Annotated in this window: 96 protein-coding genes (2 of these 96 running past the window's edge); 31 read left to right on the top strand and 65 right to left on the bottom strand. The window is 63.2% G+C overall.

Annotated features, from left to right (window positions below):
- The 6 genes from GM658_RS06895 to GM658_RS06870 all read right to left on the bottom strand — a co-directional run.
- Window positions 1-3,559, bottom strand: partial view of a hybrid sensor histidine kinase/response regulator gene (locus GM658_RS06895; protein ID WP_229416793.1) — the 5' portion only. It extends 2,558 nt beyond the left edge of the window; only the first 3,559 of its 6,117 coding nucleotides appear in the window; the start codon lies at window positions 3,557-3,559; its stop codon lies beyond the left edge, outside the window.
- Window positions 3,560-3,571: 12 nt separating this feature from the next.
- Complete coding sequence (locus GM658_RS06890; protein ID WP_155453275.1) at window positions 3,572-5,902, bottom strand: methyl-accepting chemotaxis protein; 2,331 nt, start codon at window positions 5,900-5,902, stop codon at window positions 3,572-3,574.
- A 57-nt stretch (window positions 5,903-5,959) separates the two neighbouring features.
- On the bottom strand, window positions 5,960-6,505 hold the full coding sequence (locus GM658_RS06885; RefSeq protein WP_155453274.1) for a chemotaxis protein CheW: 546 nt from the start codon (window positions 6,503-6,505) through the stop codon (window positions 5,960-5,962).
- Window positions 6,506-6,508: 3 nt separating this feature from the next.
- Entirely contained in the window at window positions 6,509-6,874 is a 366-nt protein-coding gene (locus GM658_RS06880; protein ID WP_055929369.1) for a response regulator transcription factor, read from the bottom strand.
- A gap of 21 nt (window positions 6,875-6,895) precedes the next feature.
- Window positions 6,896-7,297, bottom strand: coding sequence for a response regulator (locus GM658_RS06875; RefSeq protein WP_155453273.1), 402 nt, complete (start codon window positions 7,295-7,297; stop codon window positions 6,896-6,898).
- Window positions 7,298-7,447: 150 nt separating this feature from the next.
- Entirely contained in the window at window positions 7,448-7,600 is a 153-nt protein-coding gene (locus tag GM658_RS06870; protein WP_028104578.1) for a rubredoxin, read from the bottom strand.
- Window positions 7,601-7,696: 96 nt separating this feature from the next.
- Between GM658_RS06870 and thiD the strand changes: the two genes are divergently transcribed.
- Entirely contained in the window at window positions 7,697-8,506 is an 810-nt protein-coding gene (gene thiD, locus GM658_RS06865; RefSeq protein ID WP_170298710.1) for a bifunctional hydroxymethylpyrimidine kinase/phosphomethylpyrimidine kinase, read from the top strand.
- Window positions 8,503-9,786, top strand: a complete 1,284-nt coding sequence (hemL, locus tag GM658_RS06860; protein ID WP_155453272.1) for a glutamate-1-semialdehyde 2,1-aminomutase — start codon at window positions 8,503-8,505, stop codon at window positions 9,784-9,786. The genes thiD and hemL overlap by 4 nt, the downstream gene beginning before the upstream one ends.
- A 121-nt stretch (window positions 9,787-9,907) precedes the next feature.
- Here the strand turns inward: hemL and GM658_RS06855 are convergent, their stop codons facing one another.
- From GM658_RS06855 to mpl, 13 genes are all read right to left on the bottom strand, one after another.
- Complete coding sequence (locus GM658_RS06855; protein ID WP_211841825.1) at window positions 9,908-11,830, bottom strand: SPFH domain-containing protein; 1,923 nt, start codon at window positions 11,828-11,830, stop codon at window positions 9,908-9,910.
- Window positions 11,831-11,929: 99 nt separating this feature from the next.
- Window positions 11,930-14,248, bottom strand: a complete 2,319-nt coding sequence (gene pbpC / locus GM658_RS06850; RefSeq protein WP_371865051.1) for a penicillin-binding protein 1C — start codon at window positions 14,246-14,248, stop codon at window positions 11,930-11,932.
- The gene (locus tag GM658_RS06845; protein ID WP_155453270.1) at window positions 14,249-20,122 is read right to left on the bottom strand and encodes an alpha-2-macroglobulin family protein; all 5,874 of its coding nucleotides are present in this window, start codon (window positions 20,120-20,122) and stop codon (window positions 14,249-14,251) included.
- 71 nt (window positions 20,123-20,193) lie between these two features.
- Entirely contained in the window at window positions 20,194-21,312 is a 1,119-nt protein-coding gene (locus GM658_RS06840) for a sensor histidine kinase (protein ID WP_155453269.1), read from the bottom strand.
- 179 nt (window positions 21,313-21,491) lie between these two features.
- The gene (gene corA, locus GM658_RS06835) at window positions 21,492-22,457 is read right to left on the bottom strand and encodes a magnesium/cobalt transporter CorA (protein WP_155453268.1); all 966 of its coding nucleotides are present in this window, start codon (window positions 22,455-22,457) and stop codon (window positions 21,492-21,494) included.
- Between the two features lie 206 nt (window positions 22,458-22,663).
- Entirely contained in the window at window positions 22,664-23,002 is a 339-nt protein-coding gene (locus GM658_RS06830; RefSeq protein WP_371865057.1) for a DUF4124 domain-containing protein, read from the bottom strand.
- A 32-nt stretch (window positions 23,003-23,034) separates the two neighbouring features.
- Window positions 23,035-23,733 (bottom strand): monofunctional biosynthetic peptidoglycan transglycosylase, encoded by a 699-nt coding sequence (gene mtgA, locus GM658_RS06825; protein WP_155453267.1) that lies wholly within the window; start codon window positions 23,731-23,733, stop codon window positions 23,035-23,037.
- Window positions 23,730-24,551: a shikimate dehydrogenase gene (aroE, locus tag GM658_RS06820; protein WP_155453266.1), complete on the bottom strand. Its 822-nt coding sequence runs from the start codon at window positions 24,549-24,551 to the stop codon at window positions 23,730-23,732. The genes mtgA and aroE overlap by 4 nt, the downstream gene beginning before the upstream one ends.
- The gene (locus GM658_RS06815) at window positions 24,551-25,435 is read right to left on the bottom strand and encodes a TonB C-terminal domain-containing protein (RefSeq protein ID WP_371865050.1); all 885 of its coding nucleotides are present in this window, start codon (window positions 25,433-25,435) and stop codon (window positions 24,551-24,553) included. The genes aroE and GM658_RS06815 overlap by 1 nt, the downstream gene beginning before the upstream one ends.
- Before the next feature lie 147 nt (window positions 25,436-25,582).
- Window positions 25,583-27,616 (bottom strand): ribonuclease catalytic domain-containing protein, encoded by a 2,034-nt coding sequence (locus GM658_RS06810; protein ID WP_155453265.1) that lies wholly within the window; start codon window positions 27,614-27,616, stop codon window positions 25,583-25,585.
- Window positions 27,613-28,197: a chorismate--pyruvate lyase family protein gene (locus tag GM658_RS06805; RefSeq protein WP_155453264.1), complete on the bottom strand. Its 585-nt coding sequence runs from the start codon at window positions 28,195-28,197 to the stop codon at window positions 27,613-27,615. Before GM658_RS06805 ends, GM658_RS06810 begins: the two co-directional genes overlap by 4 nt.
- Complete coding sequence (locus tag GM658_RS06800; protein ID WP_155453263.1) at window positions 28,194-28,775, bottom strand: YqiA/YcfP family alpha/beta fold hydrolase; 582 nt, start codon at window positions 28,773-28,775, stop codon at window positions 28,194-28,196. Before GM658_RS06800 ends, GM658_RS06805 begins: the two co-directional genes overlap by 4 nt.
- Window positions 28,772-30,151 (bottom strand): UDP-N-acetylmuramate:L-alanyl-gamma-D-glutamyl-meso-diaminopimelate ligase, encoded by a 1,380-nt coding sequence (mpl, locus tag GM658_RS06795; RefSeq protein ID WP_155453262.1) that lies wholly within the window; start codon window positions 30,149-30,151, stop codon window positions 28,772-28,774. Before mpl ends, GM658_RS06800 begins: the two co-directional genes overlap by 4 nt.
- 179 nt (window positions 30,152-30,330) lie before the next feature.
- On the opposite strand from mpl, the gene GM658_RS06790 reads away from it, so the two are divergent.
- From GM658_RS06790 to GM658_RS06755, 8 genes are all read left to right on the top strand, one after another.
- Window positions 30,331-30,942 carry a hypothetical protein gene (locus tag GM658_RS06790; RefSeq protein ID WP_155453261.1) on the top strand — a complete coding sequence of 204 codons (612 nt, stop codon included), beginning with the start codon at window positions 30,331-30,333 and terminating at the stop codon, window positions 30,940-30,942.
- Window positions 30,939-31,484 (top strand): TlpA family protein disulfide reductase, encoded by a 546-nt coding sequence (locus tag GM658_RS06785; RefSeq protein WP_155453260.1) that lies wholly within the window; start codon window positions 30,939-30,941, stop codon window positions 31,482-31,484. The genes GM658_RS06790 and GM658_RS06785 overlap by 4 nt, the downstream gene beginning before the upstream one ends.
- A 115-nt stretch (window positions 31,485-31,599) precedes the next feature.
- A complete protein-coding gene (aroQ, locus tag GM658_RS06780) occupies window positions 31,600-32,037 on the top strand; it encodes a type II 3-dehydroquinate dehydratase (protein ID WP_155453259.1) in 438 nt (145 codons plus the stop codon).
- Window positions 32,038-32,132: 95 nt separating this feature from the next.
- On the top strand, window positions 32,133-32,603 hold the full coding sequence (gene accB / locus GM658_RS06775) for an acetyl-CoA carboxylase biotin carboxyl carrier protein (protein WP_155453258.1): 471 nt from the start codon (window positions 32,133-32,135) through the stop codon (window positions 32,601-32,603).
- 66 nt (window positions 32,604-32,669) lie between these two features.
- Window positions 32,670-34,028 carry an acetyl-CoA carboxylase biotin carboxylase subunit gene (accC, locus tag GM658_RS06770; protein WP_130310437.1) on the top strand — a complete coding sequence of 453 codons (1,359 nt, stop codon included), beginning with the start codon at window positions 32,670-32,672 and terminating at the stop codon, window positions 34,026-34,028.
- A gap of 4 nt (window positions 34,029-34,032) precedes the next feature.
- Entirely contained in the window at window positions 34,033-34,944 is a 912-nt protein-coding gene (gene prmA / locus GM658_RS06765; protein WP_155453257.1) for a 50S ribosomal protein L11 methyltransferase, read from the top strand.
- 17 nt (window positions 34,945-34,961) lie between these two features.
- Window positions 34,962-37,829, top strand: coding sequence for a DUF3426 domain-containing protein (locus tag GM658_RS06760; protein WP_155453256.1), 2,868 nt, complete (start codon window positions 34,962-34,964; stop codon window positions 37,827-37,829).
- 7 nt (window positions 37,830-37,836) lie between these two features.
- Window positions 37,837-38,781: a carbohydrate kinase family protein gene (locus GM658_RS06755; RefSeq protein WP_155453255.1), complete on the top strand. Its 945-nt coding sequence runs from the start codon at window positions 37,837-37,839 to the stop codon at window positions 38,779-38,781.
- Window positions 38,782-38,941: 160 nt separating this feature from the next.
- On the opposite strand, the gene GM658_RS06750 is transcribed toward GM658_RS06755, so the two are convergent.
- The 3 genes from GM658_RS06750 to GM658_RS29500 form a co-directional block, all read right to left on the bottom strand.
- A complete protein-coding gene (locus GM658_RS06750; protein WP_155453254.1) occupies window positions 38,942-39,238 on the bottom strand; it encodes a DUF167 domain-containing protein in 297 nt (98 codons plus the stop codon).
- Window positions 39,235-39,762, bottom strand: coding sequence for a YggT family protein (locus GM658_RS06745; protein WP_443093809.1), 528 nt, complete (start codon window positions 39,760-39,762; stop codon window positions 39,235-39,237). Before GM658_RS06745 ends, GM658_RS06750 begins: the two co-directional genes overlap by 4 nt.
- A gap of 83 nt (window positions 39,763-39,845) precedes the next feature.
- Window positions 39,846-39,974, bottom strand: coding sequence for a hypothetical protein (locus GM658_RS29500; RefSeq protein WP_267874961.1), 129 nt, complete (start codon window positions 39,972-39,974; stop codon window positions 39,846-39,848).
- 109 nt (window positions 39,975-40,083) lie between these two features.
- On the opposite strand from GM658_RS29500, the gene GM658_RS29060 reads away from it, so the two are divergent.
- Window positions 40,084-40,971 carry a hypothetical protein gene (locus GM658_RS29060; RefSeq protein WP_211841824.1) on the top strand — a complete coding sequence of 296 codons (888 nt, stop codon included), beginning with the start codon at window positions 40,084-40,086 and terminating at the stop codon, window positions 40,969-40,971.
- 587 nt (window positions 40,972-41,558) lie between these two features.
- On the opposite strand, the gene GM658_RS06735 is transcribed toward GM658_RS29060, so the two are convergent.
- The gene (locus GM658_RS06735) at window positions 41,559-43,067 is read right to left on the bottom strand and encodes a chemotaxis protein CheW (protein WP_155453252.1); all 1,509 of its coding nucleotides are present in this window, start codon (window positions 43,065-43,067) and stop codon (window positions 41,559-41,561) included.
- Between the two features lie 3 nt (window positions 43,068-43,070).
- Window positions 43,071-44,771 (bottom strand): methyl-accepting chemotaxis protein, encoded by a 1,701-nt coding sequence (locus GM658_RS06730; protein ID WP_155453251.1) that lies wholly within the window; start codon window positions 44,769-44,771, stop codon window positions 43,071-43,073.
- Window positions 44,772-44,977: 206 nt separating this feature from the next.
- On the opposite strand from GM658_RS06730, the gene GM658_RS06725 reads away from it, so the two are divergent.
- Complete coding sequence (locus GM658_RS06725; RefSeq protein WP_155453250.1) at window positions 44,978-45,706, top strand: substrate-binding periplasmic protein; 729 nt, start codon at window positions 44,978-44,980, stop codon at window positions 45,704-45,706.
- Here GM658_RS06725 and GM658_RS06720 read toward each other — a convergent pair.
- Genes GM658_RS06720 through GM658_RS06710 form a run of 3 tightly spaced genes read right to left on the bottom strand, consistent with a single transcriptional unit; the run spans window position 45,703 to window position 48,253 of the window.
- Window positions 45,703-47,445, bottom strand: coding sequence for a chloride channel protein (locus GM658_RS06720; protein ID WP_155453249.1), 1,743 nt, complete (start codon window positions 47,443-47,445; stop codon window positions 45,703-45,705). The two genes, GM658_RS06725 and GM658_RS06720, sit on opposite strands and share 4 nt — an antisense overlap.
- On the bottom strand, window positions 47,442-47,861 hold the full coding sequence (locus tag GM658_RS06715; RefSeq protein ID WP_155453248.1) for a MarR family winged helix-turn-helix transcriptional regulator: 420 nt from the start codon (window positions 47,859-47,861) through the stop codon (window positions 47,442-47,444). Before GM658_RS06715 ends, GM658_RS06720 begins: the two co-directional genes overlap by 4 nt.
- A gap of 41 nt (window positions 47,862-47,902) precedes the next feature.
- Window positions 47,903-48,253: a carboxymuconolactone decarboxylase family protein gene (locus GM658_RS06710; RefSeq protein WP_155453247.1), complete on the bottom strand. Its 351-nt coding sequence runs from the start codon at window positions 48,251-48,253 to the stop codon at window positions 47,903-47,905.
- A 95-nt stretch (window positions 48,254-48,348) separates the two neighbouring features.
- On the opposite strand from GM658_RS06710, the gene GM658_RS06705 reads away from it, so the two are divergent.
- Window positions 48,349-49,260 carry an AraC family transcriptional regulator gene (locus GM658_RS06705; protein WP_155453246.1) on the top strand — a complete coding sequence of 304 codons (912 nt, stop codon included), beginning with the start codon at window positions 48,349-48,351 and terminating at the stop codon, window positions 49,258-49,260.
- Here the strand turns inward: GM658_RS06705 and GM658_RS06700 are convergent, their stop codons facing one another.
- Window positions 49,261-50,226 carry a hypothetical protein gene (locus tag GM658_RS06700; RefSeq protein WP_155453245.1) on the bottom strand — a complete coding sequence of 322 codons (966 nt, stop codon included), beginning with the start codon at window positions 50,224-50,226 and terminating at the stop codon, window positions 49,261-49,263.
- A 538-nt stretch (window positions 50,227-50,764) separates the two neighbouring features.
- Complete coding sequence (locus GM658_RS06695; RefSeq protein ID WP_155453244.1) at window positions 50,765-51,418, bottom strand: glutathione S-transferase family protein; 654 nt, start codon at window positions 51,416-51,418, stop codon at window positions 50,765-50,767.
- Window positions 51,419-51,663: 245 nt separating this feature from the next.
- Here GM658_RS06695 and GM658_RS06690 point away from each other — a divergent pair, with 245 nt between their 5' ends.
- Window positions 51,664-52,329: a flagellar brake protein gene (locus GM658_RS06690; protein WP_229416791.1), complete on the top strand. Its 666-nt coding sequence runs from the start codon at window positions 51,664-51,666 to the stop codon at window positions 52,327-52,329.
- Here GM658_RS06690 and GM658_RS06685 read toward each other — a convergent pair.
- The gene (locus tag GM658_RS06685) at window positions 52,316-53,215 is read right to left on the bottom strand and encodes a helix-turn-helix domain-containing protein (protein ID WP_170298708.1); all 900 of its coding nucleotides are present in this window, start codon (window positions 53,213-53,215) and stop codon (window positions 52,316-52,318) included. The genes GM658_RS06690 and GM658_RS06685 overlap by 14 nt on opposite strands.
- Before the next feature lie 144 nt (window positions 53,216-53,359).
- Between GM658_RS06685 and GM658_RS06680 the strand changes: the two genes are divergently transcribed.
- A complete protein-coding gene (locus GM658_RS06680) occupies window positions 53,360-53,773 on the top strand; it encodes a nuclear transport factor 2 family protein (RefSeq protein ID WP_170298707.1) in 414 nt (137 codons plus the stop codon).
- Between the two features lie 199 nt (window positions 53,774-53,972).
- Here GM658_RS06680 and GM658_RS06675 read toward each other — a convergent pair whose 3' ends face one another.
- The 10 genes from GM658_RS06675 to GM658_RS06630 form a co-directional block, all read right to left on the bottom strand.
- Window positions 53,973-55,082: a ribonucleotide-diphosphate reductase subunit beta gene (locus GM658_RS06675; RefSeq protein ID WP_155453240.1), complete on the bottom strand. Its 1,110-nt coding sequence runs from the start codon at window positions 55,080-55,082 to the stop codon at window positions 53,973-53,975.
- 175 nt (window positions 55,083-55,257) lie between these two features.
- On the bottom strand, window positions 55,258-58,152 hold the full coding sequence (locus GM658_RS06670) for a ribonucleoside-diphosphate reductase subunit alpha (RefSeq protein ID WP_155453239.1): 2,895 nt from the start codon (window positions 58,150-58,152) through the stop codon (window positions 55,258-55,260).
- A 339-nt stretch (window positions 58,153-58,491) separates the two neighbouring features.
- The gene (locus tag GM658_RS06665) at window positions 58,492-59,970 is read right to left on the bottom strand and encodes a sigma-54-dependent transcriptional regulator (RefSeq protein ID WP_155453238.1); all 1,479 of its coding nucleotides are present in this window, start codon (window positions 59,968-59,970) and stop codon (window positions 58,492-58,494) included.
- Window positions 59,967-61,616 carry a sensor histidine kinase gene (locus GM658_RS06660; protein WP_170298706.1) on the bottom strand — a complete coding sequence of 550 codons (1,650 nt, stop codon included), beginning with the start codon at window positions 61,614-61,616 and terminating at the stop codon, window positions 59,967-59,969. The genes GM658_RS06665 and GM658_RS06660 overlap by 4 nt, the downstream gene beginning before the upstream one ends.
- A 12-nt stretch (window positions 61,617-61,628) precedes the next feature.
- Entirely contained in the window at window positions 61,629-61,877 is a 249-nt protein-coding gene (locus tag GM658_RS06655; RefSeq protein WP_155453237.1) for a PP0621 family protein, read from the bottom strand.
- Window positions 61,874-62,677, bottom strand: a complete 804-nt coding sequence (locus GM658_RS06650) for a cytochrome C assembly family protein (protein ID WP_155453236.1) — start codon at window positions 62,675-62,677, stop codon at window positions 61,874-61,876. Before GM658_RS06650 ends, GM658_RS06655 begins: the two co-directional genes overlap by 4 nt.
- A 55-nt stretch (window positions 62,678-62,732) precedes the next feature.
- A complete protein-coding gene (locus GM658_RS06645) occupies window positions 62,733-63,521 on the bottom strand; it encodes an ABC transporter ATP-binding protein (RefSeq protein ID WP_155453235.1) in 789 nt (262 codons plus the stop codon).
- Window positions 63,522-64,337, bottom strand: coding sequence for an ABC transporter permease (locus GM658_RS06640; RefSeq protein ID WP_155453234.1), 816 nt, complete (start codon window positions 64,335-64,337; stop codon window positions 63,522-63,524).
- Window positions 64,334-65,308 carry an ABC transporter substrate-binding protein gene (locus tag GM658_RS06635; protein ID WP_155453233.1) on the bottom strand — a complete coding sequence of 325 codons (975 nt, stop codon included), beginning with the start codon at window positions 65,306-65,308 and terminating at the stop codon, window positions 64,334-64,336. The genes GM658_RS06640 and GM658_RS06635 overlap by 4 nt, the downstream gene beginning before the upstream one ends.
- A gap of 68 nt (window positions 65,309-65,376) precedes the next feature.
- The gene (locus GM658_RS06630; RefSeq protein ID WP_155453232.1) at window positions 65,377-66,159 is read right to left on the bottom strand and encodes a M48 family metallopeptidase; all 783 of its coding nucleotides are present in this window, start codon (window positions 66,157-66,159) and stop codon (window positions 65,377-65,379) included.
- A 214-nt stretch (window positions 66,160-66,373) separates the two neighbouring features.
- On the opposite strand from GM658_RS06630, the gene ffh reads away from it, so the two are divergent.
- The 3 genes from ffh (at window position 66,374) to GM658_RS06615 (ending at window position 69,512) form a co-directional block, all read left to right on the top strand.
- Entirely contained in the window at window positions 66,374-67,741 is a 1,368-nt protein-coding gene (gene ffh / locus GM658_RS06625; protein ID WP_155453231.1) for a signal recognition particle protein, read from the top strand.
- 168 nt (window positions 67,742-67,909) lie between these two features.
- On the top strand, window positions 67,910-68,287 hold the full coding sequence (locus GM658_RS06620; RefSeq protein WP_055929217.1) for an SWIB/MDM2 domain-containing protein: 378 nt from the start codon (window positions 67,910-67,912) through the stop codon (window positions 68,285-68,287).
- A gap of 67 nt (window positions 68,288-68,354) precedes the next feature.
- Entirely contained in the window at window positions 68,355-69,512 is a 1,158-nt protein-coding gene (locus tag GM658_RS06615; protein WP_155453230.1) for an MFS transporter, read from the top strand.
- On the opposite strand, the gene GM658_RS06610 is transcribed toward GM658_RS06615, so the two are convergent.
- Together GM658_RS06610 and GM658_RS06605 are read right to left on the bottom strand one after the other, a co-directional pair.
- On the bottom strand, window positions 69,509-70,162 hold the full coding sequence (locus GM658_RS06610; RefSeq protein ID WP_155453229.1) for a lytic transglycosylase domain-containing protein: 654 nt from the start codon (window positions 70,160-70,162) through the stop codon (window positions 69,509-69,511). The two genes, GM658_RS06615 and GM658_RS06610, sit on opposite strands and share 4 nt — an antisense overlap.
- A gap of 5 nt (window positions 70,163-70,167) precedes the next feature.
- Complete coding sequence (locus tag GM658_RS06605; RefSeq protein ID WP_155453228.1) at window positions 70,168-71,892, bottom strand: proline--tRNA ligase; 1,725 nt, start codon at window positions 71,890-71,892, stop codon at window positions 70,168-70,170.
- 162 nt (window positions 71,893-72,054) lie between these two features.
- Between GM658_RS06605 and GM658_RS06600 the strand changes: the two genes are divergently transcribed.
- On the top strand, window positions 72,055-72,681 hold the full coding sequence (locus GM658_RS06600; RefSeq protein ID WP_155453227.1) for an RNA pyrophosphohydrolase: 627 nt from the start codon (window positions 72,055-72,057) through the stop codon (window positions 72,679-72,681).
- A 52-nt stretch (window positions 72,682-72,733) separates the two neighbouring features.
- Window positions 72,734-73,159, top strand: a complete 426-nt coding sequence (locus GM658_RS06595) for a DUF1841 family protein (RefSeq protein WP_155453226.1) — start codon at window positions 72,734-72,736, stop codon at window positions 73,157-73,159.
- Here the strand turns inward: GM658_RS06595 and GM658_RS06590 are convergent, their stop codons facing one another.
- The 4 genes from GM658_RS06590 to GM658_RS06575 form a co-directional block, all read right to left on the bottom strand.
- Complete coding sequence (locus GM658_RS06590) at window positions 73,160-73,405, bottom strand: hypothetical protein (RefSeq protein WP_155453225.1); 246 nt, start codon at window positions 73,403-73,405, stop codon at window positions 73,160-73,162. It lies immediately after the preceding gene.
- 98 nt (window positions 73,406-73,503) lie between these two features.
- On the bottom strand, window positions 73,504-74,295 hold the full coding sequence (locus tag GM658_RS06585; RefSeq protein WP_155453224.1) for an SDR family NAD(P)-dependent oxidoreductase: 792 nt from the start codon (window positions 74,293-74,295) through the stop codon (window positions 73,504-73,506).
- 12 nt (window positions 74,296-74,307) lie between these two features.
- Window positions 74,308-74,943 carry a response regulator gene (locus GM658_RS06580; RefSeq protein ID WP_155453223.1) on the bottom strand — a complete coding sequence of 212 codons (636 nt, stop codon included), beginning with the start codon at window positions 74,941-74,943 and terminating at the stop codon, window positions 74,308-74,310.
- Window positions 74,944-74,974: 31 nt separating this feature from the next.
- Window positions 74,975-77,905 carry a sensor histidine kinase gene (locus tag GM658_RS06575; RefSeq protein ID WP_170298704.1) on the bottom strand — a complete coding sequence of 977 codons (2,931 nt, stop codon included), beginning with the start codon at window positions 77,903-77,905 and terminating at the stop codon, window positions 74,975-74,977.
- A 186-nt stretch (window positions 77,906-78,091) separates the two neighbouring features.
- Between GM658_RS06575 and GM658_RS06570 the strand changes: the two genes are divergently transcribed.
- Window positions 78,092-78,967 carry an alpha/beta fold hydrolase gene (locus tag GM658_RS06570; RefSeq protein ID WP_155453431.1) on the top strand — a complete coding sequence of 292 codons (876 nt, stop codon included), beginning with the start codon at window positions 78,092-78,094 and terminating at the stop codon, window positions 78,965-78,967.
- A 3-nt stretch (window positions 78,968-78,970) separates the two neighbouring features.
- Here GM658_RS06570 and GM658_RS06565 read toward each other — a convergent pair whose 3' ends face one another.
- Both GM658_RS06565 and GM658_RS06560 read right to left on the bottom strand, forming a co-directional pair.
- Window positions 78,971-81,133 carry a xanthine dehydrogenase family protein molybdopterin-binding subunit gene (locus GM658_RS06565; protein ID WP_155453221.1) on the bottom strand — a complete coding sequence of 721 codons (2,163 nt, stop codon included), beginning with the start codon at window positions 81,131-81,133 and terminating at the stop codon, window positions 78,971-78,973.
- Window positions 81,130-81,597: a (2Fe-2S)-binding protein gene (locus GM658_RS06560; protein WP_155453220.1), complete on the bottom strand. Its 468-nt coding sequence runs from the start codon at window positions 81,595-81,597 to the stop codon at window positions 81,130-81,132. The genes GM658_RS06565 and GM658_RS06560 overlap by 4 nt, the downstream gene beginning before the upstream one ends.
- Window positions 81,598-81,826: 229 nt before the next feature.
- Between GM658_RS06560 and GM658_RS06555 the strand changes: the two genes are divergently transcribed.
- Entirely contained in the window at window positions 81,827-84,691 is a 2,865-nt protein-coding gene (locus GM658_RS06555; protein WP_170298703.1) for an ImpA family metalloprotease, read from the top strand.
- 128 nt (window positions 84,692-84,819) lie between these two features.
- Here the strand turns inward: GM658_RS06555 and GM658_RS06550 are convergent, their stop codons facing one another.
- Window positions 84,820-85,161, bottom strand: a complete 342-nt coding sequence (locus GM658_RS06550) for a c-type cytochrome (protein WP_130310397.1) — start codon at window positions 85,159-85,161, stop codon at window positions 84,820-84,822.
- 11 nt (window positions 85,162-85,172) lie between these two features.
- The gene (locus tag GM658_RS06545) at window positions 85,173-85,493 is read right to left on the bottom strand and encodes a c-type cytochrome (protein WP_155453218.1); all 321 of its coding nucleotides are present in this window, start codon (window positions 85,491-85,493) and stop codon (window positions 85,173-85,175) included.
- A gap of 240 nt (window positions 85,494-85,733) precedes the next feature.
- On the opposite strand from GM658_RS06545, the gene GM658_RS06540 reads away from it, so the two are divergent.
- Genes GM658_RS06540 through GM658_RS06530 form a run of 3 tightly spaced genes read left to right on the top strand, consistent with a single transcriptional unit; the run spans window position 85,734 to window position 88,346 of the window.
- Entirely contained in the window at window positions 85,734-86,588 is an 855-nt protein-coding gene (locus GM658_RS06540) for an AAA family ATPase (protein WP_155453217.1), read from the top strand.
- Window positions 86,588-87,175 (top strand): GNAT family N-acetyltransferase, encoded by a 588-nt coding sequence (locus tag GM658_RS06535; protein ID WP_155453216.1) that lies wholly within the window; start codon window positions 86,588-86,590, stop codon window positions 87,173-87,175. The genes GM658_RS06540 and GM658_RS06535 overlap by 1 nt, the downstream gene beginning before the upstream one ends.
- A 1-nt stretch (window position 87,176) precedes the next feature.
- Window positions 87,177-88,346 (top strand): vWA domain-containing protein, encoded by a 1,170-nt coding sequence (locus tag GM658_RS06530; RefSeq protein ID WP_155453215.1) that lies wholly within the window; start codon window positions 87,177-87,179, stop codon window positions 88,344-88,346.
- Window positions 88,347-88,488: 142 nt separating this feature from the next.
- Here GM658_RS06530 and kdpE read toward each other — a convergent pair whose 3' ends face one another.
- The 8 genes from kdpE to GM658_RS06490 all read right to left on the bottom strand — a co-directional run bounded on the left by kdpE (window position 88,489) and on the right by GM658_RS06490 (window position 98,388).
- Complete coding sequence (gene kdpE / locus GM658_RS06525; protein WP_155453214.1) at window positions 88,489-89,196, bottom strand: two-component system response regulator KdpE; 708 nt, start codon at window positions 89,194-89,196, stop codon at window positions 88,489-88,491.
- Window positions 89,196-91,907, bottom strand: a complete 2,712-nt coding sequence (kdpD, locus tag GM658_RS06520; RefSeq protein ID WP_155453213.1) for a two-component system sensor histidine kinase KdpD — start codon at window positions 91,905-91,907, stop codon at window positions 89,196-89,198. The genes kdpE and kdpD overlap by 1 nt, the downstream gene beginning before the upstream one ends.
- Window position 91,908: 1 nt before the next feature.
- Entirely contained in the window at window positions 91,909-92,493 is a 585-nt protein-coding gene (kdpC, locus tag GM658_RS06515; RefSeq protein WP_155453212.1) for a potassium-transporting ATPase subunit KdpC, read from the bottom strand.
- Window positions 92,494-92,506: 13 nt separating this feature from the next.
- On the bottom strand, window positions 92,507-94,603 hold the full coding sequence (gene kdpB, locus GM658_RS06510) for a potassium-transporting ATPase subunit KdpB (RefSeq protein WP_155453211.1): 2,097 nt from the start codon (window positions 94,601-94,603) through the stop codon (window positions 92,507-92,509).
- 12 nt (window positions 94,604-94,615) lie between these two features.
- On the bottom strand, window positions 94,616-96,397 hold the full coding sequence (gene kdpA / locus GM658_RS06505; protein ID WP_155453210.1) for a potassium-transporting ATPase subunit KdpA: 1,782 nt from the start codon (window positions 96,395-96,397) through the stop codon (window positions 94,616-94,618).
- A gap of 1 nt (window position 96,398) precedes the next feature.
- A complete protein-coding gene (locus tag GM658_RS06500) occupies window positions 96,399-96,488 on the bottom strand; it encodes a potassium-transporting ATPase subunit F (RefSeq protein ID WP_155453209.1) in 90 nt (29 codons plus the stop codon).
- 230 nt (window positions 96,489-96,718) lie between these two features.
- Complete coding sequence (locus GM658_RS06495; RefSeq protein WP_155453208.1) at window positions 96,719-97,465, bottom strand: TorF family putative porin; 747 nt, start codon at window positions 97,463-97,465, stop codon at window positions 96,719-96,721.
- Window positions 97,466-97,572: 107 nt separating this feature from the next.
- A complete protein-coding gene (locus tag GM658_RS06490; protein ID WP_155453207.1) occupies window positions 97,573-98,388 on the bottom strand; it encodes a response regulator in 816 nt (271 codons plus the stop codon).
- A 160-nt stretch (window positions 98,389-98,548) separates the two neighbouring features.
- Between GM658_RS06490 and GM658_RS06485 the strand changes: the two genes are divergently transcribed.
- Genes GM658_RS06485 through parC form a run of 4 tightly spaced genes read left to right on the top strand, consistent with a single transcriptional unit; the run spans window position 98,549 to window position 106,329 of the window.
- A complete protein-coding gene (locus GM658_RS06485; RefSeq protein ID WP_155453206.1) occupies window positions 98,549-100,549 on the top strand; it encodes a DNA topoisomerase IV subunit B in 2,001 nt (666 codons plus the stop codon).
- Window positions 100,550-102,259 (top strand): molecular chaperone HscC, encoded by a 1,710-nt coding sequence (locus GM658_RS06480; protein WP_155453205.1) that lies wholly within the window; start codon window positions 100,550-100,552, stop codon window positions 102,257-102,259.
- Window positions 102,259-103,959: a J domain-containing protein gene (locus tag GM658_RS06475; RefSeq protein WP_155453204.1), complete on the top strand. Its 1,701-nt coding sequence runs from the start codon at window positions 102,259-102,261 to the stop codon at window positions 103,957-103,959. The genes GM658_RS06480 and GM658_RS06475 overlap by 1 nt, the downstream gene beginning before the upstream one ends.
- Window positions 103,960-103,977: 18 nt before the next feature.
- On the top strand, window positions 103,978-106,329 hold the full coding sequence (gene parC / locus GM658_RS06470; protein WP_155453203.1) for a DNA topoisomerase IV subunit A: 2,352 nt from the start codon (window positions 103,978-103,980) through the stop codon (window positions 106,327-106,329).
- A 67-nt stretch (window positions 106,330-106,396) separates the two neighbouring features.
- Here the strand turns inward: parC and GM658_RS06465 are convergent, their stop codons facing one another.
- Window positions 106,397-107,803, bottom strand: coding sequence for an IgA Peptidase M64 (locus tag GM658_RS06465; RefSeq protein ID WP_155453202.1), 1,407 nt, complete (start codon window positions 107,801-107,803; stop codon window positions 106,397-106,399).
- A gap of 92 nt (window positions 107,804-107,895) precedes the next feature.
- On the opposite strand from GM658_RS06465, the gene GM658_RS06460 reads away from it, so the two are divergent.
- Together GM658_RS06460 and GM658_RS06455 are read left to right on the top strand one after the other, a co-directional pair.
- Entirely contained in the window at window positions 107,896-108,456 is a 561-nt protein-coding gene (locus GM658_RS06460; RefSeq protein ID WP_155453201.1) for a sigma-70 family RNA polymerase sigma factor, read from the top strand.
- Window positions 108,453-109,139, top strand: a complete 687-nt coding sequence (locus GM658_RS06455; protein WP_155453200.1) for an anti-sigma factor — start codon at window positions 108,453-108,455, stop codon at window positions 109,137-109,139. Before GM658_RS06460 ends, GM658_RS06455 begins: the two co-directional genes overlap by 4 nt.
- Here GM658_RS06455 and GM658_RS06450 read toward each other — a convergent pair whose 3' ends face one another.
- The 6 genes from GM658_RS06450 to GM658_RS06425 all read right to left on the bottom strand — a co-directional run.
- Window positions 109,140-110,297: a HupE/UreJ family protein gene (locus GM658_RS06450; protein WP_155453199.1), complete on the bottom strand. Its 1,158-nt coding sequence runs from the start codon at window positions 110,295-110,297 to the stop codon at window positions 109,140-109,142.
- Window positions 110,294-111,478: a tetratricopeptide repeat protein gene (locus GM658_RS06445; protein ID WP_155453198.1), complete on the bottom strand. Its 1,185-nt coding sequence runs from the start codon at window positions 111,476-111,478 to the stop codon at window positions 110,294-110,296. Before GM658_RS06445 ends, GM658_RS06450 begins: the two co-directional genes overlap by 4 nt.
- A 7-nt stretch (window positions 111,479-111,485) precedes the next feature.
- Window positions 111,486-111,752 (bottom strand): hypothetical protein, encoded by a 267-nt coding sequence (locus GM658_RS06440; protein ID WP_155453197.1) that lies wholly within the window; start codon window positions 111,750-111,752, stop codon window positions 111,486-111,488.
- 11 nt (window positions 111,753-111,763) lie between these two features.
- Entirely contained in the window at window positions 111,764-113,227 is a 1,464-nt protein-coding gene (locus GM658_RS06435; protein WP_155453196.1) for a DUF4331 domain-containing protein, read from the bottom strand.
- Window positions 113,228-113,296: 69 nt separating this feature from the next.
- Entirely contained in the window at window positions 113,297-114,769 is a 1,473-nt protein-coding gene (locus GM658_RS06430; protein WP_155453195.1) for a cyanophycinase, read from the bottom strand.
- A 74-nt stretch (window positions 114,770-114,843) separates the two neighbouring features.
- Window positions 114,844-115,343 carry the 3' portion of a hypothetical protein gene (locus GM658_RS06425; RefSeq protein ID WP_229416790.1) on the bottom strand. It continues 16 nt past the right edge of the window, so only the last 500 of its 516 coding nucleotides appear in the window; the start codon falls outside the window, past its right edge; the stop codon is at window positions 114,844-114,846.

The raw sequence follows: 115,343 nt of genomic DNA, 5'->3' as shown, positions 1-115,343 counted from the left end.
CGGATTCTGCGGCGACCGCTGCAGCTTGAACCGCCGCTTCTGCAGCGGCGGCGGGCGCAGGCGTTTCCGCTGCCTGCGCTGCGGGTTCTTCCACGGCTGGCGCGGCAGCTTCGGCGGACGAAACCAGGTGCAACGGCTCGGCGGCCGGTGCGGCCTGCGTCAGCTCTGGCGCGTCGAACGCATCGTCGAAAGCGGAATCGAACAGGTTGTCGATGTTTTCGTCTTGCGTGACGAGCGGCTTCTCAGGCTTGGCTGCGCGCTCTGGCTCCGGCGGCGGTTCGGCTACCAGGCTGTGATAGGTGTCGGTGAACAGGTGGTCGAGGCGCTCTTCCAGCTGGCCGCTGGAGGGTGCGCCGACGATGCTGTCCAGGCGCTCGTCCAGCGCCTGGCCAACTTCCGGCGGGTGCGCCAGGTTGTCGCGCAGCTTGTGCAGCGCTTCGATCAGTTCCGGCTGCTCCGGCGGCAGGTCACCGGTGGCGAAGCTTTGCAGCATCTGGCGGATGCGCTCGATGCAGAAGTCGAACAGGTCGTGCTGCGCGGCGTCCAGGTGCGGCGCCGGCGGCTGCAGCTGCTGCAGCGTCGTTTCCAGTGCGTAGGACAGCTCGCGCAGCGGCTTGAAGCCTACCGTGCCGGAGGTGCCGGTCAGGGTGTGGACGGCTTGCAGCGCTTCCGGATTGACCGCACGCTGTTCATGTCGCCATTCGCCGAAATCGCGCGAAATGTGGCGTACCAGTTCGTCGGTCTCCGCCATGTAAATGTTGTACAGCGGGAGCGGGATCGCCAGGCGTCCCACGAATTTCATATTGTCTTCCGCTGGCGGCGCCGGCGGTGTTGGCGCGGTGGCAGTCGGGAAGTCGATCACATTGGTCGGACGCGCTGGCGCCGCGTCTTCCGCAGCCTCCAGTTGCAAGTCGGCGGCGGGCTCGCCTTCCACGTATTCGGCAACCGGCAGGTCGGCGCCAAGTTCGCTGTGGGCGGGTTCCAGCGCAGCCGGCGCTTCCGCTTCCGGCAGCGCCAGGGACAGTTCGCTATCGAGCGCGGCGAAGTCGAATGGCGCGTCGGCGGCAGGCGCCTGGCTGTCAGCGACGGGCGTTGGCTCGATTGCCGGCTCGGCAGGCGGCTCCTCGAAGCTCAGCTCCTCGAGGACGAGCTCGCCGTCATGCGGCAGCGGGGCAGCGATGATTTCTTCGGCGGCATCGGCGGCGGCAGTTTCGGCTTCCGGCTCGGCAACTGGTGCGGCAGCTGCTTCGGCTGCCGGGGCAGCGGCAACTGGTGCAGCTGCTTGCGTACCCGCTGCCGGGCGTTCGAAGGGACCGCCCTCTTGCACGCACGTGGCGGCATCGACGATAGGCTGTTCCTGGCGTGCCGAGTTGCCGGTAGTGGCCAGTTCGTCGACCCATGCCGACATTTCCTCGGCCGCGTAATTGAGCAGGCCGAACAGGGCTTCCGTCGGCTTGCGCTCCTCGGCCAGGAACAGGTTCATGACCTTTTCGATCGCGTGCGCGCCATCGCCGAAGCGGTTCAGGCCCACCATGCGGCTGCTGCCCTTCAGCGTGTGGAAGGAGCGGCGCAGCATGGTCTGCGTATCGAGGTTCGAGATTTCGGCATGCGGACGCGCCAGCGTTTCACGCACGAAGGCCAGCACTTCCTGCGCCTCGCCGATGAAGATCTCCAGCAGTTCCGCTTCCACCTGCTCGTCGCCGGCGGCGCTGGCTTCAGGCACGGGCGCGGTCAGCACCGGCTCCGGCGCCGCTTCCGGCTCCGGCAGCGCTTCCTCCAGCACCGGGATCGATTCAGGACCCGAAATCTTCTTGAACGGCACGGCGCGGAAGGTGCCCTGCTCCGGATCGAAGGCAAAGCGTTCGCGCGCGCCGGACGGATTCTGGGCCAGCATGTCGACGAAGAAGCCCAGCGCGCCGACGTTCTGTGCGATGTCGCTCAGCGCTTTGGATTCGTGCGCCTCGTCGAACTGGCCGGTGGCCAGGCGGCCGATTTCAATGCGCACGTGGGCGGCGGCGTTCATCGCGTCGTCCTGGTCCAGGATGGCGCAGGCGCCGTGCAGCTGGTGCAGCACCTTGTCCAGCTCACCCAGGGAGGTGCGCTGGGCCGGATCGGTGTAGTACTCGTCCAGCACCTTCTCCACCTGGCGCAGGCCGCTCTTCATCTCTTGCGCCAGCGCCACCACGGTGTCGTCTTCGTGCAGCTGGCGGGCCAGGCCGCCTTGCCATTGCGCCGGTTCCGGCGCCGCGCCGCCGCCCTGCAGGGCCTTCAGGCGCGCCGCGATGGTGTCGGCGTGGGCGTTGAAATCGTCAGGCAGGTGGCGGATCTGGGCAATGCCGTGCTCCGCGAACAGCAGCGCGGTCGCCATTTCCAGGCCCAGCGCCTCGCTGCGGCGGGAGCCGGCGGTGGCGCGCGCCGAATCGGCCAGCTGGCGCAGCAGCGCAGCCAGCGCGCCCAGTCCCAGCTTGTCGCTGGACTCGGCCACCTTGGCCAGGGACTGCTCGAAATCGTTATTCAGTTCCGCTGTGTTCTCGTTCTGCTCCAGGCGCTGCCACACCGAACGCGCGTGGGCGATGCCGTCCTTGGCAGCGGCCAGCGAAGCGTCGTCGATGTTGCCGTAGCGGCGGGATTCGAAATCATGCGGCACCATGCCATCCAGCGCATAGCCGGCGCGCAGCTGGCGTGCCAGCGGCGGCAAGGTCTCCGGGTCGGCCGAAGCGACGAAGAACAGCGCCTCGCGCAGCACATTGTCCGGCAGTTCCGGCGAACCGGCCGACAGGCGGCGCAGCTGCAGGTTGATCAGGCCGAACAGCTGCTTGACGTAACGGTTGCTCTCCTGCTGGCCGCCCACCACCAGTTCGGCGAAGGCCTGCATGGCGCGCCAGAACACGCGCGGCTTGTACTCGCGCTGCTGGTCGGCCACATCGGTAATGGCCGCTTGCAATGCAGCGGCGTGGATAGCCTGGCTGCCCGCATCGGCAGCCTTCAGGTACGGCAGCAAAGCGCGTTCGAAGCGCTGGCGCAAAGCCTTGTAATCGGGTTCGCCAGCCGGCATGCCTGCCGCCGGCAACGCCGCCGGCAGCTCCGGCACGTGCGACACGTCCGGGAAGAACAGGTCGGCCGGGTGCACCCGGTCGATGCCCAGCAAATCCTGGATATCGCGGAAGAAGGGGAACAGGCGCACCGGCTGGAATGGCGCACCGGCCAGCAGCTCCTCCAGGAATTCGGTCAGCGCCTGGTACATATTGGCCAGCAGCTGCACGTGGTCCGGCGTGCATTTGAGCGTGCCGTCGCGCATGCGGTCCAGCACCACTTCCGCCAGCTGGGTCAGCAGCGCGACGCCGTCCACGTCCACCATCTGCAGGGCGCCGTGCGCCTGGTGCAGGTGGGACTTGGCGTGCATCAGCGCCGTGGTCTGATCTTCCGGATCACGCCCGCCGGCCTCAAACAGCGCGGTGCGGGAACGGGCTAGCGCTTCGCGGATCTCCCCCATGACCCAGGACAGCGGTCCGGTGTCGTATTGCGGCAAAGCGGTGAACGAAAGATCAGGTTTGCTCATGGAATCTATTAATTAAGCACTTACTCGGAATCGCGACACGGAGTTCTTCAGCTCCTGCGCCAGGGAGGTCAGTTTGCGAACCGACGTTGCGGTCTGCTGGGTACCGTCCTGGGTTTGCTGCGTCACCTGCAGGATGTGCTGCATATTGTGCGCAACGCCGTTTGCCGATGTCGCCTGCTGGCCGGTTGCATAGGAAATGCCCTGAATCAGCTCCGCCAGGCGGTTCGACACCTGCGAGATGTCCTGCAGTGCGGTACCTGCCGCGTCGGACAGTTTTGCACCTTCAACCACACCCTGCGTGGATTTTTCCATAGCGGCCACCGCGTCGTGGGTGTCGGTCTGAATGGTCTTCACCAGCGCACCGATCTGCTTGGCCGCTTCGGCGGAACGTTCCGCCAGTCGCTGAACCTCTTCCGCAACCACCGAGAAGCCTCGGCCTGCTTCGCCTGCCGACGCCGCCTGGATCGCCGCGTTCAGCGCCAGCACGTTGGTCTGTTCGGTAATGTCGGAAATCAGCTCGGTAATTTCGCCAATCTCCTGCGACGATTCACCCAGTCGCTTGATGCGCTTCGAGGTTTCCTGGATCTGCTCGCGGATCTCGTCCATACCCTTGATCGCGTTCTGCACCGCTTCCGCACCCTGGCGCGCCGCATCAACCGACTGGCGGGCAACGTCCGCCGATTCTGCCGCGCTGCGCGACACGTCGGTAATCTCGTTGGCCATCTTCACGACGGTGTTGGACGCGTCCTGAATCTCTTTCGACTGCGCCGCCGATGCGGTCAGCAGGTCGTTGGAAATGCCCTGGGCGTGGGTCGATGCGGACGTCACCTGCTCGGCGGTGATGGTCACGCGGCCCACCAGCCCGCGCAGCTCTTCCACGGTGTAGTTAACCGAGTCGGCGATCGCGCCGGTAATGTCTTCGGACACGGTTGCCTGCACAGTCAAGTCACCGTCCGCCACTTCCTGCAGTTCGTTCATCAGGCGCAAAATTGCGGCCTGGTTCTGCTCGTTAATGGCCTTGGTTTCTTCTTCCTGCTGCTGCGCTTTCAAGCGCATTGCTTCCGCTTCCTGGCGGCGGCGCTCGGAAGCGCGGCCACGATTCTGCGAATCGAGCAGCAGCACGCGGCCGATCGCCGCAGCGGAGATCAGGGTCACCACCAGGCCGGCCACCATCAGCCAGAAGGACAGGCCCAGCGAGTCCTGCTGCTCACGCAGCTTGCCCTGCAGGGTCGCAAAGCTGGCACGTACGTCTTCGTTCTCGGTGAACAGCAGTCGTTCCGCGCTCTTCGCAGCGGAGAATTTTTCCAGACGGTCCAGAATGAACTTGACCAGCTTGTCGTAGTCCTCGAAGCCCTTCTTCAGGGCTTGCAGGTTTTCGCGGGTCTCGGCGTCCTTCACGGAAGGCAGGCCGAGGCTATCGCTGCCGCCCAGGAAGCCGTCCACGGTCTGGCGGAACACGGTAGCGTCGCGGCCCAGCTGGAATGCGGTCTCGGAGGAGGAAATGCCGCCCTCGGTCAGGAAGGTCGAGGCGCTGCGGCTCATGCGCTGGGTCAGCATGCCCAGCTTGCCCAGCGCCGCCAGTTCCTTCGCGCTGCCGCCCTGCTTCAGGCGCGCCGACGACACTTCCTCGGTCAGCGACAGCAGGTCAGGCGACATGGCGTTCAGCTTTTGCAGGGTCTCGTCCAGGCCGGCCAGGTCCCATTTGTATTTGGCGATGGTGGATGCGGCCTTGTCGGAAGCGGTCCACTTCTTGCGGGCATCGTTCAGCGCCGGCAGCACCGCGCCCGGCGCCGACAGCACCGAGTGGCCTGCGTAGCGGCCGCCGTCGGCCAGCGTCAGCAAGGCGCGATTCAGTTCGCTGCGGCTCTCTTCCAGCTGCTTGGTCGCATCCTTGTTGCCTTTAATCGCGTTCGGCGCCGCCTTGCCGATACGCTGCGAGTGCATCAGCACGTCGGAAGCGATCTGGGTACGGGTCGACGCCACGCCGCTGTTGTAGGCGTTCCATGCCACGAACACCACCGACAGCAGGATCGACACACCCAGCGTGGTGGACAGCAGGCTCAGTTGGCGTGCGCTGGGCAGGTGGCCGATCAGGGGCAGCTTGACGTTGGCTGCGGCCTCGCCCATCGCGCTCGAACGCAGGCGGTCCAGCAGGCCGCGCGCCCCTTCGGCAGCTTCGGCCGTGGCAGCGGCGTTGTCCGCCACTTCAGGTGCGGCAACCGCTTCGGCAACGGCCGCTCCGGGCTGCTCGTAGGCCGAATTATTGAAACTGGAAAACTCCGAATTGGAGCCAAGCTCAGGGCTGGTCTCCGGTGCGGAGCGCGAGAACAATTTAAATGCCATTACTACATCCCCCGATCGCTTACGATATTGTGGCGCCCGCCCCCTGGCGGGTCGCAATTACAGGCCGACTTGCAGGAACCGCGCTTCACGCACCAGTTCGGCCAGGTCCAGCCTGGTCCACTGCTGCGCTTCACGGTCGTTGAATTGCTGGCTACCCCAGGCAGGTTGCCCGCTGTCCGGTGCTTGTTCCACCATTTCATCCAGGTTGCGCAAGCCAAGCACGCGGCCGGCCAGGATGGCGCAATTGAAGCCAAGGTGGGTGGCGAACGTCACCAGGCGGCTGTCCGGACCGGGCTGGGTGCCAGCCTCGCCCATGTAGCGCGCCAGGTCGACCACGCCGACCAGGTTGCCGCGGATATTTGCCAGGCCGCGGTACCAGTCCTGCGACAGCGGAACCGCCGTCACGGCCTGGAAAGGAACGATTTCACCGACCTGCGTCAGGTCCAGCAGGCAGCGCCGGCCGCCCAGCAGCACGCCCAGTTCGCGCCCGGCATTGCCGGTGCCGGCCTTGGCGGCCTGCATGCGCTCCAGCAGCGTAACCTGGTATTGCCGCAGGCGGCTGCGGCGTTCTGCGCCCGTCGGCGCCTGCTGTTCGGTCGTCATCGCTTAACCGAGTGCGGCGATCTTGGCCAGCAGCTCGGCTGCGTCGACCGGCTTGACCAGGTAGTCCTTGGCGCCCTGGCGGATGCCCCAGATGCGGTCGGTTTCCTGGTTCTTGGACGAGCAGATGATGATCGGCACATCCTGCAGTTCCGGGTCCTTGGCGATGGCGCGCGTGACCTGGAAGCCGTTCTGGCCAGGCATCACCACGTCCATCAGGATCAGTTGCGGCTTGTCGGCCTTGATCTTGGCCATGGCTTCTTCGCCATTTTCAGCGGTGGAAACGGTGAAACCGCTACGCACCAGGATATCGGTCAGGTAATAACGCTCGGTTGGGGAGTCGTCGACGATCAGGATTCGTTGAATTGCCATGCTTTACTCTCTGTAATACGTTTATTGCGCACTGGCGGCCGCAGTGTGCTCTCGCACTGCAGTCAACAGGCTATCTTTTGTGAAGGGTTTGGTCAGGTAGGCAGCCGAACCGACCATGGCGCCGCGCGCGCGGTCGAACAGGCCATCCTTGGAGGAGAGCATCAGCACTGGGGTGGAATGGAACTTCGCACTCTTTTTGATCAGGGCGCAGGTCTGGTAACCATCCAGGCGCGGCATCAGGATGTCGCAGAAGATCAACGACGGTTGATGGTCGTTGATCTTGGCCAGCGCATCGAAACCGTCCTCGGCCAATACCACCTGGTAACCCGCCTGGGTCAGGAAAATTTCCGCGGATCGACGAATGGTGCTGCTATCGTCGATAACCATGATTTTCAAGCCATTTCCTTGCGGTGTAGTCGTCATTTGTGAGTCAGTTACCCTATATTCTCGCTACGATAGCACAGGGGACAGTCGCTTAGGAGCGTCTGCTGCTTAAAAGAAACACTTATTTATTTGATAGCTTTGAAACACTATTTGAGTAAATTGAAACTCAATTGACGCCGGATTAACTTTTTAGATGGCCACCATCTCGAAATCATCCTTGCGCGCGCCGCATTCGGGGCAAGTCCAGTTCATCGGCACGTCGGCCCAGCGGGTGCCGGGCGCGATGCCCTCTTCCGGCAAGCCGGCGGCTTCGTCATAAATCCAGCCACAGATCAGGCACATCCAGCTTTGGAATTCCTGGCTTGGTTCATTGCTGCTCACGTTGAGTCACCTTCTAATAAAGTAAAATGCTGAATTAGGTATCTTAATCTACCCGCCGTGCAAAACCAAACATCTCCCCTGATCCTGACTTTTGGCGTGGCCGATCCGGTCGGTGCGGTCGGCGTACATGCCGACCTGGCCGTGTTCAATGCCCTGGGCTGCCGCGGCCTGTCCGCCACCACCGCCCTGCTGGTCGGTGACAGCGCCCGCGTCGAAGAACAGCAGCACGTCGACCCCGACTGGGTGGCCGACCAGGCCCGCATGGTGCTGGAAGACGTGCCGGTGCAAGCGTTCAAGATTGGCGCCCTGGACCACCTGGAACACGTCTCCACCCTGGCTGAAATCGTCTCCGACTATCCTGACGCGCCCCTGGTGCTCGATCCCTTCGGCAGCCAGCTGCCGCAGCCAAGCGACGAAGACGATCCCGAAGAATTCCTGACCGTACTGCGCCAGCTGCTGGTGCCGCAGGCCACGCTGCTGATGCTGTCCGAAGTGGAACTGGCGCGCATGGCCGAAACCTGGCGCGACCTGGGCAACGGCGAAACCATGGCCGACGACGCCGAACACCTGATCGACCTCGGCTGCGAATACGTGCTGGTGACCGGCACCAATGCCGGCAGCGGCCAGCGCGCCAACACCCTGTACAGCAGCGAAGGCGTGCTGCGCCACGACAAATGGCAGCACCTGCCGGGCCCCTTCGTCGGCGCCGGCGGCACCTTGTCGGCCGCGATTGCCGCCTATCTGGCGCACGGCCTGGCCGTGCCGGAAGCGGTGGAACGCGCCGAGCAATACACCTACCAGACCCTGCTCCATGCCCAACGCTATGGCATGGGGCGCTTTGTCCCCAATCGATTCTTCAAGCCATGACTACTTCGAAAAACGACATCCTGTTCGAACGCGCCCAGAAATCCACCCCAGGCGGCGTCAACTCGCCGGTGCGCGCCTTCCGTTCCGTGGGCGGCACGCCGCGCTTCATCACCCGCGCCGAAGGCCCCTACTTCTGGGATGCGGACGGCAAGCGCTATATCGACTACATCGGCTCCTGGGGCCCGGCGATTGTCGGCCACGCCCATCCCGAGGTGGTGAAGGCGGTGCAGGAAGCGGCCACCCGCGGCCTGTCCTTCGGCGCCCCGACCGAAGCTGAAATCGAGATGGCGGAAGAAATCTGCCGCCTGGTGCCGTCGATCGAACAGGTGCGCCTGGTCTCCTCCGGCACGGAAGCGACCATGAGCGCCCTGCGCCTGGCGCGCGGCGCCACCGGCCGCGACAAGATCATCAAGTTCGAAGGCTGCTACCACGGCCACGCCGACTCCCTGCTGGTGAAAGCCGGCAGCGGCCTGCTCACCTTCGGCAACCCGACTTCGGCCGGCGTACCGGAAGACTTCGTGAAGCACACCCTGGTGCTGGACTACAACAACGTGGACGCCATCCGCGCCGCGTTTGAAGAATACGGCGACGAAATCGCCTGCGTGATCGTGGAACCGGTGGCCGGCAATATGAACCTGATCAAAGGCACGCCGGAATTCCTGGGCGCGCTGCGCGAGCTGTGCACCAGGCACGGCGCCATCCTGATCTTCGACGAAGTGATGTGCGGCTTCCGCGTCGGCCTGGGTGGCGCGCAGGCGCTGTACGGCATCAAGCCCGACCTGACTGCCCTGGGCAAGGTGATTGGCGGCGGCCTGCCGGTGGCGGCTTTTGGCGGTTCCAAAGAACTGATGTCGAAAATGTCGCCGGTCGGCGCCGTGTACCAGGCCGGCACCCTGTCCGGCAACCCGGTTGCCGTGGCGGCCGGCATGACCACCCTGAAGCTGATCCAGCAACCCGGCTTCTACGAAGGCCTGGCCCGCAGCGCGCGCCGCCTGGCCGACGGCCTGACCGCCGCCGCCAAAGAAGCCGGCGTCACCTTCTGCGCCGACGCCGAAGGCGGCATGTTCGGCCTGTACTTCAGCGCCACCCCACCGAACAACTACGCAGAAATGATGGCCGGCGACCGCGAGAAGTTCAACGTCTTCTTCCACAAGATGCTGGACGAAGGCGTCTACTTCGCCCCGGCCGCCTTCGAAGCCGGCTTCGTCAGCGCCCAGCACGACGACGCCGTGATCGACGCCACCATCGCCGCCGCCAAGAAAGTCTTCGCCGCCCTGTAATACAGCCGAGCTCGTGTCCCACCCTGGGGTCACACCCGTTTCGGGACACGAACTCAAGTGCATAACACTAGAGCCCGTGTCCCATTTCGGGTGTGACCCCATGGTGGGACACGGGCTCGGCTTAGGCGGCGGGCTGCTCTTGCTTGAGCTGGCGCGCTGCCATTTCCTTCACTGCCATCGCCATGAAGGCGTCGATGGCGCTGCCGCTGCCCTGGCCGCTGCCGCCGACCTGGATCGAGGGCACCAGTTGCACCTGGCCGCGCTCGATCGCTTCCGCAAATCGCATCAGCACCGTCTGCTGGAACTGCAGCTCAGGGCCGCCATAGGCGGCGACGTTCATCTCGGTTGCCTTGGCTTGCGCCTGGCCAATCGCTGCTACTTGGTACGCCTCGGCTTCGGCCAGCTTGCGCTTGGCGTCGGCGGAACCGGCTGCCATCTGGCGCGCTTCCTCAGCTGACTTGATGGCCTTCTGCACGGCGGCGGAACCGTTGTTCTCGGCAATCTTCACCGCCAGCTCGGACTGCGTGATCGAGGTCTGCTGGCTGGCGCGCGCTTCCGCTTCGCGCAGGATGCGTTCCTGCACCGCCGCTGCTTCCTTGGTCTTGTACGTCTCGAGCTGTTCACGCGACACCTGGCGTTCACGCAGCTGGCGCAAGATCGTCTCGATCTGCGTGTCGCCTTGTTTGGCGCGCGGCGTACCAATCAGCACTTCGTTCAGCGTCAGGTTGTAGCCTGCGAAATTACGGCGCATTTCCTCCTTGGCGCGCTCCTGGATGTCGGAACGTTCCTGCAGCAGCTCGATCAGCGTTTTGCCCTGGCCGATATTCTTGAAGTAGGCGGCGACCATCGGGTCCAGCGTCTGCTCCACCAGGCGGCGGATATCGCCAAAGCGCTGGATGACCAGCGGCGCCATCTTGTAGTCGATATTGACCACTACCGACAAAGGCAGGTCGGGCTCGAAAGCATCCTTCGTGATCAGCGAAATCTCCGACAGGCTGCGGTCCAGTTCATGCGATCCGACCTGGCCTGCCTGCCATTTCAGGATGAAGTTCGTGGTCGGCACTTCGATCACTTTCTTGGCGTACGGGTTCAGCGCGTATTTGCCAGGCAGCAGCGGCGTCGCCTGCACGCCCTTCTCGTCGTCGCCGACCAGTTCACCGTGGCGATAGCTCTCGCCGGTGATGTCGTTGCCTTCCTTGCCGGTATAAGACACCACGACGCCGACGAAGCCGACTGGCACGATGGTCTTGGCCACGATCTCGTGCGTCGCGAAGCGGGCGTTCAGGTAGTAGGTACCTTCCACCAGAACCTGCAGTTGGCGTCCTTTGAAGCCGCCATGGTCGATGAAGGCCTCAGGCTCCTGGTAATCGCGGTGATCGCCTGCAACCACAGGGGCGACAATGGTACCTTCCGGCAGCGAGCGGCCTTCATGCGTGGTGACCACGGCCAGCTTGTCTTCGCGGATCACCAGCGGGCGGAAGCCGCCGCGCGAGGACAGGTCTTCCAGCACCGCCGCCAGCGAGCCCACGACTTCACCCTTGCTGTTGATGTTGCCGTCGCCGGGCAGGCGCAAGGCATACACGCGGTCTTCGGTCAGCACGACGAATTGCGCCAGGTTGATGGCATAGGTACCTTCGCGCATGATCTTGCGTTGCAAGCCTTTCTGGCCGCCGTTGTCGAGGAAGGCGCGCACGTCGGTGAAATCATTGGCGGCCTTGTTGCAGGCCAGGTTCTGGCTTGGCGCCATCGGCAAGCCGTCACGCGCGAACACATAGGCCAGCGTCCCTTGCTGGATGGTCACCAGGTCGTGGCGATGCACACGGTACTGGAAGGGGAAGAACAGGTGGAAACCGCCGCGCAGGACGGCAGGCTGGAAGCCGGCTTCGCCATTCAGTGCGATAAAGCCGCCCTGCACCGAACCGCGCCCGGACCATTTTTTCTCAACGATGCCAAGCTTTTCGTTGGGGATGTAAACAATGCAGTTGCTGGCAATGACCAGGATGATCAACACCACCAGGCCAGCAATCAAATAGTACTGCAACATACGTCGTCCTTTCATAGATAAGCGACAGGATCAGCTTATCGAGGGACGCATAAAGATGGTGTAAATCTCCATTACACCGGCGTAAACGCGGTGTAAACGTCAGGGCACCAGGTCGATATCAATATCGCGCGTGTCGGCATGGCCGTTGCTGTCGGCCACGCGCACGGTGTGGTGGCCAGGGCCGGCCGGTTTCCAGGCCACGGTCTCGCCGGGCGCGGCGCGGCCAACCAGCGCACCATCGACGAACCAGAACAATTCGCGCACGTCGCCCGCGGCCTGCGCCACCAGCAGGATCGGTTCGGGATGTGCGGCGCGCACGATGTGGCGCACACCGCGCAGGGGCTGGAGAATGCGCGGCGCGCTGTCGCCATCGCCGCCGCAGGCGCTGGTGTCGCGCAAAGGCAGGCCGGCCTGGCGCATCAGCTGCTGTACGTCGGAAGTCCAGGCCTCGACCGTCTTGGCCACGGTGTTAGGGCCCTGCTTGCAAGCCAGCGTGCCCTTGTCCTTGTCGATCCATACCTGGCGATGCAGCGTGTTGCGCTTGATCGGCGATTTGCCGGCGATGAACCAGGACTGCACCACGCGCGGGCAAGTCTCGTCGGGCAGGTCGCCGCTGGCAGCGCATACCTCCACCAGCCGCAGGTCCTGCGGCAGTGCGCGCGGCACGGGGCCTGGGTCGAGCCGTTCGGCGCGCAAGGCGTCGACGATGCGCATGAACAGCGGCGCGGCCATGTCGACGCCCACCAGCGCCGGGTTGCCGGCGCCGTCGAAATTGCCCAGCCAGACGGCCAGCGCGTAGCGGCCGAACACGCCTGCCGTCCACGCATCGCGGAAACCCCAGGAGGTGCCGGTCTTCCAGGCGATTGCCGGCTGGCCGGGGGCGGAGGTATCCGGGCGCGGATTACGGCGCAGCATGTCGAGCGTGATGTATGAGGCTTCTTCGCTGAGCAGGCGGCGCTGCTGCCCCGGCGCTGCAACGCCGCGATAGGTGACCGGCCGCCACTCGCCGCCGTTGGCGAGCATGGCGTACATCTGCACCAGTTCCTCCATCGATACTTCACCGCCGCCCAGCACCAGCGCCAGTCCGTAGTGTTCGCGCGACTCCATGTGCGCTACGCCGGCCTGCTTGAGGAAATCGTACAGGTCGGGGCGTGACAGCTTCGCCGCGACCGCGACGGCGGGCACGTTGCGGCTGCGGATCAAGGCGTCTTCCGCCGCCAGCGGGCCGACGAAACGGCCATCGAAATTCTCCGGCGTGAAGGCGCCGAATGCGGAGGGAGTATCGCGCAGCACGGTTTTCGGATGCAGCAAGCCCTGGTCCAGCGCCAGGCCATAGATGAAGGGCTTGAGCGTGGAGCCGGGCGAGCGGCGGCCCAGCGTGCCATTGACCTGGCCCGCAATCGCGGAGTTGCCGTAGTCCGCCGATCCCACCAGGGCGCGCACCTGCATGGTCGAGGTATCGACCAGCATGGCGCTGGCATTGACCACCCCCGTCTCGGCCCGCGAGCGCAGGTAGTCGCCGATCACGCGTTCCAGCACGCGCTGCGCTCGCAGGTCGAGGCTCGAGTCGATTTCGCCCTGCGTCTCTTGCCCCTGCTGCTGTTCGTGCAACAGCAAATCGACCAGATGCGGCGCGAGGAAAGGCATATTGGCCTTGCCTTCGGTATGCAGGGCCAGCTGCATGTCGGCCTGCCAGCGGCGGTCATCCGGATGCCGTTCCTGCCAGCGCTGCCACAGGCGTGCACGCGCGGCGCGCAGGGCGCCGGGCGCTCCCGCTCCCACCAGCCGCTGGCGCGGGTTCTGCGGGATGACGGCCAGCGCCAGCATCTCCGGCAGTACCAGCGAGGCCGCGCTTTTGCGGAAGTAGACCAGGCTGGCCGCGCCCACGCCCTCCACGTTGCCGCCGTAAGGTGCGAGATTGAGGTATGCCTCCAGGATTTCCCGTTTGCCGTAGCGCGCTTCGATCCACAGCGCGGCGGCGGCCTGCTTCAGCTTCCCGCCGACGCTGCGGCTGTCGATGCGGTACAGGCGGCGCGCCAGCTGCATGGTAATGGTGGAGCCGCCCTGGCGGCGCGTGCCGGTGGCGCTGGACCAGGCGCTGCGCACCAGCGCAAGCGGATTGACGCCGGGGTGCCAGTAGTACCAGCGGTCCTCGTACAGCAGCACAGATTCCGGCAGGGCCGCCGGCATGTCCCCCAGCCGCAAGGGCTGGCGGAACTGGTCGTCCGCGGCCAGCGTCAAGCGCAACAGCTCGCCGCCGCTGGCATGGACGGCATGCGACCAGGGCTGGCCGGCCAGCAAGGCCTGATGCGGCCATACGCGCAGCAACACCAGCGCCAGTGCGGCCAGCGCACAGGCGCCGGCGAAGCGGGCGGTGCGCCGCCAGCGGGCAGCCAGGTTGCGCAGGCCTTGCAGCACTTACTTGCGGTCCTTGATCACGAGTTTCGAACCGGCCGAGCGGCCAAACACCTTGCGCTCGTACATCGCCTCGCCGAATGCGCCCGGCACCACGAACTCACCGACGTTGGTGGCCCGTACCTTGTAGGTGATCTCGGTCTGGCTGCTGCCCACGTTGCCGAAGATGATGACGCGGTCTTCACGCATGTCGACGTAATCGACGTTCCAGCTCCAGCCCTTGGTGCCGACACGGCGCTGCCACAACGGCGCATCGGAGTCCTCATCCGAAGGGCTGCTGAGCACCGGCTCCAGGCCGCCCGGCAGCACATCCACCAGCGCGACCTGCTGCACTTCCCGGCGGCCGACGGCGCGCACCCGCACGCGCACCGTCACCTCGTCGCCCAGCGTGACTTCAGACAGAGGCTTGCCGGCGGCATCGACGAATTCGCGGATGATTTCGATGCCGTTGGACGCCGCAGTGCTCGGGATATTGCGCTCGAAGCCGGTTTCCGCCAGCGCGTAGTAGAGGGGCAGGCCGCCGCTGCTGCCAAGCTTCAGCTTCGCTGCATCCGCCGGTACCGCCGTCCTGGCAATCAATTTCAGCGCGCTCAGTTCCAGCGCTTTTTCCTTGCCCTGGCGGTCGATGGCCTTGGCCGTGATGGCGCCGGCGGCGCCATTTGCAGCGGCGTTGCTGTAGGCATCAACCGCAGTGACAACGGAAGCCGACGACAGGCTGCTATACCAGCCGTCGCTCATCCAGGCGGCCATGCGGTCGAACACTTCGGGTGGCAGGTCCTTCAGGCGCTGCGGGAAGTGGCGTGCCACCAGGGTCACCAGCGTGGCGTCATGCACCAGCGAATCGTAATACCAGCCATAGCTCTTGAACTGGTCCTTTTTCGCCAGCCGGTCCAGCATGTCCGTCCATAACGGATCGAGCAGCTGGCGCGCCACCTGGTCCTGCTTCAGGATCTGGTAGCTAGCCGCCAGGTAGGCGTTGCCGAGGTCAGTATCGCCGCCCGGGGAATTGCGCATTTCCCTGGGCATGTTGCCGCGCAGGTTCACCAGCGCCGCCGTCGTCACGGCGCCGCTGCGGGTCAGGAGATAGGCCGCCTGGGCGCGGGTGCGCCAGTCGTAGCGCTCGTCGCCGCCGCGCGCAACGTAGTTCTGCATCCAGGCCAGCGAACGCGCCAGCACGTCTTCCGGCACCTGCATCTTGTGCTCGCGCGCCTCCAGCAGCATCTGCACCGCATACACGGTGGCAAATGGATGCGCCGTCTCGCCCGGCGAATACAGGCCAAACCCGCCGTCGCCCGTCTGGCGCGAACGCAGGACGGTGAGCGTACGCTCGAAGCCCTTCTTCGGATCGAGCGCGGCGCCGCCGGCCTTGCCGGCAGCCTGCATCTCCTTGGCGACGTCGGGACGGTTGGCCAGCAGCACCGTCGGCATCATCTGGCTGACAATCTGCTCGGTGCAGCCATACGGGTATTCCTGCAGGTAGCGCACCATGCCCGAGGCCAGCGACCATGGTGTCGCGGAGACCGACAGCTCGCTGCGCTGCATCTGCGGATAGAACTGGCCTTGGGTCGCGATTTCGCCGCCGCCTTTGAAGCGGCCGCTCTGCACCAGCGTCACCAGCGCCGAAGCCGGGCGCACCGACAAATCGGTCGACAGCCTGGCCTTGCGCTCCTGGTACTGCGCATTGAACACCACGCTGGCCGAACCCAGTTGCGCCTGCGCGCCGCTGCGGGCGCGCACGCGGAAGCGCGCGGTAGCTTCGCCACCTTCGTTGATGGCGAGCGTGACCTGTGCCTTGCCGACCACTTCCAGCGCCGGCGCCACCTGCAGCGTGAGCGCCACAGGCGTGCCCTTGCCCGAGCCCTTGATATTGTTCGCCACGCCGACGCCCACTTCGGCCTCATCGCCCGGCGTCAAGGCCACCGGCACGTTCGGCAGCAGCACGATATCGCCGCGCACCGTGGTCTTGGTGCTGGCTGCGGCAGCCGAGGTGTCGTCCACCACCACCGCCATCACACGCAGGCTGCCGTTGAAGTATTCCGGCACCGTGTAGCTGAAATCGCGGCCGCCCTGCACATCCACTATGCCCGACCAGTAAGCCACCGGCTTGTCGCGCTTGCGCTTGAACGGGTTGAGGTGCTTGCCCGCTTCGCTGTCGCCGTCGCCGCCCGGCGCCGCGCCCTGCATCAGTTTGCGGAATTCCGGCAGGATCTGGTCCAGCGTCTGCGCTGTCGTCACTTCCAGCGCGCGTTTCTGGAAGAAGTACTGCAGCGGATCAGGATTCTTGTAGCGCGCCACCTGCAGGATGCCCTCATCCACCGCGAACACCACGGCGCGCACCGGCTTGGGCGAATCCAGGTGGAATTGCACCGTCTGCCCCGGCTTGACCAGCTCCGGCGCCTTCAGCGAGAACTTGGTGGTACGGCGATCCAGGCTCGTCGCGAACGGCGCCGCGCCGTAGCTCAAGGGGCTCATGTAAATCTCGTCGGAGGACGGATCGCGCGTGTACTGCACCATCACATAGCCGTTGCCGTCATAGTCCTTCGGCAGCGTGATCTTCTGCACCGAGGCATTCTTATCGGCCTTGAACCACTTGTAGGCATAGACCTTGTCGCGCTCGATCGTGATCAGGCCGGCCCCGGTGTACGGCGCGCGCACGCTGATCTCGATTTCCTCGCCGGGCTGGTAATCCTTCTTGTTCAGGGTAAGCTGCAGTTCGGCGTTGCGATCCAGGCTGCGCGTGACATTGCCCGTGCCAGCCACGCTGTAGCGGAACTCCGCCAACTGCGCGCCCTGGGCATTCTTGACCACATAGGTGAAGTTGCCCGGCGTGTCGGTCGCCGGCGCCAGCTGCGTACCGCCCGCCGCGATGGCGAACGGTTCGGTCTTCAGCAGCACGTCCTTGCTGCGCGATTCGTACTTGAACAAGCCGTTGGCCTGTTTCACCAGCACCGACAGCACGCGATTTTCGTAACGCTCCAGCGTCAGGCCGGCAACGGCGGTCTTCTTCGCTTTCGGGTCAATCGCGATCAGGTGCACATTGCGCACTGCGCCGCGGTTGATGTAATACAGATCGCCGTCGGCCTTGTAACCCACCAGGTAAGGCGCATCGGACACCAGCGCCTGCACCTCGGCGCTCACGCTGCGGCCGCCCTCCGGTTCGAAGGCTTTGGCCAGCACGTGCAGCTGGTAGGTAGCCGACTGGTAGCGGTGCAGGCCCAGGTCGAAGCTCAGATCCCCCTTGTCGTCCGTCTTCTGGTCCGCAATGGTGTCGGTGAAACGGTCCTTGGCGCGCTGCGGGTCATAGAAGCTGTAGCCCGGCCAGGAGGCGAAGGCCGGATAGGCAGGTGTCAGCGTCACCACCGCTTCCACCTTGCGGTTCGGCGCCGGGGTGCCGAACAGGTTCTGCACATTCATCTGCGCCGTCAGCGACTGCGGGCTGACCCAGCCATCGCCCGCGTCGGCCGACAGCTTGAGCGCAACCTTGGTGCGGTCCGGCAGGAATTCCTGCACCTTGACCGTGGTCGAGCCAAGGCGCACCGGCTCGCCCTGCGCGCCGTCGCGCGGCAGGTTCAGGTAGATGGTGTAGGTGCCGGTCGGCGCGCTATCCAGCGTCGGATGCGAGATTTCCGCCATGCCGGCCGCGCCAAGCTTGAGCTTTTCGCGCCGCACGGTCTGGCCGCGCGCATCGACCACTTCAGCCTCCACCGGCAAGTCCTTCAGGTTCTGGCTCCAGTCGCCGCTTTTGACGATGATGCCGGCCTGGATGGTGTCGCCGGGGCGGTAGATGCCGCGGTCCGAGAACAAATAGGCGCGCATCTGGTTCGGCAGGCCGCCGCTATGGGTGCCGCCGACGTCGAAGCGCGACATGTCCAGCGCGCGGTCGCTGCGGTTCAGCGCCATGAAAGCGGTATCGCCAGCCTTCTTCACCACCAGCAGCACCGCCTGTTTTTCACGCGTGTAGCCGCGCAAGTCCGGCAGGCGCACCATGCCGCCTGCGTCGGTCGCCTGAGTGTGCAGCACCAGGCCGTTGCGGCCCCATACTTCCACCGTGGCGCCGGCCACCGGCGTTCCGCTGCTGATGGACTGGACGTAGACCTGCTGCGAGCCATCCAGCGCACGCTTGCTGACCAGGCCAAGGTCGGTCAGCATGATCAGGCGGCTGTCCGACATGGCGCCAGCGTCGCCGTTGTACTGCTCGCCATCGCCCTCGCCTTCGCCCTCATATTGTTCGGATTGCTGAGCGTCCTGCTGCTGCCCATCGTCGGCCTTGGAGGGGTCGTAGCCATTGATCTTGACCAGGAAAATACCGCGCCGCTCGGCGCCGTCGGTTTTCAGGTATTCCGAAAAATCGATGGTCTCGAAATGTGTTTTGCCCGGGGCGAGTTTCAGCGGCAGTTTCTTCTCGAAGCGTTCGGTCAGGCTGTCCGGCGTCAGGCCTTGGTAGAACTGGGGCTTGGCGAAGTTGCCATCGGCATGCGTGGCCAGGAAGTGCAACTGGTGCGGCAGCACGCGGCCGATCTCGATCTTCACCCCCGGCACGTCGCGCACCATGATCGGCAGTTTGCGCTCGCCGTTCAACGCCAGCAGCGCCCCCGTGCCCATGATGGACAACTCGGGCGCTGAGGCTTTCACCTGCAGGATCGCCTCGCGTTTCTGGCCCAGTTGGTAGCCGCCCACCGATTTCATGCCCTGCGCGATGCGCACGAACATGAAGCTGCCCGGATCCGCCTCGAATTTGAAAGCATGGGCCTCGGTGTTGTCGCGCTCCTGCGGCAGCGCCGTCAGCGCCAGGCGCTTGGCCTTTTTCAGCACGGCTTCCGTGACATCAGCCGGATCGTCCCAGCTCTTGCTGTCATTGGTGGCGGCAGGCAGCGACCAGGCGCTGATGACGCGCGCCGCTTCCTTGTCGTTGACGGCCATGCCGGTGGTGAACTGCAAGACATTTTCCATATCGCCGGTCTGGCCGGTGAGGATATGGGTTTCGATCGACTGCACCTCCAGCCCGAACAAGCCGGGCACGGCGACGGCCTTGGTCACTTCTTCCGGGGTGCCGTCGCCGCCGCGCTGGGCCTTGACGCCCGAATCGATGTGCAGCGTGAGCGTCGCCGTTTCCTGCGGGATGGCAAGCGGCTCTGACTGGACGGTGGCGCTGACTTTCCACTTGTCGTAAGTGAGGGTGAACCTGGTCGGCTTGCCTTCCAGGTCCATGTGCAGGCGCTTTTCGAATTCGGCCGGCGCCACCGGGTGCGTGAACTTCACATCGAACACGCCCTTACGCAGGTTGAATTGCGTCGGGTCCTGGTAAAACTCGCCATTGGCAAGCGTGACTTCAAAGCGTGCTGTCTGAAACTCATATTCCTTCTCCGCCTTCACATGCGCAGACAAGGCCTTGGGACCGAACTTGATCGTGTACTTCTGTCCGACCGGCCAGTCCTGGGCCGGCTGGAAAGTCAGCTCATGGTCGGTATTCCAGGTCCATTTGCCGGCGATGGCGGGCGACAGCGTCACGTCGGTCGCCTCGCGCCCCACCTTCGATAGCGGCGCGGCGGATGCGGTGAATTCAATGCGAAGGGCTTGCGGCTGGCCGTCGTTTTCCAGCTCCGTGCGGCCCGGTGCAATGATGCGCACGCCGGCCTCGCTGGACGCGATCTTGTCCGGCTTGATGTATGGCATGCGGCTCTTGATGACCGGGTAGGCAGCCAGGCCTGCCACGACCACGACGGCCAGCGCCGCCATCACGCGCAGGTGGCGTCCGGCCCAGGCGCGCAGCGGCTGCAAGCGCAGCCCGATGTTGCGCAGCCAAGCGGGAGGAGACCAGGACACACTGCCGAAAATGGTGGCGATAAGGCGTACGAGCAGATTCCAGATGCGCTTCATCCGGCTCCCCTTAGACAATTTGATAAGATTGTCGGGGATTCTATACTCAGCTTGTCATTTCTTCCAGTAAATTAACCCGCGACCGGGGCCTTGCCAAAAGGCCGCGCATCCATCGGAATATCGATCAGGAAGGTCGTGCCCAGCGTCGCCGTACTGGTGACGATAATGCTGCCGCCATGGCTTTCCGCCACCCGGCGTGCGTATGGCAGCCCGACGCCCCAGCCGTCCTTGGTGCACTTGCCGCCGCGTGCGCGGCGATAGACCTGGAAGATCGATTCCAGGTCTTCGGCCGGAATCGGTTCGCCTTCGTTGTGCACCGACAGCTGCACGCGCAATTCGTCGCACGTCACCCGCACCACGATGGGCGTGCCCGGCGCCTTGTATTTGATGGCATTGCCCAGCAGGTTTTCCAGCGCACGCTGCAGCGAGGCGCGGCACCAGTGGCCCACCGCCGATTCAAATTCGACCAGTACTTCAACGCCGCTGCGCTCGATTTCCTGCTGCGCCACTTCGTAGGCCAGCAGGGCGAGATCGAATTCCTCGATATGCAAGGGCAGCCGTTCGCCGCCTTCGAACACCATGCAGTCCAGCAGGTCGCGCGTCATGGTTTCGATGCGCTGCGCGTTGGCCACGATGCGTTCGGCAAGGCGGCGGATATCTTCGCTCGGCGCGCGCGTCTCGATCACCTGCGCCGCCACGCTGACGTTGGACAGCGGCGTACGTAAATCGTGCGTCAGCGCGGCGATGAACTGTTCACGCAAGGCCGACTGGATCAGGGCAAAGGCCGTCACGCTTTCGCGAATGGCGCTGTCGATTGAGGTGTCGATCGCTTCGCGCTGGTCGTGCGAGAGCTGGATGCCGCCCTCGCGCAGCATGCGGAACAGCACCTGGCGGAACAGCTGGTACTCGCGAATCAGGGTGGTGGTGTCGTAGCCGGTCAGGCGCGCGCGCTCGCCGCCGTGCTCTTGCGCGATGATCGCCACATCGACCCCGCTGGCCTGGTAATACTCGTGCGTCAACAAGCGCGCCAGGTTCTCGTAGAACGCTGGCAGCGTGTTCAGCAAGATGGGATCCGGGAGATCGCCAGCCTTGCATAGCTTCTCCCGAACGGAGCGGCTCCACGCATCGATCACCTGTTCGCGCAGGGCCAGCATCGACTGCGATGCCGAAGATAAACTGACCTCTGCCATGAGTTCTCCCGAATGTGAATTGCCATTCGAAAGAATGTGACATCGATACTTTCGTGTCAACTGTGGCGCAGATGCCCTCTTTGATTGACAAGTACAAAAGCGCCGCACAGACGGGTCGGCGCGGACGGAGAGCCCGCGACCAGGTGACCTTCAGTTACAAAGCGTTGCGTTCTTGCAGCTTATTTGAGCCAGCCGCGGCGGCGGAAGTAGAGCAGCGGCGCCAAGGCGCTGACCATCATCAGGCCAACGGCCCACGGATAGCCCAGGCTCCACTTCAGTTCCGGGAAGACTTCGAAGTTCATGCCGTACACCGACGCGATCAGGGTCGGCGGCAGGAAGGCGACCGAGGCCACCGAGAAGATCTTGATGATCTTGTTCTGGTTGATGTTGATGAAGCCGACGGTGGCATCCATCAGGAAGTTGATCTTGTCGAACAGGAAGGAGGTGTGGCCGTCCAGCGATTCGATGTCGCGCAGGATCTGGCGCGCTTCTTCGAACTGGTCGGAATTGAGCAGGCGGCCGCGCATCAGGAAGGACACTGCGCGGCGCGTGTCCATCATGTTGCGGCGGATGCGGCCGTTCAAGTCTTCCTCGTGCGCGATGGCGCTCAGGGCGTCGGCTGCATCCTTGTCGGTAAATTCTTCCTGCAGCACGCGGCCCGACACTTCTTCCAGGTTCTGGTAGATGCCCTCCAGCGCGTCCGCCGAATATTCGGCGTCGGTGGCGTACAGGTCGAGCAGCACGTCCATGTAGTCGGCGATCGAACCGGGACGCGAGCGGGCGCGCATGCGCACCAGACGGAATACGGGCAAGTCGTCGGTGTGGACCGAGAACAGCATTTTCTTGGCAAGGATGAACGCCACCGTCACCACGCGCGAGGGGCCCTCGTCTTCTTCCAGCAGGAAATCGGTGCGCAGGTGGAGGTCGCCGTTTTCCGCCTCGTAGTAACGGGCGGAGGCTTCGATGTCCTTGACCTCGTCTTCGCCGGGCAGGATCACGCCGTAAATGGATTTGACCCAGGCGCGTTCGTCTTCTGTCGGATCGGTCAGGTCGACCCAGACCGGTGCCACTTTCTCAAGGTCTTCGCGCGTCTCAATAGGCACCTGGTTGAGCCGGCCATTTTGTAAAACGAAAACATTGATCATAGGCAATCTCAGCCGGACAGGGGGGTGTAGAGCGCGGGTTCTAAAAAACTTCGCAAGTGTACCCGCAAAGGGGCTTGCGGGGCCAGTCCTGGTGATGCATTTTTTTAAACCGGTGGATCAGTGCCAGACCCGGCGGGTCAGACACTTGATACGCGGCCGCCGCCAGCTAGTGTCAGACCCTGCGGGTCTGACACAGGTTTACCGGTTTAGCGGGTCGCCTGCTGAATCGCCCGCTCCGAAGCCGTCGGCTGCGTCTCCGGCGCCGGCTTAGGTGGAGCCTTGGGCGCCTCAAAGCCCTTGGTATCGTGGATCTCGATCACCTTCCCCTGATCCCCGCACTCGGCATTGGAGATCACCGTCTTGCCATGGATGACGCATTTGCGCATGGGAGCAGGCGGCGCCACCTGCGACACCACCGGCGCTGCCACTGCAGCCGCCTTCGCCCCCACCTTTTCGAGCCCCTCGGCAAACAGGTTGCGCTCGTGGCGCATCGAGATCAGCGCAAACGCTGCCGCCGCGCCCAGCACGCCCATCACCACAGCCACAGCAATCAAGCTGATTCCACTTTGATATTTTTTCACGGAAGCTCCGCCGAATTCATACGTTGCATGATGACGCCGGCACGCCGCGCCAGGTAGGACGAGTCGCGATGGGCATCGAAATATTTAGGCCGTGGCAGCATGACCGCCAAGCGGGCCGCCTGCTCCGCCCCCAGTCGGGAAGCCGGGATCCGGTAATAGTAGCGTGCCGCCGCCTCGGCGCCGTAAATGCCGCGGCCAAATTCCGCCACATTCAGATAGATCTCGAAGATGCGCCGTTTATCCATCAGCATCTCCAGCATATAAGTGATGATCAGCTCCTGGCCCTTGCGCAGGTAGCTGCGCGAACCTGACAGGAACAGGTTCTTGGCCAGTTGCTGGGTGATGGTCGAGCCGCCATGCACCTTGGTGCCCTTCTTCTTTTCCTGGTTATGCTCGTAGGCCTTTTGCATGGCCTCCCAGTCCACTCCTTCATGTTCGGCGAAGTTGGCGTCTTCAGACGCAATCACCGCACGTTTCAGGTTGACCGAGATCGCCGAATACGGAACCCACATCTGCTTGACCCGTGCCTTCGGATCCGTCTCCTGCATGGCCGCCTGCTGTTCGCGCATGAAGGCCGTCATGCTCGGGTTATGGTCGACCCACCACCAGATCTGCACGAAGAAATACAGCTGCACCGCGAGCAAGATCGCGACTGGAACGATCACGAACCATTTCAGCTTCTTCAATTTGTTCATAGCTTGGCGCGCAGCTGCGCCAGCACCTCGGCCGTTTGCGGGCGCACCCCGCGCCAGACTTCGAAGGCCTCGGCAGCCTGTTCAACCAGCATGCCCAGGCCGTCGCGAACGGCGGCGCCGTGGCTGGCGGCGAACTCCATGAAGACGGTTGGCTTGGCGCCATACATCATGTCCAGCGCCAGCGCGCCCGGTACGAAGGCCGATGCCGGCACCGGAGGCAGGTCGGAGCTCAGGCTGGCCGAGGTGGCGTTGATGATCACGTCAAAGGCGCCGGCAATATCGGTAAAGCCGCAAGCGGACAGTACGCCCGGTCCGGCCAGCGCGCCAAACTGCTCGACCAGCGCTTGCGCGGTGGCGACGGTACGGTTGGCGATCACCAGCGCTGCAGGACGGTGTTCAAGGATAGGCAGCACCACGCCGCGCGCGGCGCCGCCGGCGCCCAGCAGCAGCACGCGCTTGCCGGCCAGCGGCACGCCTGCATTCTGCACAATATCGGTCACCAGGCCGGCGCCATCGGTGTTGTCGCCGGTGATGCTGCCGTCGGCGCCGAACACCAGGGTGTTGACTGCACCAGCAGCCTGCGCCCGTAAGGTCAGCGCGGTGGCCAGCTTGTGCGCCTCCAGCTTGAACGGGACCGTGACGTTGGCGCCTTTGCCGCCGGCGGCGATGAACGCTTGCACGGCAGCGCCGAAACCATCGAGCGGCGCCAGCCACTTCTCGTAGCTCAAGGACTGGCCAGTTTGCGCCGCATAAGCAGCATGGATTTCCGGCGACTTGCTGTGGGCAATCGGGTTGCCGAAGACGCAGTACTTATCCATCACTGCACGCCGCCGGTCAGGTCGGCTTCCATCTTTTCCTCGCGGGTGAACTTGAAGGTGGTGATGATGACCCACAGGTCGTCGCGGTCATGCGACAGCATATTCGGCGGGAATTTGCCGAACGGCGCGGCGCGCCGCACGATATTGATGGCCGCCGCGTCCAGCGCCGGGTTGCCCGAACTGCGTTCGATGCGGATGCCGCCATCCTTCATGTAAATCGTGCCGTCCATGAAGATCGGGATATACAGCACCAATTGGCCGTACATCTTCTTGCCGTTCATCTGCGGGAAATTCAGGGTGCCGATTTCTTCCACGCGGCGCTGGAAGGTCTTGTAGTACATGGCGTAGCCCACTTCCTTGGTGCTTGGCGACAGGAAGGTCTTTTTCGGGCGCTTGTTCTGGTCTTCGATGGTCTGGGTGATTTCAGCCATGCTGCGCGCCATCGCCTTGCTGCTTTCGATCAGGTCCGCGCCGGTACGGGTCGGGTCGGCCTGGTTCTTGTCCGTCACCGGCGGTGCGGAAAGCGTGCTCTTTTTCGCCTGGGTCAGCAGGTTTTTCTGGCGCTCTTCCAGCTCCTTGATATAGCGCTGGGCGGCCTGGATGCTTTCGCCAGTTTCCATGCGGCGCATATCGGGCAGCGGCGATTTGGCGCGGCCGGCGTCGGCGTTGCCGCCGCCATCAAGGTTCGCTTGCGCCAGGGCGTCGGCCTTCAGCGGCTTGGATGAGTGCTTGGCGTTGACCAGGATGACTTCCAGGCCAGGGTCGGTTGGTTCTACCTTGAAGGCCTTGGGAGCGACGAAATGCACCATCAGCGCCACGGCGTGGACCGCCACCGAAACAGTGGAAGCGATGACAAGGAACTGGTTTTCTTTGAAATACTTCACGCGCTGAATTCTAGAATGATGCTTTTGAGAATCTTGGATTCTACGACAAACCGGCAATTCGGTGTCTGAGCCATGGGGTCAGACACCCGTTACGCGGCGGCCGCAGGGCGGGTGCCTGACCTGCGGGTCAGGCACCGGCGTACTGGTTTACTGCGGCCCTGGCTCCGTCACAACAGCCTCACTGGCCAGCGAGGCCTCCTCCGCATCCACCTCGGTAGGCTGCGCCGGATCAGCCGGCGCCTCCTCCTCATCCAGTTCCGGCTCAGGCTCCGAAGGCAAGGTAATCGACCCTTCCTGCAAGCGCGTTTCGATTGCCAGGTCCACCTCATCCCAGCGCAGCACATCGAGCTTCACATGTGACCCGCGCGCAACAGAAGGCATGCCCGGCATGCGCACGATCAGCGGAATCTCGGACAAACGCAGCACCTCATCCTTCAACACCACTGCCTCGACTTCCTTGGCATTTTCCTGCCCCAGCCAGCGCAGGCACCAATAGCGCTCCATATTCGACTGGAAGTCCGCATAGGCCGCATACGCCGCATCAAACGCCGACACGATCGCAAACAGGTTCGCATCCTTGTGCTTGAACGGCGCCACCATCGGCGCCGTCACGCCATGCGAAGCGCAAGCCAGGATCTGCCACTGGTTGACCAGGTCGGTATAGCGGCGCAGCGGCGAAGTCGACCAGGCATACTGGTCCACGCCCAAACCCTGGTGCGGCGCCGCCTGGGTCATCATGCGCACCTGCATCTTGGCCGCCCAGCCGCCCACGCCCTGCCCTTGGGTACGGTAGATCCCCGGCACGCCATGGTCGTGCATCAGCTTGCCCCAGGTGGAATTGGCGAAGATCATCAGCTCGGCCACGATCTTGTCCAGCGGCGCACCGCGCTTGCGGCGGGAAATGGTGACGACGTCGTCTTCCACATAGAAGTTGAAGTCGACGCGGTTGTTCTGCTCCGGCTTCAGGCCAAACGCCTCGCGCTTGACCATGCGGCCCGCTTCCAGGTGCTGGGCCCAGCCCCACAGCAGGGTCAGTTCGGCCTTGCGCGGATAATCGCCCTCGCCGCTGGCCAGGGTCTGCTCGTTCACCAGCTCGTCCAGCGTGTTGTGGCGCAGGTTGTTCGCGATCGGCACCAGTTCGGCCTTGGTTTCGGTGGAAATCACCTTCCAGTCGGCCGGATCCAGCACCGCGTACAGCGACAGTGCCGGGCAAGTCTTGCCTTCGGCCAGGGTGAAAGCGTCGACAATCGCGTCCGGCAGCATGGTGATCTTGTCGCCGGGCATATACACGGTGGACATGCGGCTGCGCGCGATCTTGTCGATCGCATCGTCCGGCTTGATGCCCAGGCCGGGCGCGGCGATGTGGATACCCACGCGCACCTTGCCATCCGGCTGGTGCACCACGGAGAAGGCATCGTCGATTTCGGTGGTGGTCACGTCGTCGATGGAGAACGCTTCAACCGCCGCAGTCGGCAAGCCGGCCGGCGCTGCAGGCACCGGCAGCTCCGGGAAGCCGTGGCCCTTCGGGAAATTCTCGAACAGGAATCTCGCCATATGCAGGTCCTTCGGCGACTTGATGCCGCCGGCCGACAGCATCAGGCGCGCCGGCGTGGTGTGCGCCTCGTTCGCCGCCTGCTCCAGCGCCTTGTATTCAATCGTGTTCTTGTCCGGCTTGAACAGCAGCTGGCTGACGATGTTCTGCATCGAAGCCGGCAGGGTGCCCGCCTTCAGCTCCGCGGCATACTGGCCCTGGATGATGGCTTGCTGCTTTTTCTTCTCGATGCCGGCCAGGGCCGCCTTCAATGTCTGCTCCGGCGCTTTCTTGTAGCGGCCACGGCCCTTCTTATGGAAGTAGATCGGCGCCGCGTGCAGGCTCAGGATCAGGCCGGCAGCTTCCGCCGGCTGCGGGGCATGGCCGAAATATTCGGCGCCCAGCTCGGCAAAGCCGAATTCCTCTTCGCCCGCCACTTCCCACAGGAAGTCCAGGTCAACCTCTGCCGCGATGGCCTTGGCCTGCTCCATCAGCTCAGCCGGCGACGGCTTGTCGAACTGCAGCATCACATCCTTGGTTTTCACCTTGTTGCGCTTGCCGCTCGCCATTTCAACCTGGTAGGCCTCGCCTGCCTGCGACAGCACGCTGCCTACTTTGAAATCGCCGGATTCTTCAAAAAATACATTCATCGATCATTCGTCCTCTGCAGCTTGAGCACCGGGGGCAGGAAGACCTCGGTCACAAGCAAAGTTCCTTCGTGGCGCTGGTACAGGCAGCGCCGTGCATACAGTAAAGCGTCATCCGGCACCTCCGCCCCGTGGACGCTCAAGGCGGCACGGGCGCGCCGCGCCAGCGGATGGGTCGCGCGCAGGCGCGCAAATTGCAGTTCGCCGCGCCGCACCTGCGGGTCGCCGAACAGGGTACTGCCGAGCGAACGCTCGCCCAGGGCGCTGAACAGCGGCCAGTCCGAAGCATCGGCCGACATCGGCACCACGGTGTGCGCGAACACCACAGGCGTATTATCACACCGCAGCAAGACCTCCCTCTCCCACACGCGGCCGGGCCGGTGGTAGCCGATGATATTGGCTTCGTCGGCCAGGCAGATCGCGGTGTCCTGGTGCAGCAGCTGCACGCGGAACGCGCCGCTATGCGCTTTCAATTTATTGGTCAGCGAACCGCCGCCGGTCAGCCAGTGGCGGTAAGGGTGCGGCGGATTCGTGGCGAGCACGTGACCGTGCCAGTTGGCCTGGCGCAGCGATTGGCCTTTCATCGGGTTTCGCCCGCGATGCCGCAAAAATCGAGGACTTCAGCCAGGTAATCGGCGTACTCGCTGATGGCATGGTCGCTGCCCTGCACGACTTTCTGCCTGGCGCCCGCATAGTGGGCCACCATGTCGCGGTAATCCAGCACTTCGTCGCCGGTGCAGGCGATCAGGAAGTAGCGTTCGGGCTGGCTGGCTTGCGGCACGGCCAGCGCGCGCAGCTCCTCTATATATTCACGCTTGAATTCGAACGGCTCGTCCGAGTGGTAGGCGGTGGTGACGCCAATGTGCTGGTCCAGGTCCAGCATCGGCACCACGGCGGGGTTCAGCAGGACCGCGCGGCAGCCCAGCTTCTCGGCCATCCAGGTGGCGTAGTAGCCGCCCAGCGAAGAGCCGACGATGGTCAGTTCATGCGCCGGAATGCCGGCCACCAGGCCGCAAGCCAGTTCCATCGCCAGCCTGGGGCTGGCCGGCAGCTGCGGACAAATGAATTCCGCGCTGCGGCCAAGCTGCGCCATCCGCTCCCCGGTCAGCCGCGCCTTCATCGACAGCGGCGAGGAACGGAAACCATGCAGGTACAAAATCATGCCTTCAGCGCCTCCAGCAATTTCTGGTGGACGCCGCCGAAGCCGCCGTTGCTCATCACGATAATATGGTCGCCCGGCTTGGCTGCCGCGACGATCGCTTCCACCATCAGGTCGAGGTCTTCGTAAGCCGAGGCGATTGCGCCCATCGGCGACAGGGCTTCGCCCAGGTTCCAGCCCAGGGCTTGTTCGCTGCCGAAGCCGAATACCAGGTCGGCCTCTTTCAGGCTGCCGGGCAGCGCGTCCTTCATGGTGCCCAGCTTCATGGTGTTGGAGCGCGGCTCCAGCACGGCCAGGATGCGGGCCGCGCCGCCGGCTGCGCGCAGCTTCTGGCGCAGGCCGCCGACAGTGGTTTCGATGGCGGTCGGGTGGTGGGCGAAGTCATCGTACACGGTGACGCCGTTGACGGTGCCGCGCACTTCCATGCGCCGCTTGACGCTCTGGAATTGACCGAGCGCCTCGGCGGCGGCTTTAATCGGCACGCCCACATGGCGGGCGGCGGCAATCGCGGCCAGCGCGTTGTAGCGGTTATGTTTGCCGGTCAGCTCCCACTTCACGGTAGCGGCCTTGGCGCCCTTGAAGATGACGTCGAAGCTGCCGTCGGCATGTTCGTGCAAGGTCCAGTCGGCGCCGGCGGCGCTGCCGAACAATTCCTTCTCGCTCCAGCAGCCGCGTTTCAGCACGCGCTGCAGGCTCGCTTCGTCACCATTGGCGATCACGCGGCCGATGCCGGGCACGGTGCGCACCAGGTGGTGGAACTGGGTTTCGATGGCACCGATGTCCGGGAAGATGTCGGCGTGGTCGTATTCCAGGTTGTTCATGATCGCCGTCTTCGAGTGGTAGTGCACGAACTTGCTGCGCTTGTCGAAGAAGGCGGTGTCGTATTCGTCGGCTTCGATCACGAAGAATTCGGAGTTGGCGCCGGGGCCGCTCAGGCGCGCCGAAATGCCAAAGTTCTGCGGAATGCCGCCGATCAGGAAGCCGGGCGCGTAGCCGGCGTGCTCCAGGATCCAGGCCACCATGGCCGACGTCGTGGTCTTGCCATGCGTGCCGGCGACGGACAGCACCCATTTGTCTTGCAGGATATGGTCGCCGATCCATTGCGGACCGGAGATCATCGGCAGGTTGCGGTTCATGATCTCTTCGATCAGCGGATTGCCGCGCGAGACCACGTTGCCGATGACGTAAAGATCGGGGTTCAATTCCACCTGCTCGGGGCCAAAACCCTGGATCAGTTCAATGCCCTGGGCTTCCAGCTGCGTGCTCATCGGGGGATAGACGTTGGCGTCGCATCCCGTTACGCGGTGGCCGGCTTCTTTTGCCAGGACGGCAAGACCGCCCATGAAAGTGCCGCAAATGCCTAGGATGTGGATGTGCATGGTGGTGATAGAAAAGAATCAAGAGCCGGATTTTACCTGATTAAAACTGGAAATTCGGGGTCTGACCCAAGGGTCCGCCCCTGTCTGCTCAACTACCGCTCGCTCGCGGCCCGGAGACCGTACTGGGTCTGACCCTTGGGTCAGACCCAGGTTTACGGGGTTTTAGGTATGATGCAATCATGAACCCCCAGATCAAAACCGAAATCGCCGCCGCCGCCGCCCGCATGATCGCGCAGGACGGCGCCGACTACGGCAGCGCCAAACGCAAAGCCGCCCGCCAGATATTAGGCGAGTCGCAAGCGCGCGACCTGACCGACGCCCTGCCCGACAACGAACAGATCGAAGAAGAAGTCCGCCTATACCACGCTTTATATAACGCCGACACCCACCCCGCGCACATATTCAAGATGCGCGGCCTGGCTTTGCAAGTGATGGAAATGCTGGAACAATACCAACCCTTCCTGACCGGCTCCGTGCTGCACGGAACCGCCGGCATGCAAGACGACATCCACCTGCAAGTATTCGTGGACAGCGCCAAGGAAGTGGAAATTTATCTATTGAACAAGAACCTGCAAATCGAGATCTCCGAATCGCCCCATTTCCGCGGCCCCCGTTTCGAGGATGTGGAAACGGTCAGCTTCATGTGGAAGAACGCCGGCGTGCACGTCGAACTGTATGAACAGGACGACCTGCGCGGCGCCAGGAAGAAAAGCGGCGATAAACCGCTGCGCGCCGACATCTCCGAATTGCGCACGATACTGATCAACAGCCCCCATCCAGCCCAGCAATGAAAAAATTCGCAACATACACCGTGGTCGCCGTCCTGTTCCTGGGCGCCGGCGCCTGGTACGGCACGCACCAGAAGCAAGCTGACGCCCCCATCACCACCACCGCCCCGGCTGGCATGGCCAGCCCGGTCACCGCCATGATGGCCGAGTCCTTGCCAAATGAGAAAGGCGTGAAGGAAGCGCTATCAAAATACCAAGGCAAAAACCTGCTGGTGAATTTCTGGGCGCCATGGTGCGCGCCATGCGTCGAAGAGATGCCGGAGTTGTCTGAACTGCAAAAATCCGCGCTTGGCAAAAAGATCCAGGTGATCGGAATCGGCATCGATTCGCCATCCAATATTGCAGAATTCACACAAAAGGTGAAAGTCGCCTACCCGATCTATGTGGCCGGAATGAGCGGCACCGAACTGTCGCGCAACTTCGGCAACACCCAGGGCGGCCTGCCCTTCACCGTCCTTATCGGCGCTGACGGCACAGTGAAAAAGACCTACCTGGCACGCCTGAAATTTGACGACCTGAAAGCCGACCTGGCGGCCTTAAACTAGCGGAAGAACGTCGTCGAACGACCGTTCTATTAACTTCCGCCAAGCTATTTTCTCTTGCCAATGCTTGTAGATGGCGGCAAAATGCGGAACTTTCGCAGAAAATGGTCAGGGAATCATGGCAAGACACCTGCTGCTTCTTAATGGCCCCAACCTGAATTTGTTGGGGACGCGCGAGCCTGAAACCTACGGCGCCAGCACGCTGGCAGACGTGGAACAGGCAGCGCAGGCACAAGCCAAAGCAGCCGGTGCACAGCTCGCCTGTTTCCAAAGTAACCACGAAGGAGCGTTGATTGACCGCATCCACGCAGCCCGAACCGAGGGCGTGGATTTCATCGTGATCAACCCGGGAGGCTACACCCACACCAGCGTCGCCTTGCGCGATGCCTTGGCCGGCGTAGCGATCCCATTTATTGAAGTACACATTTCGAATATTTATCGGCGGGAGGAATTCCGCCACCATTCCTATCTCAGCGCTATCGCACAGGGGACGATTTGCGGGCTTGGTATCGAGGGATATCGTCTCGCCATCGACTTTGCCTTAAAAAGCAGTTAATCTACCGCGATCTGCGCGCATCTAACGCGATGGCGTCCATAAGGCGACTTCGCAGAAACCATCAACATAATAGATAGAACAAGGGAGCCAACAACATGGATCTACGCAAGCTGAAGACGCTGATCGACCTGGTAGCAGAGTCGGACATCGCTGAACTGGAAGTGACCGAAGGCGAAAGCAAGGTTCGCATCGTCAAGTCCGGCGGCGTCATGCCGAACCAGGTCATGATGATGCCGCCGCAAGCGCCAACCCATTACGCACCTGCCGGCGCTCCAGTCGCCGCACCGGTCGCCGCGCCTGCCGCCGCCGCTCCAGCTGCCGCCGAACCAACCGGCCACGTTGTGAAGTCGCCAATGGTCGGCACTTTCTACCGCGCTTCCGCACCTGGCAACCCAGCCTTCGTTGAAGTCGGCGCCACCGTGAAAGAAGGCGACACCCTCTGCATCATCGAAGCGATGAAGCTGCTGAACGAGATCGATGCCGACAAGTCCGGCACCATCACCCAGATCCTGGTCGAAAACGGCCAACCGGTCGAATTCGGCCAGCCACTGTTTGTGATCGGCTAAAGCCGGGCCATGGCCGCTGTGGACAACCAGGCGGCCAGCACACTCACATCCCACACCGAATCTGCCATGTTTGAAAAAATCCTTATTGCCAATCGCGGCGAAATCGCCCTGCGCATCCAGCGCGCGTGCCGCGAACTGGGCATCAAGACTGTGGTCGTGCACTCCGAAGCCGACCGTGACGCCAAGTACGTGAAGCTGGCCGACGAATCCGTCTGCATCGGCCCTGCGCCTTCGGCCCAGTCCTACCTGAATATGCCGGCCATCATTTCCGCGGCCGAAGTGACCGACGCGGAAGCGATCCATCCAGGCTACGGCTTCCTGTCCGAGAACGCGGACTTCGCCGAGCGCGTGGAGAAATCCGGTTTCGTCTTCATCGGCCCGCGCGCCGAATCGATCCGCATGATGGGCGACAAAGTGTCGGCCAAGCAGGCGATGATCAAGGCCGGCGTGCCTTGCGTGCCAGGTTCCGACGGCGCCCTGCCGGATGACCCGAAAGCCATCGTGCAGATCGCACGCAAAGTCGGCTACCCGGTGATCATCAAGGCGGCGGGCGGCGGCGGTGGCCGCGGCATGCGCGTGGTGCACACCGAAGCTGCCCTGCTGAACGCGGTCACCATGACCAAGTCGGAGGCCGGCGCCGCCTTCGGCAATCCGGAAGTCTATATGGAGAAGTACCTGGAGAACCCGCGCCACGTGGAAATCCAGATCCTCGCCGACGAACACAAAAACGCCGTCTGGCTGGGCGAACGTGACTGCTCCATGCAGCGCCGCCACCAGAAGGTGATCGAGGAAGCACCGGCGCCCGGCATCCCGCGCAAGCTGATCGAAAAGATCGGCGACCGCTGCGCCGAAGCTTGCCGCAAGATCGGCTACCGCGGCGCGGGCACCTTCGAGTTCCTGTACGAAAACGGCGAGTTCTATTTCATTGAAATGAACACCCGCGTGCAGGTTGAACACCCAGTGACCGAAATGATCACCGGTATCGACATCGTGCAGGAACAGATCCGCATCGCCTCCGGCGAAAAGCTGCGCTTCCGCCAGCGCGACGTGATGCTGTCCGGCCACGCCATCGAATGCCGTATCAACGCCGAAGATCCGTTCAAGTTCACCCCGTCGCCAGGCCGCATCACCGCATGGCATGTACCGGGCGGCCCAGGCGTGCGCGTTGACTCGCACTCCTACTCGGGTTACTTTGTACCACCGAACTACGATTCGATGATCGGCAAGGTCATTACCTACGGCGCAACCCGCGAGCAGGCGATTCGCCGCATGCAGATTGCACTGTCGGAAATGGTTGTTGAAGGCATTTCGACCAACATCCCGCTGCACCGCGAGCTGATGGTTGATGCGCGCTTCATCGAAGGCGGCACTAACATTCACTATTTGGAACAACGTCTGGCAGAAATGCCGAAGGCAGGTAAGTAATAAAATGAGCTGGACTGAAATCGTCATCGAAGTAGCCCGTGAACACGCTGAGGCCCTGTCCGAAGCGCTGATGGATGCGGGCGCGCTGTCGGTGTCGGTGGAGGATGCCGACGAAGGCACCGACGCCGAAAAACCCCTGTTCGGCGAGCCGGGCATGGAGCCGACCGAAGCGGCATGGGATCATAGCCGCGTGGTCGCGCTGACCGATGACGAGGAAGACCAGGCCCTGATCGTGGCGGCTGCCGCTGGCGCGGTCGGGCTGGCTCACCTGCCCAAGTTCACCACCCGCAAGGTGGAGGACGCCGACTGGGTGCGTTTGACCCAGTCGCAATTTGAGCCGATCCACATCGGCAAGAACATCTGGGTCGTGCCAAGCTGGCACGAGGCGCCGGATCCTTCCGCGCTGATCCTGGAACTGGACCCTGGCCTGGCCTTCGGTACCGGTTCCCACCCGACCACCAAGCTGTGCATGGAGTGGCTCGAAAGCCATCCGGCTCCGGGCAAGTCCGTGCTGGACTACGGCTGCGGTTCGGGCATCCTGGCCATGGTGGCGCGCAAGCTGGGCGCCACAATCGTGGCAGGCGTGGATATTGATCCACAGGCTATCGTGTCGGCCAACGACAATGCGGTGCGCAACCGCGTGGAAGACATCCAGTATTTCGTGCCGGATGATTTCGCGGAATCGTCGTTCGCCTCGCAGCGTTTCGACATCGTTGTCGCCAACATCCTGTCCTCGCCGCTCAAGCTGATGGCGCCGATGCTGTCCGGCCGCGTGGCGCCGGGCGGTTCGCTGGTGCTGTCCGGCGTGCTGGCGCGCCAGGCGGAAGAAGTTGCTGCGGCCTACGCGCCGTTCATCAAGCTGAGCGTCTGGGCTGAGCACGAAGGCTGGGTGTGCCTGTCCGGCACGCTGGCATAAGGTAATCTTCCCGACTGATGGCGCTCGCCACTAAATGCCCCCATTGCAATACGATCTTCAGGGTCGCGGCTGACCAGCTGAAACTGCGCGGGGGCATTGTCCGTTGTGGCTCCTGCCACCAGGTCTTCGATGGCAACTCCGCGCTAGTCGAACCGGCGGCCAAGCCTACGCCCGTCATTCCCGACGTCGTCGCGGAACGCGCCGCACCGGCGCACACCACCCCAGCCATCTCCGACTACGTCCACGGCACCCCCGTCGACTTCGAACTCGATTTCGCCGACGAGGCATCGCATGCCGCGCCAGCGCCGCATGCCGCGCCGCCCGCGCCTCGCCCTGCCCAGCCGCCATTTGCGCCGAAGGCGCCCGACATCGCTCCGCCGCGCCCCGCAAGCACCGGGCTGCCCGCAGCCAAGCCGGTTGAAGCTTCGCCGCCGGCCTCCCGTGCTGCCGAGCCACAATCGGCCTTCAAGGCGGCTGATGCTGCACCGGCGCGGGCCGCTACCACCACTTTGCCGCCTGCGGTCAAGCCGACAGGTTCCGCACTTCCGCCGGCGGAAGCTCCAGCGCCTGCAGTCTGGCGCACTGCCGCCACGCAGGCGCCAGCCGCCGAGCCTTCGCCCGACGACGCTGCCCGCGCCGCCGTAGCGCGCGCCTTTGCCGCCGCGACCACACCTTCGCCGGCGCAGCAGGCAGCTCCGCAGCCTGCGCCGCCGCAAGCGCCGCTGCGCCCAGCCGAGCCGCCGACAGCAGCGCCACCCGCGCCGCACCCGCTGGCAGCTTTGGTATCCCCCGATGACGCATTCTCGGAAGCGGCCGGTGAACCGCCGGCTTCCGGGCCGTGGACAGCTTCGGCGCCTCCGCCCGCCACCGCGGCAGTCCCACCTGCCGCCTCGCCGTCGGCTGCGATCGACGAAAAGCTGCTGGTATGGGAAGACATCCCGGCAAACGCATCGGCAGCATCCGACGCCGCCGCCATGGCCGCAGTTGCCCGCGCCTTCAACAACGCCAAGAGCCCGTCAGACGAAAAGAAAGCGCCCGCCCAGGAGATCACGCCGCTTGTCGACGATTTTTTGTTCGACACTTCCGAGCCTGCGCATGCAGTGAACTCGCCTTCGCCCGCTGGCGAAACGCCACCAGCCGCCGTCGAGCAGCGCTCTGCTGATGCGCAGCCTGCTGTCGATATAGCGCCTGCTGTCGATATAGCGCCTGCTGTCGATGCAGCGCCTGCTGTGAATGTGCCGTCCGTTTCTGACGTGCCGTTCGCTTCTGATTTGCCCGCTACTGCCGATGCGCCGCACGCTGCTGATGTGCCGCCTGCTGCGGACGAATTGCCGCTTGCAGACGAACCGGTCGCAGCCAACGAGCCACCTGCTGCCGATCAAGCGCCAGCCACCGGCTCGTCATCACCCGCCGATGTCGCGGCGCCAGAAGCCGCCGTCCCGACGCAGCCAACCGCCGTCGCGGCATTGACTGACGAGGCGCCGGCTGCCGACGAGCTGCCCGCTACAGACGGACTGGGCGCCATGGACGAGCTACCCGCCGCCGGTCAACCGCTCCCCGCCGACGCGCCACTAGCTGCTGGCGAGGCCCCAGCCGCCGACGAACTGCCAAGTGCCGCCGGCCCCACCGCCATCGGCGGGCTAACTGCCGCCGATGAACCGAGTGCCGCCGACGCGCCGGCCGCTGACGAGGCGCTTCCCCCACCCGCCGACGAAGCGCCGGCCACCGACGAGCAGCCCGCAACCGGCATAGCCGCAACAGCCGCACCGTCGGAACCCGACCATGCAGAACCCGCGCCCGAAGTTGAAGTTCCCGTCTTCGAGGCCGGCGCAGAACCGGATGCTCCCGCTGGCGCGGCCCTGATTGAAGCCATCGACCAATGGTCGGCCGACAACGCGCGCCCCGACGGCCGCATCGAGCCTTCGTTCGACATCCCGCAAGAGCACATTGTCCTAGCCGCAATCGACGACGCGCACCATTTTGAAGACCTCCCGCCAGCCGACCAGCCGCAGGAGGCCTCCTTCGCCGCCGACGCCAATGCCGCCCCCGAAGCAGACGACGCCCTCGACCTCGATGCCGACGCCGCACCGGCAAGCAGCGAACCTTCGCTAACCGAGGAACCATGGTCGGCCGCCGCCGAAATCCACGACCTCTCGCCAACCGGCGAACCTTGGAGCCTGTCCGAGCCGGAGCCTGAACGCGACGCCACCGCCCTGCACGCCGTGGCAGCCGTCAACACCGACGTCCCCGATGACGGCGAGTCCCTGCCCATCGACGAAGAACAGGCCGAAGCCGAAGCCGCCCTTGCCGCAGCCCGCATGCGCGCCCTGGCTGGCGTCGACGAAGCCGATGACCTCGACCATTCCGACCTGAGCTTCGTGAAGCGCGTCGACCGCAGCCAGAAGTACGGCAAAGCCGCCGCCATCACCATGGCCATCGGCATCCCCGTGCTGCTGGCCGGCCTGGCCCTGCAAGCTGCTACCACCTTCCGCGACACGCTGGCCGCCAACTACCCGCAGCTGAAGCCAACGCTGGCCGCCATGTGCCAGCCGCTCGGCTGCAAGATCGCCCTGCCCACCCAGCTCGACGCCCTCAGTATCGAGCAAGGCGAGCTGGCCACCATGGCCGAAAACACCTTCAGCTTCAGCACCGTGCTGCGCAACCAGTCCAAGACCGCACAGGCCTGGCCGCACATCGAACTGACCCTGAACGACAACGCCGACAAGCCGGTACTGCGCCGCGTGTTCGCCCCGCGCGAATACCTGCCGTCGCCAGCGGACGCCGAAAGAGGCTTCGGCCCGCGCAGCGAGCAAAGCATTAAACTGTACTTTGAGCTGAAAGAGCTCAAAGCCTCCGGCTATCACATCGCCATTTTCTACCCATAAAAATACTATGAACAAAACCGCGCTTGTCTGTGGCTCGCTGGCCATCGACATCATCATGCAATACGAAGGCCGCTTTGGCGACACGCTGCTGGCCGACCAGCTGCACAAGGTCAACGTGTCCTTCCTGGTGCCGACCATGCGCACCGAGTTTGGCGGCTGCTCCGGCAATATCGCCTACTCGCTGAAGATGCTGGGCGGCGATCCGCGCATCGTGGGCGTGCTGGGCCAGGACTGCGCAGCGTACCTGGAGCGCTTCCAGAAACTCGGCCTGTCGACCGACAATATCCTGATCAAGAAGGATGCCTACAACGCGCAGTGCTTCGTCACCGCCGACGCGGACCACAACCAGATCAACGCCTTCCATCCTGGCGCCATGTCCTTCGCGCATGAGAACCCGATCGAAAAAGCCGGCGCCGCCCGCATCGCGATCATCTCGCCGGACGGCCACCTGGGCATGTTGAAGCACGCGGAAGACCTGGCGCGCCTGGGCATTCCGTTCATCTTCGACCCGGGCCAGCAGATGCCGATGTTCACGCCTGAGCAACTGATCGGCTTCATCGAAAAAGCGGCTTATGTGACCTGCAATGACTATGAGATCGAATTGCTGATGTCGCGTACCGGCCTGACGATTCCCGATATCGCTTCGAAGCTGGAAGCGCTGATCGTGACGCGCGGCGAGAAGGGTTCGGAGATTTATACCGGCGGCAAGCGGATTGATATTCCAGCCGTGGTGGTGGATGCGTCGATGGACCTGGACCCGACCGGCTGCGGCGATGCTTACCGCGCTGGCCTGCTGTTTGGCCTGGTCAACGACCTGGGTTGGGAATCGACCGGGCGCCTGGCCAGCCTCCTGGGCGCGATCAAGATTGTGACCAAGGGTGCACAGAATCACGTGTTCACCCCGGCCGAAATCGCGGACAAGTTTGAAGCCGCTTTCGGCTACCGCTTCTAAGCCCGGTAAACCAGGGTCTGACCCAAGGGTCAGACCCTCAACGGTATTGCGGCCGAGGATTGGGGTGAAAGCCTTTGCCATTCTGCGAAGATCAACATCGCACAACCGAAACCCGCGGCCGGCGAACAGACAGGGTCCGACCCTTGGGTCGTACCCAGGTTTACCGGGTTAAAAGCCGAACAACATCCTCCAGCGTCACCCCCGCCACCTCCAGCAACTTCTTCTTATTGGTCTGCCCATGCGTCAACGTCACGGAACTGCGTGAAACGCCAAGCGAAGACGCCAGCCATTTCACCAGCGCCTCATTCGCCTTCCCCTCGATAGGCTGGGCCGCCAGCTTGATCTTCAGCGCATCATCCAGCACCCCGACCACCTCGGTCTTCTTCGCATTAGGCTGAATCTGCACCGCCACCCGCACGCCGCCGCCCGGCAGCGCGGAGCACCACGATCGGCTCATCCGCCGAACAGCATGCCAAGCAGGATCTGGCAGATCTGCAGCAGGATCAGCGCCACCAGCAGCGACAAATCCAGGTTGCCCACCAGCGGCACCACCTTGCGGATCGGATTAAGCAGCGGCTCATTCAGCGCACGCACGAATGGCGCCAGCGGCGCATGCGGATTAACCCAGCTGAACACCGCCTCGATGATCAACAGCGCCATGAAGCCGAACAGGATCCACTCCAGGAAGCGGTGCAAGGCCGCCAGCAGCACCAGCTCCGGCGTCGCCCCTATCAGGAACAGCACCGAAGTCGCCAGGATCACCATCAGGAAAGCGCCTATCAGGCTGGCCCAGTCATAGCCCCCCATGCCGGGGACGATGCGGCGCAAGGGCCGCACCAGCCAGTCCGATAATTGAAAAGTAAACTGTGCCACCGACGAAGGCGGTCGGACGCGGATAGCCTGCATCCAGAATCGCAGCAACAGCACGCCACCGAGCAGGCCGGCGACCACATCGACGATCAGCTTAAGAATACTAAACACGAGTTCACTCCAAATAAAAAAACCGCTGTGCGATTGTCTCACACAGCGGTGTTTTCGCCATCCGGCACTAAGCGTTTAACGGCTTAGGAAGGACGGGTGCTGGTCGGGAACGGCCAGGCGGCTGCCGGGGCGATCACGGTTTTAGCTGCCGGAGCGGCGGCTGGAGCTGGAGCGGCTGCAGCAGCAGGTGCTGGTGCGGCGGCTGGCTTCACAGCTTCCTTCTTAGGAGCAGCTGGTTTCTTCGGAGCGGCCTTCTTAGGGGCAGCTGGTTTAGCAGCCGGAGCTGCAGCCGGTGCTACGGCTACTGGCGCAACAGCTGGCTTGGCTGCTGGCTTAGCCGAGGCTTTTTTTGGGGCGGCCTTTTTAGCTGCAGGCTTGGCAGCTGGTTTTGCGGCGGCTTTAGGAGCGGCTTTTTTAGCAGCTGGCTTGGCAGCGGCTTTCTTAGCGGCTGGCTTTTTTGCGGCTGGCTTGGCAGCAGCTTTAGGAGCAGCTTTCTTGGCAGCTGGTTTAGCAGCAGCTTTCTTGGCAGCTGGCTTGGCAGCGGCTTTCTTGGCGGCTGGCTTCTTGGCAGCAGCTTTCTTGGCGGCTGGCTTGGCAGCGGCTTTAGCTACGGTCTTTTTCGCTGCTGGTTTAGCTGCAGCTTTCTTGGCTGCCGGCTTGGCTGCTGCTTTCTTGGCTACTGGCTTAGCTGCTGCTTTTTTAGCGACGGCTTTTTTAGCTGCTGGTTTAGCGGCTGCTTTTTTAGCTGCTGGCTTGGCTGCTGCCTTGGCGACGGTCTTCTTCGCTGCTGGCTTGGCTGCTGCTTTCTTCGCTGCTGGTTTTGCTGCTGGCTTAGCAGCGGCTTTCTTCGCTACTGGCTTAGCTGCTGCTTTCTTAGCTGCTGGTTTTGCAGCTGGCTTAGCGGCGGCTTTCTTGGCTGCTGGTTTAGCGGCTGGCTTGGCAGCGGCTTTCTTGGCAGCTGGTTTAGCAGCTGGCTTAGCTGCGGCTTTAGCGGCCGGCTTGGCGGCAGCTTTCTTTGCTGGGGCAGCTGCTTTAGCGGCTGCTGGTTTCTTCTTAGCGGCGGTTGCCATTTTTAGTTCTCCTTCATCTGGGATGGGAAAAATTCACGCACAAGATTTAAACCCGTCCGGCCCTGCGCTGGACCAGGCGAATTATTCATCGGCACAAACAGGATTGCGGTTTGCGCTAATGAATTCGGCACCCAGCTGAACTGCTGCACCTCCTCACAAGTGCAGCGCTTCAGCCATCGATTCCTGCGCCGGTGCTGGGCAGCGCAGGACTCAAATTCTTTGTCGCGACGATTGCGCGGGTGGGGCGTGCATTCAGCTCCTCGACCCCTCGTCGGGCCACGTGTAACGACCAGCGTTCAAATAAAAAACCGCCCGGCCTGATCGAGAGATCAGGAGAGCGGCTTCGCTGTCGTCGTGTGGTCTTTAAGCATACTTATGCGTTTTTGGTTCCCATTATTTTTCGATTTTTGCGGTAACAACACACTCGAAAAAACAGTGCTTGCATATTCACGCGATTTCAAGTTCGCAAAGTACACGAAAGCTTGTTGATGCGCAACTAGCACGAATGATTTTCTTCTTCTTTTTTTGTGTCGATCAGCGCGTTAGCGCACATTGAGACGCGCTGCGCGACGCCTTCGCCGACCTCGCGCGCTCGCCACCTGATCGAACACCTTCGCATAACGCCTTTAGGTAAAGGCTTTATAAAAAACGAAGCGCCCCGGCCTGCGTTTCAACGCGAGACCGGGGCGCTTGATGACGGCGTTTGAAATTTTTTTTTCGTCGCGATTACGCGACATGCAAAATTCGCTTCATCACACGTTCGAGATCGAGCAGGCAGGTGCTGTGCGTGCTTCCATCGCTTTGCGGCATCTCCAGCACCTCGTTCGATTCGGCCGACAGACCCTGTGCTTCTTCCTTCTTCATCAACGAAGGAGTAGCGAAGCGCTTGCCGTCGTCGATGGTGACGATGTCGGCCACAGCATCGACCACCAGGCCATAGCGTCCCTCGTCACGCTCGATCACCAGCACCTTGCCGGCGCCCTCGCCAGCTGCCGCCATCCCGTACAGGCGGCGCAGGTCGACCAGGCTGATGAGCTGTTGGCGCAGGTTGAGCACCCCGCACAGGTAGTCCGGCATGCCGGGCGGATGGCTGATGTCGCCGGCGTGGTCGATGATCTCGCGCACCTGCTTCAGCTCCAATGCGAACAGCTCGCCGACCCGGAAGCTCAGGTAGACCTTGCGTCCGGCGCGCTGGCGCGCCGCGGCGTCCCCCTGCGCGCCCTGTGCCGGGTAGAGCTGGCGGTGGCCCAGGTCCATCTCGCCGATCTCGCTGCGCGAGAAAATGGCGGCGTGGTCCAGCAGGATCACATCCTGCTCGCCGCCGCGTGCCACGCAGCCGGCGAACATGCCGCTGCGCTCCTTGCTCAGCAGAGGGATGGGCAGTACTTCATCGCTGGTGAAATGCAGGATGCTTTCCACCGCGTCGACCAGGAAGCCGACCGTCGCCTCGCCGATATGGGCCACCAGGACGCGCTGCTCGGCATCTTCCGGCGCCCGCTGCCCGCCGGCCAGCGCGGCGAAGTCCACCACCGGCACCTGCAGCCCGCGGAAGTGCATGCGCCCCAGGCACAGGGGACTGGCCAGCACCGACTCGGCCAGGTCAGGCACACGCACGATTTCCTGGATCGCCTTCATTTCGATCGCGAAGCGGGCGCCGGCGGCGCGGAAGCTGATCGCGTGGCGGCGCTCGCCGACCACACGCAGCTGGCGCCGCGTTTCCGCCCCCGTCGCCCGCATCGATTGCACCTGCGGCACGTTCTCGATGCGCACCAGGCGCTCGATGTCGAGCACCTGGACCAGGCGCCTGCCCTCCTCCAACAAGATGGTGCCGGCTACTACCCCTTGTGTCGAACCCTCCGCATAACGCAACCGGCTGCGTTGCTCGGGCCGCACGCGCAGGATCTCGCCGGTCGCATGCACCAGCAAACCGACCTGCACTTCCTGGTAATCGATGATGGCGATCTTGTCGCTTGGCTTCGCCGCTTCCGCCGCCGGATCGAACAGGCGGCCCAGGTTCACCACCGGGATCACGCTGCCGCGCAGCGTGAACATGCCTGCCAGATAAGAGGGGGCGAGCGGCACGCTGCTCATGCGCTCGGGGAAGTTGACCACCTCCCGGATGCACAGGGCGGGCAGCGCAAACTCGCTGGCGCCCAGCATGAAGGAGCCGAACAGCTCCACCGCCGCCCCGCCGCTCGCCGCTGGCGGCGCCGGCACCACACGTAAGGCCTCCATGGCTTACACCACGAAACCGGCGACCAGCTTGTTCAACTCCCCGGCGCGCGCATTCAGGCTGGCGGTGGACGAGGCGATGCTGTCGCAGCTGCCGGCCGACTGCTCGGCCGCTTCGGCGATGTGGTTGATGGCCACGCTCACCTCGCGCGCCGACAGCAGCTGCTCCTTGGCCTCGTGTGAAATCTCGGCAATGGCCTCGCTGGTCTTGCCCACGCCCTTGACGATGCGGTCGAAGGCTTCGCTGGCCTGGTGCGAGATGGCCGTGCCCGTGTTGACCCGCTTTACCGACTCGCTGATCAGCTTGGAGATCTCCTTGGTCGCCTGCGAGGAGCGCTCGGCCAGCTTGCGCACCTCGTCCGCCACCACCGAGAAGCCCAGGCCATGTTCGCCCGCGCGCGCCGCCTCGATGGCGGCATTGAAGGCCAGCATATTGGTCTGGTTGGCAATATCGCTGATCACCTTGACGATCTCGCCGATATCCTCCGAGGAGCGGTTGATCAGGTCCATGGCCTCGATCGAGCGCGCCACCGCCTTGGCGCCCGCCTCGGCTTCGTCCTGGGTCGATCTGGCCAGGTCGTTGGCATGGCCGGTGCTGGTGGCGATGGCGTCGATGGAGCGGGTCAGCCCATCGACAGTGGCATTCATTTCCTCCACCGTGGCGCCCAGTTCCTGCGAACCGCCAGCCACCACGCCGGCCCGGTTGGCAATTTCCTCTGCATCGTCGGCAAAAGCGGTGGCCGACATCACCACCTGGCCGATCACGCCGCGCAAATCGCCCATCATCTTGCCGATCCCGGCGCCCAACTGGTCGAGCGCCTCCTCGCCGCCCATCGGCACCTCGGCCGTCAGGTCGCCCTTGGCCGCGCGCGCCACCGCGTCGAGCAGGCGCTCGATTTTGATCGCGTCGCTGGCTGCCTTGTCCTTGATGCCCTGCTCCATCATCACCTGCTCGGTGATGTCGCTGGCGAACTTGACGATTTTAAAAGGCGTGCCGTTCATGTCGAGGATCGGGTTGTAAGTCGCCTGGATCCAGATCGTCTTGCCGCCGTTGCCGACGCGCTTGTAACGGCCGCTGTCGTACTCGCCCCGGTTCAGCTTTTGCCAGAAGCGCTTGTAGTCGACGCTGGCGGCGTAATCCGTTTCGCAGAACATGCGGTGGTGTTCGCCCTTGATGTCCTCCAGCGAGTACCCCATCGCATCGAGAAAGTTGCTGTTGGCGGTCAGTACATGGCCACTCATGTCGAACTCGATCACGGCCTGCGCCTTGTCCATCGCACTGACCTTGCCCTCGTACTCCGCGTTGCGCAACTTGGTGGCGGTGATGTCGGTGGCGAACTTGATCACTTTATAAGGTTTGCCGTCGGCGTCGAACACGGGGTTGTAGGAAGCGTTGATCCAGATCTCGCGGCCCCCTTTGCCGACGCGTTTGTACTCGCCATGTTCATAATGGCCGCCGCGCAGGCGCTCCCAGAATTGTTTATAGACTTCGCTGCCGGCAAAGGCGCTGTCGCAGAACATGGAATGGTGACGCCCCTGCACTTCGTCCAGCGTATAGCCCACCGCGCTCAGGAAGTTTTCGTTCGCGTGCAGAATGGTGCCATCCAGCTGGAATTCGATCACGGCCTGGACGCGATTGAGTGCGGCGTTAATTGCCTGCAGTTCGATTTCTTGCAGCTGGCTTTCCTGGATGACTGGGCTGTTCATTTGTTTGGACTCCTGTAGGGTTGTTGCCATATGGAATCTCCAGTATAGGCAGCCGCCTCCTCAGGATTCTCTCGCTTTGTCACCCTCCCCCTCGTGCGCTTTAAGCAGTTAAACAATCGACCTTCCTTCGTTGTCGGCCCACAACGGAACATTGGCTGTTTAGTTAGATTGACTTCACGCGGCAAGACGCAGATGATGACCGGACTATGACTCCCAAGCTGCTCCTCGCTGTTTCGATCCTTGCGCTCCCGCTGGCGGCGCAGGCGGGAAGCCTGCATCTGTACACCGAGAACACGCCGCCCGACATCATGCGCGACGGCGAGCGCATCACCGGCATCTCGACCGATAAGGTGAAGGAGATCATGGCGCGCGCCGGCGTCAGTTACACCATGGAGATCACGGCCTGGAAGCGCGCCTACGAACTGGCATTGCGCATGCCCGATGCCTGCGTGTTTTCCACTTCACGCACGCCCGAGCGCGAAGCGCTGTTCAAGTGGGTCGGCCCCTTGCGCGAGTTCGACTGGACCCTGTACGGCCTGGCCAATGCGCCCTTCCAGCTGACCGCCCTGGACGACGCCAAGAAGCTGCGCATCGGCGGCTACAGCGGCGATGTGCGCGTGCAGTACCTGCTGGACCGGGGTTTCAAGGTGGATGCCGCGCCGGATAATTTTTCCAACCCGCGCAAGCTGATGGGCGGCCGCATCGATTTGTGGGTGACCAGCCACCAGCTGGCCAACGGCCTGCTGGAGCAGGAGGGCCTGGCGGGCAAGATCGTGCCCCTGCTCACCTTCCACTCCTCGCGCGCTTACCTGGCCTGCAACAAGGCGGTGCCTGACGCCACGATTGCGGCGATGTCGGCAGCGATGGCCGACATCGTAAAAGACGGTACCTCGGCCGCAATCGACCGCAAGTACGCCAACTGGCGCCCGCGTTAAGGGTTCAGCGTAAAACGGCGGAAGCGGTGCCGCCGGTGCTCTTCGTTTTCCAGCGCCAGCGACGATTTGATCATGTCGCTGCGGCTGATGATGCCCACCAGCTGGCGGCTCTCGGCGTCGGCCACCACCGGCAGCCGTTCCAGGCCATGCACCGCCAGCCGGATCGCCACCGTGCGGCAAGTCTCGCCGCGCAGCGCCACGATGGGCGCGTTCACTCCATACAGCTCGCGCACATGGACCGCATCGCCCGCCTGTTCCAGCGCCGCCCGGTCCAGCATGCCGAGCACCGCGCCGCCCTTGGTCACGGGGAAGGCGCGGTGGCGCTGCCCTGCTCCAAAGTGCGATGCCAGCACGTCGTCCACCCGCGCATCGGCGTCGATAGACACCGGCGTAGCGGTCATCACTTCCTCCACACTATGCCGCTCCAGGGGATCGATGCCGTATTCACGGTAAATATGGTGGCCGCGGCGGGCGATCTTCTCGGTCAGGATCGAACGGTGCATGGTGATCACGGTAAAGCCGTACGACACCACCGAGGCCGCCAGCACCGGCAATAGCGCATTCGCATCATGCGTCAGCTCATAAGCGAACACGGTCGCCATGATCGGTGCGCGCATCATGCCGCCAAGTGTCGCCGCCATGAATACCAGCGGCCAGACCTGCGGCGTGCCGCCCGGCAGGTACGGCCCCAGCACCGTACCCAGGCCGGCGCCCAGCATCAGCAAGGGCGCCAGTACCCCGCCCGAGGTGCCCGAGCCCAGCGCGATCAGCCACATGACGGCTTTCGCCACCAGCAGGGTGGCCACCACACTGGCAGCCAGGTGGTTTTGCAGCAGGTCGCCGATGACGTCATACCCGACGCCCAGCGCGCGCGGCTGGAAATAACCGCCCACGCCGATGGCCAGGGCGCCCAGCGCCGGCCACCACATCCAATGGATCGGCAGCTGATGGAAGCCGTCTTCCACCCGGTACAGGGCAGTCGACAGCAACCAGGCCATGACGCCGCACAACACGCCGGCCAGGGCGCAGGACAGCAAGGCCACCGGCGGCAGCACCGGGCTCTGTTGCGGGAACAGCGGCCCCGCCTCCATCAGCAGCGGCCGCAGGAAGCCTGCCACCGCGCAAGCGATCGCCACCGGCAGCAGGCTGCGCGGACGCAGTTCGAACAGCAGCAGTTCCACCGCCAGCAGCACCGCCGCGATAGGCGTGCCGAATACCGCCGTCATGCCCGCCACCGCGCCCGCCACCAGCAAGGTCTTGCGCTCGGCATCGCTCAGATGGAAATGCTGTGCGAACAGCGACCCCACCGCGCCGCCCGTCATGATGATCGGGCCTTCCGCGCCAAACGGGCCGCCGCTGCCAATGGCAATTGCCGAGGCCAGCGGCTTGAGCACCGCCACCTTGGGCGACATGGCGCTGCGCTTGAACAGGATGGCTTCGATTGCTTCCGGAATGCCGTGGCCACGGATCTGCTCCGAACCAAAGCGCGCGATCAAGCCGATCATCAGCGCACCGATGACCGGCACTGCGATCACCCAGGCGCCCAGCGCATGCACTGCCGGCGACTGCGGCGCCGTGGACAGGCTTTGAAAGAAGAACAAGTTGGTAAACAGCGAAATCGCCTTCAGCAGCAGCCAGGCGGTCCCCGTGCTCAGGGCGCCGATAAAAGCGGCCATGGCGCCAATCGGCAACAGGCGCGCGTCGCCGCTGAAATCGCGGCGCGGGTCATAAGGTTTCATGGTTTGTGAGGCAGGTTGGGAACAGTGAAGACACCGTGCAGCGATTGCAGTTCGGCGCGGTGGATGGCGGCCAGGCGCAGCAGCACCTCTTCGCCGGCAGGCAGCAGATGGACTTCGACCTTGCGCCGGTCCAGTGCATTGGGGCGGCGCTGCACCAGCCCGGCCGCCTCGCAGCGGCTCAGGAGCGCTACCACGCCATGCTGCTGCGCCTGCAGCCGCTCGGCCAGTTCGCCCACAGTCGCCCAATCGCGGCCCGGGTAGCCTTTGATATGCAAAAGCAGCAAGTACTGCAGCGGCGTGATGCCTTCGGCATGCGCTGCATTTTCGGAAAAGCGCTCGAAGCGCCGCATTTGATAGCGGAATTCGGACAAGGCCATGAAGTCGGCCTTGCCCAAAGAATCGGGTGAAGACGGCATTTTTATATCACAACATGATGTATCAGCCGTCCATCATACCATTAAGCGCCCGCGCTTGTCTCCAACGCCGCCACAGCGTCGATCGCACGCGCCGAATATACCAGCGCAGCGCCCGCGTTCATGGCCACGGCGACACCCAGCGCATCGGCAATCTCCTCGCGCGTCGCGCCTTGCTTCAAGGCTGCATCTGCATGCACTGTAATACAGCCGTCGCAACGCATCGTGACCGCCACCGCCAGCGAAATGAGTTCCACGGTCTTGGCGTCAAGACGCCCGTTTTTCCGCGCAGCTCCAGACAGCGCCTGATAACCGCGAACCGTATCGGGTGACAGTTTGGCGATATCGCCGATGCGGCCCAAAAGCTCGGTGCGGTAAGTATTCCAGTCCAGCATGATGTTCTCCTTTGAACAGTGGGTATGGAAGAAGTATGCGCCGATCATTGAGACTATAATGTCGAATCAGTCCCATCATTTAGCGGATTCGTATCATGGACGCCTTAACGCGGATGATTCAAATGACGCGCCCGCAAGCCGGGCTGGATTTGCGCTGCCAGCTCTCGGGGAGCTTTGAAATTCCCCACGAGCCGGCGCCGCCCGGCACCGTGCCCTTCCATCTCATCCTGGCAGGCAGTTGCCGGATCGCGACCGACAAAGGCGTGTTGACCGCGCGCGCCGGCGATTTCATCCTGTTTCCCCGCGGCGGCGCCCACGTCATCCGCGACTACGATACACAAGGGGAAGATGGCGCCATGCGGATGCGCTACGACGGCATGCTGCCCTTGCGCCGCGCAGGCAAAGGAAAGGTAGGCTCGGATTTGTTGTGCGGCCATTTCACGCATGCCAGCGAGGCCGGCGAATTGCTGTTCAAGACCTTGCCCGACCGCCTGCATGTTTCCTTGACGGACGAGGAAGCGCCGGAGTCGCTGCAGGCCGTGGTTGCGCTGATGCGCCAGGAAGCATCCGCAGCGTCTCCAGGAGCACTCGCCATCGTCACGGCGCTCAGCCATACCCTGCTCGTGCTGGCATTGCGGCGCTATAACGAGCGTCCGGACCGCGACGCCAGCATTCTTGCCGTCATGGCGGACGCACGGCTTGGCGCCTCGGCCAAAGCCGTGCTGGATGCGCCTGGCCAGCCCTGGACCATCGAAGCACTCGGCAAGCTGGCGGCCATGTCACGTGCCAGCTACGCGCGGCGCTTCCAGCAGGCGTCTGGAATGACGGTCTTCGATTTCCTCACGCGCGTAAGGATGGCCGTCGCTTGTGAACTGCTGCGCACCACGCGCCGCAAGGTGGGAGATATTTGCTTCGAAGTCGGCTACCAGTCGGAAGCCGCCTTCGGCAAAGCGTTCAAACTGCAGATGGGCGAATTGCCAGGCCAGTATCGGCGGCGCCACGCATGATCACATGCCCTGGTTCTTCAACTCGTCGGGCAGCAGATAGGTGTAGCTCTTGGGATCGAACATCACCTTCCAGGTCTTCGCTTCGCGCTGCACGCCTTCCTGCATACCCGGCTTGCGCGTGATGTACAGCGGCGTAAAGGTCGCATCGGCAACTGGGTCGGTACGATACGTCCATTGCAGCCTGGTGCAGCGCGGCGGCTCGAAATCTTCGCCATCGTCTTCCACTTCGGCAGTCGCTTCTCCCGCAGTGCCTTCCTCTTTCTTGAGGCTCTTCTTGTCGTTCATTGCCTGCTTCCACTCGGCGTAGCGATGCTCAGTCTCTTCACAGCCGCCCGCCCCGAGGACCTGGAATGCAGCATTAAACTCGCCCAATACCGCAATCTGCTCGTTGTGCGGAGCCAGCACCACGTTGCGTGTGTTGATGCTCTCTTCACCGTCGCCAGTTGCATTATCCGAGACCTTCACCACCCAGCCCCAGACATCGCCGCTCAACGCCTCGAAGTGCACACGCTCCGGCGTCACCGGATCCGTACCGCTTGAACGCCGCACGTCGCTGTACTCATACAGTTGGCCGCCGCTGTAACGCAGCTGGAATACGCCATAGAACGAATCCTGCCCATCCCGGCTCTCAATAGTCCGCCCGCTGGCAACGAGATAGAGCTCATCCCCCTCCTTGCCGTCGACCTTCTTCTGCTGGATGACCGTCACGAGGTAAGTCGCATGGTTCTCCTCGTCGACGTAGAGCCAGCCGCGCTGCGATTCCGAATACTTGCCATAGTTGCGCGTCATGAGCTCCGAAATCGCATCATTCGCATCAATCGTATGGGGTGATTCCGGCTGGTGGCGGAAAGCCATCACAGCGATCAGCGCCGAAAACAGCAGCCCCACTGCGGCAAAGATATAAATCGCGATGCGCACCCATTTCCTGGAGGGTTTCGCTTGGCCAGTTGTCGTAACGTCTTCCATTGCTTCTTGATAGTTGAATTGCGGAAATATTATTAGAAGCGCAATTATACAAAGATCAAGAAAATGTGTTTTCAACCGTGCGTGGGAGGCACTCTGTAGTGGGTCCTAAAATTCCGCTCAGGTCTAAACAGGTCAAATTCGCCCGAAATCGGTCTAAACAGGTCTGAAATCAGGGCCAGGTAGTCTATATCGACCTAAAAACTGGCCGCCAAAGTCTAGACCGATCTATTTACTCGGGTAGGGAATCTAAAAAACGTTGGCTGGCAGTGGAAATGGAGCGGCTCTCCGTGCGCAAGAATGGCCAGCCAATGCGAGGATTTCAATGGAAGAATGTATTCCTGCCAGACGGAACAAGTCTGCGCACCAGTTATCGCGGGCACCGGGCCGCAACGCATGGCGCTTCGTCTGGCTGCGGTTTCCTGGCGACGAATTCTGGGTGCTTGCCGACAAGTGCAGAGAGCGCTTTAGTGAACTGTGTCTAAGGCAGTCTAAAATTGAAATGGGGGAAACCCTGCATCCTGCCTAGCTCTCACCTGAGTTAATTTGCCAATGGTGGGGCGGTATTGAACGCCAATTGGGCGGCGAAGGCCCGCTGGTACGCAGGCCGCGCTTCTCCGCGCGCCACATAGGCGGCAAGGCGAGGAAAGTCATTCAGGATGCCAGAAGGCCGCGACCGCAGCAGCACCGACACCATCATCAGGTCGCCTGCGCTGAACTCACCGTCCAGCCAATCGTCATCACCCAGGCGCGCGGAAAGCTGCGCCAGGCGGTTGCGGACGCGCTCCGCAATCAGCGGCATACGCTCTTTGCTCCAAGGCTTATCCCCCTCCTGGAACTTCGCGATGGCGATTTCCAGGATGGGCGGCTCCACCGTATTCAGCGCAGCAAACATCCACGTAATCGCCCGCGCCCGGGCGTTGGCATCCGTCGGCAGCAAACCCGCAAACTGGGAAGCGATATGGAAAATGATCGCTCCCGACTCAAACAGAACAAGGTCGCCATCTTCATAAGTTGGGATCTGGCCAAAGGGATGCAGCGCCAGATGCGCAGGCGCCTTCATCGCCGTGAATGAAACCGGCCGCACCTCATACGGCTGCCCCACCTCCTCCAGCGCCCAGCGAACGCGCGTATCGCGCGCCAGCCCCATGCCGCCATCGGGCGAGCGTTCAAATGCGGTAATGGTGATAGTCATCGGAATCTCCAGTTGTTTGTACTGTCACGACGAACGAACCAGCGCCAGATCGACAAAAACATAGGTTGCTTTTGAGCAAATAGCGACCTATGATGAGTTTATAAAGAGACACAAACTGTGTCAAAAATTACATCCATTGAGACGACATGCTGCTCACCGAAGCCAAAGCAATACCGATCCGTAAAGGCCCGCCCCGGCCACAGGATGCAATTGCCCCCTTCCCGTCTTCGACCAATTCATATGACATGAGCAGTGAAGACGAGATCGGCGACGCACTGACGCTGCTGGCCGCGAACGGCGATGCCATTTCAATCTACGCCGCCGGTAGCAGGGAGCCGGTCCTTGCCCGCATTCTGTCGGTAGATCCCGAATTGCCGCATTTCGTCATGGAGTTGAACGACGGGGCAATCCTGCAACCCGGCAAGCTCACTTTTGTCACCGTGTTGGGCAATGCAAAAATGCAGTTCCGCCTCTCCGCACAGGAATGGCCAACGGTGCCTGGCAAGTCGCAGCATATTCCGATGACATTCCCGGAAACCTGCACCGTCATGAACCGGCGCGCCTTCGAGCGCCTGGAAACGCCGGTCGGCGCCAATTTCCTCGCCTCGTTCGAGCTGAACGGCACAACTTCTTATGAGATCGCGGTCTACGATTTCTCGCTCGGAGGGCTAGGCCTGCGCTGCACCAAGCTCGAAGCAAAAGGCTTGCTCAGGGGCCGCAAACTGCGCGATGTGGTACTCGACATGGGATCGGAAACCATCATCGTCGCGGAAATGGAGATCCGCGTCACGCGCGCCTTCCGTTCCTTCCTCCTGGGCGAACAGCTCCATATCGGCTGCAGGTTCCTCACGCTTGCGCCAGAGGAAGAAAGCAAACTCAAGAACGTGGTGGACCAGGTCAAGCGGGCCTGACGACGGCTCGGAATGCCGATGGCGTCATACCTTGCGTCCTACGGAACGCCGACGCGAATGCCGACGGCGTTTGGTACCCGACTTCAAGTGCAACCTGGCAGATCGACAAGCGTCTAACAGCCAGGAGTTCGCGCGCTTTCTCCATCCGCAAGTGGACAATCCATGCATAAGGCGACTGCCCTGCGGCGCGCTTGAACGCCACGCAAAAATGAAACCGGCTCAGGCCGACTACGGCCGCCAACTCATCCAACTGGAGGTCCTGATCGAGGCGCTCATGCACGTAGTCGCGCAGCCGCCTGAGCTGCCACGGCTGCAAGCCCGGCAGCATGTCGCGCACCGCCCGCATGCCAGCGGCAACATGGGACCGCACAAGATGCAAGCACAGCAGTTCAATGGCCTGATCCGCGAACAGCCGGCTGTGCTCGAGAGGGTTTTCGGCCTCCTGCGCCAATACCTGTATCAGGCGCGACGCCACAGGATCGTCAAACGAAATCCGGTCCTCGAATTGCAGGTCCGGCAAATCGCTGCCCAGGGTCGCGGCACAAGACTGCAACTGGGCGTCGGACAGGTAAACGTGTGATACCTCCACATTACCTGCCACCTCCCAGTGCGCTTCGTGGCCCCGCGGTATGAGAGTCAACATGCCGGGCCGCTTGACCCCATTCGAATGGCGCCGGCCGTCACGCCAGGTGTAAAGCTGGCTGGCGCCGTAATAGGTCATGACGACGTGCTCATTCATCGGCAGCACCTGGCCGCACACCGCCCCATGGCTGAAACGGGTCGTCAGCCGCACGTCACCGCGATATGCCTGCGGATCAAGCGGCGGCGCCGTATTCAGGATACGTGACAGTTCCTCGGCTGCGGCCGGGTTGGAAGCGGAGGCCATGGGTTTAAGCGCATGAAGAAATGAGCAATTTACCATGCCGCCGCAATTCCGCGACAGCTTCCGCAAGATCGGAACAGCAGACTCGCCCTCAGGTTTCTACACTGGCGCTCACACTACAACCACTTGACCGATGAGGAGATTCCAGTGTCCAACCTGCCCAAGATCGCTGCATTATTCGAAGCCTATGCCAACAATAACGTTGCAGCCGTCAGCGACGTGCTGGCTGAAGACGTGGTCTGGCGCATCCCGGGCCATCATCCGCTAGCCGGAGAGAAACATGGCATCAAGGAAGTACTGGCGTTCTTCGGGCAGCTGGGCAAAGCCGGATTCCAGGCCCAGCCCTTTGCAATTGCTGAGCACGCAGACTACGTGATCGACCATCATCGCGGGTGGAGCAGCTTCGGCAGCGGCCTCGATCTGACCTGGTGCCTTGTGTTCCGCTTCGCCCAAGGAAAAATCCAGGAGGTAACGAACTTCTGCTCGGACCAGCACAGGGCAGACTTGTTCTTCCACGAGGTTTACCGGCTGAAGCCAATCCCCGAGCGTCTGGCCGAGTGAAAGCGGCACGTGTACCACGGCTCGCGACGATGACGCATAACACAATCCAGCCCCAAGCCATCGTCTGGCGCGCGCATAACAGCAAGATGGTGAGTGTCATCATCGTCTCCTCGTGTTTGTAAAGACACGACGGACGAAGCCCCTGCACTTCGACAAAAAAAAGCCCGGCAGTGCCGGGCTTTCATGAGAGCGCGGGAAATTAATCCCAGCTCAGCGCGCCGCCGGTCTGGTACTCGGTCACGCGAGTTTCGAAGAAGTTGCGTTCCTTCTTCAGGTCGATCATTTCCGACATCCATGGGAATGGATTCTCGTCCTGGTCGAACAGGGTCTCCAGGCCGATCTGGGTCGCACGGCGGTTGGCGATGAAGCGCAGGTAGCCTTTGAACATGGCTGCGTTCAGGCCCAGCACGCCGCGGGGCATGGTGTCTTCGGCGTAGCGGTATTCCAGCTCCACGGCCTGCAGGAACAGGCCCTTGATCTCTTCCTTGAAGGCCGGGGTCCACAGTTGCGGGTTTTCCAGCTTGATGGTGTTGATCAGGTCGATACCGAAGTTGCAGTGCATCGATTCGTCACGCAGGATGTACTGGTACTGCTCGGCGGCGCCCATCATCTTGTTCTGGCGGCCCAGCGCCAGGATCTGGGTGAAGCCGACGTAGAAGAACAGGCCTTCCATCAGGCAGGCGAACACGATCAGGGACTTCAGCAGCTGCTGGTCGGTCTCCAGGGTGCCGGTCTTGAACGATGGGTTGGTCAGCACGTTGATGAACGGGATCAGGAACTGGTCCTTGTCGCGGATCGACGCCACTTCGTTGTAGGCGTTGAAGATTTCCTGCTCGTCCAGGCCCAGGGACTCGACGATATATTGGTAGGCGTGGGTGTGGATCGCCTCTTCAAACGCCTGGCGCAGCAGGTACTGGCGGCACTCTGGAGCGGTGATGTGGCGGTAGGTGCCGAGCACGATGTTGTTGGCCGCCAGGGAGTCGGCGGTGACGAAGAAGCCCAGGTTGCGCTTGACCAGGCGGCGCTCGTCTTCGGACAGGCCGTTCGGGTTCTTCCACAGCTCGATGTCGCGCTGCATGTTCACTTCCTGCGGCATCCAGTGGTTGGCGCAGCCGGCCAGGTATTTGTCCCAGGCCCATTTGTATTTGAATGGCACCAGCTGGTTGACGTCGGTCTGGCCGTTGATGACGCGCTTGTCGTCGGCGTTGACGCGCAGCGCGACTTGTTCGGCGCTCGCTTCGGCGGTAGCGCCCATCATTGCAGGGTTGGCGCGCGGTGCTGCCGCGGCTTCATCGTCCCAGGATAGCATTTGTTTTTTCCTCTTAGATTGACTCTTTTAACCCCGGTAGACCTGGCTCTGACCCAAGGGTCAGACCCTGTCTGCTCGCCGGTCAGCGGTGCTGTTCCAGCCGCAGATCTTGCACAGATGGGGTCAGACCCTTGGGTCTGACCCCGCCTTACCGGGTTTAACTATATATATTGTATTACTGGCAGGCTTCGCATTCCTCGAAACCTGGGTCACCAGGACGCAGGTAGCATGCCGCGCCTTCGGTCACCTCAGCAGTCACCGCCGCCGGCGCATCCGGTACGCTGGACGACACCGCATTCAGCGCGCCGGTACGGGTGGTGGATTTCTCCATGTGCGAGGCAGCGATGGTGCGCAGGTAGTAGGTGGTCTTCAGGCCACGCAGCCATGCCAGCTTGTAGGTCTCGTCCAGTTTCTTACCGGAAGCACCCGCCATGTAAATGTTCAGCGACTGCGCCTGGTCGATCCACTTCTGGCGGCGCGATGCAGCTTCCACCAGCCAGGTTGGCGACACTTCGAAGGCGGTGGCGTAGATGTCGCGCAGGTCTTGCGGTGCGCGGTCGATCTTGCTCAGCGAGCCGTCGAAGTACTTCAGGTCGGCGATCATCACTTCGTCCCACAGGTCGCGTGCCTTCAGGTCGCGCACCAGGTAGGCGTTGATCTCGGTGAATTCGCCGGACAGGTTGGACTTCACGTACAGGTTCTGGAAGGTCGGTTCGATGCAAGCCGACACGCCGATGATGTTCGAAATTGTTGCGGTCGGAGCGATCGCCACGCAGTTCGAGTTGCGCATGCCGAACTTGGCGATGCGCTCACGCACCGGGGTCCAGTCCATCGACGACGACAGGTCCTGCTCCAGGTAGCCGCCGCGCTGTTCCGCCAGCAGGCGCACGGAGTCTTGCGGCAGGATGCCACGCGACCACAGGGAACCTTCGTACGACTCGTAACGGCCGCGCTCTTCCGCCAGCTCGGTCGAAGCCAGGTAAGCGTAGTAGCACACCGCTTCCATCGAGGTATCGGCGAAGTTCACCGCTTCCATCGAAGCGTAAGGCACACGCATCATGTGCAGGCAGTCCTGGAAGCCCATCACGCCCAGGCCGACCGGACGGTGGCGCATATTGGCGTTGCGGGCCTTGTCGACAGCGTAGTAGTTGATGTCGATCACGTTGTCCAGCATGCGCATCGCGGTGCGGATGGTCTTCTGCAGCTTGACGTGGTCGATCTTGCCTTCCTTCATATGGGCCGGCATGTTCACGGAGCCCAGGTTGCAGACGGCGATTTCGCTTTCGTTGGTGTTCAGGGTGATCTCGGTGCACAGGTTCGACGAGTGCACCACGCCCACGTGCTGCTGCGGCGAACGGATGTTGCAAGGATCCTTGAAGGTGATCCATGGGTGGCCGGTTTCGAACAGCATCGACAGCATCTTGCGCCACAGGTCCAGCGCTTCGATCTTCTTGAACAGGCGCAGTTCGCCGGAAGCGGCCTTGGCTTCGTAGCCCAGGTAGGCTTCTTCGAATTCCTTGCCGAACTTGTCGTGCAGGTCAGGCACGTCCGATGGCGAGAACAGGGTCCAATGGCCTTTTTCCATCACGCGCTTCATGAACAGGTCTGGAATCCAGTTGGCGGTGTTCATGTCGTGGGTGCGGCGGCGATCGTCGCCGGTGTTCTTGCGCAGGTCGAGGAATTCCTCGATGTCCATGTGCCAGGTTTCCAGGTAGGCGCAGACCGCGCCCTTGCGCTTGCCGCCCTGGTTCACCGCCACGGCGGTGTCGTTCACCACTTTCAGGAACGGCACCACGCCTTGCGACTTGCCGTTGGTGCCCTTGATGTGGGCGCCCAGTGCACGCACCGGGGTCCAGTCGTTGCCCAGGCCGCCGGCGAACTTGGCCAGCAGTGCGTTTTCCTTGATGGCGTCGTAGATGCCTTCCAGGTCGTCGGACACGGTGGTCAGGTAGCAGGAGGACAGCTGCGAACGCTGGGTGCCGGAGTTGAACAGGGTCGGGGTCGACGACATGAAGTCGAAGGTCGACAGCAGGTTGTAGAACTCGATGGCGCGCGCTTCGCGGTTACTTTCGTTCAGGGCCAGGCCCATGGCGACGCGCATGTAGAAGGCCTGCGGCATTTCGATGCGCACATCGCGCACGTGCAGGAAGTAGCGGTCGTACAGGGTTTGCAGGCCGATGTAGCCGAACTGCAGGTCGCGGTCGGCCACCAGGGCCTTGGCCAGCTTGGCCAGGTCGAACTTGCCCAGTTCTTCATTCAGCAGTTCAGCGGCGATACCCTTGGCGATGTACTGTGGGAAGTACTCGATGTAGGCGGCAGCGGCGCCGGCTTGCGGCACTTCCTTGCCGAACACTTCCTTACGGATGGTGTGCAGCAGGATGCGGGCGGTTACCTGGGAATACGCAGGATCCTTTTCCATCAGCGCGCGGGCAGCCAGGATGGCGGACTTGTGCAGTTCCTCGACCGGCACGCCGTCGTACAGGTTCTTCACGGTTTCGGCCAGGATGGCGTCGGCATCGACGTGCTTTTCCAGGCCCTTGCAGGCGGCGCCGATCAGGTCGCGCACTTCCTGCATCACCAGCGGGCGGGAGACGCCGTTCTCGGTGACGTTGATCTGTGGCTCCGCGGTGGCGGTGGCGCCGGCAGCTTCCTTCTTCAGGCGGCGTTCTTCCATGTGCTTGGCGCGGTACAGAACATAGGAACGCGCCACATCGTGTTCGCCCGAGCGCATCAGGGCCAGTTCAACCTGGTCTTGCACGTCTTCGATATGGAAGGTGCCGCCGGTTGGCTGGTGGCGCATCAGGGCGGCCACGACTTTCTTGGTCAGTTCTTCCACCAGTTCGCGGATGCGGGCGGAAGCCGCACCCTGGCCGCCGTTCACCGCCAGGAAGGCCTTGGTCATTGCCACGGCGATCTTGGATGGCTCGAAAGCGACCACGGCGCCGTTGCGGCGGATGATGCGGTAATCGGCCAGTTGGCTAGCGGAAACAGCGACGCCGCCAGCGGTTTCGCCAGCGGAAACAGGCACTTGAGGCGCCTGAGTGGTGGAAATGTCTTGAGTAGATTGCATTTATGCTCCGCGTATTCAGTATTGGTTTATGACCACTATATCTAGTTGACCATCGAATTCCGTCCACTAATTGTAGTGACCGCTTCCGGATCATACAAGGTGAAATTTTTTCGTTTTGACCACGATTTCTTATTGACTTTTGCATTCTCCAATCACTGCGGGCGATCGGCGGTGAGCGAGCACTAACACTGCTTTTTCTTTGCTGATTTATTAAGCAATGTTGCGGCGCAGCAGGAGATTGTGCATTGGCAAAAACGCTACAGCAACGCAGGGGGTTTTTCGTGGCGGACCGGGATTATAGACCAATCGGGCGGCGGCTGCGCCGCCGCCCGCGCGCGCTCAGGCGGGGTCCTGGATGTTCAGCTTCTGCATCTGGTAGCGCAGCTGGCGGAAGCTGATGCCCAGCAGTTGCGCCGCCTGGGTGCGGTTGTAATTGGTTTGCCCCAGCGCGCGCGTGATGATCTCGCGCTCCACCGCTTCCAGGTAAGCCGGCAGGTTGCTCGGCAGGATATCCAGCACGGGCAAAGGCGGCATGGCCGGCGCTTCCGGCTCTGCAGCTTCGGCGCTCGCCACCGGCGCCGGTTCAACCGCCTGGACCTCCGGCGCGACAGGCGCTGCCTGGACCGGCGGAAAGCCCGGTGCGGCGGCCGGCGCCGGGACCGGCATGGCGCCGCCCTTCAGCGCCAGGTCTTCGGCCGAAATCACGCCATCGTTGGAAAACGCCAGCGCCCGTTCCAGGATATTTTCCAGTTCCCGCACATTGCCCGGGAAGGGGTAAGACTTCAGCACATCCAGCACGCCCGGCCCCAGCACTGCCTTGTGCTCGAAGCTGCCCAGCCGCGCCAGGATGGCGTCGGTCAGCTCCTCCAGGTCGTCCAGCCGCTCGCGCAGCGGCGCCAGGCGCAGTTCGATCACGTTCAGGCGGTAGAACAAGTCTTGCCGGAACTGGCCGGCCTCGACCAGCTTTTCCAGGTTCTTGTGGGTGGCGCTGATGATGCGCACGTCCACCGGTTCTTCCGCCGTGGCGCCGATCTTGCGCACGCGCCGCTCCTGGATCGCGCGCAGCAGCTTGACCTGCATCGCCAGCGGCAGGTCGGCCACCTCGTCCAGCATCAGGGTGCCGCCATTGGCGGCCTGGAAGAAGCCGTCGCGCTCGTCGGCCGCGCCGGTGAAGGCGCCCTTGCGGTAGCCGAAGAACTCGGCCTCCATCAGCGCTTCCGGAATGGCGCCGCAGTTGACGGCGATGAAGGGCTTGTCCGCGCGCGAGCTCTGGGCATGGATTTCGCGCGCCGCCAGCTCCTTGCCGCTGCCCGATTCGCCGTTGATGGCAATCGGCGCCATCGAACGCGCCAGGCGCGCGATCTGGGCACGCAGCGACTGGATCGCCGCCGAATTGCCGCGCAGGCGGCTTGGCTGCTGGCCGCGCGCGGGCGCTGCGGCCGGTGCGCTGTCGCTCACTCGCAACGCCGACTGCACCAGCACGCGCAGCTGGTCCAGCTGCACCGGCTTGCTCACATAATCAAAGGCGCCGGCTTTCAGCGCCACCACGGCATTCTCGGCGCTGCCAAAGGCAGTCACCACCGCGATCGGGATGTTCTTGCCGCTGGCCGACACGTCGCGCACCAGTTCCAGCCCAAGGCCGTCCGGCAGGCGCATATCGGTCAGCACCAGTTGGTAATCTTTTTCCGCAAACAGCTGGCGCGCATGCTGAAGGGTTTCGGTGCTGTCCACGTCCAGCCCCATCTTCAACAGGGTGATCTCTAGCAGTTCGCGCAGGTCGGCTTCGTCGTCAACGACCAGCACACGTGGAGAAGTCATGCAAATCTCGCAAAAGTAATAACAAAGCGGCCACTCGATTTGCGTGCGCCGCCCTCATCCAGGCCGGCATCGAAGCGATGTTCGTAATCCAGCATGGCATCGTTATTCAAACACAATTCGCGTGCGAGGTACAAACCCAGCCCGGTACCCTTGCTGGAAGTGGTGTAAAAAGGTTCAAACAGGTGCGCCCGCACCTGCGGCGAAATGCCCGGACCATCGTCCTGCACATGCAGCTCCAGCGGGCGTCCGGCGCCGTGCACCACGAACACGCGGATACTGGCCGGGGTGCCGCTGGCATAGCGCACGGCGTTGTTCAACAGGTTCAGCACCACCTCGCGCAAGTGCAGCGGGTCGAAGCGCACCGTCACTTCGCGCATGCCGCCCAGGCACAGGATCTTGCTGTCGAGGCGATGGGTCTCGTCGAATTCGGCCTTCAGTTCCTTGAGGAAGGATTCCAGCTCCATCGGGTCGTGATGGCTCTGCGCCTTGCGCGACAGTTTCAGGATGTCTTCCACCATGCGGTTCACGCGCGCCACGTTGTCGCCGATGATCTTCAACAGCCGCTTGTGCACCGGCGCCTGCAAGTCTTCCTCCAGCAGCGAGTTGGCATGGCCGATGGCCGACAGCGGATTGCGCACTTCATGCGCAATGCTGGCTGTCAGGCGCCCCATCGAGGCCAGTTTCAGCTGCTGCGCCTTTTCCTCGATGCTGGTCACGTCTTCCAGGAAGATCACATTGCGCTCCACGTCCAGCCCGGCCGTTTCGGCGGCGGCAAAGCGCAGCTTGAGGTGCAGCGGCACGTCGCGCCGCGCGCTCCAGGCAGCCGTCACCTCTTCCTGCTCCGCATCGGCATACGGCTTGACCGTGATGAAGGCGCTCGACTGCGACGGGTCCGCACGCCAGCTTTCGTAGGCGGCCGTCAGCGGCTGCAGCGCGGCGCCATTGAGCACCAGCGCGGTACCGCCCAGCATTTGCTGCGCGGCCGGGTTGCTCATGTGGATGACGCCATCCGCCCCCACCACCAGGATGCCGTCGGCCGAGTGGGCAATCACCAGCCGGTTGACGGCCTGCTGCACCCCGATTTCAATGCCGCGCTGCGCCGCCAGTTCTTCCTGCCCGATCAGGCGCGCCGCCATGCGGTTCACCACCAGCACCACGGCAAACCAGGCGATGCCGTACAAACCGGCCTGCATCACCGGCGAATCGCCGGACGAAATGGCTTCGTAAATGGTGTAGCCCAGCATGAACAGCGTGGCCAGCGATGCGCTGAACAGCGCCAGCAACAGCGGCGCCAGGATGGCGCAGCCAGCCAGCGGGAACAGGTAGAGGATGGCCAGGCCGGAGCGCATGCCGCCGCCGACGATGTAGAGCAGCGAAATGCAGGTCAGGTCGCAAGCCACCTGCGACATCAGCTGCAGCATGAATTGGCGCCGCCAGCGGCTGGCCAGCGCCTGCAGGGCCAACGCCGTTAACAGGTAGGCCAGGCAGACCTGCACCGTCAACTCTTGCGTCAGGCGCAGGTGTCCGGCGCCGAAGTACAGCAGCAGCACCAGGGCGATCACGATACGCGTCGCGCCCAGCGCCTTCAGCGAGCGCCAGAAGGTATCGCGCGAAGCGGCCGACAGGGAATGGAGGCGGGCGAACACGCTGGCAATGCCTTAATGCGGGGCGTGCGCCGCGCAGCAGTAGTCGCGGCCGTTGGCCGGCACGTTCTCCGAGGCGGGAAAATGCACGCCGCAATGCGCGCACTGCAGCATCTTCTCGGTCGGCAGCTCGGCCGGGCGTTGCTGCTGGCGCGGCGCCGGCTGTTGATCGTCTTGCCGCGGGCCGCTCATCTGGCGCAATTTGCTGCGGACGGCGGCAATCACCAGGAACACCAGCGCCAGCCAGAACAGGAGTCGTGTCATGCCAAACCTCGATGTAAAACCACTTGCAGTACAAAGCGGCTGCCGACATACGCCAGCAGCAGGGTGGCAAAGCCCGCCAGCGTGAAGCTGAGGGCAGTCTTGCCGCGCCAGCCGCGGAAATGGCGCCCGGCCAGCAGCGCGGCGAACAGCACCCAGGACAACAGGGTGAAGACCGATTTGTGGTCCCACTTCAGCGCCCGGCCAAACAATTCTTCGGAAAACACGATGCCCGACAGGACGGTCAGGCTAAGCAGCACGAAGCCGAAGCCGATCATCCGGAACAGCAGTTTTTCCATGGTCAGCAGCGCCGGCAGCTGGTCCAGCGCGGTGGCGAAAAAGCCGGGGCGGTCGTCGCGCGTGTGCAGGCGCGACTCCTGCAGCGCCATCAGCACGGCGTGGAAGGCGGCGATGGTCAGCGTGCTGTAGGCCAGCGTGGCGATGGCGATGTGCCAGCCCAGCATGGCGGAGTGGCCGGTGGCGGGAATCACCGAACCGGGGAAGCCCGCCTGCAGCGCCACCGCCAGCGCGGCCACCGGCATCACGATGCGGCGCAGGCCGTCCAGCGGGTAATTCTGGTTCTCCAGCCAATAGGCGCCGACCGAAATCCACAGCGCCGACGACAGCATGGTGGCGAAACCGACGCGCAGCGAGCCGGGCACCATCACGTCGGCCCACAACGCCGCCCCGTGCAGCAGCCAGGCGCCCGCCGTCAATGCGGCGATGGGCACGGCCTTGCGCGAGGGGAGGAAACCACAGACCAGGTAAAGCAGCGTTGCTGCGATCAGAAAGTAAGTTTGCATCGGGTAAGTTTAACACCTCGAAAAAAAGGGGACGTACCCCTTTTTGCCGCCGGAGTCAGTCGACAGCCGCGGCGCGCAGTTCGTCGTTGTGGTGGCGTTGTTGTTCTTCCATCACCAACTGCCCCAGTTCGCGCTTCAGGGCATTGAACTCGGGCGCCGCCGGATCGCGCAGGCGCGGCATGTCGACCAGGATATCGCGCTTGACCGTGCCGGGCCGGTAGGTCATGACGACGATGCGGTCGGCCAGGTAGATCGCTTCCTCGATACTGTGGGTGACGAAGATGATGGTCTTTTTCAGCTCCGCCCAGATGCGCAGCAGCTCGTCCTGCAGGTTGCGCCGGGTCAGCGCGTCGAGGGCGCCGAACGGCTCGTCCATCAGCATGATCGGCGAATCCAGCGCCAGCACGCGCGCAATCGCCACCCGCTGCCGCATGCCGCCCGACAGGTCTTTCGGGAAGCGCTGGCGGAAGTCCTGCAGCGACAGGGTTTTCAGCAGCCGCTCCACGGTGGCGTCGATGTCCGCTTTCGCCATGCCCTTGATCTCCAGGCCGAAGGCCACGTTCTCGGCCACCGTCATCCATGGGAACAGCGCGTATTCCTGGAACACCATGCCGCGCTCCGGGCCCGGCTCGGCCACCGGCTTGCCGTCGGCGACGATGCTGCCGCTGGAAGGCGGCGCAAAACCGGCGATGGCGTTCAGCAGCGTCGACTTGCCGCAGCCCGAAGGCCCCAGCAGGCAGACGAACTGGCCGCGCGGGATCTCCAGGTTGATGTCCTGCAGCGCCACCACCGAGGCGCCGAACACCTTGCTGACGCCCTTCACTTCAATATGTGCAGCGCTCATTCAGCTCTCCAGGCCGCGGTGCCAGCGCAGCAGGTGGTTGTTCAGGCGGTCCATGGCCACGTCGATGGCCAGGCCCAGCAAGCCGATGGTGATCATGCCGGCGATGATCTTGTCCGACCAGAAGTACTCGCGCGCCTCGCTGATGCGGAAGCCAAGGCCGTTGTTGACCGCCACCATTTCCGCCACGATCACCACGATGAAGGCGGTGCCGATGCCGATCCGCACACCGGCCAGGATGGAGGGCACCGCCGCCGGCAGGATCACGCGCAGGAACATGGTCGGACCGGACGCGCCCAGGTTGCGCGCCGCCCGCAGGTAGATGCCGTCCACCTGGCGCACGCCGGCGATGGTGTTGATCAGCACCGGGAAAAACGCGCCCAGCGCAATCAGGAAAATCGCCGGCGGGTTGCCCAGCCCGAACCACAGCATCGACAGCGGGATGTAGGCGATCGGCGGCACCGGGCGGATGATCTGCACCAGCACATTGAACAGGCGGTAAGCGTGGGCGCTGGCGCCCATGGCCAGGCCAAGCGGCAGGGCCAGCCCGGCGCCGATGGCAAAGCCAAGCAGCACGCGGAACATGCTGCCCATCGCATCCTGGATCAACTCACCGGAGAAGGCCCAGGACAGCCAGCTGCCCTGCCCATCATACGGCTGCAGCGGCAACAGGTATTCCACCCACTTGCGCGCCACCGCTTCCGGCGAAGGCAGCGCCTGCGGATTGACCCAGCCGTGATAGGTCACGACATGCCAGACCAGCACCAGCGAGGCCGGCACCACCAGGCCGATGCCTACGTCGCGCCAGGCCAGCTTCATTTGACGCCCAGCGACTTCTTGGCCTGCTCCAGCAGGTCGGTCTTGACCCAGTCCTTGGCCACCGGCGGCTTGGCCATGCGGCCCACGCCGGTCTTCACCATGATGTCGGTGGTGACCTGGATATGCTCGGGCGTGATGTCATACGAATACGGCGAATTGCCGATCGCGTCCTGGAAATCGTCGGCCGTGATCTGGCCCTTGAACACGTTCTCGCGCACGTGTTTTTCCGCAGTGGCAGGCTGGTCGATGAAGGTCTTGGTCGCTTCCACGAAGCAGCGCATGAACTTTTCCGCCACCGGACGGCGCTCCTTGTAGAACTTCTCCGTCATCACCATGGTACGGATCGGCTCGCCGATCGGCGTGTTGTAAGGCTTCATGATCTCGACGCCGTAGCCCTTGTTGATGGCCTGCGAGGATTGCGGCTCCGACTGCATCATGGCGTCGATGTGCTTACCGAGCAGGGCCTGGTTCAGGTCCGCATAGGCCAGCAGCACCAGCTGCACATCCTTGCCCGGCTGGTCGGACGCCGTCAGGCCGGCCTGCTGCAATTCGGCCAGCAGCAGCACTTCCTGGATGCCGCCGCGCGTCACGCCCACCTTCTTGCCCTTCAAGTCCTTGATCGATTTGATATTCAGGTCGGGGCGGCCGACCAGGCGCGCACCGCCCTTGGCAAAGCCGGCTACCGCATAGATCGGCGCGCCGCCGGCACGGCCCGAGATGGCCGCTTCGGAAGCGGTGGCGCCGACGTCAAGCTCGCCCGCCAGCACCGCCGACATCACGTCGAGGCCCTTGGCGAACACGCGCTCTTCGACCTTGATGCCGCATTTGGGCGCGATCTCCTTGATGTACGACACGGCGCCGTAGTGGGCGAACTTCAGGTTCCCCAGGCGCACCACGTCCTGCGCCTGCGCGCCGCCAGCCAACACGAGCGCAGCAAGCGCTACCGATTTGCCGATACTTTTCAGTTTCATCCAGCTCTCCATAGGTAAATTTGGGCCTGCGCGGCCGCGCGCCCATCATACATCGGCGGCTGCGGGCTTTAAAGGGCGCTGCGTTCGCGCTGGTGCGCCAGGCGATCGGCGCACGGAGGGTGGATCGCCAGGTAGGCGCGCTGCGCGCTACCCTGGCGCGACAGGACTTCCTGCACCTCGGCCAGGTTGCGCAGCGACAGGCCATTATGTTCCAGCAGGTCGGCGGCATAATCGTCGGCCTCGATTTCGGCCTGCGGCGGCCAGGCCAGTTGCGGCACGCGCGCGCCCACGCTGGACACCAGCCAGTCCGTATTGCCAAACACGATGCTGGCAGCGGCCGGCAGCATGGCTTCCTGCGTCAGGCGGCGCAGCATGTGGCTGCGGTGCAGGTGGCCCAGTTCATGCGCCAGCACCGCCAGCACGGCGCCGTCGTCGGGCAGCGCCCGCAGCAGTGCATCGGTCACGATGATGTCGCCCGAAGGCAGGGTGAAAGCGGTGGCGCCGGCATGCCCGCTGCGGAACAGCAGGCGGTGGCGCGGCGCGCCCTCATGCGGCGCCTGCAAGCTGGCGAAGGCGCTGCTGATGCGCTGCTGCCGCGCGCCATCAAGCTCGCTTGGCAACAGGGTGTGGATGTCCAGTTCGCGCAGCATGTCCTGGCCTGCCTGGGCCGCCAGTTCCGGCGGCATGGCGTCGGCCAGCATATCGGCGGCCGCGGGACGCGCCAGCTGCCAGGCCGCCGCCAGCACCGCGCAGGCCACCGCCAGCAGCAGCGCGCCGCGCCAATGGCGCAGCACGCGCCGCCGGCCGGGCGCGGGGGTGTCGATCAGCTCTGGGACAGCCAGGGTTTGCACAAATTCATTTCTAAAATTAACTTATCAGCAAGATGCACGGCAGGCCCATCACTTGTCAATGGGAAACTTTGCATATTTCGCAAAACTGTGCACGAGAGTGACAATTGGTGAGATAGTGCCGCTAACCGGCGCTATGCGCCGGCAGGCTGCCTGCGGCACTGGCTCCTAAGGTAAAATGGCAGGATTTTCCGCTTCTATTATTAGTAGGCCACCAATGCTAGACAACCTGACTACGCGCCTTGCCAAAGTCGTCAAGACGATGCGCGGCGAGGCCCGCCTGACCGAGTCCAACACCGCCGAAATGCTGCGCGAAGTGCGCATGGCGCTGCTGGAGGCCGACGTCGCCCTGCCGGCCGTGCGCGAATTCATCGCCAAGGTCAAGGAAAAGGCGCTCGGCGAAGAAGTGATTTCCTCGCTGACCCCGGGCCAGGCCCTGGTCGGCGTGGTGCAGCGCGAACTGGGCGCCCTGATGGGCGCCGACCTCGGCGCCGACGCCTCCCAGCTCTCGTTTGCCCAGCAGCCGCCGGCCATCATCCTGATGGCCGGCCTGCAGGGCGTGGGTAAGACCACCACCGTCGGCAAGCTGGCCAAGTACCTGAAAGAACAGAAGAAAAAGAAAGTGCTGACCGTCTCGGCCGACGTCTACCGTCCCGCCGCAATCGCCCAGCTGCAATCGGTCACCGCGCAAGTAGGCGCCGACTTCTTCCCGTCCACCGCGCAGGACAAGCCGGTCGATATCGCCCTGGCCGCGCTGGACTGGGCCAAGAAGCACCACCATGAAGTGCTGATCATCGACACCGCCGGCCGCCTCGGTATCGACGAAGAGATGATGAAAGAGATCGCCGCCGTGCACGGCGCGGTCAAGCCGATCGAAACCCTGTTCGTGGTCGACGCCATGCTGGGCCAGGACGCCATCAACACCGCCAAGGCCTTCAACGACGCCCTGCCGCTGACCGGCGTGGTGCTGACCAAGCTCGATGGCGACTCGCGCGGCGGCGCGGCGCTGTCGGTGCGCCATATCACCGGCAAGCCGATCAAGTTCGCCGGCGTGTCCGAAAAACTGGACGGGCTGGAAGCGTTCGATCCGCAGCGCATGGCCAACCGCATCCTGGGCATGGGCGACATCCTGGCCCTGGTCGAGGAAGCGCAGAAGAACGTCGACACCAAGGCCGCGGCCGAACTGGCGGCCAAGGTCAAGTCGGGCGGCAAGTTCGACATGAACGACTTCAAGGCCCAGCTGGCGCAGATGAAGAAGATGGGCGGCATGTCCGGCCTGCTCGACAAGCTGCCGGCCCAGTTCCAGCAAGCCGCCTCCGGCGCCAACATGGACCAGGCCGAGAAGCAGGTGCGGCGCATGGTCGGCATCATCGACTCCATGACCCCGCAGGAACGCGCCAAGCCGGAACTGATCAAGGCGGCCCGCAAGCGCCGCATCGCGGCCGGCGCCGGCGTCCAGGTGCAGGAAGTGAACCGCATGCTGAACCAGTTCGAGCAGATGCAGACCATGATGAAAAAGCTCTCGGGCGGCGGCCTGATGAAGATGATGCGCTCTATGAAAGGCATGATGCCGGGCATGCGCTAAGCCGCGCCAGGCCCCAAAAAGCCGCCTTCGGGCGGCTTTTTTTGTGTTTAAGTCTTGTTTCCTCTAAAAAACCCACAAAAACACTTGCACAAGCTGCAAACCCCCGCCAATATTAGCCGTGCGATAGTATTGCGCAAATATCCATTTGTTTGTTAAGGAGGCTCGAATATGGCAACAGCCAAGAAAGCAGCACCAGCAGCAAAGAAAGCCGCCGCCAAGCCAGCAGCGAAGAAAGCCGCTCCAGCGAAGGCAGCAGCCAAGCCAGCAGCAAAGAAAGCCGCAGCACCAGCAGCACGTAAACCTAACGCAGCCTTCATGAAGGCGATGACTCCATCGAGCGCACTGTCCGCCGTGGTCGGTTCCGCACCGCTGCCGCGTACCGAAGTGACCAAGAAAGTCTGGGACTACATCAAGAAACTGAACCTGCAGGACGCCGCCAACCGCCGCATGATCAATGCAGACGACAAGCTGAAAGCTGTCTTCGGCGGCAAAGCCCAGGTTTCCATGTTCGAAATGACCAAGCTGATTTCCGACCACCTGAAATAAGCTGCTTCTGGCTGTTGCAGCCATTCGAGGAGCCCCGACGCCATGCGCTCGGGGCTTTTTATTTTTTATGCGCTCAATACATCGACTTGCCGTTCCGCTGGCTAGCCTGACTGCGCTGGGCTTGCTGGCGTCGGACCTGTACCTGCCGGCGATTCCCGTCATGGCGGCGGAGCTGGGAGCGTCCATTCCTGCGGCCCAGGCCACGATGGCGCTGTTCATGGCGGCGTTGGCCCTGTCGCAACTGGCATGGGGTTGGGCCGCCGACCATTTCGGCGACCGCCGCACGATCATGGCCGGTACCATCCTCCTGGGCGGCGGCAGCCTGGCCTGCGCGCTGGCGCCGGACATTGCTGCGATGCTGGCGGGACGCCTGCTGCAAGGCTTGGGCGCCGGCGCCGCCACGGTCGCGGTGCCCGCCTTGATCCGGCGCCGCTTTGACGAGGCCGACGCGGTCAAGGCGCTGGCCATGGTCGCCATGGCCGAATCGACCATCCCGGCCGCCGGTCCGGTCGCCGGCGCCGCCATCGTCCTGTATGCGGACTGGCGCGCAACGTTCTGGCTGCTCGCCGCCATGTCGCTCCTGCTGCTGCCCCTGGTCGCCCGCATCGTCGGCCGCGCGCCAGTGCCCGCCGGCGCCGCGCCGTCAAGCCAGGGCGGCTATGTCACCCTGCTGCGCAACCGCACCTACCTGCGCTATGCCTTGAGCTATGCGGTGATGTTCGGCGCCCTGCTGATGTACGTGGCCAGCGCGCCGGTCCTGGTCACCCATGCACTGGGGCTGGGGATCGAGGCCTTCGCCATCCTGCAGATTTGCGGCGTGCTGGCGTTCATGGCCGGCGCCACGGCGGCAGTGCGGCTGGTCAAACGCCTCGGCCAGCGCTGGCTGATGCGCAGCGGGACGCTGCTGCAATTCCTGGCGGGCGCTGGTTTGATGGGCATGGCGCTGGCCGGACTGGCCGGAACAGCCGGCCTGCTTGCGCTGGCCATGCTGGCTGCCCTGTTCTGCGGCGGCCTCGGCCTGCGCGGCGCCGCCACCATGGGTGGCGCGCTGCAGGCGGCGGGGGCTGATGCCGGCCAAGGCGCGGGGCTGCTGATGTTCCTGTCCTTCGCCTGCGTCGCCGGCGCCACGCAACTGGTGGCGCCCTTCCTGCATTACGGCTTGCTGCCGCTAGGCGGACTGCTGTTCGCGATGGTCGGCGCCAGCGCGCTCTTGCTGCCGCGTTAAAGCTTCCACTTGTTCCATGCAGCCAGGACGGCATTCGGATACTCGGGCTTACCGCGGCTGCCGTTATAGCGGCCAAGGGCAAGGTAGAGGTTGCCCTGCTCCATGTCGATATACATGCGCAGGATGGAGCAGCCATAGCGCAGGTTGGTCTGCATATTGAACAGCTTGGAACGGTCGCGGTCGCCGATCACATTGGTCCAGAACGGCATCACCTGCATATAGCCGCGCGCGCCGACAATCGATACGGCGTATTTGCGGTAAGCCGATTCGACCTGGATCAGGCCCAGCACCAGGCCCGGATCAAGCCCTGCGCGGCGCGCCTCGTACCAGGCGGTTTCGAGGAATTCGCGGCGCGTGAATTCGTCCGGCAGCTTGCGCTTCAGGCGGTCGGACATGGCGCCATACCAGGTGTCGTACTGGCTGCGGTCGACCGGATTGAGGAAGACGGGCTTGGGCGGCCGCGCATCCATGATGGCGTTGGAGAGCGCCAGCCGCACACTGTCGGCCAGCGCTTCTTCCTGCTGGTTGCCGGCAAAGCCGAACGGCGCGCACAGCACGCCGCTGGCAAAAGCCAGCGCATGCCACCAGCGCAGGGGCCGCGCCCACCAGCGGCGGCGCTCACGTCCCTGTTTTGGCTTTGGCACAGCCATGGCGATCACTTCTGGATCTTGCCCTTGATGAAGGCCAGGGCTTCAGCAACAGGAACGGCCGTCGCTTCGGTATCGCGGCGGCCCTGGTATTCCAGGTTGCCCTCCTTCAGGCCACGCTCGCCAATCACCACGCGGTGCGGCACGCCGATCAGTTCCCAGTCGGCGAACATGGCGCCCGGGCGCTGGCCGCGGTCGTCCAGGATGACGTCGATGCCGGCTTCCAGCGCCGCGTTGTACAGCTTTTCGGTCTCGGCCTTCACCAGTTCCGAGCGGTCCATGCCCATTGGGCACAATACCAGTTCGAACGGGGCCAGCGAAGCCGGCCAGATGATGCCCTTGTCGTCGAAGTTCTGCTCGATGGCGGCGCCCAGGATACGGGTGATGCCGATGCCGTAGCAGCCCATTTGCAGCGGGGCCGGCTTCTGGTTTTCGTCCAGGAAGGTGGCCTGCATCGATTCCGAGTAGGCGGTGCCCAGCTGGAACACGTGGCCCACTTCGATGCCGCGCTCGATCGCCAGCACGCCCTTGCCGTCCGGCGAAGCATCGCCTTCGACGACGTTGCGCAGGTCGGCCACCAGGGCCGGCTCGGCCATGTCGCGGCCCCAGTTGGCGCCGGTGAAGTGGAAATCTTCCTCATTGGCGCCGGTCACGAAGTCGGACATCAGCGCCACGGTGCGGTCGGCCACCACGGTGACCGGCCCCTTGGCGCCGATCGGCCCCAGGTAGCCCGGCTTGCAGCCATAGACTTCCAGGATTTCAGCTTCGGTCGAGAAGCGGTTCTGCGCCAGGCCAGGCACCTTGCTGGCCTTGATTTCGTTCAGCTCATGGTCGCCGCGCAGCAGCAGCATGAAGTGCTGCTTGGAGCCGTCTTCCTTGTCGGCGGTCAGGGCGATGGTCTTGACGGTCTGCTTCAGGTCGATGCCCAGCAGCTTGGCCACGTCTTCGCACTTGGACGCTTTCGGCGTCGAGGTCTTGGCCAGGGCGGCGCCGGCAGCGGCGCGGGCGCCGGTGGCGACCGCCTCGGCCGCTTCCATATTGGCCGCGTAGTCGGAGGTCGGGCAGTACACCAGCGCGTCTTCGCCGGTGGAGGCGATCACGTGGAATTCATGCGAACCGGTGCCGCCGATGGCGCCGTTGTCGGCCGCCACGGCACGGAACTTCAGGCCGAAGCGGGTGAAGATACGGGTGTAGGCGTCGAACATGATCTTGTACGACTTTTGCATGCCTTCCAGGTCGCGGTCGAAGGAGTAAGCATCCTTCATGGTGAACTCGCGGCCGCGCATCAGGCCGAAGCGTGGGCGGCGTTCGTCGCGGAACTTGGTCTGGATGTGGTAAAAATTCAACGGAATTTGACGGTAGGATTTGATCTCGCTGCGCACCACATCGGTGATCACTTCCTCGGAAGTCGGCTGGATCGCGAAATCGCGGCCATGGCGGTCTTTTACCCGCAGCAGCTCCGGGCCCATCTTGTCCCAGCGCCCGGTTTCCTGCCACAGCTCGGCAGGCTGCACCAGAGGCATCAGCAGCTCAATCGCCCCGGCATGATTCATTTCTTCGCGAACGATTGCTTCGACTTTACGGATCACTTTCAGGCCCATCGGCATATACGTATAAATGCCGGAACCGAGGCGTTTGATCATGCCCGCGCGCATCATCAACTGGTGGCTGACGATTTCCGCGTCAGATGGAGCTTCCTTGAGGGTTGAAATAAAAAAACGAGATGCACGCATATCGGTGAATTCTTTTTAAAAAGAGAGAGTTATAATCAACCTAATTTTAAAGGATTAGCTGGCCCGATGCGTCCAAACTTTATACAAAGAGCGCTATTGCAGTTGGATTTGTAGTCAAAAATATAAAAGGACGCCTCGGCCACAGAAAGTTTGAGGTGCAATATGCTCGATCGTGAAGGGTTTCGCCCCAACGTCGGCATCATCCTGCTCAACTCGCATAACGAGGTGTGGTGGGGCAAGCGGGTGCGCGAGCACTCGTGGCAGTTCCCGCAGGGCGGGATCAAGTATGGTGAAACGCCGGAGCAAGCGATGTATCGCGAGCTCGAAGAGGAAATCGGACTGCGTCCGGAGCACGTCAAGATTATCGGCCGCACGCGCGACTGGTTGCGTTACGAGGTGCCTGATCACTTCATCAAGCGGGAAATCCGCGGCCATTACCGTGGCCAGAAGCAGATCTGGTTCCTGTTGCGCATGTGCGCGCGCGACAACGACGTGAACCTGCGCCTGACCGACCATCCCGAGTTCGACGCCTGGCGTTGGCACGATTACTGGGTTCCGCTGGACGTGGTGATCGAATTCAAGCGCGAAGTCTACCAGCGCGCCTTGCAGGAGCTATCGCGCTTCCTGACCTGGCCGGCGCATGGCGACCGCCGCCACTCCTCGCGCTACCTGCGCCAGCCGCATGGCCAGCGTGGACAGCGCAGCGGCGACAAGCCGCAGCCGCCCTCGGTCACTCCGCCGCAGGAAGCGGCCGCTTGCGATGCCCCTTTGCTGGTAACAAAGGAATAAGAAAAGGCAGCCTTCATGGCTGCCTTTTTCATTGGCGATATAATGCTGACCTATGTTTACGCCATCCTCCCATGACGTTCGCCGCTTCTTCTGCGAGGTCTACCGCAAATCCAATGCCAATGAAATCATGGATCCGATCGAACTGATCGCCCGTGACTGGATCATGGCGCACCCCGAATACCACGAGCAGCTGAAGGACGTGGAAGCCGCCATCGCGCGCGACTACTCGGTGGAAGGCAGCGAGGCCAATCCTTTCCTGCACCTGTCGATGCACCTGTCGATTACCGAACAGCTCTCGATCGACCAGCCGCGCGGCATCCGCCAAGCCTTTATTGGCCTGGCGCGCAAGCTGGGCACCGAACATGCGGCGCACCATGAAATCATGGAATGCCTGGGCGAGATGATCTGGAACTCGCAGCGCCGCGGCGTGCCGCCGGACGGCGCCGCCTATGTGGAAGCGGTCAAGCGCAGGATTTAACTAAGCTTCGTCCACCCGGACGATAGGCATATGCCAGATCAGGGCGAACACCAGCGGACTGGCGACCGCCGCGAACACCACAGGCCGCAGCAGGTGTTCCGATCCCACCGCCAGCGCCGGGGCGACGTTGATCAGCCATGGCAGCGTGGCAGCGAGAAACGCTTGCGACTTTCGCCCCAGCCTGGCAAGCAAGCACAGCATCAGCACAGCGACACCGGCCAGCAATGCAGTGAGCAAGACCACCATTCCAGATACCTCCGCGATTACTTGATATGGCCATCATAGACCATTAGTTCCACGCGGAAACTATCCAAAAATCGCAGTGCAGCAAAAAATTTCGCGCTTCAGAAGGCGCTCTTGACCACGCCCCCATCGACGCGCAGCGCTGCGCCGGTGGTTGCCGAGGAAAGCGGGCTTGCCACGTAAGCAACCAGCGACGCCACCTCCTGCGGGCTGGCGAAACGCTTGATCAGGGAGGTCGGCCTGACATGGTCGAAGAACTCCGCTTCGACCTGTTCGAAGCTCTTGTCGGCCGAGCGCGCCATGCCTTCGACAAAGTCGCCCACGCCACGTGATCTGGTGGGGCCCGGCAAGATGCTGTTGACCGTGATACCCGTTCCGGCAACCGCTTCCGCCAGGCCGCGCGAAACTGCCAGCTGGGCGGTCTTGGTCATGCCGTAGTGGATCATCTCGGTCGGGATCTGCACCGCACTTTCGCTCGATATGAAAATAATGCGCCCCCAGTTGGCCTGCTTCATGGCCGGCAGCACCAGGCGCGCAAGGCGCACGCCGCTCAGCACGTTGACGTCGAAGAAGCGCAGCCAGTCGTCGTCTGGGATGTCCTCGAAGGCCTTGGCCTCGAAGATGCCAAGGTTGTTGACCAGGATGCTGATGCCTTGGTGGCGGCGTACCACCTCCTGCGCCGCCTCGGCCTGGGAAAGATCGCCGGCAAAGCCCAGTACCGTGCCGTGCGTTTCGGTCCGTATGCGCTCCATTGCCGCATCGACGCCAGCCTGCGTCCTGCCATTGACGATGACGCTCGCTCCCTCCTGCGCCAGCAGGTGGGCGATCGCATAGCCGATGCCTGCGGTACTGCCGCTGACCAAAGCCAGCCTGCCCTTGAGTTGCAGATCCATGTTGATCCTCCTTTAATTTTCCCAATAGCCACGGCGCAAGGCGATCGTCACTGCATGGGTACGGTCGCGCGCGTTGAGTTTTTGCAGGATGGTTTTCATGTGCGCCTTGATCGTATCCTCGCGCAAGCCCAGGCACACGCCGACCCGCTGGTTGGAATTGCCATCCGCAACATAGCGCAGCACTTCCAGCTCGCGCTTGCTCAGCGCGTCTTGCTGAAAGCTGCTGGCAAGGCTGCAAGCGACTTGCTGCGGCAGCTGCCGTTGTCCAGCATGCACGGCGGCGATGTAGCTGCATAGCTCGTTTCGCGCCAGGTTCTTGAGGAGATAGCCGCTGGCCCCGGCTTTCAATGCACGCGCCACCTGCACGTCGCCGCCGTAGGTGCTCAGAACGATGATGCAGGCCCGGGAATCAAGGCGGCGGATCGCTGCTGTCGCCTCGATACCGTCGGTCCGCGGCATTTGCAGGTCCATCAGCGTGACGCCGGGATGGTGGCGCTTGTATTGCTCGATAGCGTCCTCGCCGTCCTCCGCCTCGGCCACCACCGAAAAGCGCGGATCGGCAGACAGCACCGCAGCGATGCCACTGCGCATCAAGGGATGATCGTCTGCGATCAAGACGGTAATCGTTTCGCCGCTTCTGCTTTCCATGACAGCGCTCCTTTTTCATCGAGTCAGGGTATCACCGGAAAATGCTGTGTTGATCACCCGATCGGGTATAAGCCAGGGCGGCCGGCAGACTGAGTTGCCATTCGGTCCCGGCAGGACTGCTTCGCAAGGTGAGTTTTCCGCTCATCCTGGCCGCTCGCTCAGCCATTCCACGCATGCCCCAGTGGTCCTGGCGCCCGCCCTCGTCCAGGATCCCGGCAGGAATGCCTGCACCATCATCGCGCACGGTGCTGCGAAATTCCCGACCGCCATAATGCAGCTCGACCGTGATCCGGCTTGCATGCGCGTGCTGATAGGCATTGGCGATCGCCTCGACCACGATGGCCAGGGCCTCCTGGTAAACCACGCCATCCAGCCGGCGCGGCGTGCCGCGCATGGCCAGTTCGATAGCGCTAGCACCGTGCGGCTGCAGGCGCGCGGCTGCGGCCAGTATCGCATCCGGGAAACCCAGCTTGCCTTCCTCTTCGCCGCGCAGCTCGCGGATGCGGCCGCGGCCTTCATCGACCACATCGTCCGCCTGCTGCAAGGCAGTCTCCAGCTGGATGCGCAGCATGTCCTGCGCCGGCAATTTCATGACGGCGGCATGGATGTGCAGGATGAGGCTCTGGACCGACTGCAGCAAGGTGTCGTGCAGCTCGCGCGCAATACGTTCGCGCTCGCGCACGCGTTCCTGCAGGCGGTTGGCCATCTGCCGGGCCATGCGCTGGATGTGCCAGCGATAGGCCAGCCAGGCTGCCGACAGCAGGCAGAAGCCGCATAACAGCTTGAACCACCAGGTTTGGCGCATGGTCGGGACGATGGTGAAGCGTGCCTCCGTGTGCAGCGCGCTCCAGGCGCCGTTGTAATCGGAAGCGGCGACGCGAAAGCGATAGTCGCCGGGAGCAAGGTTGCTGTAGAAAGCGCTGCGGCGGCCGCCGACCTCCTGCCATTCCGTATCGACCCCGTCCAGCCGGTAGCGGAACTTGACACGCTCCGGCATCGCCAGCGAAGGCGCGGTGTAATCGAGCTGCAATGCGGAGACGCCCGGTGCAAACTGCACCGCTTCCCGCAGCGCCCTTCCCTCCCCCGGCGGGCCGATCGTTTTGATGATGGCAGGCTGCGCGGGCGAAGGCGGCAGTTGTTCGCGCGGATCCAGGCGGAACAAGCCGGTCGACCTGACGATCCACAAGCGCCCGTCCGAGGCGAGCACCAGCGACGGCGACGGGACCACCCGCGGCGCGCTGCCCTCCAGCCCATCCAGCTGGTCGAGCTTCTGGTACTGCACGCGATAGTCCGGGCCGCGCTTGAAGCGCTCGATCTCAGCGCCAGCGATGCGGAACAGTCCAGCCGTTGCGTTGAGCCACAGGTCGCCATTCTCCAGTTCGACAATGCCGGAGATGCCGTCGAAGGTTTCACCATTGATGCCGGTGACTTGCCTGAAACGGCCGCTTTCGAACAGGGCGAGCCCATTATCGCCGCCGGCCCACACGCGGGCGCCATGCGGGTGCAGCGCCATCACCAAGCCAATGGCGAGTCCCTCGGCTGGCCCGTAGCTGCGCCACTTGCCGCCCGCGGCGTTCACCACGCGGCCGGGATAATAGCCGAGCCACAGCCCCGACGCATCGGAACGCGCCATCACATTGACCTCGCCGTCTTCCCCAGCCTTTTCCCAGTCGCCGCTGGCTTTGCGGCGATAGAGCCCGTGGCGCTGCAATGCCGCCAGCAACCCGCCGTCCGGCTCGGCCACCACGCTGTTGATCATGATATTGCCGATCGCGGCTGGCAGCGCAATGCGGCCGCTCTCCTGGCCCCGGATACGGCGCAGCGCACCAAAGGAGCCGCCCCACAAGGTGCCGTCGCCGCTGCGGGCAAAGCTGGTCAGCATATCCGCCCATCCCGTCCCGTTGGCGGGCCACAATGGCGTCACCCGTACTGCACCCGTATCGCTGGCGGCGACGTGAAATCCGCCGACCCAGGCCCCGCCCTCGTCATCGGCCATGATGGCGGCGCCGATGGCGGCAGCGGGGACGTCGATCCTTCCCAAGCGCCGGCTGCGGAAACGGTCGATGCCGGTGGAGGTGGCGGCCCAGACATTGCCCTCCCTGTCTTCGAATAGCGCACCGACGGCAGGGCCGCTCAAGCGCTCCTGCGGCACACTCCGGAACGGCTCCGCTGCCGTGCGGTACTCGATGCCTTGCTTATGCCCCACCCACAGAGCGCCCTGGCGGTCGAACAGCAAGCTTGAGGGGTCGCCCAGGCCCTGCCACTGTGCAGGATAGGCCTGCTGTCCCGCCGGAGCGAGGCGGTTGAAGCGTGCGCGCGTGGCGTCCCAGCTCACGACCTCGCCGCGTGGCAAGCTGAACAGCACGCCGGTGCCGCTGGTGACCGGCGCCTTGGCGAATTGTGCAGCGCCTGGCCGCAGGAAATAGACGCCGCTATCGCCCTGCAGCCAGAGTGTTCCCTCCCGGTCACGCATCAGGGTCTTGTACCAGTCGGCGGGAAGATTCCACGACGGTGCGGGCGCTTGCCAGCGGTCGTTTTCGAGGTAGTACATCCCCTGCGCCGTAGCGGCCCAGATGCGGCCGGCGCCGTCCTGCTCCACGCTCCACACCGCCCTGCCCGGCAAGCCGTCACGCTCGCTGTAATTGTGGATGCGCCCGCCCTGCAGCCTGGCCGCACCGCCAGTGCGGTAGCCGATCCATAAAGAGCCATCGCCGAACGCGTTCACGACGCTGACATTCCTGGTCAACAGTGGCGCATTGGATGGCGCGAACTGCTCGAACTGGATTCCGTCAAAGCGATATAGCCCGGTTGGGCCGCCAAGCCACAGCCAGCCGTCTTTCGTCTGGGTCATCGACAGGATCATGGCCGGCGCTCCGTCGCGGGCAGTCCAGCTGGTATGGTGCAGCTTGAGCGTGGCAGCCGAAGGGCTGCCTGCTGCGGAAGAGGCGCAGAAAGCAAGCATGACAAAGAACGCCCTAAGGCAACCCAGCAATGGACTCTTCATGGCAGCACGCAAGCGGCTTGATTGTCGATTATTGTATAGAAACAAATCACCCGATAGTGGGTATGCCGGCTGCAAGAGCATGGATATTCTGTTGCTTTAATCACGGAGGTGACCATGCTACGCACGCTCAAGAAATTGCTTTACATGGGCTTACTGATGTTTTTCACATTCATCGGGACCAGCCATGCGCAGGCGCCCAAGAGTAATTTTGCAGAAGTCAACGGGGTGCGGATGCATTACCTGGCCGCCGGCAAAGGCGACCCGGTCATCCTGCTGCACGGCTATACCCAGTCCAGCCATATGTGGCTGCCGCTGATTGCCCAGCTATCGAAGGATCACCTGGTGATCGCCCCTGACCTGCGGGGCTTTGGACAATCGGGCCTGCCGCAGGGGCCATACACCAAATCGGTCATGGCACAGGACGTGCACGCGCTGGCCGCGAGCCTGGGCATCAAGTCGGCCAAGGTGGTGGGGCATGATATCGGACTGATGGTCGCCTACGCTTATGCCGCCCAGTATCCGCAAGAGGTCAGCAAGATCGCCTTGCTCGATGCCTTCCTGCCTGGCGTAGGCAACTGGAAGGATGTCTGGCTGCTGCGCGACCTGTGGCACTTCCATTTCTATGGCGAGACGCCGTTGGCCCTGGTCAAGGGCCGCGAACGCATTTATTTCGAACACTTCTGGAATGACTTTGCAGCCGACAGGACGAAGTCGCTGAGCGAAGCGGACCGCAAATTCTATACTGCCGAATACGCCCAGCCAGGCCATATGCGCGCTGGTTTCGAGGTCTTCCGCGCCTTCGCCCAGGATGCCGATGAGTTCGCGAAGTACATGAAAACGCCACTGACCATGCCGATGCTCGTCCTGACCGGCGAGAAGGCATCGGGTGACTTCCTGATTCAGCAAGCCCGCCTGGTCGATACCAGCGTGGAGGGCGTCGTGATCAAGAACAGCGGACACTGGCTGATGGAAGAAGCCACGGCTGATGTCATTCCGCGGCTGGTCCAGTTCCTGAAGTAAGGGTCACCCGAGCGCCAGGCCGGCTTTCGACCAAGGCAGCTCCGTGAAACGCCGGCCGGTGGCGGCAAACAGGGCATTGGCCAGGGCCGGCGCCAGCGGGCCGACCGCTTCTTCGCCGACGCCGCCTGGCGCCTCCTTGCTGTCGACGATGACGACATCGATGGCGGGAGTTTCGGCCAGCGCCAGCAGGCGGTAGTCGGTAAAGTTGGACTGTTCCACCGCACCATTCTTGACCGTGATCTCGCCGTACCAGGCCGCCGTCAGCGCGAAGATAATGCCGCCCTCGACCTGCCCGCGCACATTGCGCGGATTGACGGCGATGCCGCAATCGATCGCGCTGGTGACACGGTGCAGCTTGACGCGCGACTGCGCGTCGACCGACAGTTCGACCACGTGGCCAATATAAGTGCCGTTGGCCCAGGCGAAAGCCATGCCGCGATGGCGGCCCGGCAGCGCCTTGGTGCGCCAGCCGGAGCGCGCTTCCAGCTGGTCGAGCAAGGCGCGCTCCCGGCTGCCCGGCTTCATCAGGCTGCGCCGGTAATCGAATGGATCCTGCCTGGCCTGCAGCGCCAGTTCGTCCATGAAGGACTCGATGGCAAAGTCGTTTTGCGATGCCGCCACCGATCGCCAGTAGCCAAGGGGCACGCCGGCATCGATGGTGTGCGTATGCAGGGCAAAGCCGGGCAAGCCGTAACAGCGCGTGGGCAGGACGCCAACCGCGCTGAAGTCGAACGGCCGCGGGCGATCCTTGAAGTCGCCCAAGCGTGAATATTGAAGCAGGGTGTCGCAAGCGCTGTCCATGCGCACAGCCACCAGGGCGCCAGCGGCATCAAACCCGGCGCGCAGGCGCAGCACCGCCGCCGGGCGATGGTAGCCGTGCCGCATGTCCTCTTCGCGGCTCCACAGGAACTTGACCGGCACCCCGGCCTCTTTCGCAATCAGCGCGGCTTGCACTGCGACGTCGGGCTCGATGCGGCGGCCAAAACCGCCGCCGCTCAGGGTAGTGTGGATAGTCACGGCTTCACCTTCGATGCCAAGGGCTTTGGCAACGAAGCTGCGGGCGGTGTCTTGCGCCTGCGTTGGCAGCCACAGCTCGGCACGGCCGTCCTTGACGCTGGCGGTGCCGTTCATCGGCTCCATGGTGGCGTGCGCCAGTAGTGGCACCGTATATTGCCGCTCCAGCCAGCTCGCGGCCCTGGCCATTCCTGCCTGATGGGCGGCGCTGACGTCTTCGGCCTTGCCCTTGTAAGGAACCACCAGGTCGCCGTCCTGTTGCACGGCTGCCTGCAGCATCGCGCGGTACGGTGCGCTCGAATGCTTGCTGGCGGCGGCCAGGTTCCATTCCGGCTTGAGCGCATCCAGGGCTTGCTGCGCGCGCCAGTAACTGTCGGCCACGACGGCTACCGCGTCCGGCAGGCGCACCACCTGCTTCACGCCGCGTTTTGACAGTGCAGCTTGCGGGTCGACCGAAGCCAGGGTACCGCCAAAGTGCGGGCATTGGCGGACCGCGGCATACAGCATGCCAGGCAGCTTGACGTCGATCCCGTACAGCGCGCTGCCGTCAGTCTTGGCGGGCAGGTCGAGGCGCGCCACGTCCTTGCCCATGTGGCGCCAGCGCTCCTTCGGCATCAGCGGCGGATCTGCCGGCACTGGCAGGGCGGCGGCTTGCACCGCCAGCTTCGCGTATGGCAGCACACGCCCACTCGGCTTGTGCAATACGGCGCCCTCCCGCGTGTCGCATTCGTCACAAGGCACTTTCCACTCGGCGGCTGCGGCAGCCACCAGCATCGCCCTTGCCTGGGCGCCGGCCTTGCGCAACTGCGCGAACTGGCGCGCCACGCCGCCGCTGCCATAGGTTGCGTATTCGCGCCAGCCGGGATTGATGAACTGCTTTTCCATCGGCGCCATGTCGATGCGCACGGTTTTCCAGTCCAGGTCCATTTCGTCGGCCAGCATCTGCGCGATGGCGGTGCCTGTGCCTTGTCCCAGTTCACTGGTATTGGAAAGGATGGTGACGCTGCCATCGGGCGCAATGCGTACCCAGGCCGGCGGCGGCGGCGCCGGTGCGGCAGCCGCCGCCGGCGCATCGGCTGCCACGGCCGGACCGACAGCGATAAGCAATCCGCCTGCCGCCAGCGCTTTGAGGAAATTGCGGCGATTGCTCATGCTGTCTCCTCCACCGCCATGCCCGCCGCACGCTTGATGGCGCGCCGCACGCGTGGATAGGTTCCGCAGCGGCACAAGTTGGTCATGGCCGCATCGATCTGCGCGTCGCTCGGTTGGGGATGGGATTCAAGCAGTGCTGCCGCCGCCATCAGCATGCCGGACTGGCAGTAGCCGCACTGCGGCACCTGCTCGGCGATCCAGGCTTGCTGCAATGCGTGCGAGCGATCCGGCGAAAGCGCCTCGATGGTGCGCACCCTGCCTTTGCCGACCGCCCTGACCGGCATGACGCAACTGCGCACCACCTGTCCGTCGATGTGGACCGTGCATGCGCCGCAAGCACCGGCGCCGCAGCCATACTTGGTGCCTGTCAGTCCGAGCGTATCGCGCAGCGCCCACAGCAGTGGCGTGTCGCCCTCGATGTCCGCCGTGCGCACCGCGCCATTGATGTTCAATTTGTAAGCCATTGTCTCCCCCATAAGGTCGGGGGAACTTTAGCACCGGGAGCACGGCATGAGCCAAGGCCGCCGGCGCCATGTGACGAATGCCCGCAACCGTGGTTTGAAGAGGAAACTGTTTCTTTTAAGCAACCACGCATGCAAATGTCATTGCCAGTTGTAACAAGAAAGCAAAAATTGGCCACTTTTGTGTTACCGTTATCTTTCCTTGTGTCAACAAAAACCAGAATAGATGAATATGGCAAGACTTTTTACGCAGCATAGCGGCCTGCGCGCGACCATTCCATTGCTCTTCGTAGCGGCAACACTGTACGGCTGCGGCGGCGGTGGAGGCAATGGCTCTGACACCGCCGGCGCGCCAGGAACCGGCACTTCCAATCCGGGCACGCCGCCGGGTCCCACCACCTCGGCACTCGAAGTGGCCATGAGCTCGGGAAATTCCAGCAATGTCACCCTGCCGACCGTGCTGACGGCAGCCCAGTCCTTGCTGTCTACCCAGGTCGCTGCCTATGCCGACGTGCGGCAGGCGATTTCCAGTAACGTGGGCAATATCGACTGGGACCCATCGCACGATTCCGCCTATTTCACGCTGCAGGACGCGGCGCGCAATCATCTCATTTTGCCAAGCAACTGGAAGTACAACGGCGCCACGGCCGGCACCGGCGTTGCGCTGGGCATCGCAGGCAACACGCCCGTGAACAATACGCGTTACGCCGCTTTCGGCGGCAATCCCATCGGCGTCCCCGGCAATGCCGAGATGGACAAGCTCATGGCCAACACTGTCGGCTGGCTTTCCGCCGCCGCCGCCGCCCCAGCCACCTTCAAAGTGGTCGTGGCGCAAGTGCCAGGGACGGAAAGCTACTGGTTCCCGCATGAGAAGAAAGTACGCGACTGGTTCTACGCCAAATACCAGGGCGTCACCATCAATGGCCAGGCGAGCACCGGCACCCAGGCCGACGATGCGTGCGACGGCGCGGCGCTGGCGGGCTGCCTGCAGGGAGCCAACCTGCTGGTGATCGGCAGCGACCAAGGGAAGAATTATTCCGGCGACACGGTGCTGCAAGCGGTCAGCGCCGCGCAGGCGCGGGGCATTCCCGTGCTGTACCTGAATCACAACCGCGACGCCAATGACCTGGCCACTCGCCTGTCCACCTATTTCGGTCTGGCGCACAACTCCAACTACTGGGGACAGGAAGGCCTGAAAGCATTTGCCCCCGCAAGCCTGCCAACCCAGCCGGCGAAACTGGCGAGCATTCAAGCGCTGCTGACGCGGCTCGAGCAAGGTACCTTCAGCACGACCTGGAGCGGCTGCGGCACTTCGAGCCCGGTCAACTGCGACGGCGACGCCACCTATATGTCCGAGTTCGGCACGCAGGCGGCGCAAATCCGCACGACCATGCGCCAGTTCGACGCCAATGGCACGCGACTGTTCGACCAGGCCGGCTACCAGCTGGAAAAACTGCTGGTACTTCTGGGCGACAAGTACCGCGAAAACGTCAGCTATCCGATGGACAAGACCGTCAATGAGCAGGACTTCTTCCGCGCCTACTTCTCCGACGCGACCGCCTACATCAACCGCGACAGTTCGGCCGTGGCCAAGAACCTGGGCAATTTCGCCACGATGATTCCGGCAGCCACGCCGACCATCTCGCAAACGGTGACTGTCACGCTGCCAACCAGCGGAACCAGGGAATACCTGACCGGCCTGTACGTCATCCCCGGCAGGAAAGTGACGCTGACCCGCACCGACGGCGGGACCGGCACGGTCAAGTTTGGCCTGAACATGCTGCGCGATACCACCAGGGAGTTCGACAAGAACCTGTTCGATCGCCCAACGCAGATTTCGTCGCCGCGTGCGGCGCTGGCGGCGAACAAAGCGGTCAGCATCACCAGCCCATACGGCGGACCGCTGATGCTGTTCATCGACGCTGCCGCTTCGGGCAGCCAAACGGTCACGGTGCAAGTGGATGGCGTCGTCACCCACCCGGTGCTGCGCAACCCGAACGATCCGACGGCAGTTGCCGCCTTCGCGGCTGAAGTGAATTCCACGGTCACCAACTGGGTTGGCTTTGCCACCGATACCCTGACCTTGCATTCGACCCTGGACCATTTCAAGACAACCATGGCCAGCTACAACGGCGATATGGCTGCCCTGGCATCCGATACGTTCAAGTACACGGTCAAGGATACTTATGAACTGGCCGGCTTCAATTCTTCCAGCGGCCAATTGTCACTGGCCAGTGCCGTCACCTCCTTCTGCAACAGCAAAGGCTGGGATTGCACCGGTACGCAGCATCGCCGCGACACCATGCAGCATGTGATCAGCGACGTTCACGCATTGTGCGGCGACGGCTGTTCCGGCAACCCTTACGACCAGGACTGGGCATTCAACCCTCTCGGCTGGGGCGAGTCGCACGAGATCGGCCACAACATCCAGCCAGGCCGCTTGAAGATCTACGGGGGCCAATCGACCGAGGTGTCGAACAACATCTTCCCGATGCATAAGCAGATGAAGTTCAACCTGACCGCGGCCGGCCTGGCATCGCCGATCATCGCCCGTCCGAATACCGGCGCAGCAGTCTTCAATGATTTGAAGGCGGCACTTGGTACGGCCGATCCCGTCACGGCCATGTATAACAGCACCTGGAGCGATACCAGCTATGCCGCCAACAATTCTGCCCGCGTGATGTTCTACCGGCAGCTGGTGGAATACGCCCGCTACTACAACCCACAGTTCCCGGATGGTTGGGACCTGGTCACGCTGCTCTATCTGCTGGACCGCGACTTCGGACAGGCAGCGTCGACCTGGGCCACCAAAGCCACGGGCTTCGGCTTTGGCGCTTACGCCGCCTATCCTGGCTCGATCAGCGGCAACGACTTCATGCTGATCGCCACCTCCAACATCATTGGCCGCGACATGGGGCCGATGTTCGCGCTGTGGGGCATTACCACCTCGTCGGAAGCGAAAGCGCAGGTTGCGGCCTATGGCTACACGGCGGTGCAGCAGCTGTACTTCCCGATGAACTACCTGAGCGCCACACCGGCGAAAGTGGGAGCGCCGATCGTCATGACGGCCACCGCCACCTATCCGGCAGGCTACTAAGGTAACGGCGCCAAAGGCGCTGAAACCGGTGAACCGGTGTCAGACCCAAGGGTCTGGCACCGGTACGCATCGGCCGCTAACCAATAAAAAAGCCCGCACTTGGCGGGCTTTTTTCAGGTGGCGCGGGATCAGCGCTTCAGCACCAGCGAACCTGGCAGCGAGTGCAGGTAGGCGGCGATATCCTGGATGTCCTTGTTGGTCAGCGGCTTGACCTGGCCGGTCATGATCGCGTTGGAGCGGCCGTTCGGCGCGTCGCCGCGCTTGTAGGCGGTCAGAGCATGCTGCAGGTAGTCCTTGTGCTGGCCGGCCAGCTTAGGATAGCTCGGGTCGATCGGGGAATTGAAATCCTTGCCGTGGCAGGCAGCGCAGCTGTACTTTTCAGTCAGGGCCTTGCCGTTTTCGATGTTGCCGCCAGCCAGGGCGCTGAACGAGACGGCGGAGCAGAACAGAGCAATAATCAGTTTTTTCATGGTTCCGGGCCTTATTTCTGCTGGGAGTAGAACGCTGCGATGTCAGCGATGTCCTGGTCGGACAGGCTCACGGCGATACCCTTCATGGTCGGGTGCTTGCGCTCGCCCTTCTGGTAGCCCTTCAGCGCGTTTTCGATGTACTTGGCGTTCTGGCCGCCGAGCATGGGAACCTGGAACACTTCCGGGAAGGTCGCTTTGTAGCCGGCAATTGCGTGGCAGCCAATGCACATCTCGATCTTGCCTTTTGCGTTCTTGGCGTCGCCGACGATGTCCGCGGCTGCGGCAGCCTGCGCTACGGCGGCCAGCGCGAGGAGTGCGAAGATTTTTTTCATAGTATGGGCTTCAGATTCAGAATCAGTTGTAATCGAATACTGCCTGGCGCATAAAAACCTGGCCTGCGCGCTCTCAACCTGCGATTTTACCTTACTAGTTGGAGGATCGTCCATAAGGTAGATCAGGCAACATCCATATTTGTTCCCTTATGACAACTTATGCTCACTATTGCCATACTGCTCTCGAATCCCGGCTCTGACATATACTTCCATTGATATCCTTTCACCGGAAGTTTGAATATGCACGCACCGCAACGATTTGAAGGCTCCGACAACTACGTCGCCACCAATGACCTGAAACTGGCCGTGAACGCGGCCCTGACCCTGCAGCGCCCCCTGCTGATCAAGGGCGAACCCGGCACCGGCAAGACCATGCTGGCCGAAGAAGTGGCCGCCGCGCTCGACATGCCGCTGATGCAGTGGCATATCAAATCCACCACCAAGGCCCAGCAAGGCCTGTACGAATACGACGCGGTCTCGCGCCTGCGCGACTCCCAGCTGGGCGAGGAGCGCGTGCGCGACATCCACAACTACATCGTCAAAGGCGTGCTATGGCAAGCGTTCACCGCGCCGGAACCGGTGGTGCTGCTGATCGACGAAATCGACAAGGCCGACATCGAATTCCCGAACGACCTGCTGCGTGAGCTGGACCGCATGGAGTTCTACGTCTACGAGACGCGCGAAATGGTGACTGCGAAACACCGCCCGCTGGTGATCATCACCTCCAATAACGAGAAAGAGCTGCCGGACGCCTTCCTGCGCCGCTGCTTCTTCCACTACATCAAATTCCCGGACAAGGACACGATGGAAGCCATTGTCAAAGTCCACTATCCGCACCTGAAACAGGAACTGCTGGCCACCGCCCTGCAAACCTTCTACGAAGTGCGCGACGTGCCGGGACTGAAGAAAAAGCCTTCCACCAGCGAATTCCTCGACTGGCTCAAACTGCTGATGGCCGAAGACATTCCGCCTGAAGTCCTGCGCGGCAAAGACCAGAAGGCAGCCGTCCCGCCGCTGCACGGCGCGCTGCTGAAAAACGAACAGGACGTGCACCTGTTCGAACGCCTGGTATTCATGTCGAGGACCAACCGCTGATGGACGCACCAACCCCGGTCACGCTGGAAGCCAACGGCCTGCGCCTGGAGCCGCTTGGCCCGCAGCACGCCGACGCCCTACGCGCAGCCGCGCAGGACGGCGAGCTGTGGAAGCTGCGCATCACCTCCGTGCCCGAACCCGACAAGGTGGAAGGCTACATCGCCACCGCGCTGGAAATGCGTCCTTCCCGCCTCGCCTTCGCCGTGGTGGAAACAGCCACCGGCACGGTGCTGGGCACCACCAGCTACCATGACATCGTGCCCGCCATCGACCGCGCGGAAATCGGCTACACCTGGTACCGCCGCAGCGCGCAGCGCACCCACGTCAACACCACCTGCAAGCTGCTGCTCCTGACGCACGCGTTTGAAACCCTGGGCTGCGCCGTGGTCGGCTTCCGCACCGACAACTTCAACCACGCCTCGCAGGCAGCCATCGAACGCCTGGGTGCGAAAAAGGACGGCGTGATCCGCCACCACGCCGTGCGCCGCGACGGCACCGTGCGCGACACCGTCATGTACAGCATCGTGCGCGGCGAATGGCCGGAAGTGAAAGCCCAGCTGAAGTACCTGCTGGCGCGGAGGGCCTAACATGCTGATCGACTTCTTCTTCACGCTGAAAGACGCCAAGATCCCGGTGACGATCAAGGAGTTCTTGACCTTGCTGGAAGCGATGCAAAAGCAGGTGCTGGAACCCTCGCTGGACGACTTCTACTACATGAGCCGCCTGTGCCTGGTGAAGGACGAGGCCAATTACGACAAGTTCGACCGCGCCTTTGGCCAATACTTCAAAGGCATCAACGCCGTCTTCGACACCACCAAGGAGATACCCCTCGACTGGCTGCTGCAGCGCATGAAGCGCGAACTGACACCCGAGCAGATCGCCGCGCTGGAAAAATTCGGCTACGACAAGCTGATGGACCGCCTGAACGAGCTGCTGAAAGAGCAGAAAGAACGCCACGAAGGCGGCAACAAATGGATCGGCAGCGGCGGCACCTCCCCCTTCGGCAACGGCGGCACCAACCCGGAAGGGATCCGCATCGGCGGCAAGGGCGGCAACCGCACGGCCGTGAAAGTGTGGGAGCAGCGCACCTACAAGGACTACGACGGCGACCGCGAACTGGGCACCCGCAACATCAAGGTCGCCCTGCGCCGCCTGCGCAAGTTCGCGCGCGAAGGCGCGGCGGAAGAACTGGCGCTGGACCAGACCATCCGCGCCACCGCCAACAACGCCGGCTATCTCGACATCAAGATGCAGCCCGAGCGCAAGAACAACGTCAAAGTGCTGATGCTGATGGACGTCGGCGGCACGATGGACGACCACATCGAGCGTGCGGAAGAACTGTTCTCGGCCGCCAAGACCGAGTTCAAGAACATGGAGTTCTACTACTTCCACAACTGCGTCTACGACTACCTGTGGCGCAGCAACCGCCGCCGCAACGCCGAACGCTTTGCCACCTGGGACGTGCTGCGCAAATACCCGCCCGACACGAAGCTGATCTTCATCGGCGACGCCACCATGAGTCCCTACGAAGTCTTGCAGCCCGGCGGCTCGGTCGAATACAACAACGAAGAAGCCGGCGCCGAATGGCTAGGCCGGTTCACGTCGCACTTCCCCAAGTTCATCTGGCTCAACCCCGAGCCCGAAGGCCTGTGGCAATACCGCCAATCGATCAGTGTGATCCGCCAGATCATGCAGAACCGCATGTTTCCCATCACCATCGAAGGCCTCGAACGCGCCATGCGCATGCTGAGCAAGTAACGGCCGAGCTCGTGTCCCACCATGGGGTCACACCCGAAACGGGACACGAGCTCAGGCGCTATAAGGGCTGGTTCGACTCAGAATGGACGAGGCCGTGTCTCATTTCGGGTGTGACCCCACGGTGGGACACGGACTCGGCAATTCAACTTAGCTGGAGGCGGTAGCCGACGGCGGTTTCGGTCAGCAGGTATTGCGGCTGGGCCGGGTCGTCTTCCAGCTTGTGGCGCAGGTGGCCCATGTAGATGCGCAGGTAGTGGCTGTTGTCCGATTGCGCGGGCCCCCAGACGGCGCGCAGCAGCTGCGGGGCGGTCATGACGCGGCCGGCGTTGGCCACCAGTACCGACAGCAGGCGGTATTCGGTGGGCGTCAGGTGTACGTGCTCGCCGCGTTTGGTGACGCGGCGGTTCGGCAAGTCCACCATTACTTCCCCGAATTGCACCTGGCCGGTTTTGTCAGCTTGCGGTTGCCGCTGGCGCCGCAGCGTGGCGCGCACGCGGGCGAGCAGTTCGCCAGTGCCGAAAGGCTTGCTCAGGTAGTCGTCGGCGCCGGCGTCGAGCGCCTTGATCTTGTCGGCTTCGTTGACGCGCGCGGACAGCACGATTACCGGTACGTTCGACCATTCGCGCAAATCGGTGATGAAGTCGATGCCGTCGCCGTCTGGCAGGCCCAGGTCGAGGATCACCAGGTCCGGCTTGCGCGTGCCGGCGTCGATCAGGCCGCGCTGCATGCTGGCCGATTCGTGCACGTGCCAGCCTTCTTCTTCCAGCGCAGCGCGCACAAAGCGGCGGATCTGTGGTTCGTCTTCCACCAGCAGTGCGGTGGGAACTATCTCGGTTTGTTGCGTGTTCATTATTCCTCGATTTCCGGCGGCTGCGGCGGCGTGCCAATCGGCAGCGTGAAGACGAAAGCTGCTCCTCCCAGCGGCGATTTATCCACGGCGATCGTGCCGCCATGGGCTTCCACGATGGCGCGGCAAATCGCCAGTCCAAGGCCAACGCCCGGCTTGGAAGATTCCTTCTCTCCGCGGGTGAATTTTTCAAAGACTGCTTCTTCGCGGCCGCGTGGCACGCCGGGGCCGTTATCGTACACCATCACCCTGACGAATTCGCCGCGCTGCACGGCGTAGATCACGACCGACGACCCGGGCGGTGTGTACTTGGCGGCGTTCTCCAGCAGATTGCACAGCACGCGTTCTATCAGCACGGCGTCAAAGCGCAGCAGCGGCAGGCCGAGCGAGAGCTGGGTGCTCACTTTATGGCCGGCCAGCTGCAGTCGGCTGGCGCGCAAGGCGCTGCCGACCACTTCTTCCAGCGGCTGCCATTGCAGGTTGAATTTCAGCTCGCCGCTTTCAATGCGAGCCATGTCGAGCAGATTGGATACCAGGGCGCTCATGCGCAATGCTTCGGAGTGCAGGAAGTTGGCGAGTTCCAGCTGCTGCTCCGGCAAGGCCGGGCGCGAACCGGCCAGCGATTCGGACAGGCCGACCAGCGACGTGAGCGGGGTGCGCAGGTCGTGCGACAGTGCCGCCAGCAGGGAGTTGCGCAGCCGTTCAGATTCCATATTGACCAGGGCGTCCTGCGCCACCTCGACGTAGTGCACGCGTTCCAGCGCGATGGCCGCCAGGGCTGCGAAGGTATCGAGGTGCTGCCGCTGTTCGGGGATCAGGATCCAGCGCCGCTGCGCCGGTTCGATCGCCAGCACGCCGCGCGTGCGCATGGGTGCGACCAGCGGCATGTAGAACAGCGGGCTGGCGGGCAGCGTCCCGGTGCCCAGGCCGGCGCTTTCGGCATGGTCGAAGGCCCATTGCGCCACGCCCTGGTCCAGCGCTGCAGGTGCAGCGCCGCCCGGCGGCAGGTGCAGCTTGCCTTCGGCATCAGGAACCAGCAGCGTAGCCTTGGCATTGAAAGTGGACTGCACGAAGCGCGCGGTGGTTTCGAAGACCTGCTCCGTCTGCAGCACGCCCGACATTTCGCGCGCAAACTCGTACAAGGCACGGGCACGCGCTTCACGGTAAGAGGCGACGCGGGCCTGGAAGCGCAGGCCTGCGGTCAGGTGACCGGTGATCAGGCCGACCGCCAGCATCACGCCGAACGTAATCATGTATTGCAGGTCGGAGATGGCGAAACTGAAGCGCGGCGGCACAAAGAAGAAGTCGAAACAGGCGACGCTGAGGCAGGTCGCCAGCACGGACGGGCCGCGCCCGTAACGCACCGCGACCAGCAGCACCACCAGCAGGAACAGCATGGCGATGTTGGCCAGGTCGAAGTACGGCAGCAGCGGCGTCGCCAGCAAAGCCATGCCAACACTGGAGGCGGCCGCCACGCCGTAGCCGATCGCGCGCCGCTTGAAGCGAAGCGCGTCCTCCACCGCGTCTTCGGCGGCAGTGGAGCCGCCCCCCGCCGTTGCGGGCGCCGTCTCGCGCTCGCTGCCGGAAACTTCGATCAGGTCAATGTCCGGCGCCCTGGCTGCCAGGTTGCGGATGTGGGAGCGGCGCCATGGGCTGCTGTCATGCGCCCTGCCCATCGCGATCTTGGACAGGTTGTGGCTGCGCGCGTATTCCGCAGCTGCGGCGGCGACATTGCTGGCGGAGAGCACGGCCGTCGTTGCACCCAGGTCTTGCGCCAGCTTGAGCATCTTCAGGATGCGTTCGCGCTGCGCGGCGGGCAGGCGTTGCAAGGCCGGCGTCTCGACATAGATCGCATGCCATTCCGTGCCCAGCTGCCCCGCCAGCCGCGCGGCGCTGCGCACCACCTGTTCGCAGCCAGGGCGCGGGCCAACCAGGGCCAGCACCGATGCGCCGGTCTTCCAGATGGTGTCGATCGATTGCTCGACGCGATAGGCGCGCACGTCGTCTTCAATGCGGTCGGCAGTGCGGCGCAAGGCGAGCTCGCGCAGGGCGATCAGGTTCCCTTTGCGGAAAAAGTTCTGTGCAGCGCGTTCGGCTTGCTGCGCCTGATAGACCTTGCCCCCCTTCAGGCGCGCCAGCAGTTCGTCGGCTGGGATGTCGACCAGCACCACTTCGTCGGCGGCGTCGAACACGGTATCCGGCACGGTTTCGTTGACCTGGATGCCGGTGATGCCGCCCACTACGTCGTTCAGGCTTTCAAGGTGCTGCACGTTCACGGTGCTGAAGACGTCGATGCCCGCTTCCAGCAATTCCTCCACGTCCTGCCAGCGCTTGGGATGGCGCGAGCCCGGTGCGTTGGAGTGCGCCAACTCGTCAATCAGGATCAGCGGGGGCCGGCGCTCGAGCGCCATGTCGATGTCGAATTCGCCCAGGGACTTGCCGCGGTAATCGATCGGTTTGAGGGGCAGAATCTCCAAACCATCCACCAGCGCGGCGGTCTCGCTGCGGCCGTGGGTTTCGATAACGCCGACCAGTACCTGCTGGCCGGCCGCCTGCAACTTGCGGGCGGCCGACAACATTGCATAGGTCTTGCCAACTCCGGCCGAGGCGCCGAAGTAAATGCGCAGCTTTCCGCGGGCGGCCTTGCGCTCTTGTTCCTGCATTTGCGCCAGCAGCGCGTCGGGGTCTGGCCGGTCGTCGTCGAGTGGAATCATGTCAGCGAGTATGCGGGGTTTTTCCGTCCAGCGCCAGATTGAGCGCCAGGACATTCACGCGCGGCTCGCCAAAAATGCCCAGCATCCTGTGCGAGGCGTGCTGTTCGATCAGCTTCTGCACGTACTCCGGCAACATGCCACGCTGCGCTGCGACACGCTTGACCTGGTAGTTGGCTGCAGCCAGGCTGATTTCCGGATCGAGGCCGCTGCCCGAGGCCGTGACCAGGTCGACCGGAACCGGCGCCGTGTTGGCGGGATCGGCCGCCTTCAGCGCATCGACACGGGCTTTGACGGCATCCGTCAAGGCGGGGTTCAGCGGTCCGAGGTTGGACGCCGAGGAACCGCTGGCGTTATATGGCATTGGTCCGGTTGCCGATGGGCGGCTCCAGAAATACTCAGGCGAAGTAAATTGCTGGCCGATCAGCGCGGAGCCAACCGCCTTGCCATCCACTTCAATGATGGAGCCCGCTGCCTGATGCGGGAAGAGCGCCTGGCCAACGCCAGTCACTGCCAGCGGATAGAGCACGCCGGTAGCCAGGGTCAGTGCGCCGAACAGCACCAGGGCGGGGCGAAAAGTCGAAATCATCTTGTTCTCCAGCTTAAACGAGGTTGAACGCCGACAGCAGCAAGTCGATCAGCTTGATGCCGATGAAGGGCAGGACCAGGCCACCGGCGCCATACACCAGCAGGTTGCGGCGCAGGAGCGCGGTAGCGCCGATGGCACGGTAACGCACGCCCTTCAGCGCCAGCGGGATCAGGAAAACGATGATCAGCGCGTTGAAGATCACGGCGGACATGATGGCCGAATTCGGGCTCGCCAGGTGCATCACGTCCAGGGCTTTGAGCTGAGGATAGGTGCCCACGAAGGCGGCTGGAATGATCGCAAAGTACTTGGCGATGTCGTTCGAAATCGAGAACGTGGTCAGCGAGCCGCGCGTCATCAGCATCTGCTTGCCTATTTCCACGATCTCCAGCAGCTTGGTCGGATTGGAATCCAGGTCGACCATGTTGCCGGCTTCTTTCGCCGCCTGGGTGCCGGAGCTCATTGCCACCGCCACGTCGGCCTGGGCCAGCGCCGGCGCATCGTTGGTGCCGTCGCCGGTCATGGCAACCAGGCGGCCGTCGGACTGGTAGTCACGGATCAGTTTCAGCTTGTCTTCCGGCGTTGCTTCCGCCAGGAAGTCGTCCACACCTGCTTCGGCCGCAATGGCGGCGGCGGTCACCCTGTTGTCGCCGGTGATCATCACGGTCTTGATACCCATCCGGCGCAGTTCGGCGAAGCGCTCCTTGATGCCGCCCTTCACAATGTCTTTCAGCTCCACCACGCCCATCACGCGCCAGGAATCAGAGACCACCAGCGGCGTACTGCCGCGGCGCGACACGTCGTCCACGCTGCGCAGCACGTCGGATGGGAAGTCCTTGCCCTGCGCTTCCACGTATTTGCGCACGGCTTCGGCGGCGCCCTTGCGTACCTCGCGGCCGTCCATGTCGACGCCGCTCATACGCGTTTGTGCGGTGAACGGGATGAAGGCAGCATGCACCGGCGACAGTTCGCGTTCGCGGATATTGAACTTCTGCTTGGCCAGCACCACGATGCTGCGCCCTTCCGGCGTTTCATCCGCCAGCGAGGCCAGTTGCGCCACGTCGGCCAGTTCACGCTCGGTCACACCCGGCGCCGGGAAGAAGGCGGAGGCCTGGCGATTGCCGAGAGTGATGGTGCCGGTCTTATCCAGCAGCAGCACGTCGACGTCGCCGGCGGCTTCCACCGCACGGCCGGAAGTGGCGATCACATTGGCCTGCATCATGCGGCTCATGCCGGCCACGCCGATGGCCGACAGCAGGCCGCCGATGGTGGTTGGAATCAGGCATACCAGCAGCGCGATCAGCACTGTGATGGTGATCGGGGTGCCGGATTTTGCTACCTCCACCGAGAACATGGACATCGGCAGCAAGGTCGCCGTCACTACCAGGAACACGATGGTCAGCGCCACCAGCAGGATGGTCAGGGCGATCTCGTTCGGGGTTTTCTTGCGCTTGGCGCCTTCCACCATGGCGATCATACGGTCGAGGAAGGTCTCGCCAGGATTCGCGGTCACCTGTACCACCAGCCAATCGGAAAGCACGCGCGTGCCGCCGGTGACGGAGGAAAAGTCGCCGCCCGATTCGCGGATCACGGGCGCCGATTCGCCGGTGATTGCGCTTTCGTCCACCGACGCCACGCCTTCGATCACGGTCCCGTCAATCGGGATCACATCGCCGGCTTCCACCAGCACGTAGTCACCCTTGCGCAGGTCGGTGGCGGAGCATGGCAGCCAGGCGGTTCCAAGCTTGGGCGTGCTCAGTTTCTTCGACGTGACGCTTTGCTTCAGGCTACGCAGAGAAGCCGCTTGCGCTTTGCTGCGGCCCTCGGCCAGCGCTTCGGCGAAGTTTGCGAACAACACGGTGAACCACAACCAGATTGCGGTGGCCAGGATAAAGCCTGAACTGGCTTCGCCCTTGCCGAAAATCGACTGTACGTACAGCAGCGTGGTGACGATGCTGCCGACATACACCACGAACATCACAGGACTGCGCAGCTGCACCGCAGGATTGAGCTTGTAGAAGGACTCGATCATGGCAGGCAGCACCAGCTTCGATTCGAACAGCTTGAGGCGCTGCCCTGCTTGGGCGACCGGGATCGCATGCGATTGCGACATGATGTGCACTCCTTATTTATACAGTTGCAGGTGTTCGATGACCGGGCCAAGCGCCAGCGCAGGAACATAATTCAGCACGCCGACCAGCAGCACAACGGCGATCAGCAGGAACACGAACATCAGGCCGTGGGTCGGCATGGTGCCGGAAGTCACCTGCAGGCGCTGCTTGCCAGCCAGCGAACCGGCAATGGCCAGCACCGGCACGATCATGGCGAAGCGGCCAAACCACATGGCGATGGCCAGCATGGTGTTGTAGAACGGCGTGTTGGCGGAGATCCCGGCAAAGGCGCTGCCGTTGTTGTTGGCGGCCGAGCTGAAGGCGTACAGGATCTCGGTGAAACCGTGCGCGCCAGGGTTGGCCACGCCGGCCTTGCCTACGTCCAGCATGATGGCGACGGCGGTCCCCACCAGCACCAGGGTCGGCGTGACCAGGATGGCGATGGAAGTCATCTTCATCTCATACGACTGGATCTTCTTGCCCAGGTATTCCGGGGTGCGGCCGATCATCAGGCCGGCGATGAACACCGCCATGATGGCGAAGATCAGCATGCCGTACAGGCCGGAACCCACGCCGCCGAAGATCACTTCGCCCAGCTGCATCAGCAGGGTCGGGCCCATCCCGCCCAGCGGCGTGAAGGAATCGTGGAAGCTGTTCACGGCGCCGCACGAAGCGGCGGTCGTGACAGCGGCGAACAGCCCGGAAGCGGCGATGCCGAAGCGGGCCTCCTTGCCTTCCATATTGCCGCCCGGCTGCAGGCCGCTGGCCGCCTGGTCGACACCCATCGCCTGCAGGGCCGGATGGCTGGACTGCTCAGCGGCCATGATGCCGGCTGCCGCCACCACGAACATGATGCTCATTGCAGCCAGCACGGCCCAGCCCTGGCGGCGGTCGCCTACCAAGTGGCCGAAGGCGAAGCACAGGCCAGCCGGAATCAGGAAGATCGACAGCATCTGTACGAAGTTGGTGAGCGGCGTCGGATTTTCGTAGGGGTGGGCCGAGTTGGCGTTGAAAAAGCCTCCGCCGTTGGTGCCCAGCATCTTGATCGCTTCCTGCGAAGCGACCGGCCCCATGGCTATAGTCTGCGTGGCAGCGGCCAGCGTTTGCGATGGGGCCTGCGGTGTTGCACCAGGCGCGGAATAGGTAAATGGTTCGACCAGCGCGACCTCCTGGTACGCTGAGAAGTTCTGGATCACGCCCTGCCCGACCAGGAACACAGCGTAGACGAAGGACAGCGGCAGCAACAGGTATAGCGTAATGCGGGTCAAGTCGACCCAGAAGTTGCCGATCGATTTGGCCGAACGCTGCGCAAAGCCGCGGATCAGGGCGAAGGCGACGGCGATACCGGTGGCTGCGGAGAAGAAGTTCTGCGGCGCCAGCGCCAGCATCTGGCTCAGGTAGCTCATGGCCTGTTCGCCCACATATCCCTGCCAGTTGGTGTTCGAGACGAAGCTGACAGCAGTATTGAACGAGGAGTCCGGGCTGATGTTCCCCAGGCCCTGCGGGTTCAGCGGCAGCCATTGCTGCGTGCGCTGCACGCCATAGACGAACAACACGCCCAGTCCGTTGAAGGCCAGCAGCGCGACCGCATAAGCCTTCCACCCCATGCCCTGCTTTTCAGTGTCAAGCGGCACGCCGGCCGCGCGGTACAGCAGCTTTTCCAAGGCGCCCAGCCAGCCCAGGCAGGGCACTCTGCGGCCATCAGCCACGCGGGCCAGCCAGCCGCCGAGGGGCCAGGCGGCAGCAATCAGCACCACCATGAAAACTGTCAGCAACAGGAAGGATTGGGTGCTCATGTCACAGATCCTCCGCTTTGAGCAAGGCTACCAGCAGGTAGACCAACAGGCCGGCCGTAGCGAGCGAGCCGATGACGTAAAAGATATTCATTGCTTGCCTCCCAGCTTGTCGCAGCCGGCCGCCATGGCGGCTATCAGTGCGACGAAGGCGACGATTGCGCCGATAAATACGAAGTCCATTTCTTTCCCCGAAAAGTCTTGTTTGCTAGTGAACCAGCTTATCGATCCACGCCTAAAATCGGTGTAAAGACTCCGCAGCCCGCTGTAAACAAGTCGTAAAAATGGCGCCCGCAGGCGCCGTCAGTGCAGGCCTTGCCCAGCTTAGAATGTTTTGCTGAGGGTGAGCTGCAAAGCATTCTTGCCGAGGAACTTGCCGTTGGCCGGCGAAGCGTAGGCAATCCTGCTGGCGTTGGCGCCGACAGCGGCCAGCTGCACGCTGGCGAAGCCGAGGTCCCTGGTCACGCCGGCCTTCCAGTCGGTATAGTTCGCAACGCTGTTGTTGTGCACGCGCTGGTGGCCGGCGTGCAGGTTGAAGGCGTAGCCATTGCCGGCGTTGATGTTGGCGCTCAGGTCCAGGTAGCCGGAGTTCTTGCTGTCGACGTAGCCAAAGAGATTGGTGACGGAGTGCGAATACTTCAGGGTCGCCGGACCATAGCCGACCTGGCCGTAGATCTCCGTCGTGTCGCCATCAGCGAAGCCTGGCACGTGCTTCAGGCCATTGTCAGCATAGACATAGCTCAGTACCCCGACGTCGTAGCTGACGTCCGCTGTGAGCTGGCCGCGCTTGCCGCCGTAGATGTCCAGTTCCACGTTGCCGCTGCCGCCGGCGTCCTTGGTCCACCTGATGGTGGAAGCCCAGGCGCCAATATACAGGCCGGTCGGGTCATTGACGTAATCGATGCCGCCCTGCAGCGCAGGCTTCAGGCGGGTCTGGGAAACGCCTCGGTAGCGGTAGTCCGAGGTGATGGCAGCGTTGAAGCTGGCTTCATTATCCGGCTTCGCATCTTCCGCGCGAGCCGACAGGGTGCAAGCCGCCAGCACGGCGGAAGCAAGAATCAGTTTTTTCATGGTGACGAGTTCCTTCGATGTAGTCGAAGCAAAACTCTATCGACTCGCCCGTAAAAACAGCCTTAAAACTCAGGCCCCCTCAGTAAAGAAGGCGTAAACATTCACGGTTACAAGCGCATGAATTTGCGCAGGACGGCCTGGACCTGGTGCTGGGCCAGTGGCTTGTCCAGCATGCCGGCGGCGCCGGCGGCGTGGGCGCGGGTGCTGTCGTAGTCGTGCGCGGATTGCACGAGGAAGATCACTTCGGGCTGCGATTCCTCGCTGCGCAGTTGGGCGCACAGCAGGTAGTGGTCGATGATGGGGGCGGCGAAATCCAGCAGCACCACAGCTACCGCCTGCTGCCGGCACAGCGCCAAGGCAGCCACGCCGTCGACCGCCCACAAGACCGGCGTGCCGAATTGCTTGAGCGAGAGACCCAGGTGTTCGCTGAAGGTGGCGTTGGCATCCACGCACAGCACGGCCCCTTCGCGGCGCGGCTTGCGCATCTTGTGATAGACGGCGGGGTCGGTCAGGTCCAGGTCGAGGCGTTCGCGGCGCCGCCGTTCGGGAACCATTGACTGGCCGGACGCGGACAGGCTGGCCAGCACCTCTGCGCGGCGCTCCACCAGCCGCTCCAGCTCCGCGTACATGCTTGACCATTGCACTGGCAGCGGCAAGTTCGGGTAGGTCAGCGCGACTCCGGTCGTTCCCAGCACCAGGGCCGGGCGGATCTCGCCGGCGGCCAGCGATGCGATGGCGGCCAGCGCTTTCAGTTCGGTGCCATTGGCGAGATAGATGTCGGGGTCCTGCAGGCTGTCGTCGGACAGGCAGATATAAGAGGGCCCGTCGGCCGGCGCCTTGGCCAATCCCTGTGCGAGCGCACGCGCGGCCTCCGGTGGGAAGCCGACCAGCCTGACTGCGAACGGGCGCCGAACTGTGGTCATAAACCCATTTTACTGCCCCGATTCCCTTGCGCCACACGCGGTTGCGGATAGAATGCGCAAGCATGCGTTCGGTCAAACTTGCGTGAAATGCATCATCAATTCGCAAGTTACCGGAAAATACTGTATATAATCACAGCACTTTGCATTACCAAGAACAAGTATGGCCACTAAAAAACCAGTTTCCGACTACAGCGAATCATCCATCCGCGTCCTCAAAGGACTGGAACCCGTCAAGCAGCGCCCGGGCATGTACACCCGCACCGAGAACCCGCTGCACATTATCCAGGAGGTGATCGACAACGCCTCCGACGAAGCACTGGGCGGCCATTGCAAAAATATTATCGTAACGCAGAATGCTGACGGCTCCATCACCGTCGAAGACGATGGCCGCGGCATCCCGGTCGGCCTGCATCCTGAAGAAAACGTGCCGACGGTAGAAATCGTTTTTACCCGCCTGCACGCGGGCGGCAAATTCGACAAGGGTTCGGGCGGCGCCTACGCCTTCTCGGGTGGCTTGCACGGTGTTGGCGTGTCCGTCACCAATGCGCTGTCCAAACGCCTGGAAATCGCAGTGTGGCGTAAAGACGACGCCGGCAATGGTTTTCACAATATCGCCTTCGAAAACGGTGACCTGGTGGAGCCGCTGCGCTCCGAGCCTGCGCCGAAGGATGGCAAGAAGTCCGGTACCCGCGTCACCGCCTGGCCGGATGCGAAGTATTTCGACTCCCCGCTGATTTCGCAGGTCGAGCTGCAACGCCTGCTGCGCTCCAAGGCCGTGCTGCTGCCCGGCGTATCGGTCACGCTGAAAAACGCCAAGAACGGCGACGAACAGACCTGGATGTACAAGGACGGCTTGCGCGGCTACCTGAATGAACAGCTGGCCCAGACCACCTCCGGCGGCGAAACCCTGATTCCGCTGTTCGAGGGCGAGCAGTTCGCCACTCCGGATGCGGAAGGCTTTGCCGAAGGCGAAGGCGCGTCCTGGGTGGTGGCATGGACCGAGGAAGGCGCCGTGGTGCGCGAGTCCTACGTCAACCTGATCCCGACGCCGAACGGCGGTACCCACGAATCGGGCCTGCGCGAAGGCCTGTTCGGCGCGATGAAGAACTTCGTCGAACTGCACTCGCTGCTGCCGAAAGGCGTGAAGCTGCTGCCGGAAGACGTGTTTGCACGCGCTTCCTTCGTGCTGTCCGCAAAGGTGCTGGACCCGCAGTTCCAGGGCCAGATCAAGGAACGCCTGAATTCGCGCGATGCGGTGCGCCTGGTGTCCACCTTCTCCAAGCCTGCGCTGGAACTGTGGCTGAACCAGCACATCGACTTCGGCAAGAAGCTGGCCGAGCTGGTGATCAAGCAAGCGCAATCACGCCTGCGTTCAGCGCAGAAGGTCGAAAAGAAAAAGTCTTCCGGCGTGGCCGTGTTGCCGGGCAAGCTGACCGATTGCGAATCGGACGATACCGCACGCACTGAAATCTTCCTGGTCGAGGGTGACTCGGCGGGCGGTTCGGCCAAGATGGGCCGCGACAAGGAATTCCAGGCCATCCTGCCCCTGCGCGGCAAGGTGCTGAACTCCTGGGAGACCGACAAGGACCGCCTGTTCGCCAACAACGAGATCCACGACATCGCGGTGGCGATCGGCGTCGACCCGCACAACTACGGCGACGCACCGGACCTGAGCGGCCTGCGTTACGGCAAAATCTGCATCCTCTCCGACGCGGACGTCGACGGCTCGCACATCCAGGTGCTGCTGCTCACCCTGTTCTTCCGCCACTTCCCGAAACTGATCGAGAACGGCAATATCTGCATCGCGCGTCCGCCGCTGTACCGCGTCGACGCGCCTGCGCGCGGCAAGAAGCCGATTCAGAAGCTGTATGCACTGGACGACGGCGAACTGGTCGCGATCGAGGACAAGCTGCGCAAGGACGGCTTGAAAGAAGGCTCCTGGACCATCTCCCGCTTCAAGGGCCTGGGCGAGATGAACGCGGAGCAGCTGTGGGAAACCACGATGAATCCGGATACCCGCCGCCTGCTGCCGGTGTCGCTGGGCGATTTCGACCACGGCTATTCCTCCTCGCGCTTCAATATGCTGATGGGCAAAGGCGAAGCCGCCGCCCGCCGCGCATGGATCGAAGAACACGGTAACGAAGTAGAAGCGGATATCTAAATGATCATCGGTATCGACCTTGGCACCACCAACAGCCTGGTCGCCATCTGGCGCGACGGCAAGCCGCAAATCATCCCGAACGCGCTGGGCGACAACCTGACGCCTTCCTGCGTCGGGCTGGATGATGACGGCACCATCCTGGTGGGCAAGGCGGCCCGCGAGCGCCTGCAGACGCACCCGCATATGACGGCGGCAATCTTCAAGCGCTATATGGGCAGCGACAAGCGCATCCGCCTCGGCGACAAGGAATTCCGTCCGGAAGAACTGTCGTCGATGGTGCTGCGCGCGCTCAAGGAAGATGCCGAAGCCTTCCTCGGCCACAAGGTCGAAGAAGCGATCATCACCGTGCCGGCCTACTTCAGCGACGGCCAGCGCAAGGCCACGCGTGCCGCCGGCCAACTGGCGGGCCTGAAAGTGGACCGCCTGCTGAACGAACCGACTGCCGCGGCACTCGCCTACGGCATCCAGGACAAGGAGCAGGAGTCGAAATTCCTGGTTTTCGACCTGGGCGGCGGCACCTTCGACGTCTCGATCCTTGAGTTGTTCGAGGGCGTGATGGAAGTGCGTGCCTCGGCCGGCGACAACTTCCTGGGCGGCGAGGACTTCACCGACGCCATCGTGGAGTCCTTCCGCGAATACTCGGGATTGAACAAGGCCCTGGGCAGCCGCCCATCGGACGCCCACCTGCGCCAGCGCCTGCGCGACGAAGCGGAGCGCGCCAAGCGCCAGCTGACGGAGCAGAACAGCGTCTGGCTCTCCGTCACCTGGTCGGAGCAGGAATACAAATGGGAGCTGACCGAGGAAGCGTTGAACCGCATCGGCGAATCGCTGCTGGCGCGCTTGCGCACGCCGGTTGAACGCGCACTGCGCGATTCCACCATCCGTGCCATGGACCTCGACACCGTGGTGCTCGCTGGCGGCGCGACCCGCATGCCTATCGTGCGCAAGCTGGTCTCGCGCATGTTCGGCCGCTTCCCGGCCATGCATCTCGATCCGGACGAAGCCGTGGCCCTCGGCGCCGCCGTGCAGGCCGGCCTCAAGATGCGCGATGCAGCATTGGAAGAAGTGGTGATGACCGATGTTTCGCCATACTCCCTTGGCATCGGCATTTCGCGCCAGATTGGCCCTAACCAGTACAGCCACGGCCACTACCTGCCTATTATCGAACGCAATACGCCGGTGCCGGTCTCGCGCACCGAAAACGTGGCGACGATTTCCGATTACCAGAAAGAGCTGCTGGTGCAGGTCTACCAGGGGGAATCGCGTATGGTCGATGGCAATATCTATCTGGGCAAGATATCCTTCCCTGTGCCGCCAAAGAAGGCAGGCCAGATCGGCGTCGACATCCGCTTTACCTACGACATTAGCGGCGTGCTGGAAGTGGAAGCCCACGTGCTGGAGACCAAGGAAAAGCACAAGATCGTCATCACCGAAAATGCCGGCGTGATGACGCAGGAAGAGATCGAGCAGCGCTTCGCCGAACTGGCCGACTTGAAGATCCATCCACGCGACCAGATCGAAAACCGCACTTTGCTGGCGCGCGCCGACCGCATGTACGAGCTGTCCCTGGGCGATGTGCGCAATTACCTCGGCGAACAAATCAACGTCTTCCAGGCGGCCCTTGAAAGCCAGGATCCGCGCCGAGTGGGCGAAGCCCGCACCACGCTGGAAAAAGTACTCGCTCACCTGGAAGCCGACGGAGTATTCTGATGAGGGACGCCTGGGATATCCTCGGCATCGAGCCGACCAGCGACGAGCGCGCGATCAAGCGCGCTTACGCCAGACAGCTCAAACAGACGCGCCCTGAAGACGATGCCGAAGGCTTCCAGGCATTGCGCGGCGCCTACGATCAGGCGCTGGCCGAGGCGCGCTACAACTGTCATACCGCTGAAGAAACCGACGAAGTTGCTGCCGCCGACGGCTCGCCAGTCCCCAGCGCACCGGCTTCGTCATCCGTCGAGACCACGGCGGACGCCGAGCAGGTGCGCGAGGAAATGCTGGCCGCAGCCTGGAAAGAAGCTGCGCAGGTATGGCAGGATTTCCTTGATGTCCCCATCAAAAAGACCGCTGCCAGGTTCGCCGAGCGCGCCAATGAAGCCTCGCTGAGCTTACTCGCGCAGGACGCGCTGGAGGTCATTGCTGGCCGCTACTGCGCGGTTGCCGGCTACGATCGCGAGATACGCGACGCGCTGGTCGAGCACTTCCGGTGGGAAGACGACGCTAGCCACCTTTCCCGCATCGACGGCAATACAGCCTATTTCGCTATGGCGCGCTTCCGTGCGGACAAGGGTATGGACTACATGCGCTCGATGGACAACGGTTTTAACGCCTACCACAAGCTGCAAGCCAAAGTGCCGCCACGCTTCGACAAAGACACGATGAGCCAGAACTTCATGAAGGAAATGGCTGGGCTGCTTGAAGTAATCACCTGGCGCTTTCCGGAAGTCCTCGAATACCATCTCGAGCGCGATGTGGTGCAATGGTGGCGGGAGAAGGTCCGCACCAAGAAGTATTTCATCGAAACGGCCTTCTACTCGTTGGTCGTCGGGCTCGCGCTGGCCGGAGTGGTCGCGGGCAGCTTGATGGCCGATAGCATGGATACGTTGCGTTTCTGCATTCTGATGAGCACCTGCCTGGGGCTGAGCATGGGCGGAGGCGCGCTGCTCGCATTCCGTCCGCCGCAGCAACTTAAGGAAACATGGCATGAGCGCTTGCTGCCCTACCTGTACGACGACGCGACAAAAATGCGGGCGCGCTATGCGTGGCTACTGCCATTTTCGGCCGCCAGCCTGGCCATGTTCTACCCCACGCCATCATTGCTTTTACAGCTGACAGTCGGCCTGGCCATCTTCGCCAGTTCCGGCATGGCGGTGCTGGCCGCCGCCCCCTTCCTGAACAAACAAGGATGGCTGTGGCTTGCTGCGCTTTCTGGCGCAATGGCCTTCTTCTTGAGCAATCTGGTATTCCCGGCCTGGCACTGGACCATCGCACTGATGACGTGCGTAGGCCTGCAATGCCTGATCAACACCTCCGAAATCCGTCATGTGGACTGGGCCCGCATCGGCGGCGGCCGGCTGATGACCATCCGCATCGTCTGGATCCTGGGCGTGATCCTGATGCTCCTGCTGGCATCAGGCACGCCGTCTGCGGCGCCGCTGCAGCTGGTGTTCGCATGGCTGATGGTAGTGACCGGCCTGTTCGTAGCGCAGTTCGACCTTTCACTTTACATCGCCTGGCCGCTGTTCTTCTTTATCAAAGTCATGGCCCTCGGCCAGCTGAAACTTTTCAAGGACGTGGCAGACCAGCGCCTTCCTACCCTGTTCTACTTCCTGCTGATGCTCGCAATCTTCATCGGCAGCTCCATGTATCGCGCGATGAACGAGCGCGATACGGCGACTTACAACTATTGACACACTGAAAACGCAACAATGTCTACTCAAGCAAACCTCTTTGACGATCCAACGCCGGAACTGCCGCCAAGCGGCGGCAACGGCAGCGGCGGCGATGACGGCGGCGAATCGCTGACCCTGTCGACCTTCGCCGAACGCGCCTACCTTGATTACGCCATTTCCGTGGTCAAGGGTCGCGCCCTGCCGGACGTGTGCGACGGCCAGAAGCCAGTGCAGCGCCGCATCCTGTATTCGATGAATGAACTGGGCCTGGGCCCGACCGCCAAGCCCCGCAAATCCGCCACCGTGGTCGGCGACGTGCTGGGTAAGCTGCACCCGCACGGCGACCAGTCGGTGTACGACGCGCTGGTGCGCATGGCGCAGGACTTCTCGCTGCGCTACCCGCTGATCGACGGCCAGGGTAACTTCGGTTCGCGCGACGGTGACGGCGCCGCGGCAATGCGATACACCGAAGCCCGCCTCACCCCGATTTCGCGCCTGCTGCTGGACGAAATCGACCAGGGCACCGTGGACTTCATCCCCAACTACGACGGTTCATACGAAGAACCTGCCCTGCTGCCGGCACGCTTGCCGATGGTCCTGCTGAACGGCGCTTCCGGTATCGCTGTGGGCCTGGCCACCGAAATCCCTTCGCATAACCTGAGCGAAGTGGCGAAAGCTGCGGTGGCGATGATCCGCAATCCGAAGATCAGTCACGCGGAACTGATGGAGCTGATCCCGGGCCCGGACTTCCCGGGCGGCGGCCAGCTGATCACCCCGCGTGCGCAGCTTGACGATATGTACGCCTCGGGCCGCGGGTCGATGAAGGTGCGCGCACGCTGGAAGATCGAAGAACTGGCGCGCGGCCAGTGGCAAGCCGTCGTGTACGAACTGCCGCCAGGCACTTCGGCACAGAAGGTGCTGGAAGAAATCGAAGAACTGACCAATCCGAAGGTCAAGCTGGGCAAGAAAGCCCTGTCGCCGGAACAGGTGGCGCTGAAAGGCCTGATCCTGGGCCAGCTGGACAAGGTGCGTGATGAAGCGGGCCGCGAAGCTGCAGTGCGCCTGGTGTTCGAGCCGAAGTCGAAGAATCAGAACCAGACTGAGTTCATGCACATGCTGCTGGCGCACACCTCGCTGGAGACTTCGGCTTCCATGAACCTGGTGATGATCGGCGGCGATGGCCGTCCGCGCCAGAAGGGCATCAGCGAAATCCTGGGCGAGTGGATCGAGTTCCGCTTCGCCACCGTGACCCGCCGTACCCAGTTCCGCCTGAACAAGGTCGATGAGCGCATCCATATTCTGGAAGGCCGCCAGATCGTCCTGCTCAACATCGATGAAGTGATCGCCATCATCCGCAATTCGGACGAGCCAAAGGCAGCGCTGATCGAACGCTTCAAGCTGTCGGACCGCCAGGCAGAAGACATCCTGGAAATCCGCCTGCGCCAGCTGGCTCGACTGGAAGCGATCAAGATCGAACAGGAACTGTCCGAGCTGCGCAAGGAGCGCGAAGGCCTGCAGGACGTGCTGGACAACCCGGCCACCCTGCGCCGCCTGGTGATCAAGGAAATCGACAGCGACGCCAAGACTTATGGCGACGCGCGCCGCACCCTGATCGAAGAAGCGCAGAAAGCGGTCGTTGAACAGAAGGTGGCCGACGAACCGGTCACCGTGATCATTTCGGAAAAAGGCTGGGTGCGCGCGCGTACCGGCATCGGCCACGATCCGGCGCAGTTCGCCTTCAAGGCGGGCGATTCGCTGTATGGCGCGTTCGAGTGCCGTACCGTGGACACCCTGCTGGGCTTTGGCGACAATGGCAAAGTGTATTCCGTACCTGTCGCTGCGCTGCCTAACGCGCGTGGCGATGGCGTGCCGATTACGACCCTGGTCGACCTCTCTGGCGGTGCGCGCCTGCTGCACTACTACGCCGGCACTGGCGACAAGCAGCTGCTGCTGGCGTCCGATGCGGGTTATGGCTTTATCGCCAAGGCCGGCGACATGGTGTCGCGCCTTAAGGGCGGTAAGGCGTTCATCACGCTGGATGAAGGTGCGAAACCGCTGCCTCCGACCGTGGTGACTGAGGGCGCGAGCGCGGTGGCTGTGATTTCGGAGAAGTCTAACCTGCTGGTTTTCGGCATGGACGAGATGAAGGTGCTGTCCAACGGCGGCCGCGGCGTGATCCTGATGGACCTGGCGGATAAGGAAAAGCTGGTTGCGGCTTGCGCGATCACGGATAAAGGCGTGACCGTGCTGGGTATTGGCAATGCGCAGAAGGCCAAGGAAGACCGCATGGGGCCGACGGCGCTGGGGCCGCACTTTGGCAAGCGCGCGCGCAAGGGTAAGCCGATGCCGGTGCGTATCAAGCCTACGGGTTTGCTGCCGAACACCTGAACCGGTAAATCGCGGCTGCAGCAGACTGGTGTCAGACCCCGTGGGTCTGACACCGGGTTACCGGTTTTCAGCGCGGCGCGTACAAATCAATCGTCTCCTGCACCGCATCGCTGCACACCGCGCAGAAAGCCTCACTCCTATCAAACATCAAGCACTGCTGCTGCGAACGGTAGTAGCCAGTCGCCTCATAATTCGCCCCCTCGAACGCCCCCACCGCCTTGCGGTTAGGCGCCTTCGAAAACAGCGCGTTAGTCCAAGCCAGATCTTCCTTAAACAGCTTGCTCATCTCCGACTCCGGGCGATTATCCTTGCGCAGCTGCGCACGAATTTTCTGGTACTCGCGTGAATGCGCCTCATACTCCGCCTTCGGCCACGCGGTCGGCAGTGCCGTCCCAGGCGTGACAAACTTCTTCCACTTCACGTTCGCAGGATCCTGCAGCGCCGTCACATTCGGCTCCCATGGCTCCATGCGCGCGCCGCCCGTCGCATAGGCAACCGGAGAGGTGTAATACTCGTCCGCCAGGCCCGCGAAATGGTGGCCGAATTCATGCACGAAGAGGTAGTTCGCCCAATCGTTATCCGCCGCCGCAGTACTGAACTGCCCGTAGATGCCGCCGCCACCGTATGTCTCGTTATTGACCAGGATTTCGATAAACTCATACGGTGCATGCTGGGCAATCTCGCGCAAGGCGCGGTTGTCCACCGTCAGCACGTAACGTTCGCTGCCGAAGATGTCATAGCGTGCCCCCAGCTTCGATGAGTGATAGGTATTAGTCGATGGCCGCGACACGCCGCTTTCCTGCGTCGGTACCGCCATCGCCCACACGTTGAAGTCCTTCGCGCGTTCCTTGAACGGCGACACCGTGAACAGGTAGTCGGACAGGCGGCGCGCCGCAGCCTCGAATTTTGCCATATCGGCCCTGGTATAGCCGTCGCCCAGGATCAGCAGGTCCACCTTCTTCTCGCTTGGGCCGTTGACGCGGATCGCGATCGGCTTGGCGGGCGCCGGCTCCTGCTTGCGCACCACGTCCATTGCATCGGTATCGACCTCCAGGCTCCACACGACGGAAAATTCATTGCGCTCATCACGCTTCAGGATGCGTACTTTGACGGGACGGTCCGGCTTCGGGAAGCGCACCGACTCATGGAAGCCGCGCGTCAGCTTGCCCGCTTCCTCGGTCGACTTCCATTCGCCGAAGACGGTGGAAAAGCCGCGGGTGTACAGCAGCTTGCCGGTCTTGGCGTCCGCCACTTCGACCTTGTTCACGCCGCGGTTGGTGGTGTCGATTGTCTTGGACATATCGCCCGGCCAGGGCAGCGGCTCAATCACAACTTGCTCGATCGCGTAACTTTCGTTTAGCGCGTTACCAGTGTGCATATAGTCCAGGCGCACGGTTGCAGGCTGCGCGGCCAGCGCCAGGCCGGCAACGGCACTCAGCGCAGCCCCCGCCAGCAGTCGATTCAGATACGGCATGAAGTCTCCAGTGTGGTTTCGGTGGCGGATATTGTAGCTTTGCTTTGCCGAATACTGTAGACCGCCCTAAAAGGCAGGCATAAGATGGCTCCATGCCCATCGAACCCGATCAGCTAAGCGTCTGGCTGGCAGCGGCCGGCCGACAGGATGCAGCAGCCTTTCGCGCGCTGTATGACGCCGCCGCGCCGAAACTGTTTGGCTTCGCCTTGCGTATATTACGTAAGCGGGAGCTGGCCGAAGAGGCGCTGCAGGAAGGCTTCGTGTCGATCTGGCACGCAGCGCCGGATTACCAGGCCGGCCTGGCTGCGCCCTTGACTTGGATGGCGGCCATCGTCCGCAACAAGGCGCTGGATATCCTGCGCCGGACGGACAATACGCTGGAACTGGATCCCACAATGGACTCCCTGCTTCGCGACGATGCCAGCACGCCGGCGGAGGCGAGCGAAATGAGCAGCGATGCGCGCGCCCTGGCCGGCTGCATGTCGCGCCTGGAGAACCTGCACCGGCTGGCCATTGGCCTGGCCTTCTTCCATGACTTGTCGCACACGGAAGTGGCGCAACGCCTGTCCCTTCCCGTAGGGACGATCAAGACCTGGATCCGGCGCGGCATGGAGAAACTGAAAAATTGCCTGTCGCAGGGAGGAGCGCCATGAAGATCCGTGGCAACGACGCCCTGCGCGACAAGCTGGCCGCAGAATATGTGCTCGGCGCCCTGCGCGGCGGGGCGCGGCGCCGCTTTGAGGGATGGATGTACAGCGACGCGGCCTTGCGCTTGCTGGTCAGGGAGTGGGAGCAGCGCCTGCTGCCGATGCACGAATTCGTGCGCCCCCAAGCGCCCTCGCCCCATATCTGGCGCAATATCGAAATGCGCCTGCACCTGAAGCCGGAACGCAGCCGCTGGCATTTCTGGCGCGGCTTCGGGCTGGGATTGGCGTCGGCCGCAGCGGTGGCGGCGCTGGTGGTGACGGTCAGCGTGCAGCAGCTGCGCGAGCCGTCCTACGACCTGGTGGCGACGCTGACCGACGAGCAGGCGCAGCCCGCCTTGCTGGTCAAAGCCGATACCGGCAAGCGGGTGCTGCAAGTGCATATGGTGGGCGCCGCGCCGGTGCCGCTCGACCGCTCGCTGCAATTGTGGGCCATTCCGAAAGCTGGCCCGCCACGTTCGCTCGGCGTCCTTGGTGAGGACGGAAGGGCCACGTTCTCGCTGGCGGCGGGAGCAACCGGCAGCGACGTGGTGGTGCTGGCGATTTCGCTCGAACCGCGCGGCGGATCGCCGAATCCGAATGGGCCGACCGGGCCGGTCCTGTACAAGGGCCCGTGGGTACGGGCCATGTAATCAGGCGCTTGCCCGCTCCAGCAGCCACACTGTCGCCAACAGGGCGACGCAGGCCGAGCCTCCTTTCACCATCACTTGCCGGTACATCCATGTGCTGCGCATGGCGTAAGCCAGTGGAACGAAGGCTGCGACAATTGCCAGCTGGCCCAGCTCGACACCGATGTTGAAGCTTGCCAGCGCAACCGCGGCAGCGCCTTTGGGCAGGCCCAGGTCTCCCAGCACGCCCGCAAAGCCGAAGCCGTGCAGCAGGCCGAAGGCAAGAGCGGCCAGCCAGCGCTTGCCCCGAACGACCGGCCAGATATTGTTCAGCGCTGCGACGGCGACAGAAGCGGCGATGGCGGATTCAATCAGGCGGCTCGGCAACGCGAGCACGTGCAGGGCTGCCAGCGAGAGCGTGACCGAGTGGGCCAGCGTAAAGGCCGTGACCACGCGCAATACGTCTGCGCTTGCAGGGCGCCAGCCTTTGCCCAGCACGGCGGGCAGCAGCAAGGAGAGCAGGAACAGGATGTGGTCGTAGCCGGTCCAGATGTGCCAGACACCGTGCTGCAAATAGTCGCCGGCCTGGCGCCACAGGCCGCTGGCGCCACGGCCGGCGCCTGGTACCGGGCCGCCAACTGCCTCGCTATCCGCCACGAAGCGCGTGCTGTCGCCGCCCAGCACCAGCGATTGCAGCTGGCCATCGACGGTGATGCTGGCCATACCGCGGTGCTGCGCGTCGATGTCGGCGAACAGTTTGTAGTCGATGGCGAAAGGTGCGCCGGGCTGGCATGCGCCGCGCAGCAGCAGCACGGCATAGGCGCCGTCGGTGTGGCGGTCGACCTGGTTGCCGGCTACCTGGAGGCGGCAGCCAGACGCCAGGCCGAGGCGCGGAACGGCATAGCCAGCGATGTCGGCATGGCGGAAACGGACTTCATCCCAGGTCAGCCGGCCGTCGCCATCAGCGTCGAGGCCCAGGACGAAATCGAGGTCGCGCAAAGCGATGTCCCAACGGCCTTCGATGACGGCTGCACCGCTCGGCCTCACACCGCCAGCGGCGGCCGTGGTGGTGACGCGCAGCGTCAGGTAGCTGTCGCTGGGCTTGTGCGCCTCGGCTGCGCCGGCGGCGAGCAGGAAGAGCAGCGCAGCCAGGCTGCAAACGAAGTGTGATCGCAGGTTCATGCCGGCCCCCCCTCCAGTTTGCCGGCAAGGGCAGCGATGATGCGGTCTTCCAGCCCGCGCTGGCGGCGCCATGCCAGCGCGGAACGTGCGGCGGTAGGGACGCGCGCGGCGAGCGCGGCTTCCAGCAGGATGCGCAGGTCGGCAGGCTCTTTCTGCACCTGCCAATTGGCCAGCGCCAGCCGCAGCGCGGCCTGGGCGTTGTGGCGCAAATACAGCTCGAACCTGGCCTGCTCGCGTTGGTGGATCGCGTCGCCACGGCGCGCAGCGGCGTCGAAGCGTGCCTGCAGTTCGGCGACGGCCGCTGCCGCCGGCGGCGATGAGGCAGCGGCGGCCTGGAGGGCGAGCGCGTGCCGCAGCAACAAGCCGTCGATGCGCAGATGGCTGCCCAGCAGGGCTTGTACATCGGCGTTGCGGCCCTGGTCCAGCAGCAGGTCTGCGTAGGCGCCGAGCAGGTAGCTGTCTGCAGGCGCGAGCGCGAGCGCCTGGCGGAAGCGCGCTTCGGCTAGCGGCGTGTCGCCGCGGCGTGCCGCCAGTTCGCCCGACAAAGTCAGGGCCCAGGTCCGAAGACCGGCATCGGCGACGCTGGCATTGCTGCGCTCCACCGCCAGCGCCAGCAAACGCTCGCTGGCAGCGAGCTGGCCGCTGGCAGCGCGCGCATTGGCCAGGCAGGTCATGCTGGCCAGGTCGCTTGCCAATGACGACAGCCGACCGCAGCTGCGAACGGCGGCATCGTAGTCACCGCGCACCACCTGCACCGTCGCCAGTGTCAGCCAGGCCTGCGCGTTTGCCGGATCGGCGCGCGTCACGGCATCCAGGTCGCGCATCGCCTCTTCAAAGCGGTGGCTTGATTGCAGCAGCGTCGCCCGCAGCAGCAGCACAGGGATCGGCGGCGATGGCGTGCGCCACCAAGGGGCCAGCACGGCCTGTGCATAACCAAAGTAGCGAGGATCGGTCGCCGCACGGCCCATTTCAATGTAGCGCTGGGCGAGCGCAGCTGCAGCCGAGGCATCACGCGGCGCCTCCGACAATTGCGCTCGCTGACGGCGCAGCTCCGCATCTGGCGCAGCGGCCCGGCGGGGGAGCGTCTCCAGCACTTCCGAGCCGGATCGCGGCACGAACGGCGCCGCGCTCGCGGCGACGGCGGCCGCCAATGCGAACGCGAAAAAGACGAGATGTCTCATCGCAGCCTCACTCCACCGGCACCGGTTCGCGGTCATCGGGCCGGGTCGGCGCTACACGCTCAACGTCGTCAGGCTCTGTCGTATCGGAGGTGCTGCCGACGATTGCCACCATGGCGGCGGTGAATACGTCGGCCGAGGCGGACGTCGCTGGCGCGGGCTCCTGGGCCGGCACCGCCGAAGCATCGCCGCCGCCCCCGCCACCACAGCCGGCCAACAGCGCAGCTAACGACGCGGACGACAGCGCGGCCGCGAATGCAGTCTTTGAACGTTTCATGGCCTGGCCTCCTATTGCTGCGGCGAGCCGGGAATCGGCGTTTTCAGGTACGGGAAGGCCGCACCGAAGAAGCTGTCATCCAGGTAAGCGCCATCGGTAAAGCGGATCGCACCCGCCGGCGCATCGGCCGCTGCGCAGCCGATATTCAAGGTACACAGTTTGCCCATCACCACCCGCAGGGCGATATCCACCACATCGTCGCCAGGGCGGCGTCCGTTGGGGAAACCAGCGTTGTCGCCATCGATCACACCCAGCCGCTTCTGCGCCCCCTTCGCCACCGGTGCGATCGCGGTATTCAGGCGCAGCATTTCGGACGCCTTCACGTTAGCCGGCTGGTTCAATCCTTGCACACCGGTCAGGAAAACTTTTACCAGGTCATTGCGCGGGAAATTGGTAGGAGCCTTGGCGCCGGCGCTGCCGAACAGCACCTCCACCAGCGCCGGCAAGGTCGGGTTCGTGACATAGTCCGCAAACTGCGCATCCTGGGCCGGCTTGCTGTGGTTGAAGCGGTCCTTGTCTTTCAAGCCGATCACCACCTCGTTCACCAGCGGCATGCCGAGACGCGAGACCTGCGTCCACGCCCCACCCTCCTTCGAGCCGCCGTTCGGGTTGAGCAGGCGGCCCTGGCGCAGGCTGGCTGTTGTCCAGCCGCCGATCACCGGCTCGGCGCCCGAAGTCAGGCACGAAGCCGCGACTTCCAGTTCAATCGAGGTCACGTTCTTGTCGTCCAGGTCATCGCGGGCATTCTTTTCCGCGTTGGCCAGGAATTCAACTGCAGGAGCCTTGATGTTGATCAGGTCAAAGGTCTCGCCCAGGTTGACCACAAACGGGTCCTTGCGCTGCCCGACAAACATGCGCGCTGGTATCGCGCAGCCGGGAATGTTCACCGCGTACACATGCTTGCCCGCATAGCCCGCGTAATCGGGAATCGATTTGTTGCCGATATTGTCGACCGGCTTGTCGAAAACGGTAGCGCCGCTGCCCGCCATGCGCACCGGCTGGCGCACGCCGCGCCGGTCACCGCGCACCACGTCCACGGTATAGGTTTCGCGCACATTCAGCCCTGCCGGGTTGACGCCGTCGATCGGGCCGCCGTTGATCACCAGGGGAATCGGCACACTTTTGCCGCCGATATTGAAGGCGGCATTCTTGAAGGTATTGGTGAAGCGGAACTGAAAGGTCAGGTCTTCCCGTGCATCGCCATTGTTGTCGATATGGATCTCGTACAGCGCATCCGGATCCATGGTGAAGAAATTCGGTCCGCCGTACGCATCCTGCAGGGGCACGTAATTGGCGATCAGGGTGACAAATTGCTCGCGCCCCGGCTCGTAGCTGCGGAACATGTAGAAGTCGGTTCCGTCAACCTTGGGCTGGCGCGTGATGAAGGGTGCTTCGCGGTGGCTCGATGCCTGCGCTGCCGGCGCCAGGGCCGACAGCAGGGCTATCTGGACAGCAGCGTGCTTGATGAGTGCCATGGTTTCCTCCCTCTAGGTTGGTTGCCATGGCATATACGCAGCGGCGGCGCCGCCGGATTCAGAGAAGCGTCATTTATATTTGTAGAGGGGCCTCGTGATTTCGATAGGCCGGATATCAAGGCGGATATTCAGCACTGAATAAGCCTCCGCCAGGCTCGAGACATAGCCCACGCTGTCGGGCGTCTTGGTGAAGCGGAATTCAAAGCCCACCTCGGTGCCATTCGAGCGCGGATTGCCGCTGGCGATGCCGATAGCCTCGTTCTGGTCGCTGTCGATCAGGCGCTCCATCAAATCAATCACCGCGCTGTTGCCCAGCACGTCGTTGCTGAACACCTCGCCGCGGCCCAGGGTACGCGTGGGGTCGATGCGGCCGCCGGCTTTGTCGTTGGACGGCATGAACATATGGGTGCCGATATTGAACTTGTCGCCGCGATCAAGATAGCTGATCACGGCATTGCGCACGCTGAAGTGCGGCGCATCCTTGTCCCATTCGGCGCGCGACAGGTCGATCAGCAGCGCGCCCTTGTAGCCGATGACTTCCACCTCGCGCTGGGCGTTCACCACCATGGCGCTATCCTCGTCGATGCCAAGCCCGATCTGGTAGCCCTTGGCCAGCATGGCAGGGATCATGCGCGCAAAGCGGCCGCGCACCAGCAGGTGCTGGTCAACGAAGACGTCATCGCCGATGAAACCCAGGCCCGGGCCCAGTTGGCTGCCGTCGGCAATACCGGTCTGCAGCATGGCCAGCACCGCCTTCGGATTGGCGAACATGGTGCTGCTCATGATGGCCGCACCCGCCGAGGAACCGGCCACCACGCCGCCACGGCGGTACACGTCCCACACCGCCTCCAGCACCGCCGTTTGCGAACCGTCTTCACGCAGCAGGGCCTTGGTGATGCGGCCCTGGTCGCCGCCGGCGAAGTAGATGCCGTCGGACTCGCGGATTTTCTTCGCCAGCGCGGCATCATCGGCATTTTTCTTGTAATCGCTGCCCGTCAGGCGCACCGCCACCGGCACCAGGAAAGCGTCCGCGCCCCATTTGCGCAGGTAGGTGATGATGGTCTGGGCGGAACGCTCCGGATTGCCTGCCGCCGAAGGGAAGACCGCGATGCGCGCCCCCTTGCCGCCGGCCAGCTTCACAATCCTCTGCCACACGTCCGCATTATCGCCGCGCAGGCCGCCGCCAATGATGACCAGCGATCCCTGGTGTGCCGTCACGGGCGAAGGCGCGATTGCCGCCCCACCTCCACTGAGCGTGGCGCTGGCGCCGGCCACAATCCGCACCGGCGCTGCAGTCTCGGGTAGCTGGGGCGGCAAGTTGGACGGCGTGCCCGGCGGCTTGGCTGGCGCCTCCGGTGGCGGGGTAGTGCTGGTGCGCCCGCTGGTGGAGGGAACAGGTTTCGTGGGGGGCGCCTCGCGTGCCTGGACCGGAAGGCCGCAAGCGGCTAGCAAGGCCAGGCCCAAACGGGCCAGGCCGGCGGGGGAATACAGCTTCACGATGGCCTCCTGTTCGACTTGCTCACTGGCATCGTTGCTAGACATCGGGATCTTTCCAACAGTGTAGCCGGGCGCAACGGTGGAGTAAAACGCTATCGTGCACCCGTTCTTACTAAATATCAGCGCGCCTTCAGGTAACGCTCCGGAAGTGGCGTTTTTTCCCCTTCCGGTTGCCACAGAAGTTGCGAAATCCACCAGCGCTTGCCGTCATTCACCAGCTGGATGGAATTGATGCCGCGCACAAAAGGCGCATCGGCCGGCGCATGGCGCGCCTCGTAGGTGCTGAACACCTGGGCGATCTGGCCGAACTCCTCGCCTTTGCGCGCCAGTTCGGATTCGTAAAAACCTTCTTTGGCGAATACCGGCGTGACGCGGGTAATGTAGTCTTCCAGCGACAACACGCGGGTGTGGATCACGCCGTCCTTGCCGGCGCTGTGCACCACCATGCGGCCATCTTCGCGGAACAGGGAACGCAGGCGATCCCAGTCGCGCACTTTGCCGGCGGGGCCGGAAATGGTGTCGTACAGGGCGGCCATGATGCCGTCCACGGTCGCCACGTCGGCCGGACGCGCATCGGCCGCCAGGACGCTACCGCTGGCCAGCACCAACAGTAGCAAAG

Origin of the sequence: Massilia eburnea, from assembly GCF_009720745.1 — a bacterium.
In the GTDB taxonomy this organism is placed as follows: Bacteria; Pseudomonadota; Gammaproteobacteria; order Burkholderiales; family Burkholderiaceae_D; genus Rugamonas; species Rugamonas eburnea.
This window is presented reverse-complemented; position numbering and strand designations above follow the sequence as displayed.

Coding starts and splice junctions, on each gene's coding strand:
- GM658_RS06650 (WP_155453236.1), bottom strand. CDS start 62,677: ATGCAAACTTACTTTCTGATCGCAGCAACGCTGCTTTACCTGGTCTGT.
- GM658_RS06555 (WP_170298703.1), top strand. CDS start 81,827: ATGGCAAGACTTTTTACGCAGCATAGCGGCCTGCGCGCGACCATTCCA.
- GM658_RS06635 (WP_155453233.1), bottom strand. CDS start 65,308: ATGAAACTGAAAAGTATCGGCAAATCGGTAGCGCTTGCTGCGCTCGTG.
- mtgA (WP_155453267.1), bottom strand. CDS start 23,733: ATGAACAAATTGAAGAAGCTGAAATGGTTCGTGATCGTTCCAGTCGCG.
- GM658_RS06475 (WP_155453204.1), top strand. CDS start 102,259: ATGAGGGACGCCTGGGATATCCTCGGCATCGAGCCGACCAGCGACGAG.
- GM658_RS06610 (WP_155453229.1), bottom strand. CDS start 70,162: ATGGCTGTGCCAAAGCCAAAACAGGGACGTGAGCGCCGCCGCTGGTGG.
- GM658_RS06675 (WP_155453240.1), bottom strand. CDS start 55,082: ATGCTATCCTGGGACGATGAAGCCGCGGCAGCACCGCGCGCCAACCCT.
- GM658_RS06455 (WP_155453200.1), top strand. CDS start 108,453: ATGAAGATCCGTGGCAACGACGCCCTGCGCGACAAGCTGGCCGCAGAA.
- GM658_RS06690 (WP_229416791.1), top strand. CDS start 51,664: ATGAGCAGTGAAGACGAGATCGGCGACGCACTGACGCTGCTGGCCGCG.
- GM658_RS06540 (WP_155453217.1), top strand. CDS start 85,734: ATGCACGCACCGCAACGATTTGAAGGCTCCGACAACTACGTCGCCACC.
- GM658_RS06750 (WP_155453254.1), bottom strand. CDS start 39,238: ATGAGCCGATCGTGGTGCTCCGCGCTGCCGGGCGGCGGCGTGCGGGTG.
- GM658_RS06615 (WP_155453230.1), top strand. CDS start 68,355: ATGCGCTCAATACATCGACTTGCCGTTCCGCTGGCTAGCCTGACTGCG.
- GM658_RS06810 (WP_155453265.1), bottom strand. CDS start 27,616: ATGAATGTATTTTTTGAAGAATCCGGCGATTTCAAAGTAGGCAGCGTG.
- kdpA (WP_155453210.1), bottom strand. CDS start 96,397: ATGAGCACCCAATCCTTCCTGTTGCTGACAGTTTTCATGGTGGTGCTG.
- GM658_RS06845 (WP_155453270.1), bottom strand. CDS start 20,122: ATGAAGCGCATCTGGAATCTGCTCGTACGCCTTATCGCCACCATTTTC.
- GM658_RS06605 (WP_155453228.1), bottom strand. CDS start 71,892: ATGCGTGCATCTCGTTTTTTTATTTCAACCCTCAAGGAAGCTCCATCT.
- GM658_RS06890 (WP_155453275.1), bottom strand. CDS start 5,902: ATGGCATTTAAATTGTTCTCGCGCTCCGCACCGGAGACCAGCCCTGAG.
- GM658_RS06450 (WP_155453199.1), bottom strand. CDS start 110,297: ATGAACCTGCGATCACACTTCGTTTGCAGCCTGGCTGCGCTGCTCTTC.
- GM658_RS06595 (WP_155453226.1), top strand. CDS start 72,734: ATGTTTACGCCATCCTCCCATGACGTTCGCCGCTTCTTCTGCGAGGTC.
- GM658_RS06805 (WP_155453264.1), bottom strand. CDS start 28,197: ATGAAAGGCCAATCGCTGCGCCAGGCCAACTGGCACGGTCACGTGCTC.
- GM658_RS06720 (WP_155453249.1), bottom strand. CDS start 47,445: ATGAAACCTTATGACCCGCGCCGCGATTTCAGCGGCGACGCGCGCCTG.
- corA (WP_155453268.1), bottom strand. CDS start 22,457: ATGATCAATGTTTTCGTTTTACAAAATGGCCGGCTCAACCAGGTGCCT.
- GM658_RS06755 (WP_155453255.1), top strand. CDS start 37,837: ATGAACAAAACCGCGCTTGTCTGTGGCTCGCTGGCCATCGACATCATC.
- GM658_RS06800 (WP_155453263.1), bottom strand. CDS start 28,775: ATGATTTTGTACCTGCATGGTTTCCGTTCCTCGCCGCTGTCGATGAAG.
- GM658_RS06870 (WP_028104578.1), bottom strand. CDS start 7,600: ATGTGCCTGATCTGTGGCTGGATTTATGACGAAGCCGCCGGCTTGCCG.
- GM658_RS06705 (WP_155453246.1), top strand. CDS start 48,349: ATGGACGCCTTAACGCGGATGATTCAAATGACGCGCCCGCAAGCCGGG.
- GM658_RS06585 (WP_155453224.1), bottom strand. CDS start 74,295: ATGGATCTGCAACTCAAGGGCAGGCTGGCTTTGGTCAGCGGCAGTACC.
- GM658_RS06620 (WP_055929217.1), top strand. CDS start 67,910: ATGGCAACAGCCAAGAAAGCAGCACCAGCAGCAAAGAAAGCCGCCGCC.
- parC (WP_155453203.1), top strand. CDS start 103,978: ATGTCTACTCAAGCAAACCTCTTTGACGATCCAACGCCGGAACTGCCG.
- GM658_RS06665 (WP_155453238.1), bottom strand. CDS start 59,970: ATGACTTCTCCACGTGTGCTGGTCGTTGACGACGAAGCCGACCTGCGC.
- GM658_RS06590 (WP_155453225.1), bottom strand. CDS start 73,405: ATGGTGGTCTTGCTCACTGCATTGCTGGCCGGTGTCGCTGTGCTGATG.
- GM658_RS06715 (WP_155453248.1), bottom strand. CDS start 47,861: ATGCCGTCTTCACCCGATTCTTTGGGCAAGGCCGACTTCATGGCCTTG.
- GM658_RS06560 (WP_155453220.1), bottom strand. CDS start 81,597: ATGGCTTACAAATTGAACATCAATGGCGCGGTGCGCACGGCGGACATC.
- GM658_RS06430 (WP_155453195.1), bottom strand. CDS start 114,769: ATGTCTAGCAACGATGCCAGTGAGCAAGTCGAACAGGAGGCCATCGTG.
- GM658_RS06465 (WP_155453202.1), bottom strand. CDS start 107,803: ATGCCGTATCTGAATCGACTGCTGGCGGGGGCTGCGCTGAGTGCCGTT.
- GM658_RS06700 (WP_155453245.1), bottom strand. CDS start 50,226: ATGGAAGACGTTACGACAACTGGCCAAGCGAAACCCTCCAGGAAATGG.
- GM658_RS06880 (WP_055929369.1), bottom strand. CDS start 6,874: ATGGCAATTCAACGAATCCTGATCGTCGACGACTCCCCAACCGAGCGT.
- accB (WP_155453258.1), top strand. CDS start 32,133: ATGGATCTACGCAAGCTGAAGACGCTGATCGACCTGGTAGCAGAGTCG.
- GM658_RS06640 (WP_155453234.1), bottom strand. CDS start 64,337: ATGAAGCTGGCCTGGCGCGACGTAGGCATCGGCCTGGTGGTGCCGGCC.
- GM658_RS06440 (WP_155453197.1), bottom strand. CDS start 111,752: ATGAAACGTTCAAAGACTGCATTCGCGGCCGCGCTGTCGTCCGCGTCG.
- aroQ (WP_155453259.1), top strand. CDS start 31,600: ATGGCAAGACACCTGCTGCTTCTTAATGGCCCCAACCTGAATTTGTTG.
- GM658_RS06875 (WP_155453273.1), bottom strand. CDS start 7,297: ATGACGACTACACCGCAAGGAAATGGCTTGAAAATCATGGTTATCGAC.
- GM658_RS06730 (WP_155453251.1), bottom strand. CDS start 44,771: ATGAACAGCCCAGTCATCCAGGAAAGCCAGCTGCAAGAAATCGAACTG.
- accC (WP_130310437.1), top strand. CDS start 32,670: ATGTTTGAAAAAATCCTTATTGCCAATCGCGGCGAAATCGCCCTGCGC.
- GM658_RS06495 (WP_155453208.1), bottom strand. CDS start 97,465: ATGAAAAAACTGATTCTTGCTTCCGCCGTGCTGGCGGCTTGCACCCTG.
- kdpB (WP_155453211.1), bottom strand. CDS start 94,603: ATGTCGCAATCGCATGCGATCCCGGTCGCCCAAGCAGGGCAGCGCCTC.
- kdpE (WP_155453214.1), bottom strand. CDS start 89,196: ATGAACACGCAACAAACCGAGATAGTTCCCACCGCACTGCTGGTGGAA.
- GM658_RS06695 (WP_155453244.1), bottom strand. CDS start 51,418: ATGACTATCACCATTACCGCATTTGAACGCTCGCCCGATGGCGGCATG.
- kdpC (WP_155453212.1), bottom strand. CDS start 92,493: ATGATTTCGACTTTTCGCCCCGCCCTGGTGCTGTTCGGCGCACTGACC.
- GM658_RS06575 (WP_170298704.1), bottom strand. CDS start 77,905: ATGCTTGCTTTCTGCGCCTCTTCCGCAGCAGGCAGCCCTTCGGCTGCC.
- GM658_RS06545 (WP_155453218.1), bottom strand. CDS start 85,493: ATGAAAAAAATCTTCGCACTCCTCGCGCTGGCCGCCGTAGCGCAGGCT.
- GM658_RS06460 (WP_155453201.1), top strand. CDS start 107,896: ATGCCCATCGAACCCGATCAGCTAAGCGTCTGGCTGGCAGCGGCCGGC.
- GM658_RS06535 (WP_155453216.1), top strand. CDS start 86,588: ATGGACGCACCAACCCCGGTCACGCTGGAAGCCAACGGCCTGCGCCTG.
- GM658_RS06490 (WP_155453207.1), bottom strand. CDS start 98,388: ATGACCACAGTTCGGCGCCCGTTCGCAGTCAGGCTGGTCGGCTTCCCA.
- mpl (WP_155453262.1), bottom strand. CDS start 30,151: ATGCACATCCACATCCTAGGCATTTGCGGCACTTTCATGGGCGGTCTT.
- GM658_RS06565 (WP_155453221.1), bottom strand. CDS start 81,133: ATGAGCAATCGCCGCAATTTCCTCAAAGCGCTGGCGGCAGGCGGATTG.
- GM658_RS06785 (WP_155453260.1), top strand. CDS start 30,939: ATGAAAAAATTCGCAACATACACCGTGGTCGCCGTCCTGTTCCTGGGC.
- GM658_RS06655 (WP_155453237.1), bottom strand. CDS start 61,877: ATGACACGACTCCTGTTCTGGCTGGCGCTGGTGTTCCTGGTGATTGCC.
- GM658_RS06570 (WP_155453431.1), top strand. CDS start 78,092: ATGGGCTTACTGATGTTTTTCACATTCATCGGGACCAGCCATGCGCAG.
- GM658_RS06670 (WP_155453239.1), bottom strand. CDS start 58,152: ATGCAATCTACTCAAGACATTTCCACCACTCAGGCGCCTCAAGTGCCT.
- GM658_RS06530 (WP_155453215.1), top strand. CDS start 87,177: ATGCTGATCGACTTCTTCTTCACGCTGAAAGACGCCAAGATCCCGGTG.
- GM658_RS06580 (WP_155453223.1), bottom strand. CDS start 74,943: ATGGAAAGCAGAAGCGGCGAAACGATTACCGTCTTGATCGCAGACGAT.
- GM658_RS06685 (WP_170298708.1), bottom strand. CDS start 53,215: ATGGCCTCCGCTTCCAACCCGGCCGCAGCCGAGGAACTGTCACGTATC.
- GM658_RS06550 (WP_130310397.1), bottom strand. CDS start 85,161: ATGAAAAAACTGATTATTGCTCTGTTCTGCTCCGCCGTCTCGTTCAGC.
- GM658_RS06435 (WP_155453196.1), bottom strand. CDS start 113,227: ATGGCACTCATCAAGCACGCTGCTGTCCAGATAGCCCTGCTGTCGGCC.
- GM658_RS06485 (WP_155453206.1), top strand. CDS start 98,549: ATGGCCACTAAAAAACCAGTTTCCGACTACAGCGAATCATCCATCCGC.
- GM658_RS06710 (WP_155453247.1), bottom strand. CDS start 48,253: ATGCTGGACTGGAATACTTACCGCACCGAGCTTTTGGGCCGCATCGGC.
- kdpD (WP_155453213.1), bottom strand. CDS start 91,907: ATGATTCCACTCGACGACGACCGGCCAGACCCCGACGCGCTGCTGGCG.
- GM658_RS06840 (WP_155453269.1), bottom strand. CDS start 21,312: ATGGCAGAGGTCAGTTTATCTTCGGCATCGCAGTCGATGCTGGCCCTG.
- hemL (WP_155453272.1), top strand. CDS start 8,503: ATGACTACTTCGAAAAACGACATCCTGTTCGAACGCGCCCAGAAATCC.
- GM658_RS06885 (WP_155453274.1), bottom strand. CDS start 6,505: ATGACGACCGAACAGCAGGCGCCGACGGGCGCAGAACGCCGCAGCCGC.
- GM658_RS06735 (WP_155453252.1), bottom strand. CDS start 43,067: ATGGAGGCCTTACGTGTGGTGCCGGCGCCGCCAGCGGCGAGCGGCGGG.
- GM658_RS06480 (WP_155453205.1), top strand. CDS start 100,550: ATGATCATCGGTATCGACCTTGGCACCACCAACAGCCTGGTCGCCATC.
- GM658_RS06600 (WP_155453227.1), top strand. CDS start 72,055: ATGCTCGATCGTGAAGGGTTTCGCCCCAACGTCGGCATCATCCTGCTC.
- GM658_RS06645 (WP_155453235.1), bottom strand. CDS start 63,521: ATGAGCGCTGCACATATTGAAGTGAAGGGCGTCAGCAAGGTGTTCGGC.
- prmA (WP_155453257.1), top strand. CDS start 34,033: ATGAGCTGGACTGAAATCGTCATCGAAGTAGCCCGTGAACACGCTGAG.
- GM658_RS06760 (WP_155453256.1), top strand. CDS start 34,962: ATGGCGCTCGCCACTAAATGCCCCCATTGCAATACGATCTTCAGGGTC.
- GM658_RS06500 (WP_155453209.1), bottom strand. CDS start 96,488: ATGAATATCTTTTACGTCATCGGCTCGCTCGCTACGGCCGGCCTGTTG.
- GM658_RS06855 (WP_211841825.1), bottom strand. CDS start 11,830: ATGTTGCAGTACTATTTGATTGCTGGCCTGGTGGTGTTGATCATCCTG.
- GM658_RS06790 (WP_155453261.1), top strand. CDS start 30,331: ATGAACCCCCAGATCAAAACCGAAATCGCCGCCGCCGCCGCCCGCATG.
- ffh (WP_155453231.1), top strand. CDS start 66,374: ATGCTAGACAACCTGACTACGCGCCTTGCCAAAGTCGTCAAGACGATG.
- GM658_RS06725 (WP_155453250.1), top strand. CDS start 44,978: ATGACTCCCAAGCTGCTCCTCGCTGTTTCGATCCTTGCGCTCCCGCTG.
- aroE (WP_155453266.1), bottom strand. CDS start 24,551: ATGGATAAGTACTGCGTCTTCGGCAACCCGATTGCCCACAGCAAGTCG.
- GM658_RS06445 (WP_155453198.1), bottom strand. CDS start 111,478: ATGAGACATCTCGTCTTTTTCGCGTTCGCATTGGCGGCCGCCGTCGCC.